The organism is Vibrio sp. 1641 (assembly GCF_033339995.1).
In the GTDB taxonomy this organism is placed as follows: Bacteria; Pseudomonadota; Gammaproteobacteria; order Enterobacterales; family Vibrionaceae; genus Vibrio; species Vibrio alginolyticus.
In genome coordinates this window covers 783,457-876,192 of the sequence record NZ_JAWOVP010000002.1, presented here as the reverse complement: position 1 = coordinate 876,192, position 92,736 = coordinate 783,457, and the positions used below count along the sequence as shown (strand labels likewise).

Annotated in this window: 90 protein-coding genes and 3 tRNA genes (1 of these 93 only partly in view); 62 read left to right on the top strand and 31 right to left on the bottom strand. The window is 43.9% G+C overall.

What is annotated here, in order from left to right; all coding sequences use genetic code 11:
• Positions 1-3 precede the first annotated feature (3 nt).
• From R7Z47_RS07860 to R7Z47_RS07850, 3 genes are all read left to right on the top strand, one after another.
• Positions 4-77, top strand: a tRNA-Cys gene (locus tag R7Z47_RS07860).
• A gap of 307 nt (positions 78-384) precedes the next feature.
• A complete protein-coding gene (gene amyS, locus R7Z47_RS07855) occupies positions 385-1,908 on the top strand; it encodes an alpha-amylase (protein ID WP_151515531.1) in 1,524 nt (507 codons plus the stop codon).
• A 130-nt stretch (positions 1,909-2,038) separates the two neighbouring features.
• Entirely contained in the window at positions 2,039-2,293 is a 255-nt protein-coding gene (locus tag R7Z47_RS07850; protein ID WP_005375990.1) for a hypothetical protein, read from the top strand.
• 74 nt (positions 2,294-2,367) lie between these two features.
• On the opposite strand, the gene R7Z47_RS07845 is transcribed toward R7Z47_RS07850, so the two are convergent.
• Both R7Z47_RS07845 and R7Z47_RS07840 read right to left on the bottom strand, forming a co-directional pair.
• Complete coding sequence (locus tag R7Z47_RS07845; protein WP_213987041.1) at positions 2,368-3,156, bottom strand: lipase family protein; 789 nt, start codon at positions 3,154-3,156, stop codon at positions 2,368-2,370.
• 69 nt (positions 3,157-3,225) lie between these two features.
• Complete coding sequence (locus R7Z47_RS07840; protein WP_262606736.1) at positions 3,226-4,161, bottom strand: CHAD domain-containing protein; 936 nt, start codon at positions 4,159-4,161, stop codon at positions 3,226-3,228.
• A 422-nt stretch (positions 4,162-4,583) separates the two neighbouring features.
• Here R7Z47_RS07840 and R7Z47_RS07835 point away from each other — a divergent pair, with 422 nt between their 5' ends.
• Together R7Z47_RS07835 and R7Z47_RS07830 are read left to right on the top strand one after the other, a co-directional pair.
• Complete coding sequence (locus R7Z47_RS07835; protein ID WP_005389872.1) at positions 4,584-5,372, top strand: DsbA family protein; 789 nt, start codon at positions 4,584-4,586, stop codon at positions 5,370-5,372.
• Between the two features lie 788 nt (positions 5,373-6,160).
• The gene (locus tag R7Z47_RS07830) at positions 6,161-8,848 is read left to right on the top strand and encodes an Ig-like domain-containing protein (protein ID WP_213893394.1); all 2,688 of its coding nucleotides are present in this window, start codon (positions 6,161-6,163) and stop codon (positions 8,846-8,848) included.
• Positions 8,849-8,956: 108 nt separating this feature from the next.
• On the opposite strand, the gene R7Z47_RS07825 is transcribed toward R7Z47_RS07830, so the two are convergent.
• Positions 8,957-11,158 carry a hypothetical protein gene (locus tag R7Z47_RS07825; protein WP_262628330.1) on the bottom strand — a complete coding sequence of 734 codons (2,202 nt, stop codon included), beginning with the start codon at positions 11,156-11,158 and terminating at the stop codon, positions 8,957-8,959.
• Between the two features lie 740 nt (positions 11,159-11,898).
• Here R7Z47_RS07825 and R7Z47_RS07820 point away from each other — a divergent pair.
• The 3 genes from R7Z47_RS07820 (at position 11,899) to R7Z47_RS07810 (ending at position 14,696) form a co-directional block, all read left to right on the top strand.
• Positions 11,899-11,985: transfer RNA gene (locus tag R7Z47_RS07820), tRNA-Leu, on the top strand.
• 36 nt (positions 11,986-12,021) lie between these two features.
• Positions 12,022-12,095, top strand: a tRNA-Cys gene (locus R7Z47_RS07815).
• Positions 12,096-13,043: 948 nt separating this feature from the next.
• On the top strand, positions 13,044-14,696 hold the full coding sequence (locus tag R7Z47_RS07810; protein WP_318129942.1) for an Ig-like domain-containing protein: 1,653 nt from the start codon (positions 13,044-13,046) through the stop codon (positions 14,694-14,696).
• Positions 14,697-14,778: 82 nt separating this feature from the next.
• On the opposite strand, the gene R7Z47_RS07805 is transcribed toward R7Z47_RS07810, so the two are convergent.
• Both R7Z47_RS07805 and rnk read right to left on the bottom strand, forming a co-directional pair.
• Complete coding sequence (locus tag R7Z47_RS07805; protein ID WP_225495853.1) at positions 14,779-15,984, bottom strand: hypothetical protein; 1,206 nt, start codon at positions 15,982-15,984, stop codon at positions 14,779-14,781.
• A gap of 612 nt (positions 15,985-16,596) precedes the next feature.
• Entirely contained in the window at positions 16,597-17,004 is a 408-nt protein-coding gene (rnk, locus tag R7Z47_RS07800) for a nucleoside diphosphate kinase regulator (protein ID WP_005390213.1), read from the bottom strand.
• A 526-nt stretch (positions 17,005-17,530) separates the two neighbouring features.
• Here rnk and nirB point away from each other — a divergent pair.
• From nirB to cobA, 4 genes are all read left to right on the top strand, one after another.
• Entirely contained in the window at positions 17,531-20,095 is a 2,565-nt protein-coding gene (gene nirB / locus R7Z47_RS07795; protein WP_171345702.1) for a nitrite reductase large subunit NirB, read from the top strand.
• A gap of 13 nt (positions 20,096-20,108) precedes the next feature.
• Positions 20,109-20,432 carry a nitrite reductase small subunit NirD gene (nirD, locus tag R7Z47_RS07790; RefSeq protein ID WP_005387969.1) on the top strand — a complete coding sequence of 108 codons (324 nt, stop codon included), beginning with the start codon at positions 20,109-20,111 and terminating at the stop codon, positions 20,430-20,432.
• A 195-nt stretch (positions 20,433-20,627) separates the two neighbouring features.
• A complete protein-coding gene (locus R7Z47_RS07785; protein ID WP_033907034.1) occupies positions 20,628-21,479 on the top strand; it encodes a formate/nitrite transporter family protein in 852 nt (283 codons plus the stop codon).
• Between the two features lie 173 nt (positions 21,480-21,652).
• Positions 21,653-22,411, top strand: coding sequence for a uroporphyrinogen-III C-methyltransferase (gene cobA, locus R7Z47_RS07780; RefSeq protein ID WP_025767740.1), 759 nt, complete (start codon positions 21,653-21,655; stop codon positions 22,409-22,411).
• A gap of 16 nt (positions 22,412-22,427) precedes the next feature.
• Here the strand turns inward: cobA and R7Z47_RS07775 are convergent, their stop codons facing one another.
• Complete coding sequence (locus R7Z47_RS07775) at positions 22,428-22,868, bottom strand: DUF4174 domain-containing protein (protein ID WP_005387976.1); 441 nt, start codon at positions 22,866-22,868, stop codon at positions 22,428-22,430.
• A 119-nt stretch (positions 22,869-22,987) separates the two neighbouring features.
• Here R7Z47_RS07775 and R7Z47_RS07770 point away from each other — a divergent pair, with 119 nt between their 5' ends.
• Positions 22,988-23,476, top strand: coding sequence for an NYN domain-containing protein (locus R7Z47_RS07770; protein WP_005387978.1), 489 nt, complete (start codon positions 22,988-22,990; stop codon positions 23,474-23,476).
• 87 nt (positions 23,477-23,563) lie between these two features.
• Here R7Z47_RS07770 and R7Z47_RS07765 read toward each other — a convergent pair whose 3' ends face one another.
• Complete coding sequence (locus tag R7Z47_RS07765) at positions 23,564-24,895, bottom strand: anaerobic C4-dicarboxylate transporter (protein ID WP_104976072.1); 1,332 nt, start codon at positions 24,893-24,895, stop codon at positions 23,564-23,566.
• A gap of 419 nt (positions 24,896-25,314) precedes the next feature.
• Between R7Z47_RS07765 and R7Z47_RS07760 the strand changes: the two genes are divergently transcribed.
• Complete coding sequence (locus R7Z47_RS07760; RefSeq protein WP_171344601.1) at positions 25,315-26,052, top strand: siderophore ferric iron reductase; 738 nt, start codon at positions 25,315-25,317, stop codon at positions 26,050-26,052.
• An 89-nt stretch (positions 26,053-26,141) separates the two neighbouring features.
• Positions 26,142-28,313, top strand: a complete 2,172-nt coding sequence (locus tag R7Z47_RS07755) for a TonB-dependent receptor (protein ID WP_262606737.1) — start codon at positions 26,142-26,144, stop codon at positions 28,311-28,313.
• Positions 28,314-28,362: 49 nt separating this feature from the next.
• Here the strand turns inward: R7Z47_RS07755 and R7Z47_RS07750 are convergent, their stop codons facing one another.
• Positions 28,363-28,554 carry a DUF2986 domain-containing protein gene (locus R7Z47_RS07750; RefSeq protein ID WP_171342947.1) on the bottom strand — a complete coding sequence of 64 codons (192 nt, stop codon included), beginning with the start codon at positions 28,552-28,554 and terminating at the stop codon, positions 28,363-28,365.
• 136 nt (positions 28,555-28,690) lie between these two features.
• Between R7Z47_RS07750 and R7Z47_RS07745 the strand changes: the two genes are divergently transcribed.
• Together R7Z47_RS07745 and R7Z47_RS07740 are read left to right on the top strand one after the other, a co-directional pair.
• A complete protein-coding gene (locus R7Z47_RS07745) occupies positions 28,691-29,200 on the top strand; it encodes a GNAT family N-acetyltransferase (protein WP_005387984.1) in 510 nt (169 codons plus the stop codon).
• A 14-nt stretch (positions 29,201-29,214) separates the two neighbouring features.
• Positions 29,215-29,604: a nitrous oxide-stimulated promoter family protein gene (locus R7Z47_RS07740; protein ID WP_005387988.1), complete on the top strand. Its 390-nt coding sequence runs from the start codon at positions 29,215-29,217 to the stop codon at positions 29,602-29,604.
• Positions 29,605-29,653: 49 nt separating this feature from the next.
• Here the strand turns inward: R7Z47_RS07740 and R7Z47_RS07735 are convergent, their stop codons facing one another.
• Positions 29,654-30,814 carry an MFS transporter gene (locus R7Z47_RS07735; protein WP_151515542.1) on the bottom strand — a complete coding sequence of 387 codons (1,161 nt, stop codon included), beginning with the start codon at positions 30,812-30,814 and terminating at the stop codon, positions 29,654-29,656.
• 176 nt (positions 30,815-30,990) lie between these two features.
• Positions 30,991-31,425: a thioredoxin TrxC gene (trxC, locus tag R7Z47_RS07730; protein ID WP_005376074.1), complete on the bottom strand. Its 435-nt coding sequence runs from the start codon at positions 31,423-31,425 to the stop codon at positions 30,991-30,993.
• Between the two features lie 162 nt (positions 31,426-31,587).
• Here trxC and R7Z47_RS07725 point away from each other — a divergent pair, with 162 nt between their 5' ends.
• Positions 31,588-32,682 (top strand): ketoacyl-ACP synthase III, encoded by a 1,095-nt coding sequence (locus R7Z47_RS07725; RefSeq protein WP_005387993.1) that lies wholly within the window; start codon positions 31,588-31,590, stop codon positions 32,680-32,682.
• A gap of 85 nt (positions 32,683-32,767) precedes the next feature.
• On the opposite strand, the gene R7Z47_RS07720 is transcribed toward R7Z47_RS07725, so the two are convergent.
• The 10 genes from R7Z47_RS07720 to R7Z47_RS07675 all read right to left on the bottom strand — a co-directional run bounded on the left by R7Z47_RS07720 (position 32,768) and on the right by R7Z47_RS07675 (position 46,200).
• On the bottom strand, positions 32,768-34,093 hold the full coding sequence (locus tag R7Z47_RS07720; protein ID WP_206949017.1) for a DUF1501 domain-containing protein: 1,326 nt from the start codon (positions 34,091-34,093) through the stop codon (positions 32,768-32,770).
• A gap of 9 nt (positions 34,094-34,102) precedes the next feature.
• Positions 34,103-35,671 (bottom strand): DUF1800 family protein, encoded by a 1,569-nt coding sequence (locus tag R7Z47_RS07715; protein ID WP_206949016.1) that lies wholly within the window; start codon positions 35,669-35,671, stop codon positions 34,103-34,105.
• A 407-nt stretch (positions 35,672-36,078) separates the two neighbouring features.
• Positions 36,079-37,341 (bottom strand): hydroxymethylglutaryl-CoA reductase, encoded by a 1,263-nt coding sequence (locus R7Z47_RS07710; RefSeq protein WP_149192249.1) that lies wholly within the window; start codon positions 37,339-37,341, stop codon positions 36,079-36,081.
• 352 nt (positions 37,342-37,693) lie between these two features.
• Positions 37,694-38,911 carry a mannose-6-phosphate isomerase, class I gene (gene manA, locus R7Z47_RS07705; RefSeq protein ID WP_176311570.1) on the bottom strand — a complete coding sequence of 406 codons (1,218 nt, stop codon included), beginning with the start codon at positions 38,909-38,911 and terminating at the stop codon, positions 37,694-37,696.
• A gap of 124 nt (positions 38,912-39,035) precedes the next feature.
• Positions 39,036-40,376: an MFS transporter gene (locus R7Z47_RS07700; RefSeq protein WP_206949015.1), complete on the bottom strand. Its 1,341-nt coding sequence runs from the start codon at positions 40,374-40,376 to the stop codon at positions 39,036-39,038.
• 6 nt (positions 40,377-40,382) lie between these two features.
• A complete protein-coding gene (gene uhpB / locus R7Z47_RS07695; protein WP_206949014.1) occupies positions 40,383-41,885 on the bottom strand; it encodes a signal transduction histidine-protein kinase/phosphatase UhpB in 1,503 nt (500 codons plus the stop codon).
• Positions 41,885-42,493 carry a transcriptional regulator UhpA gene (uhpA, locus tag R7Z47_RS07690; protein ID WP_065275325.1) on the bottom strand — a complete coding sequence of 203 codons (609 nt, stop codon included), beginning with the start codon at positions 42,491-42,493 and terminating at the stop codon, positions 41,885-41,887. Before uhpA ends, uhpB begins: the two co-directional genes overlap by 1 nt.
• A gap of 138 nt (positions 42,494-42,631) precedes the next feature.
• On the bottom strand, positions 42,632-44,026 hold the full coding sequence (uhpT, locus tag R7Z47_RS07685) for a hexose-6-phosphate:phosphate antiporter (RefSeq protein WP_021707729.1): 1,395 nt from the start codon (positions 44,024-44,026) through the stop codon (positions 42,632-42,634).
• Between the two features lie 405 nt (positions 44,027-44,431).
• Complete coding sequence (gene fdhD, locus R7Z47_RS07680) at positions 44,432-45,262, bottom strand: formate dehydrogenase accessory sulfurtransferase FdhD (protein ID WP_017447522.1); 831 nt, start codon at positions 45,260-45,262, stop codon at positions 44,432-44,434.
• A 53-nt stretch (positions 45,263-45,315) separates the two neighbouring features.
• Positions 45,316-46,200 (bottom strand): LysR family transcriptional regulator, encoded by an 885-nt coding sequence (locus R7Z47_RS07675; protein ID WP_005460961.1) that lies wholly within the window; start codon positions 46,198-46,200, stop codon positions 45,316-45,318.
• Positions 46,201-46,866: 666 nt separating this feature from the next.
• Between R7Z47_RS07675 and R7Z47_RS07670 the strand changes: the two genes are divergently transcribed.
• On the top strand, positions 46,867-49,191 hold the full coding sequence (locus R7Z47_RS07670; protein WP_225478081.1) for an FdhF/YdeP family oxidoreductase: 2,325 nt from the start codon (positions 46,867-46,869) through the stop codon (positions 49,189-49,191).
• Positions 49,192-49,386: 195 nt separating this feature from the next.
• The gene (locus R7Z47_RS07665; protein ID WP_005376099.1) at positions 49,387-49,863 is read left to right on the top strand and encodes a DM13 domain-containing protein; all 477 of its coding nucleotides are present in this window, start codon (positions 49,387-49,389) and stop codon (positions 49,861-49,863) included.
• Between the two features lie 198 nt (positions 49,864-50,061).
• On the opposite strand, the gene R7Z47_RS07660 is transcribed toward R7Z47_RS07665, so the two are convergent.
• Positions 50,062-50,511, bottom strand: a complete 450-nt coding sequence (locus R7Z47_RS07660) for a YkgB family protein (RefSeq protein WP_005376100.1) — start codon at positions 50,509-50,511, stop codon at positions 50,062-50,064.
• 147 nt (positions 50,512-50,658) lie between these two features.
• On the opposite strand from R7Z47_RS07660, the gene R7Z47_RS07655 reads away from it, so the two are divergent.
• Positions 50,659-51,459, top strand: coding sequence for a PhzF family phenazine biosynthesis protein (locus R7Z47_RS07655; RefSeq protein ID WP_172563819.1), 801 nt, complete (start codon positions 50,659-50,661; stop codon positions 51,457-51,459).
• A 136-nt stretch (positions 51,460-51,595) separates the two neighbouring features.
• Entirely contained in the window at positions 51,596-52,294 is a 699-nt protein-coding gene (locus R7Z47_RS07650; protein WP_176311566.1) for an aspartate/glutamate racemase family protein, read from the top strand.
• Between the two features lie 67 nt (positions 52,295-52,361).
• Here the strand turns inward: R7Z47_RS07650 and R7Z47_RS07645 are convergent, their stop codons facing one another.
• Complete coding sequence (locus tag R7Z47_RS07645) at positions 52,362-54,065, bottom strand: FAD-dependent oxidoreductase (RefSeq protein ID WP_154204409.1); 1,704 nt, start codon at positions 54,063-54,065, stop codon at positions 52,362-52,364.
• Positions 54,066-54,216: 151 nt separating this feature from the next.
• Between R7Z47_RS07645 and R7Z47_RS07640 the strand changes: the two genes are divergently transcribed.
• Genes R7Z47_RS07640 through R7Z47_RS07630 form a run of 3 tightly spaced genes read left to right on the top strand, consistent with a single transcriptional unit; the run spans position 54,217 to position 55,381 of the window.
• On the top strand, positions 54,217-54,507 hold the full coding sequence (locus tag R7Z47_RS07640) for an ArsR/SmtB family transcription factor (protein WP_005376206.1): 291 nt from the start codon (positions 54,217-54,219) through the stop codon (positions 54,505-54,507).
• 5 nt (positions 54,508-54,512) lie between these two features.
• Positions 54,513-54,926: a YeeE/YedE family protein gene (locus tag R7Z47_RS07635; RefSeq protein WP_254901900.1), complete on the top strand. Its 414-nt coding sequence runs from the start codon at positions 54,513-54,515 to the stop codon at positions 54,924-54,926.
• A 14-nt stretch (positions 54,927-54,940) separates the two neighbouring features.
• The gene (locus tag R7Z47_RS07630) at positions 54,941-55,381 is read left to right on the top strand and encodes a YeeE/YedE family protein (RefSeq protein WP_154204408.1); all 441 of its coding nucleotides are present in this window, start codon (positions 54,941-54,943) and stop codon (positions 55,379-55,381) included.
• Between the two features lie 36 nt (positions 55,382-55,417).
• Here the strand turns inward: R7Z47_RS07630 and R7Z47_RS07625 are convergent, their stop codons facing one another.
• Entirely contained in the window at positions 55,418-56,281 is an 864-nt protein-coding gene (locus R7Z47_RS07625; RefSeq protein ID WP_025767757.1) for an endonuclease/exonuclease/phosphatase family protein, read from the bottom strand.
• A 309-nt stretch (positions 56,282-56,590) separates the two neighbouring features.
• Between R7Z47_RS07625 and nrdD the strand changes: the two genes are divergently transcribed.
• Both nrdD and nrdG read left to right on the top strand, forming a co-directional pair.
• Complete coding sequence (gene nrdD, locus R7Z47_RS07620) at positions 56,591-58,711, top strand: anaerobic ribonucleoside-triphosphate reductase (protein ID WP_005388026.1); 2,121 nt, start codon at positions 56,591-56,593, stop codon at positions 58,709-58,711.
• Positions 58,712-58,794: 83 nt separating this feature from the next.
• Entirely contained in the window at positions 58,795-59,265 is a 471-nt protein-coding gene (nrdG, locus tag R7Z47_RS07615; RefSeq protein ID WP_005376213.1) for an anaerobic ribonucleoside-triphosphate reductase-activating protein, read from the top strand.
• A gap of 84 nt (positions 59,266-59,349) precedes the next feature.
• On the opposite strand, the gene R7Z47_RS07610 is transcribed toward nrdG, so the two are convergent.
• Positions 59,350-60,735, bottom strand: a complete 1,386-nt coding sequence (locus tag R7Z47_RS07610) for an MATE family efflux transporter (RefSeq protein ID WP_213877351.1) — start codon at positions 60,733-60,735, stop codon at positions 59,350-59,352.
• A gap of 120 nt (positions 60,736-60,855) precedes the next feature.
• Between R7Z47_RS07610 and R7Z47_RS07605 the strand changes: the two genes are divergently transcribed.
• From R7Z47_RS07605 to R7Z47_RS07595, 3 genes are all read left to right on the top strand, one after another.
• A complete protein-coding gene (locus R7Z47_RS07605) occupies positions 60,856-61,713 on the top strand; it encodes an AraC family transcriptional regulator (RefSeq protein WP_005388028.1) in 858 nt (285 codons plus the stop codon).
• A 155-nt stretch (positions 61,714-61,868) separates the two neighbouring features.
• On the top strand, positions 61,869-63,056 hold the full coding sequence (locus tag R7Z47_RS07600) for an aromatic amino acid transaminase (protein ID WP_171053576.1): 1,188 nt from the start codon (positions 61,869-61,871) through the stop codon (positions 63,054-63,056).
• A gap of 11 nt (positions 63,057-63,067) precedes the next feature.
• Entirely contained in the window at positions 63,068-63,751 is a 684-nt protein-coding gene (locus R7Z47_RS07595; RefSeq protein ID WP_047101086.1) for an ATP-dependent zinc protease, read from the top strand.
• Positions 63,752-63,892: 141 nt separating this feature from the next.
• Here R7Z47_RS07595 and R7Z47_RS07590 read toward each other — a convergent pair whose 3' ends face one another.
• Entirely contained in the window at positions 63,893-64,429 is a 537-nt protein-coding gene (locus R7Z47_RS07590; RefSeq protein WP_017634623.1) for a hypothetical protein, read from the bottom strand.
• Positions 64,430-64,582: 153 nt separating this feature from the next.
• Positions 64,583-64,957 carry a NirD/YgiW/YdeI family stress tolerance protein gene (locus tag R7Z47_RS07585; protein WP_318070876.1) on the bottom strand — a complete coding sequence of 125 codons (375 nt, stop codon included), beginning with the start codon at positions 64,955-64,957 and terminating at the stop codon, positions 64,583-64,585.
• Between the two features lie 155 nt (positions 64,958-65,112).
• Between R7Z47_RS07585 and R7Z47_RS07580 the strand changes: the two genes are divergently transcribed.
• The 4 genes from R7Z47_RS07580 to modC all read left to right on the top strand — a co-directional run bounded on the left by R7Z47_RS07580 (position 65,113) and on the right by modC (position 69,209).
• Entirely contained in the window at positions 65,113-66,564 is a 1,452-nt protein-coding gene (locus tag R7Z47_RS07580) for a cobyric acid synthase (protein ID WP_213877348.1), read from the top strand.
• Positions 66,565-66,633: 69 nt separating this feature from the next.
• Positions 66,634-67,389: a molybdate ABC transporter substrate-binding protein gene (gene modA, locus R7Z47_RS07575; RefSeq protein ID WP_213877347.1), complete on the top strand. Its 756-nt coding sequence runs from the start codon at positions 66,634-66,636 to the stop codon at positions 67,387-67,389.
• A gap of 27 nt (positions 67,390-67,416) precedes the next feature.
• A complete protein-coding gene (modB, locus tag R7Z47_RS07570) occupies positions 67,417-68,106 on the top strand; it encodes a molybdate ABC transporter permease subunit (RefSeq protein ID WP_064376841.1) in 690 nt (229 codons plus the stop codon).
• Positions 68,103-69,209: a molybdenum ABC transporter ATP-binding protein ModC gene (gene modC, locus R7Z47_RS07565; RefSeq protein ID WP_005388041.1), complete on the top strand. Its 1,107-nt coding sequence runs from the start codon at positions 68,103-68,105 to the stop codon at positions 69,207-69,209. The genes modB and modC overlap by 4 nt, the downstream gene beginning before the upstream one ends.
• 76 nt (positions 69,210-69,285) lie before the next feature.
• On the opposite strand, the gene R7Z47_RS07560 is transcribed toward modC, so the two are convergent.
• On the bottom strand, positions 69,286-69,723 hold the full coding sequence (locus R7Z47_RS07560) for a DUF3069 domain-containing protein (protein ID WP_005376232.1): 438 nt from the start codon (positions 69,721-69,723) through the stop codon (positions 69,286-69,288).
• A 273-nt stretch (positions 69,724-69,996) separates the two neighbouring features.
• Between R7Z47_RS07560 and R7Z47_RS07555 the strand changes: the two genes are divergently transcribed.
• Complete coding sequence (locus R7Z47_RS07555) at positions 69,997-70,956, top strand: diguanylate cyclase (RefSeq protein ID WP_054575981.1); 960 nt, start codon at positions 69,997-69,999, stop codon at positions 70,954-70,956.
• 252 nt (positions 70,957-71,208) lie between these two features.
• Here the strand turns inward: R7Z47_RS07555 and R7Z47_RS07550 are convergent, their stop codons facing one another.
• Entirely contained in the window at positions 71,209-72,447 is a 1,239-nt protein-coding gene (locus R7Z47_RS07550) for a sensor domain-containing diguanylate cyclase (RefSeq protein WP_054575982.1), read from the bottom strand.
• Positions 72,448-72,700: 253 nt separating this feature from the next.
• Here R7Z47_RS07550 and R7Z47_RS07545 point away from each other — a divergent pair, with 253 nt between their 5' ends.
• The 10 genes from R7Z47_RS07545 (at position 72,701) to R7Z47_RS07500 (ending at position 82,551) form a co-directional block, all read left to right on the top strand.
• Positions 72,701-73,069 (top strand): late competence development ComFB family protein, encoded by a 369-nt coding sequence (locus R7Z47_RS07545; protein WP_047101090.1) that lies wholly within the window; start codon positions 72,701-72,703, stop codon positions 73,067-73,069.
• A 41-nt stretch (positions 73,070-73,110) separates the two neighbouring features.
• Positions 73,111-73,392: an HlyU family transcriptional regulator gene (locus R7Z47_RS07540; RefSeq protein ID WP_005376244.1), complete on the top strand. Its 282-nt coding sequence runs from the start codon at positions 73,111-73,113 to the stop codon at positions 73,390-73,392.
• 434 nt (positions 73,393-73,826) lie between these two features.
• Complete coding sequence (locus R7Z47_RS07535; protein WP_262606738.1) at positions 73,827-75,383, top strand: Re/Si-specific NAD(P)(+) transhydrogenase subunit alpha; 1,557 nt, start codon at positions 73,827-73,829, stop codon at positions 75,381-75,383.
• A gap of 8 nt (positions 75,384-75,391) precedes the next feature.
• Positions 75,392-76,768 (top strand): Re/Si-specific NAD(P)(+) transhydrogenase subunit beta, encoded by a 1,377-nt coding sequence (pntB, locus tag R7Z47_RS07530; protein ID WP_005376248.1) that lies wholly within the window; start codon positions 75,392-75,394, stop codon positions 76,766-76,768.
• Positions 76,769-76,923: 155 nt separating this feature from the next.
• On the top strand, positions 76,924-78,378 hold the full coding sequence (gene vxrA, locus R7Z47_RS07525) for a sensor histidine kinase VxrA (protein ID WP_262606739.1): 1,455 nt from the start codon (positions 76,924-76,926) through the stop codon (positions 78,376-78,378).
• On the top strand, positions 78,353-79,015 hold the full coding sequence (gene vxrB, locus R7Z47_RS07520; protein WP_005376251.1) for a response regulator transcription factor VxrB: 663 nt from the start codon (positions 78,353-78,355) through the stop codon (positions 79,013-79,015). Before vxrA ends, vxrB begins: the two co-directional genes overlap by 26 nt.
• A 6-nt stretch (positions 79,016-79,021) precedes the next feature.
• Entirely contained in the window at positions 79,022-79,903 is an 882-nt protein-coding gene (locus tag R7Z47_RS07515; protein ID WP_005388048.1) for a DUF2861 family protein, read from the top strand.
• Between the two features lie 60 nt (positions 79,904-79,963).
• Positions 79,964-81,085 carry a conjugal transfer protein TraF gene (locus R7Z47_RS07510; protein ID WP_005388052.1) on the top strand — a complete coding sequence of 374 codons (1,122 nt, stop codon included), beginning with the start codon at positions 79,964-79,966 and terminating at the stop codon, positions 81,083-81,085.
• 41 nt (positions 81,086-81,126) lie between these two features.
• A complete protein-coding gene (locus R7Z47_RS07505; RefSeq protein ID WP_005376257.1) occupies positions 81,127-81,288 on the top strand; it encodes a YoaH family protein in 162 nt (53 codons plus the stop codon).
• 873 nt (positions 81,289-82,161) lie between these two features.
• On the top strand, positions 82,162-82,551 hold the full coding sequence (locus tag R7Z47_RS07500) for a universal stress protein (protein ID WP_017634770.1): 390 nt from the start codon (positions 82,162-82,164) through the stop codon (positions 82,549-82,551).
• Between the two features lie 90 nt (positions 82,552-82,641).
• Here R7Z47_RS07500 and R7Z47_RS07495 read toward each other — a convergent pair whose 3' ends face one another.
• Both R7Z47_RS07495 and R7Z47_RS07490 read right to left on the bottom strand, forming a co-directional pair.
• Entirely contained in the window at positions 82,642-82,854 is a 213-nt protein-coding gene (locus R7Z47_RS07495; RefSeq protein ID WP_005376260.1) for a hypothetical protein, read from the bottom strand.
• Between the two features lie 296 nt (positions 82,855-83,150).
• The gene (locus tag R7Z47_RS07490; protein WP_025998628.1) at positions 83,151-83,990 is read right to left on the bottom strand and encodes a LysR family transcriptional regulator; all 840 of its coding nucleotides are present in this window, start codon (positions 83,988-83,990) and stop codon (positions 83,151-83,153) included.
• Between the two features lie 81 nt (positions 83,991-84,071).
• Here R7Z47_RS07490 and R7Z47_RS07485 point away from each other — a divergent pair, with 81 nt between their 5' ends.
• On the top strand, positions 84,072-84,422 hold the full coding sequence (locus R7Z47_RS07485) for a hypothetical protein (protein WP_262606740.1): 351 nt from the start codon (positions 84,072-84,074) through the stop codon (positions 84,420-84,422).
• Between the two features lie 473 nt (positions 84,423-84,895).
• On the opposite strand, the gene R7Z47_RS07480 is transcribed toward R7Z47_RS07485, so the two are convergent.
• Entirely contained in the window at positions 84,896-85,162 is a 267-nt protein-coding gene (locus R7Z47_RS07480; RefSeq protein ID WP_005388732.1) for a helix-turn-helix domain-containing protein, read from the bottom strand.
• Between the two features lie 142 nt (positions 85,163-85,304).
• On the opposite strand from R7Z47_RS07480, the gene R7Z47_RS07475 reads away from it, so the two are divergent.
• The 16 genes from R7Z47_RS07475 to R7Z47_RS07400 form a co-directional block, all read left to right on the top strand.
• The gene (locus R7Z47_RS07475; RefSeq protein ID WP_005482072.1) at positions 85,305-85,496 is read left to right on the top strand and encodes a hypothetical protein; all 192 of its coding nucleotides are present in this window, start codon (positions 85,305-85,307) and stop codon (positions 85,494-85,496) included.
• A complete protein-coding gene (locus R7Z47_RS07470) occupies positions 85,493-85,753 on the top strand; it encodes a hypothetical protein (protein ID WP_025504387.1) in 261 nt (86 codons plus the stop codon). Before R7Z47_RS07475 ends, R7Z47_RS07470 begins: the two co-directional genes overlap by 4 nt.
• A 2-nt stretch (positions 85,754-85,755) precedes the next feature.
• Positions 85,756-86,109, top strand: coding sequence for a hypothetical protein (locus R7Z47_RS07465; protein WP_042765334.1), 354 nt, complete (start codon positions 85,756-85,758; stop codon positions 86,107-86,109).
• Between the two features lie 12 nt (positions 86,110-86,121).
• Positions 86,122-87,939, top strand: coding sequence for a replication endonuclease (locus R7Z47_RS07460; protein WP_025633888.1), 1,818 nt, complete (start codon positions 86,122-86,124; stop codon positions 87,937-87,939).
• A 58-nt stretch (positions 87,940-87,997) separates the two neighbouring features.
• Positions 87,998-88,153 carry a hypothetical protein gene (locus R7Z47_RS07455; protein WP_005455304.1) on the top strand — a complete coding sequence of 52 codons (156 nt, stop codon included), beginning with the start codon at positions 87,998-88,000 and terminating at the stop codon, positions 88,151-88,153.
• Positions 88,154-88,156: 3 nt separating this feature from the next.
• A complete protein-coding gene (locus tag R7Z47_RS07450) occupies positions 88,157-88,468 on the top strand; it encodes a hypothetical protein (RefSeq protein ID WP_021448537.1) in 312 nt (103 codons plus the stop codon).
• Positions 88,461-88,994: a hypothetical protein gene (locus R7Z47_RS07445; RefSeq protein WP_029862446.1), complete on the top strand. Its 534-nt coding sequence runs from the start codon at positions 88,461-88,463 to the stop codon at positions 88,992-88,994. The genes R7Z47_RS07450 and R7Z47_RS07445 overlap by 8 nt, the downstream gene beginning before the upstream one ends.
• A complete protein-coding gene (locus tag R7Z47_RS07440; protein ID WP_005389714.1) occupies positions 88,984-89,436 on the top strand; it encodes a hypothetical protein in 453 nt (150 codons plus the stop codon). Before R7Z47_RS07445 ends, R7Z47_RS07440 begins: the two co-directional genes overlap by 11 nt.
• Positions 89,408-90,166, top strand: a complete 759-nt coding sequence (locus R7Z47_RS07435; protein WP_062889031.1) for a hypothetical protein — start codon at positions 89,408-89,410, stop codon at positions 90,164-90,166. The genes R7Z47_RS07440 and R7Z47_RS07435 overlap by 29 nt, the downstream gene beginning before the upstream one ends.
• A 123-nt stretch (positions 90,167-90,289) precedes the next feature.
• Positions 90,290-90,418: a hypothetical protein gene (locus tag R7Z47_RS07430; RefSeq protein ID WP_005455307.1), complete on the top strand. Its 129-nt coding sequence runs from the start codon at positions 90,290-90,292 to the stop codon at positions 90,416-90,418.
• Positions 90,418-91,245, top strand: a complete 828-nt coding sequence (locus R7Z47_RS07425; protein WP_005455328.1) for a major capsid protein P2 — start codon at positions 90,418-90,420, stop codon at positions 91,243-91,245. The genes R7Z47_RS07430 and R7Z47_RS07425 overlap by 1 nt, the downstream gene beginning before the upstream one ends.
• Positions 91,246-91,254: 9 nt before the next feature.
• The gene (locus R7Z47_RS07420) at positions 91,255-91,566 is read left to right on the top strand and encodes a hypothetical protein (RefSeq protein WP_005455318.1); all 312 of its coding nucleotides are present in this window, start codon (positions 91,255-91,257) and stop codon (positions 91,564-91,566) included.
• Complete coding sequence (locus R7Z47_RS07415) at positions 91,566-91,709, top strand: hypothetical protein (protein WP_005479381.1); 144 nt, start codon at positions 91,566-91,568, stop codon at positions 91,707-91,709. The genes R7Z47_RS07420 and R7Z47_RS07415 overlap by 1 nt, the downstream gene beginning before the upstream one ends.
• Positions 91,706-91,912, top strand: coding sequence for a hypothetical protein (locus tag R7Z47_RS07410; protein ID WP_005455329.1), 207 nt, complete (start codon positions 91,706-91,708; stop codon positions 91,910-91,912). Before R7Z47_RS07415 ends, R7Z47_RS07410 begins: the two co-directional genes overlap by 4 nt.
• Positions 91,897-92,283, top strand: coding sequence for a hypothetical protein (locus R7Z47_RS07405; protein ID WP_025536937.1), 387 nt, complete (start codon positions 91,897-91,899; stop codon positions 92,281-92,283). The genes R7Z47_RS07410 and R7Z47_RS07405 overlap by 16 nt, the downstream gene beginning before the upstream one ends.
• A protein-coding gene (locus tag R7Z47_RS07400) for a hypothetical protein (protein WP_005389725.1) crosses the window boundary here: on the top strand, positions 92,284-92,736 show its 5' portion. Its footprint extends 42 nt past the window's final position; the window shows 453 of its 495 coding nt (coding positions 1-453); its start codon is at positions 92,284-92,286; its stop codon lies beyond the right edge, outside the window.

Sequence of the window (92,736 nt, the reverse complement as noted above, 5' to 3'; positions counted from 1 at the left end):
AAAGGCGCCTTGGCAGAGTGGCTATGCAGCGGATTGCAAATCCGTGGACCTCGGTTCGACTCCGGGAGGCGCCTCCACTATTTCGAAAGCCAGTCTTAAATGACTGGCTTTTTTCGTTTTTAGTCCACCTTTTCGTAACCCTTCGCGCTTTCCTAAAGTCTCCCATGTTTTGATCACCATTCAATATTTTTAACGCGCTAATCATTGATTTTATAAATGTTAGACAACTCAATAATTGTATAGTGTGATTGGTGATAGTTTCTCTTCGATTGTAATCCGAACTTTTTGTATTACAGGCAGCAACCTAGCTAGCGTCATAGTTAGTATCGCTTGGTGCGTATATGCAGAAAGGAGGATTCTAGTCCTTCACGTGAGAGAAAAATAATGAAAACATTCAACCTTAAACCTACACTTTTACCCTTAACTTTGCTGCTCAGTTCGCCTGTAATGGCGGCACAAAATGGCACCATGATGCAGTACTTCCATTGGTATGTGCCAAATGACGGTGCACTCTGGACACAAGTTGAAAACAACGCGCCGGCACTATCGGACAACGGCTTCACCGCGTTATGGCTACCGCCCGCCTATAAAGGTGCTGGTGGCAGCAACGACGTCGGTTATGGCGTTTACGATATGTATGACTTGGGGGAGTTTGATCAAAAAGGATCGGTGCGAACCAAGTATGGCACCAAAGATCAGTACCTAAGCGCCATCAATGCTGCCCATAAAAACAATATCCAGATTTATGGTGATGTAGTGTTTAACCACCGTGGCGGTGCGGATGGTAAATCCTGGGTCGACACCAAGCGAGTCGATTGGAACAACCGAAATATTGAACTTGGTGATAAATGGATTGAAGCGTGGGTAGAGTTTGATTTCCCTGGGCGCAACGATAAGTACTCAAACTTTCATTGGACGTGGTACCACTTTGATGGCGTGGACTGGGACGATGCTGGCGAAGAAAAAGCTATCTTCAAATTCAAAGGTGAGGGTAAGGCATGGGATTGGGAAGTGAGCTCGGAAAAAGGCAACTACGATTACCTTATGTACGCTGATCTAGACATGGATCATCCTGAAGTTAAGAAAGAACTTAAAGACTGGGGTGAGTGGTATATCAACATGACTGGTGTTGATGGGTTTAGAATGGACGCGGTGAAGCACATCAAATATCAATACCTGCAAGAATGGATTGATCACCTACGTTGGAAAACAGGGAAAGAACTATTCACGGTCGGAGAGTACTGGAACTACGATGTGAATCAGCTGCATAACTTTATCACCAAAACCTCTGGCAGCATGTCTTTGTTTGATGCACCGTTACATATGAACTTTTATAATGCGTCTAAATCGGGTGGTAGCTACGATATGCGTCAAATCATGGATGGTACGCTGATGAAGGACAATCCAGTCAAAGCGGTTACCTTAGTAGAAAACCATGACACTCAGCCTTTGCAGGCGTTGGAATCAACCGTTGATTGGTGGTTCAAGCCGCTCGCTTACGCGTTTATCTTATTGCGTGAAGAAGGTTATCCATCCGTGTTTTATGCAGATTACTACGGCGCGCAGTACAGTGATAAAGGGCATGACATCAATATGGTCAAAGTACCTTACATTGAAGAGCTAGTAACACTGCGTAAAGATTATGCGTATGGCAAACAACATTCTTATCTCGACCACTGGGATGTAATTGGTTGGACTCGAGAAGGTGATGCAGAGCATCCACATTCAATGGCCGTGATCATGAGCGATGGACCAGGCGGCTCGAAGTGGATGTATACGGGTAAACCAAGTGCTCGCTACGTAGACAAGTTGGGTATCCGAACTGAAGAAGTTTGGACTGATGCGAATGGTTGGGCTGAGTTCCCAGTAAACGGCGGATCTGTCTCGGTTTGGGTTGGCGTTGAATAATCCATTCCTGTGATTTTGATACAGAGTAGGCAATTCTTGATAAAACTTTTCAATGAATCAATGTGTTATTTGATATTCATTCAACAAATGAGTAACTTATATTTGAGCATAATCTAGAGGAAGATAAAGAATGGAATCTATTGCTGATGTATTGGTTGTGGCTATTGTGTTCGGTGCCATATTTGGGGGCGGGATAATAAAGTTAATCTTGAACCATCGTAAAGAAGTAAGAGCGTTGGAGATATCTGAACGTAATACGATGAGCCGAGAAGAACAAGATAACCTTAACAAGCAAATTGGTGACTTGAAGCGACGTGTTGAAGTGTTAGAGCGAATTGTCACAGATAACAAATATCAACTTGAAAAAGAAATTGCCTCTCTGTAGATCACCACTTAATCGTAAAGCCGGCGAAGTCCGGCTTTTTCGTGTCTGTACGTCATACCTTTCGGATGTTTAACTCAGCGTTCATCAAAAAAGTCTTTGTCGCGAATGTATTTACTCATAAAGTGATAAGAGAACGGTCGCATTAGCCAACTAAATAAGGAGCGCCCAAGCCGTATGAGCGTTGGGGTGTTCTCGTATATTCTCCCGTTATATAACCATAGCATTTTGCCTACATGCCAATACAAAAAAGGTACGGGCGGCATAAAGGTCACGATGTCGATGTCGCAACAAATCCTGTATGTTTTGTGCCCCAAACGGTAGCGTTTCTTAAACGTCCAATCCCCGACAGCGGGCTGTCCGAAAGTGACCACGCGTTTAATGCTTTTTGGGTATTTTTTGTCAATATAGTCAGCAAAAACACTGCCAATCGCGCCACCTGAAGAGTGGCCAGTAATAGTGATTCTTTTCCCCCTGAGAATAAGTGGTACAACGATACCTTCGAGGCGTTCGATCACGGTCAACCCTAACCGATCTTCATTTCGGCTCGGTAAACTTTCTTGGAACAACAGATGATAGAAACCCGCGTGAATGCGATAGTTTAGTCCCAACCTTCGACAGCTTCTCGTCCACATCGCGAAGTTCAACAACCAATCACTGATACTGTGTGAGCCTTTAATCACTACGACCACTTCACTCTGTTTTTTACTCCAGAGCACGCGAATCATAATCTTACCGTGTTCATTTCTAATGACTCGTTGCCCATTAGGATCGAACCCGTATTGAGTTTGCCTGAAGACGCGAGGGTAGGCGAGATTACAAAGCACCGCATAGCGCTCGTATTGGTATCGTTTTAATGGTTTCACGTTAACTTTCTTAGTGGAGCCTAACGGTTGACTGTAATTAATGAATATTAAAAATACGTGAACCTTGATTTAGGGTCGGTAGAGATTCTGTGTATTGGTATCGCGAATGAAAGACTCAAACTGGCTTAAATGCGTCAAGATGGTTTGGCGAGAGAGTTCATGATGTTCGCTAAGTACGTTAATTAGCTTTTTCAAAGCCTTACGATCTTGTTTATTGAGATTTGCTGTCTCTTTGAGTTGTGCGAAAAATTCAATTTGACTTGAAGTGTCGTTAAAGTCACCGAGCTTGTCTTGCAATAGTTTTAGTTGTTTCACGTTGTTTTTGTGCTGTTGGGAAGGATAGAGCGTGGAAAATCCTTCTAACAAATAACGCAGCGCTTTGCACTTTATCCGCATCGAATGAATCACACTGTCACGACTTTTGTCCGAGATCTTGCGTCGTGCTTTATCAACTTTTTTAAATTGATCGGAGATTTTTTGGCTTGCGAAGAGTAACGCAGGTACGTTGCTATCCACTCGTTCGTGTTGCGTACTTCGCAGCAGACTATTCCTGACCAAAGTGCAGTGCGTTGTGTATTCTTCTGTAGCTAGCCAACGCGTAACTTTTGCCTGTTCGTAAGCACGTTCGGCTTCGATAAAGCCAAAAAGCTGCTCAAGAGACGATTTGTGGTTTGGGAGCATTTCAATGTATTGTTTTTTGCCCAAGATAAATACGTCCAGATCACGCAGCTTATTTGTTTTCTTCATCATTGTTTTTAAATGAGGTTTCAAAATACGCTGCTCAAAAGGAGGGATCAGTTCGCGAAGTAGTAAGCATAGTGAGCGTATGCGCCTTAGTGTGACGCGATACTGGTGTGTATATTCAGGATCCAAGTCTTCGATGACTCCCAGCTCCAGAGAGCGTGCATAATCAAATTCACTAAGGAAGAAGTAAGGCACTACGAAGTCGAGTTCGGAGTCGGCATGTAAGGGTAAGTGAAATGATGGTTTCTTATGAATGGTCATGATTGTCCTCCAAAAAGCTTAAACTTAGTGTAGAGGCTGATTTTTTGTACAACTAATAGTGGCTTATATAAATTTGATCTTAAAACAATAACTAGTTATTAAATAACATTTATTCTCTCCATTCTAAATTATTTAAAATGACGTCATAATCTTTGTGACTTCATTGACTTATAATTACTCTTTTACAATACTTTTTATCAACTCGAAAGAAATTGCTGTCTTATCGGAGTGTGAATGGTCATTTATAATTTATTAGTTTTTGAATTCGGTGGTACCTTGTAGCTTGTTGTTATTACTGATGGTTTCTGTGTTAGATATTCATTTATAGGCTTATTTCACCATTGACGCCTCAGCAAATCTTTTGATAGAGAAAAGTAAAGTTAAATCTTTATATTTGTTCTGTTTCATATTGAGGACGTGAGATGTTTATACAAACAGTAAGATTCATCATACCATTAGTGCTACTGCAATTTTTAACCGGTTGTCAGTCAGATGATAATGATAATCTAAAATTAGAAGTTGAGTTGTTAAAGGAAGAGATAAGTGAATTAACAAAAGAAATGGGGGTGATACAAAATGAAGTTAAAGAAATTAAAGACTTAGCATTTAATCCACCGAAAAAAGAACCTCCGACTTTGCCAAACCAACTTAACTTTTCCGAAGGTGGTAGACTTCCAATTCTTGGGAATAAAGAAGCAAAAATTGCTATCGTTGAATTTTCTGACTTTCAATGTCCTTATTGTAAGCGATTTACGGATAATGCTTTTAAACAGATAAAGGAAAATTATATCGATAACGGAAAGGTGCAATATATAGCGCGAGATTTTCCTTTAAGTTTTCATGCCAAAGCCAAGGGGGCTGCGATCGCGGCTGCATGTAGTCTTAAGCAAAACTCCTATTGGACTATGCGAGAAATGCTGTTTAACAACGCTAAAGATTTAGGGGAGGAGTTCTATCAAAAAGCAGCGATAGACTTATCTTTAAACATTGAAGAGTTCAATAAATGTATGGAAGATCAATCTGTTGCTGACAAGATTGAGCAAGATATGACGCTAGGAAAATCCTTAGGTATTCGCGGCACACCAACTTTTTTAATTGGTCGGGTAGAAAATGATCAACTTGTAGAACCGCAAATCGTGGTAGGTGCACAGGGCTATGCGGTGTTTGAATCACTATTAGAGGGGTTATCAAATAGTGATAAAAAAGAATAATGATTTTCATATTGAATAAAAGGCAACTAATGTTAGTTGCCTTTTATTTTATCTAAACTAATTTGTTGATTTAGAGATTATCTCTCGATATTTGATATTAAGTGTCGAGATTTATAGATGTTGTGGTGAATTGAAACGGCATGCATATTTTTTTATTAAATCATCGATTATTAATAGTTGTTTTGTTTGTGTTAGTTTTTTGTTGTTTAAAATAAAGTTCTTATTTTTCATATAGTAATTTTTGAATTATATAAAAATATTAAATTAATATTAGTCTGGGCTCATATTAGTGGTGAGAGTTTACTTGTAAGATAAATTTTCTTATATATTCATGATTTGAATAATAATGTTTGATATTGTGATGAAAATTAATTTTTTTGGTTGAAATTTAATCGCCGTGTTTGTAGGATTTTACCCACAAAAACCAACCTATGCTTAAATACTGAAGAAAAAGAGGTAAATTAATTGCATACGAATAAATGATTTATCTTGTGTGACTAACGCAAGTTTAACTTAAATAGTAAATAACTAATTTATGATTTTTATTTTGCTTTTTGATTGTTTAAAAGGCAATGCCTTTTATTGAATAATTATTAGATGTCTTTTGGTTTTAATTATAGCTTATTTTATTGATTTTAACGTTTATAAGCGTTTGAAATTAAATTAAATTTATACGTTTAGGCTAGTTATTTTTTTTCGCTCGCTAATCATCAATCGTTCGACATGATTTCGGACTTATGCTGTGTGAAAAATTAGAACCAAAGATAAAACCACATAAGAAATTAAGTATGTTTAATACCCATTTTAATATTGTTACTTCCAATACATTTAAACTTTCAACAACGGCTCTTATCAGCCTCTTATCTCTGACATTCAACGCGACGGCGCAGTCACAAGACATCCCGCATGAGCATTTGATTCAACAAGAAAAATCGGTTTCACCTACTGCCAAGGAGAAGCGCCAGCAGGCTCAAGATAATACTAGCGTGCTAAAGCAGACGATGATTAATTATCATGGTGCATCGGCGAAAAACAAACATCACTATTTAGAGCAAATGATTTCTCTTGCTCACGATCGTCAAGTATTAATTTCCGAGTTGTTTCAGTCAGACCCTAGCACGGTAGCACAGGTTGCTCTGACTGCAAAAGCTCGCAAAGGTATGCCTGAAAAAGTGCAAGCTTTGTTAGAGCAGGAGCAAACGCTAGAAGGCGAACTGGAGGTTTTCTATGAAGATTATGAAGATCACAGCAAGAGCCGTCTTCGATATGTACTGCAAACCTCTGAGGGCTCTGTTGAGGTTTATGGTTCTTCTAAATCACAAATCAACCCAATTCCATCTGGTGCTAAAGTTCGCGCTAGCGGTTGGAAGTTTGATGATCAAAACGCGTTAGTTTTGGAAGAGTCTCAGCAAGGTCTTCTTGTATTGGCTGATGGAGATACAGATGCCGCATCAACCAGTACTTCACCTTTCACTTTGTCCAATACTTTAGGTGAACAGTCGACACTAGTGATGTTAGTGAATTTTCTGGATGATGTACAAGAACCATGGACTGTTGAAGAAGTAACTGATCTAGTATTTGGCTCGGTGAATGATTTCTATAAAGAAAATTCAAATAATCAGACATGGTTTACTGGAGACGTTCTAGGCTATTACACGCTGCCTATGAACTCAGTATGTAATACTGCGCAAATTTATACTGCGGCTAAAGAAGCTGCTACAGCTGACAGCGTAGACATCGATACCTATGATCGAGTGGTTTTCGTTTTTCCTAAAATTGCTGATTGTGGGTGGACAGGAAAAGGTACAGTGGGTGGGACACCGTCGAGAACTTGGATCAATGGTTCTATGACACTAAGAACTGTAGCCCACGAACTTGGCCATAACCTTGGATTGCATCATGCGAAAAAGCTTGAATGTGGTGTTGAGGTGATTAGTGGTGATTGTTACACAGTTGAATACGGTGATAGTTTGGAGATCATGGGAGCTCCGGGCTTTACCGGACATTTCAGTGCTTTCAACAAAGACAGTCTAGGGTGGTTTTCTTCTGAGCCATCATCAATTGCAGGTAAAATTATTGAAGTAAATTCTGATGGTAGTTACATACTTGAGCCTTATGAGTCCGTTCCTGAGGGGGAAGCCAAAGCAATAAAGATTCAGCGAGGTGTGGACTCTTCAACAGGAAAGAAACTTTGGTACTACCTAGAGTATCGGCAGCCTAAAGGTTTTGACAGCTATCTTGCGAGTTATTCGGATCTTACGTCTGGTGTAACAATGCGCCTAAGTACAGAGTCCGATATGAACAGTAGCCAACTTATTGATTTAACCCCGGCTAGCCAAATAACTGACTGGAACGATTCTGCTTTGGCTGTTGGAAAAAGTTATACAGATATAGAGGCTGGGTTAACCATTACCACCGAGTGGGCCGACAATACCGGAGCAAGTGTCCATATCAGCTTTACGCAGCCAACATGCCATAAAAATGCTCCCACTGTTGCCGTTTCTCCTAGCCAAAATACCATAGCGGAGTCGGGGAGCACGCTCGGTTATAGTGTTACAGTCACTAATAATGACGCAGAAGGTTGCGATACCTCAGAGTTTGACGTTGAAGCTTCGGTACCAAGTGGGTGGAGTGCCACCTCATCTAAGCTAAGTTTAGCGCCAGGAGACAGTGAGAGTGTGGTCATTGATGTGACTTCTGACTTAACGGCGACGGATGGTAGTTACTCGATGCTATTTAGCGTAATAAACAGTATTGATACTGATTACTACACAAATACAGAAGCAAATTTTGTTATCAAAACGCCAGTGGACGTCTGTTCACGTGGAACGCCTTTGTTGGTGTTATCTGCAAATCAAACGGGGGAGTTTGAACCGGGCAGTACTGCTAGTTACACAGCAACTCTGACCAACCAAGATAGTGCAACTTGTGATTCGAGTACATTTACCCTATCAGCGAGTGTACCAAGTGGGTGGACTGCTAATAGCGGTGGTATTACTTTGAGCCCTAGTGAAACTCAATCATTCACAATGAATGTTACGTCAAGCGCAGAAGCAACAGATGGAACATACGATATCGCCATTAACGCTCAGCATTCAGCAGATACGAGCCTGAATATTAGCAAAAAGGTGAGCTTCGGAATCTCAGTTCCAGTCCAGGTGAATAGCGCACCAGTTGCCCAGACAGATCGAGTGGAAGTAAGTTCAAAAGACTCAGTAAGTATTAATGTGCTCGCAAATGATAGCGATCCTGAAGGGGATAAACTAACGATAACATCTGTAACTCAGGGTTCGAAAGGAGCGGTACGAATGACGTCAGATGGTCAGTTAATATATACGCCAGCTAAGAACTTTAAAGGAAGTGATAGTTTCAGTTATACCATCAGTGATGGCGATCTTACTGCGTCAGCGCTAGTGTATATTAGTATGGCGAGCACTTCAGGCTCTAATACCAATAAAGGAAAGGGTAGAAAATAATTTTTCTGTAAACAAGGCTCAGTAAGATTAAAAGGTGCAATGTGTTAAATCATTGCACCTTTTTTAACTAAGGTAAGCCGATAACTTTATTTACCTCATCATCATTAGTTAGGGCGCCAATACGGCTTGTGCGTTGACAACAATCACTGGCTCTACTGCTGGCCCACCATCTTCATCTGCTACTGAGATTACCAATAAGCCTCCAGAGCCTGCAGACCTAAATAGGTTATCTACAGAAGCATCCGGTGTGAGCAAATCAACACTAAATGTACAGTTCATGCTACCGTTCGCTGCGATAGAGAATGGGAACGCAACTGGACAATTACTTGCGGTAATCAAGTAATGTGTATTACCTTGACCAGCTTCTATTGGAGTGCCCGCAATACTAAGAGCATTTAAATTAACCGCTTCATAGCTAGAGGCGTTCTCAATGTTAAGGCTCAATGTTAATGACAGAGCGAAATTCAAGTTGATATCAGCTGGTTCATTGATAAATGCAACTTTACCGTTATCGGTATCTGTGACGATTTCAGGAATGAAATCATCGGTTTCACCTGTTACTTCCGCTGTGTTCATATGTGGCATGTCTGGTTCACCCGATAGGAAAGTCGTAACAGTACAGAATCGACTTTCTCCAGGAGCTAAGATATCACCATAGAAGTTACAATTGCCTTGGAAGCTTCCTGCATCGAATAACACACCAAGTTTGTCATCCGTCATTTCTGTGAGAGTGATACTGTCTACAGGGGACGTATTGGTAATAGTAAACGTGAAGTCTACATTATCACCAGACTCGGTTACAGAATATGGTGGCTCGTCTAAAGCGTTAGGAGTTTTGACCAAATCAATAGCACCAGGGCTGTTACTAAAGGACACACTCGCTTGACCAGAGTCTTCATCCGAGTCGTTTTCGTTATCAAAAGCGATAGCAGTAACGTTGTTCACAAATGCAGGATCACCCACATTACCTGCAACATTTCGTGTATAGCTAAATTGACAAGACTCACCGATTCCAAGCATTGCTCCCAAGCACGTTGCTGCTTCAGTTGCGATGTTGTATTGGTCATCTGTTATAGATGTGATCTCTACCTCGTCAACCGACGAATTGTTGGTGATAACAACAGTGTATTCGACAGGTTCACCAGCAAGACTTTCGACAACGGTTGTTGGATTAGCTGATTTAGTAACAGAAATTTCAGGAGATACATTCGTGAGTTTTACGATGATCTCATTACTACAGTTTGGATTTGGCGTACCAGCGGTACTCGCGACGGTACAAGTGTTGTCTCCGACAGGTTCGTCATATTCATCGACGATAGTGGAACGAACATAGTTTTCAAACGATTCGTCAGTAGGGATATCTGGTAAGTCGTCGTCACTAATAGCAATTTTGAATGTACACTCTAAACCAACCGCTTCTGGCGGAATCTCATAAGGAAGCACGATGTTTTCACAAGCGTTGGCTAGCTCACTTGACATTAATGTGTAGTGACCTTTCGTCATGCCAATATCATTACCGCCACCTACACTGTTTAGCAAGAATGTTTGTGAATCAGAGTTAGTGCTAGAGGATATTTCATCTTCGATTTTAGTCACGAAAACGCTGTTACCAGTACTTTCAGCTGGGACGATTTTAATTGTGTAGATAAATTCGTCGCCAGGTTCTGTTCCCGCCATTTTATTAACCGATTTGGTGGAAACGGGTGGATCTGGTTGAATAAAAATTGGAATGTTGTAATTGTCGTCACAATTACATTTTGATGGAGCGCCAGGGTAGGCATCATTACCATCTTCACAGACTTCATTTTTACCAGGTTGGCGCCAGCTAACACAGTTTGGTAGGTTGAGTTGACCATCTCCGTCAGTATCTTCACACAGCGTGGTTACCTCGGCAGAATGGATAACGACTTGTGCTTGTTGTACGTCAAAACAAGCGTCACCATCGGTGTCGTTCGCGTTCTGAGAGTATTCATCGCTCAAAGTATAGATGTTACAGCTACCATTAAGTGCATTCGGTCCTCCTTCGTTCTGGAAGTAAAGTCCGATGTCATAACGATCACTTGCAGTTGATACAACTTCAAAGTCAGCGGTAAACGTTACGGTTTGTTGAGCTACACAGACCGTCGTTCCTGGGTCTACCGGATTACCACCGATTGCAGTAACTTCGATATTTGTAGCTTCTGCGATATTGATATCATTAGCGGTACAATTCAAATTCTTACCATATTGATCCTCCATACAAATACTTTGTATACCAGGGTCTTGCGCGAATGCGGTTTGCCCATAAAATGCCGCGGCACCTATTAACATGGCGCTAAGCAGCCTTTTATGTCGGCTATTTATTAAATGTTCCATCATCTACCTTCTTTTCTTCTTGAAAGTTGATAAAAGGGCGATGTGAATACCCAATGATGCCAACACTGGACTTCGGCATCATTGAGTACACGAACTGCTGTGCCCCTAGTCCTAAGACAATTACTCCAAAGTGGATAACTAGAAACTGTGCTTTTGGAGCGGTTGTCGGTGACCATAAGAGAGCAAAAATCAAACCAAGCTTAACTGTTTGATTTTTATTGTTTTTGTTTTTTGACAAGTGTCTTTAAAATACACATTGTGAACAGAGTGTTAACTTGTTCGCATTCGCATGGAAGACAGAAAACGAGAATTAAATTTAATATCAATAAGTTACAAGGAGGCAGAAGAACATACCTTTAGTATGTGTTTCTAGTTTACAAGTGAACACTTTGTCGGTATTCGATGCTAAAGGGTATGCTGAATAAATACGGAATACTGTTATTTAAGAATCTGGTGGAAGGATGGCCAATTAGATGTTTATCGAAAGGATTATTCTGAGAAGCTACATGGATATAATTAGGATAATAGATCTACAATTTGAAGGTTATTTACTCTTTCGGACTGTTTCTTAACCATATGAATCAAAAAGATAAAATTTATTGTTGACCTAATAAATTAATCCGTTAAAGTACGCCTCGTTCTCACGGCAAAGGTCGATGAGACAGATGGTGTCTAACCCATCGCATGATTGCGTTGCCCTGGTGGTGGAATTGGTAGACACAAGGGATTTAAAATCCCTCGGCGTTCGCGCTGTGCCGGTTCAAGTCCGGCCCGGGGCACCATCAAAATCTTTGGTGACAGAGATAAAAAATCAGAAAGGCGCCTTGGCAGAGTGGCTATGCAGCGGATTGCAAATCCGTGGACCTCGGTTCGACTCCGGGAGGCGCCTCCAATATTTATAAAAAAACCGGCTTATAGCCGGTTTTTTTATATTTGGCATTTCAAACCATTCCAATACATATCTAAATAGTAGTTGTGTATAAACTACAGACCTAAATTAATTATTATATCTAACTTAGTTATATTTCTCTCTATATAATTATAGTTAACTTAGTCTAATACTGAATTTAATTTTGATATTTATCTCCTTTTAAATATATTTTTCTTGATTTATTAGTGTGCTCTGTACTTCGGTTTAACCTTTTAATAAATATGAGTATAGGTGAGTATTGTGATGTTTCATTGTTTTTATTTGACTTAAATTTAACAATAGAATGAGTTAGTGTGGTTCAGGGAATGATGAATAATATTAACATTATGTGCCGTTATTAAGTTAATGACTTTAAAGCTTATAACTTTTGTTGTGTATTTTATTTATTTTGGTTTTCGCCTCTATTCTACTGATATTTAAAGAATTAATTTTTGCGGTTAAACTTAATTGCTAAATTTATTTTATAATATAAATGTTGTTTATATAAAATTGTTTTTATATTCAATTAAATATTTGATAGGTAAGATAAATTTTTTGTTTATGCTCTTTATTTAAGTTGTTCGTCTTTGTGGTTGAATTTTGACCATTTGTTTTGTTATGATTCTCGCGAATATATTTTTGTTTATTATTCATTTATGAACATATTCATGTTAAATGAGGACATGCCTGGACTAGTAGGCTAGGACATTTTATTGTCTAAATTTTATATTATTTACATTATGTATTTTCATTGAAAAATGAATTATTTACTATTCTAAATTAGGTGAAGCAGTGATAAAAAATATTAAAATAAATAGAAAAACTCTAAATAAAGGGTTGTCATTTTTATTGGTAATATTATCTTTTCTACAGAGTACCCACTACGCCAATGCAACAGCAAATACGACGGGACAACAAAATACACTAGTTATGTTGCTGAATTTCAAAGAGAACCCGAATGAGCAACCGTTGAGCAAGGCCGAAGCAAATCATTTAGTATTTGATACTGTGGATGATTTTTATCGCGAGAATTCTTTTGGCCAGACTTGGTTTTCTGGTCAAGTTGTGGGTTGGTATACACTGCCTGTTTCAAACCAGATATGTGACTTAAGCGCCGTGCGCGAAGCGGCAGATCAGAAAGCTATTTCATCAGGTATAGACTTGGGCCAGTATGATCGTATCGTTTATATGATGACGAAAACGGCGTGCAGCATTGCTGGCTCAGCGACGATGCAGGGTAAGCCGTCACGAGCTTGGATTAATGGCAACTTTTCCGCAATGAACATTGCTCATGAATTGGGACATAATCTTGGAATGCGTCACTCGGGTGCACTTGACTGTGGTGACCAACCTATCTCAGATCACTGTACAAGACGTGAATATGGTGACAGCTATGATGTGATGGGGGGCTCTAATGGTTATATCAATACTTTCCAGAGAGAGCAGCTAGGTTGGTTAGAAGGTAGTCATGCTGCTAAAACAATTGAAGTTACTCAAAGTGGCACTTATGTAATTGCAAACTACGAAACACAAAGTAGCGCTCCTGTAACCATCAAGGTACCACGTGGTATTGATCCGACTACGGGGAAGAAAAGCTGGTTTTATATTGAGTATCGCCAATCAGTTGGCTACGACAGTTTTTTAGATGCACGCTCTTACATTTTTTATCGTGGCGATGTAACGGACGGCATTGTCATTCGCTCAGCACTAGAAGGTGATGAACGCAGTAGCAATCTGCTTCATTTTAAAATGGGCTCTGAATATTATGCCATTACTGGCTCAAACGACTGGTACGATCCAGCCATGCCAGTTGGTGATAGTTATACTGATCCGCTTTCTGGAGCGACGATCAACTTAAATAGCGCAAATGGTACTCAGGCTGAGGTGACGGTAACGCTAAGTGGTTCTGAGCCTGGTGGTGGCATGGGTAACTGCACTATTAACGCACCGAGTATAACGGCTCAAGCGATTACGAAAAACTCAGTTCTGGCAGGTGAAGATGTGCAGTATCAGGTGAGCATAACAAACAATGACTCTATAGATTGCGGAACTTCTACCTTTAATATCAATACCGTGGTACCGATTGGTTGGCAAGCTAGTGACAATCAGTTAACACTGGCTTCTGGTGAGTCCGGACAAGCAGTAGTCGTTGTGACCTCAGCAACAGAAACTGAAGCAAAAAATTACTCACTATCTATTCAAACTCAGCACTCAGCTGATCTATCTTATGATGCTGCAACATCAGTAATGTATGCTGTGATGGCAGATGAATTGACAAAGCCTGAACTGGCTGCTGTTGATGATACCGTTATCTTGAATGAAAAAAAGTCTGTTCTAATAGATGTGTTGGTAAACGATATTATTGATGCGCAAGCTTCGGCCTCAGTCGTCTCATTTACAGAGCCTAATAAAGGCAGTGTCGAACTATTGTCAGATGGTTCTTTGCGCTACACACCAAGCCGAAGGTTCAAGAATAATGATAGCTTTAGTTATACCATTAGCGATGGTAATAGTCGCTCAACGGCCGATGTGTTGATAAAGCTACAGTCGGATGGTGGTGATAACAGCAAGCCAGGTAAATGAAAAAACAAGTAGCAGAATCACATAAAAATGCCTGACTCTTTGAGTCAGGCATTTTCCTATTTCTAATAATTAGAAACGCATTTTATAGGTTAAGGTCCGATGCGGGCGCAGGGCACATCTCGAGATCTACACATTGAGGACACAAGGTACATTCTGCCTCAGCAGGCATAACTGGTGCTAGATCGCCAAACACAGGAACACCCGTTGCAGTTACCATATCTTTAAAGGCACCTACATAAAATCCCGGAGTACCTTCACCCAATTCGTCTTCTCCTGGAACAGGAACGTAGCTACCTGAATATGGAGCACATGCCCCTATAGTTCCCATAGGGGTTAAGGTACCGATAAATTGAGGATCAGCGTCTTTATCGTCAGTCACAAATACGTTATTTATGGTTACTTCGGATGTGTTACAGACTTCACCACTGTAATTCACTTGTAGTCCGTAATGTCCATAGTCGTTAAGCACTACGAGCACGTCACAATCTTTTTCAAGTGATAATGAACCGATAAGGTTTTGTTCAGGACAATCCCAACTTGCCGTGTCTTGAGTTGCCACTTCGCCACCTACTTCAGTTGCAGCTTTAGCACTAGCATGGTTCAGGATACCATTCTGGTTAATAACAAAACTGCCATTAATAACCTGTGAGTCGTCCAGATCGAGCATACCTATATTGGTTGTGTGGCTACCTAAACCATCTATATCTTCTGCGGTATCATCAGTGACGACAATATCGTATAGCGGCACGGTTCCTGAGTTTGTTACGGTTAACTTGTAATTGAATCGCAATGAATCACCACCAACAACTTCGCCAAATGTACATTCTTTAACAAGAGTAATTTCTGGTTCTCCTGGTGTGTAACAGAATGACACATGGCTCAGACCGTAGTAGTTACCATTTTTAGGATTAACGGGAGAGTGTAAGTTTCCGTCGGAATAAGTTATTACACCACCGTCACTATAATATTCGTAGAAATTACCATTTGGTCCGCCTTTAACAAAGATAGAGTGGACAATACCTCCGCTGCTTGACCAATCAAATGTCTTATCTGGTTGAACATCGATAGTAACGCTTAATTCCCCATCGCCGAGCACACCATCGCCCAATTGATCTCCATCTATGCGATACTCCACGAGCCCTTCAACATTGCCCATAAGATCCGAACAAGTTGGATTGCCCTCTACAAACATAGGGTGTACCCCATTGTCTGTAGGTTCACCAGGGTCGTTAGCTAACGCATTTTGCGTGCTTAAAACAAAGCTTAGAACAACTAGTAATAAAGCCAATAGTTTTGCCTTGGTTATGTTGGCACAACTCAATACGTTTGTGATCCAACATGAATTAATATTGCTTTCCATAAAACCTCCGTTGAGCCTGGGGGGTACTGCTTACCAAAACTCGTTGTTAGTTTGTTATTTGTTGTGGAACGTCAACTTCGGGTGAAAATAAAAGCACAGAGCATGCCATTAGATAACTATTTGTATTTGCATTATTTTTGTGATTTTTGATGATAAAATTGTGTCAGCGCTTTTTACAGTTTTATGCAGGCGTATTTTTGATTTCAGTTAACTCTATGATTGGGAAGATTTAAGTTCGAAGTAAAAATGTCCACAGCAATGTTACACAGTGTTCAGCAGTGTTACACATGAGGGTTATGGCTCCCTTAATCTCCACTGCCACAATTCACAAAGTGAATAGCTTTAGTCGGTTGGGCCCGGAATTCGTATGCGCTACTGAGTTGCAAAGTATGGTGAGTCTAATAGAGAGGTAGATGACAGTGTATATGATAGGTCGAAATTTTAGTTGGTTTGAAGGGGGCTTTAGAGTGTTTTTCAAGGTGGATAACTCTCCTGGTGCAAAGTCTTAAATGGAGGCCTTTGCACCGGGACTACTGAGGGTTAGCGGTTTAGTGCACCACAACGCTCAGGTTGGTATGTGATATCGACAATTTCAATTGTCTTCACTTGATTATTTGGCATTGGCCAGTCAAGTTTTTGGCCGACAGACAAACCGATCAGTGCGCTGCCTACGGGTGCAAAAATAGAGATATCATCACTGCTTTTCAGTTCAGAAGGGTAAACCAGTGTCTTTGTCATGGTTCTATCTTCACCTGAAAATTTAAACTCTACAGTCGAGTTCATCGTGACCACGTTATCTGGCATTTGTTCTGGCTCAAGAACTGTTGCTCGGTCGAGCTCTGCTTCTAATTCCACAAGCTCCGCTGCGATGTTTGGCATTTTATCCAACAAAGCCGTGATTCGGTTCATATCTAAGCTTGAGATGTAGATAGAATTGTTTTCTGACATTTTATGACTCCCAAATAAAAGGCCGCCTCACAAAAATGGGACGGCACTCTATATGTCAATTACGGTATCAATCATATGGACGCTATTCCATATGAACTAAACCCGATTTTAGTCTTTATAGTGCGACTTAGCTAGTAAAAAATTTTTGTTGTGAAGCTTGATTTTTCTAAATCTTTCAATCACTTCAGATATTGTTCTCTGATCACCTTGAAACGGTGAAGTCAAGTGAGTGCGTCGTTTAGAAGCAAAACAGGATTTATCGTAGGTGTGCTCGGTTTCGATGGTCAGCCTTACTTCATAAAGCAAAACGGTATAGTCCGTTGCTAGCATGGCTTCGGTTATCTCAGTTTGTTAAAACTACCAATATCCGTTAATAAATTACTTTTTATTTCGCAATAGTCAGATAAATACGTTCATCTACCCCTTTGGGGTAGTTTGAAATTGTAATTGATTTACATCATGTATTAATTTTCTTTCACAATTAACAATGAGCTCAGTGATAAGAACCTAACCCTTAGGAATTATAATGAGCAAGTTGAAGCTAGTAGTCATCGGTAACGGTATGGTAGGGCACCGTTATATTGAAGACTTAGTCGAGAAAGCTGATATGTCTAATATGGACATTACGGTTTTCTGTGAAGAACCTCGTGTCGCATACGACCGTGTGCACCTTTCCTCTTACTTTTCTCACCATACTGCAGATGAACTTTCTTTAGTAAAAGAAGGCTTCTACGAGAAACACGGTATTAACATGCTGATCGGCGAACGCGCGATTAACATCAACCGTGAAAACCGCATTGTTTACTCAAGCACTGGTCGCGAAGTTCAATACGACAAGCTGATTCTTGCTACTGGCTCATTCCCATTTGTTCCACCTATCAAAGGTCACGAAAGCAAAGACTGTTTTGTTTACCGTACTATCGAAGATCTTAAAGCGATCGAAGCGTGTGCGAAGAAGAGCAAATCAGGCGTTGTTGTCGGTGGTGGTCTGCTAGGTCTTGAAGCAGCAGGCGCATTGAAAGCACTGGGTGTAGAAACGCACGTTGTTGAGTTCGCGCCAAAACTAATGGCTGAGCAACTTGACCTGGCTGGTGGTAACCAACTTCGTCAAAAGATCGAGCGTATGGGCGTGAACGTTCACACCAGCAAAAACACGCTTGAGATTGCGGCAGAAGGCACAAACGCACGCAACGTTATGCGTTTTGCTGACGGTTCAGAGCTAGAAACAGACTTCATCGTATTCTCTGCAGGTATTCGCCCACAAGACAAACTAGCACGCCAAATGGAGCTAGAAGTGGCACCTCGTGGCGGTGTTGCTATTAACGACCACTGTCAGACTTCTGATGAGAACATCTACGCTATCGGTGAGTGTGCGTCTTGGAACGAAATGTTCTACGGCCTTGTTGCTCCTGGCTACAAGATGGCGACAGTTGCTGTTGATCACCTACTAGGTAACACAGAAAGCAAATTCGAAGGCGCTGACATGTCTGCGAAGCTGAAACTTCTAGGTGTAAAAGTAGGTTCAATCGGTGACGCGAACGGTCGTACTGAAGGTTGTAAGAGTTACGTTTACCAGAACGAAGAACAAGAAGTCTACAAACGTCTTATCGTTTCTAAAGACAACAAGAAACTGCTTGGCGCGGTTATGGTTGGCGATACGTCTGACTACGGCGACCTGCTTCAACTTATGTTGAACGAAATCGACCTACCAGAACACCCAGATGCGTTGATCCTTCCTGCACACGCAGGCGCTGAGAAACCAGCACTAGGTGCAGATGCTCTACCAGAAAGTGCAGTGATCTGCTCTTGTTTCGACGTAACCAAAGGCAAGATCGCACAAGCGGTTGCTGATGGTCACCACACATTGGGCGACATCAAAGCCGTGACGGGCGCGGGTACAGGCTGTGGTGGTTGTATTCCTCTAGTGACGTCTGTTCTAAATGCTGAGCTTGCTAAATCTGGTATCGAAGTGAAGAACGACGTGTGTGAGCACTTTGCATACTCACGCCAAGAGCTGTTCCACCTAATCCGTATTGAAGAGATCAAAACGTTTGATGAGCTTCTAGAGAAATACGGTAAAGGTTACGGCTGTGAAGTTTGTAAACCACTGGCTGGTTCTATCTTGGCTTCTTGCTGGGGTGAGCACATCCTTAAGCCACAACTGGTTAAGCTGCACGACACGAACGATAACTTCCTAGGTAACATCCAAAAAGACGGTACTTACTCTGTTATCCCACGTATGGCGGGTGGTGAAGTAACACCTCAAGCATTGGGTGCGCTAGCGAACGTTGCTGCAGAATACAACCTATACACCAAAGTAACCGGTGCTCAACGTATTGGTCTGTTCGGTGCTCAAAAAGACGATCTTCCAGAGATCTGGCGCAAGCTTATCGATGCTGGCTTCGAAACAGGTCAAGCGTACGCAAAAGCACTTCGTATGGCCAAGACATGTGTGGGCTCTACTTGGTGTCGTTACGGCGTTCAAGACTCTGTTGGTCTAGGTTCTTACATCGAGAACCGTTACAAAGGCATTCGTACACCTCATAAGATGAAGTTCGGTGTTTCTGGTTGTACTCGTGAGTGTGCGGAAGCACAAGGTAAAGACCTTGGCATTATCGCGACTGACGCAGGTTGGAACATGTACGTATGTGGTAACGGTGGTATGAAGCCTCGTCACGCAGACCTACTTGCAAGTGACCTAGATAAAGAAACGCTAATCAAGTACATCGACCGCTTCATGATGTTCTACATCCGTACTGCTGCGCCACTACAACGCACATCAGTTTGGATGGAAAACATGGAAGGTGGCGTTGACTACCTACGCGAAGTGATTGTTGACGACAAACTTGGCATCAACGCTCAACTAGAAGCAGACGTAGCGAAGCTTGTAGACGAGTACGAGTGTGAGTGGACTGCGACCATCAACGACGAATCACAACTGACTCGTTTCGCGCACTTCATCAACTCTGACAAGCGCGATGACAACGTTGTGTTTGTACAAGAGCGTGAGCAGCACCGCCCAGCAACCTTCACGGAAAAGCACCCTGAAGCGAAAGGCGACATCCTACACGTAGCGATCACTGAAGCATAAGGGAAGGTTGATTATGTCATTTGAAAAGATTTGCCAAATCAGCGACATCGTACCGGGCACGGGTGTTTGTGCTTTGGTTGATGGTCAGCAAGTTGCGGTATTCCGCCCAACACAAGCAGAAGAAGTGCTGGCGATCAGCAACACAGACCCGTTCTTCCAATCAAACGTGCTTTCTCGCGGTTTGATCTGTGAGCACCAAGGCGAGCTTTGGGTGGCTAGCCCACTTAAGAAGCAACGCTTTAACCTGACAACAGGTGCGTGCATGGAAGACGAGCGTTTTAGCGTGAAAGCGTACAAAACCCGCGTAACCAACGGCGAAGTAGAAATCTCTGCGTAAGCTTGGTTTTCATTCCCTCCTCTTAGGGGGAGGGAATGAACTGAAACCTAGATTTAATAGACAAAGGCTTTCCAAGCATCAACTCAGGGGAACAGGGAAGCGAGGTGTTGTAGACAGCGTTCAGGTGTCAACGGGAAGCCTTTCTCTATTCAATCTTTAACTTTTTAACTTTCAATTTTGGATAAGGACACATTCATGTCTACTGATTTTAAGCCTGCAGAATTCGTGCAAACCATGATCAATGTTGGTGAAGCGAAAACCAATACAAGCACGCGAGATCTTCTCCTTCGCGGTACGATGGCTGGCGTTATTCTTTCGCTTGCGGTGGTGGTTGCTATTACCGCGATTGTACAAACGGGTATCGGCCTTGTAGGAGCACTTGTTTTCCCCGTTGGTTTCGTAATTCTAAGTGTGATGGGGTATGACCTAGTAACCGGTGTTTTTGGTCTAGCGCCTCTGGCTAAGTTTGCGAACCGTCCGGGCATCACTTGGGGTCGTATCTTCCGTTGTTGGGGTCTTGTAGGCTTGGGTAACCTTATCGGTTCTCTGATCGTTGCTTACCTAGTGGCTATCTCTCTAACAGGTAACTTTTCTCTAGAACTGAACGCAGTAGCGAAGAAATTTGTCGCTGTTTCTACCGCGCGTAGCCTTGGTTTTGAAAACATGGGTATGGACGGATGGATCACATGTTTCGTACGCGGCATCTTCTGTAACCTAATGGTGTGTCTAGGCGTTATCGGCAACATGACGGCACGTTCGGTGTCTGGTCGCGTAGCAATGATGTGGTTCCCAATCTTCATCTTCTTTGCGCTAGTATTTGAACACACCGTAGTAAACATGTTCCTATTCCCACTAGGTATGATTCTAGGTGCGGATTTTGGTATCGCGACTTGGTTGAACTTCAACCTTATTCCAACCATTCTAGGTAATATTGTCGGTGGTCTCGTAATGACTTGTATTCCACTGTACCTAACTCACGCAAAAACAGCGCCTTCTATCAACGTAGTTGAAGAAGAAGTAAAAACAGAGCCTGCAATCGCAAAATAAACCGCTTTTATCTGGCCCTACCTATGGTAGGTAGGGCTGTTCAACTCATTTAACTTTCGATAAGTATTGTATTGATTTAGCTATAAAAAGTAATAACTCCTTGGGGTGATTTTAACCTTGAGTTAATGACTTGAGTGTTACTTTTTATGTCCAAATTTTCGATAGGCGTTGATATGACAACTGTTAACTCATCTTTAAACAGCGGCTTTGTTTCTCTTGTTGGTGCAGGTCCTGGTGACCCTGATTTACTCACAGTAAAAGGCTTAAAAGCCATTCAAGCGGCTGAAGTTGTTGTGTACGACCGATTGGTATCAAAAGAGATTCTTGAGTTGGCGCATGCATCAGCAGAGATGATTTATGTTGGGAAAAAGCTCGATTTTCACTGCGTGCCTCAAGATCAAATCAACCAAATCTTGGTGCAAAAAGCGCAAGAAGGTAAACGCGTTGTACGTCTAAAAGGCGGCGATTCATTTATCTTTGGTCGTGGCGGTGAAGAGCTAGAAGAGCTAGCAGAATTCGGCATCAAATACGAAGTGGTTCCGGGTATCACAGCTGCTGCGGGTGCAACGGCTTACGCAGGTATTCCATTAACACACCGCGACCATGCACAAAGCGTTCAATTTATCACTGGTCATGTACAAAAAGATGGTCGTGAGATTGAATGGCATTCACTAGCGCAATCCAACAACACACTTGTGTTCTATATGGGTTTGAAGCAAAGCGGCCATATTATGGATAAGCTGATCACTCATGGGTTAGATCCTGAGATGTCATGCGCCATTATTGAAAACGGTACGCGCCCAGAGCAGCGCGTGTTCCAAGGAAAGTTGAACGAGCTATCGATCATGGCAGAGCAAGCCGTGAGCCCAGCATTGATTGTGGTTGGCAGCGTGACTCAACTTCACAACAAGTTGGATTGGTTCGCAAAGTAATACTGCCCAGAAGTGACTATATTTTACAGGGGCTTTGTTGCCTCTGCATTTCTTGCTTACGCATAGGCATTTGATCAATGAGGTTGTTGATAAACGACCAGTCTGTTTCTGCGCCCCAGCGGTGCTTTTCTAGACCATCTTTACCAAGCAAAATAGCGGTATGAGAACCTTTTTCGACCTCATAAAGACGAGCTAGCATTTTTAGGTCGAACTCTTCTTTAAGCCAAGCAGGAAAAGTATAACCTTGTTCTGTAATGACCAGCGTGACGACATCTCTGTCTTCCAACTCACACTCATTCATAAGTGTTTCTAGCAAGAATTGTTTGACGTATTCATCATTTTCTGGCGCAAAGTAGAGCACACTTCTATGTGGCCAGTATTTGGAGTGCGCTGGATAACCAAATGCTGTCGATGACAAGATACAAGAAAGCAGTATCACTAGTAACTTTCCGCCCATGACAGTTCCCCTAGAAACCCAAATAACTTTTTATACGTTAAGTTTAGTGGAATTGGCTCATTGTGCTTTTTCCAAAACTGGCATAGGGTAGGCAGCAAATAAATTGAGCGTAGAAATAGATGAGTTCGGAAAGCAAACAAAAAATCGCCATTTTGGTTGATGTACAGAATGTGTATTACACCTGTCGCGAAGCGTATCGAAGCAATTTTGATTACAACCAGTTTTGGTATGTTGCCACACAAGGGAAAGAGGTGGTAAGTGCTCGTGCTTATGCTATTGCGAGCAATGATCCCAAGCAACGTCAGTTCCACCATATTCTTCGTGGTGTTGGATTTGAGGTGATGCTTAAACCCTACATCCAGCGTCGTGATGGCAGCTCGAAAGGCGATTGGGATGTGGGTATTACTCTCGATGCAATTGAAATTGCTCCCGAAGTTGAGGAAGTGATTCTAGTTTCGGGAGATGGAGACTTCAGTCTGCTAGTAGAGAGAATTCAGCAGCGCTTCAATAAAACGGTGACCGTTTATGGTGTACCTAAACTTACATCTCAAACTCTGATTGATTGTGCCGACAATTTTGTCGCGATTGATGACGATTTCTTGCTGTAGTTAATAGTGCAATAAAGAAAGGCGAGTCACTCAGGCTATACGAAAACGTACAATGACTCGCCTCTAATTTATCGTTGATTTGGCTAGTTACGAAGGAATGATCATTTGCCCTAGCAAGTAACCCAAGCAACACGCACCAATCACGCCGATTAAGCCCACAGACATGAATGAGTGGTTGAAGTACCACTTACCAATCTTAGTTGTGCCCGAGGTATCGAAGTTCACAGTCGCGATATCTGAAGGGTAGTTTGGAATAAAGAAGTAGCCGTATACCGCTGGCATCAAGCCGATAAGCAGCGCAGGTTCCAAACCTAAGCCGAGACCAACAGGCAGCATCATGCGAGCCGTTGCAGCTTGAGAGTTCACCACAACCGACACAATGAATAACGCAAGCGCGAATGTCCAAGGATAGTTGGTTACCATCTCTACGATGCCAGATTTAAATTGAGGCATAGCGTACTGAAAGTAGGTATCTGACATCCATGCAATACCGAAGATAGCAATCGCCGCCACCATACCAGATTTAAATACCACCCCATTTGGTACGTCACGCGGGTCAGTTTTGGTCGCAAGCAAAATGATACCGCCGAAGCAGAGCATCATCATTTGAATCACAACTGCCATGCTGATTGGCTTCGAGCCATCTACGATGGTACGAATGTCTGGCCACATCGCGATAATGACGATAACCAAGATCGATGCAATGAACAGCAATACAGAGTTACGAGCACTTGTTGGTAGTACTTCATCAAGAGACGTTGCAGTTGTGTTGAGGATTTTTTCTCTCCACACTGGATCTTTCAAACGCTCTTGGTATTCTTCATCGTCGTCTAGCTCTTTACCACGCTTTAGGCTGTAAAGTGACATCAACAACGTACCGAATAGCGTTGCAGGTACAGTAACGAGCAGAATTGAGAGCAGAGTGATCTCGTGTTGAATGTCGGAGAGTTGCGCCAAGTAGTAAACCACTGCTGCTGAAATTGGCGAGGCTGTGATTGCGATTTGAGACGCGACAGAAGCGGCAGCCATAGGACGCTCTGGACGAATGCCATTTTTAAGTGCAACGTCGCCAATGATTGGCATGATAGAGTAAACCGCGTGACCTGTACCAAGTAGGAAGGTCATAAAGTAAGTCACGAACGGAGCAATAAGGGTGACGCGTTTTGGGTTCTTACGAAGCACACGCTCGGCAACTTGCAGCATGTATTTCAAACCGCCAGCGGCTTCAAGAATGGAAGCACATGTTACCACCGCTAAAATGATCAACATAACGGTGACAGGAGGAGAGGTTGGCGGCATCTTAAAGATGAAGACTTCAATCACCAAGCCAATTCCGGATACGACCCCAAGGCCTATACCACCATAACGTGAGCCGATATACAGCATCACGAGCAAAAATAGAAACTCAAGATACAACATGTGGATTTCCTTATTCAAAACAGAGGGCTACATAGCCAAATTACCTCTTTGTATTGTCTCGATATTCAGAAAGAAAATACTTCATGTTGTTCACAATCCGCTGGATAAGAAACAGCAATATTCAATTATTGGCAATAACTCACGCTACACAGGGAAACTGTTAACACAGTTTTATCAGGGTGTTTTTATGCTGTGTATTTTTGCGGTCATGTCAGCGCTAAATGCGAAGAGGTTTAAGAGTTTGTTGCTATTCATCGCATACTTAACCAGACCTTACAGCTTCACAGAACTCGGAAATACATTCATAACTAACCCTAAGAGTGCTTCTTTGTTATGAAAACGCAAAGGATAATAGTTTGCATTGCGATTGGTGCTTGGGTATAAAGGTGTCAGAATGACTACACCAACAATAAGCCATCATGTCTGAGCAATTTTTCCCGCAACTGTTTCAAACTTCGAGTGAGATTACACCTTACCTACACGGTGATATCGGCGAGATAGGGCAAGAAGCTATCCATATCGAGAATGATATCAACCCGATCATCCAAGGCCTTTACCAGCAAATCTCGGAGGCTCATCCGGAAGCGGGAAAAGCATATTGGTTGACAAGAACGTGGGATTTACTTTGTTGGCAGCCAGTTTATGTCGCATTCATCTCTATTTACGGTTACCACACGTTGCCAAACATTCGCGAGATAGCGCAGCACCTCAAACCTTGTTTTGTTTCTGGGTACCGATTCGCCGACGAAGCGCATATACATGGCGAGCCAGAAGCGTTGATAAAACAGGCGGGGCGTCAAATCCGAGAACTGTTCGACTTCTATCAACAAGAGATGAGTCAATGGACACGCATTCGTCCTGGCTTCACCCATCAATTGATGTCGGACGGAATCATGGCTTGTTTAATTCGTCTCCAACAGCGCTTTCCGCAAATGACTAACTCGACACTTCAGGAGCATGCGGTCTTGTGGCTAAGCGCAATGGGTTTGGATGTTGATAATAGCCGCTCACTTCATGAGACGGAATCAGATCAGTCGCTAAAGTTAGTAAGAAAAAGTTGTTGTTTAGTCTATAAGTGTGAAGGCAGAAAGCTTTGTGCAGATTGTCCTCGTTTAGAGGAAAATCGACAGCTTATGAGCAAGAAGGTGCTTAATTAACATTTATTTAACTTGTGTAACAATGCTCGATTTGAGAGTGAGAATAAGTATCATTGCATACTCTTGTTGACAACAAAAAGATAAATACAATGATGAAAAGGACGTTTTCTTTCAATCTCATCGTACTTGCGATGAGCAGTGGATACGCAGTTAGCTCAATAGCAGCAGAAGATCTTCAACAAACATCGACTCCGAGCGATGAGCAATTGGTTGTTGTAGGCAGTGTGATGCCGAAATCGATCTCCGATATTCCAGGAACGGTTTGGTTTGTTGGCCAAGAAGAGATTGCTCAGCAATATCGTGCGGGCAAGACACTGGGTGATATTCTTTCTGCAACCATCCCTTCTTTAGACGTCGGCACCGGTGGTCGAACTAATTATGGTCAGAACCTTCGCGGTAGAGCAATGTTGGTAATGATTGATGGTGTCTCGTTACAGTCTTCTCGCCCGATTAGTCGTCAGTTAGACGCAATAGACCCATTCAACATCGAGCGAATTGAAGTACTATCTGGTGCAACCTCCATTTATGGTGCAGGCGCTACTGGTGGTGTTATTAACATTATCACCAAGAAAACGTACTCGGATGACTTGTCGTTTGAATCCTACGTGAGTGGCACTACAGGCTTTAATAGCAGCGATGACTTTGATTACAAACTCGCTCAGTCTATCTCGGGTGGTAATGAGCGAATTACCGCTAGAGGTTCGGTTGTGTACACCGAGACACAAGGTGCATTTGACGCAAATGGCGACATTGTCACCCCAGACATTTCACAGGGCTCCTTGCAGTATAATTCAACGCTCGATGTTATGGGATCGACCGAGATTCAAATCTCCGATGCCAGCAAGTTAAACCTTGTCGCACAATACTATGACAGCCAGCAAGATTCGCCATACGGTTTGTACATTGTTAACAATAAATTTGTTGATGTACGAGAGGGGTTCGATTCCGACCGTGAACATGGTACAGAGCGAGTTCTCTTAAGTGCGAACTACGCTCACGACAGCGTATTCGGTCATCAACTGATAGGCGAGTTATCTTACCGTAGTGAAGACCAAACCTTTACTCCTTATTACCAAAGTGCCTCTCAACAAAAAACAGAAGTTTTTGCTGGGCGCTTAGCGTTAGCTAAAAGCTGGGAGTCATTCAAACTTGTTTATGGTGTCGATGCGTACTTAGACCGTTTTGAAAGTAACCAGGCTCTGTTCGATCCAACCATTGCGAACAGCTCTGGGAACTTAATTAATCGAACCTATGCCGAAGTGGGGCGTTACCCAGATGTTGATGTGGCGTCTTACGCAATATTTGTCCAAGGGGATTACCAAATCAATCAAGATTGGTCAGTACAAGCAGGCTACCGCTACCAATACATGGACAATAAGATTGATGATTTTGTTGCCTATAGTATACAAAAGAAGATCGCATCGGGTAATGGTGTATCAGCGGATGCGGTACCAGGTGGCAGCACTGACTACTCTGTGAGCTTATTTAATTTGGGCACCATTTATCAGCTTAACGATGAATCTCAGCTTTGGGCGAACTTCTCTCAAGGTTTCGAACTCGCTGATCCTGCAAAGTACTACGGCCAAGGTAGCTACGATGCCGCGGATGCAAATGGTCACTACGCGTTGAACAATAGCATTAATGTATCTGACTCAAAAATGTCGGGCATCAAAACGGACAGCTATGAAATTGGTTACCGATTAGATACGGATACTGTCGCACTGCAAGCGGCGGGTTACTACTCGGTTTCGGATAACTCAATCAAGTATGACAAGAAGACGCTCCTAATCACCAATGTTGATGACGAGCAACGTGTATACGGTGCCGAAGCAAACATTAACTACTGGGTAAACCGTGATATTTTGTTAGGTGCATCAGGTCACTATGTGGTTTCTGAGCTGAAAACCAACGGTAAGTGGGAAGATCTAAGCGCGGGTAAAGCAAGTACATCAAAAGCGAACGCGTGGGCGGCTTACTATCAGGATGGCTATTCAGTACGTTTACAAAGCCAGACGATGTTTGATTACGAAGATGACGCAAACAATAAACTAGATGGATACACTACGTTTGATCTTCTTGGTAACGTAACACTACCTATCGGGCAGTTAGGTTTTGGTATTCAAAACCTATTTGACGAAGACTACACAACCGCTTGGGGACAACGTGCGCAGATTCTTTATGCAGCACACTACGATGCAGCAGCGTACGACTACAAAGGAAGAGGTCGCACATTCACACTGAACTACAGTGTCGAATACTAAAGCTAACTATCTCCGAATATCAAAAAAGCCGCTTGAAGCGGCTTTTCTTTTAGGCTTGATCTGTCTTCGCTGTGTCTACAACGTTTTCCGTGTGTTCTGAAGCTTGGTTTTGTTCTTCAGCTTCCATTTTCGCGCGTTCAGCTTTGGAGATATAACGCGGCTTATTGCTCTTATGTAGCTTAGCGTTATGCTTCTTCTGCTTCGCTTTCAAGATCTGATTGATTTTCTTCTTGCGGTTCATGGTGGTGGTCCTTTAATTTAGCGAGGCAGGATAGTTACTTTTTTATCAAGTTACAACTAAATAAGCGCCGGTATCGGTCGCAAAATTCAAGTACGTTCCTATGTCCAATCATCTATCGCGTTTTAATGGAGCCCAAATGAAAACACTGTACACCGAACGTTTGATACTGCGTCTTGTGAGTGTAGATGATGCACCATTTATACTAGAACTTTATAACCACCCAGACTTCTACCGTTTTGTCGGAGACAAACAAATTCGTACCGAATATGAAGCGGCGCGTTACATAAAAGAAAACATGCTACGCATGCAACAAATTAAAGGCGTGAGTTTACTCGTTGTAGAGAAGAAAGAAGATGGGCAACCCATCGGGATTTGTGGGTTGGTTAAACGTGACACATTACAACACTATGATCTCGGATATGGATTTTTACCTTCCGCTTATGGCTACGGCTACGGAACGGAGTCTGCAACCGCAGTGCTGGAATACGCTAGAGAGGAAATGAAACTCGATAATTTGGTTGCCATCACCAACAATGACAATATTCGTAGTATAAGTTTGCTCAAAAAACTGGGCTTTGAGTTTGAACGAGTTGAGCAGCAATATGATAATGGCCGCACGTTAGAACTTTACACAATGATGTTGTGATTTTTGGATAGCGCATGAGCGATATTTTACTTGGCAAACTCGCCACTGAATTTAAGACAGTAAAAGCCATGGTAGAGGTTTACTGTCATGACCATCATGGAACAAAACGTGACTTATGCTCAGAATGTCGTGAGCTGCTTGAATACGCAGAAGTGCGCCTCGACCGCTGTCCTTATGGAGAGAATAAACCGACGTGTAATAAATGTCCGATTCACTGCTACAAACCAGAGCCGAAAGAACAAATGCGTTTGGTCATGCGTTACTCTGGCCCCAGAATGTTACTGAAACATCCCATCTTGGCGGTTCGTCATTTGCTTCATGAAAAGCGAATGGTACCGGAAAAGCCTGCAGCGAACGCGTCAAACCGTCACAAGCGTTTATCTAAACAAAAATGCGAAGAATAAAAAAACGAGGGCGACATGCCCTCGTTTTCGTTGAGTAGAAGCGGCGTGATTAGAGGCCAGCGGCCATACGCTGTTTGGTTTTGCTCGCAGCAAGTAGCATGTATACGCCAGTCGCAACCAAAGCGGCAAACAAGTAGCCTAGTAAGCCGTGTTCTTGGCCCATAAATTTATCAGCGACAACTGGGCCAGCAACAGAGCCGATGCTGTAGCTAAACAGCATGACTTGTGTCGCAGAGACAATAAAGCGTTCATCAAGTCCTTCGCAACCTAAGTTGATTGCTATCGGGTACAAGGCAAAAGTAGCTGCACCTAAAAAGAATAATGCAGCAGCCAATACCACGGCTGACGAGGAAATAAAGGTCATACCGATCGAAAAAATACCCAAAATACAGAAAAACGCCATTAGCACTGTGCGGCTCATGTATTTGTTTAACGCGGTCACCATTGGTTGAACTAGCATGCCACCTAGAATCACTAGCGCCATCAATGTACCAATGTCTTGATGGCTAATTTTACGGTTAGTTAACTCAACTGGCATTAATCCGTAGATCGCACCTAAGGTCAAACCTGAAACAACACAACCAATAATTGCTGCATGGTTTAGTTTGGCAATTTGCTTAAATGATAAAGCGGTTGATTCATGGCTGTTTGGCTGCTCACAATCAATGAACATTAACACCAGCATAGCCATTAGGATCAACGTCGTGATCGCAATAAACGGAACGCCGCCACTTACGCCAAGCACGCCAATACCAAACTGGCCTAATGCTGAACCACCATAAAGCGATAGCATGTACAAGCTCAAACGTTTCGCACGCGATGCTTCGTCTCCAGACATTAGCCAAGACTCAACAATGACAAAAACACCAGCAACCGCGATACCCGCAATAAAGCGAGCGGCAAGCCACATCAATCCGTTAGCAAACACGGGTAGTGTGACGATAGTTAGCGAAAATACGGCCAAGCAACCAATAAACGCGTTACGGTGACCAACTTGACGTACGATACGTTCAATAAAAATAGCACCGGTTAATAAGCCGCCATAAAACACACTCGCCAACCAACTCGCGTAATCTGCTGAGATGTTGTATTCACCGAGCATGAGAGGGATCAAGCTCATTAAATAGCCCGAAGCCACCGCATAAAGAGACAGTGCGACGACTGGAACTGTAACTCGTGGTGATGCTGCAGGAACGACTGTGTTTTCCACTGTTTTGCGCCTATAAGTTAAATGAAATCTAAGGGTTATTCGGCGCGAATATGAGGCTAATAGTTAGGCAAGTAAAATGATAAATTTAAGTCGTTTCGACAAATAATATTTATTAACTAGATAGGTTGATAAGTTGCATAAAAACGCCAACCTACAAACAAGGTTGGCGTGGAAGATTATTTAGTAAGTGCTTGATTTAACCATTGATCAAATTGAGTTTTAGGTAACGCACCATTGATCATATCAACACGTTGACCATTTTTGAAAACCATAATGGTAGGAATGCTGCGAATACCAAATTGCGCCGCAAGTTGTTGTTGAGCTTCGGTATCAATCTTAACAAAACGAGCCGTTCCGGCTTGCTCATGAGCAACATCAGAGAAAACAGGAGCAAAACCAACGCACGGGTTGCACCATGGGGCCCAAAAATCTACTACAACAGGCATATCACTTTGTAATAGAGCAGAAAAGTTATCTTGTGTACCTTCGATAGGCGAGCCGTCTAAAAGTGCACTTTTACATTTACCGCAAGTTGCAGATTCGGCAACGCGCTCATTAGGGACACGATTTAGACCGCCGCACGAAGGGCAGCGAGTTTTAAACGATGACATGACTTCTTCCTTTATTACGTATTGATGAAAACATGACTTACCAGTCAGCCTCATTATTTGTATACTTATTTTTTAACCTGCCGAAATAACGCAGCGCAGGTTTGTATTTGAGCCTAAGGTTCTAAGAAATTTTATTAAAATACAACAATAAATAGGTCTGCGATGACAAATTACTACGCTGAAATTACAGGTTGGGGGAAATGTGTTCCGCCAGCCGTGCTCTCTAACGATGATCTTAGCACTTTCCTCGATACTTCCGATGAGTGGATTCGTACCCGCACTGGTATCGAAAACCGCCGTATTAGTCATGTAAACACGTCAGACATGGCGACCGTTGCTGCTAAACATGCATTAGCTCGAGCAGGCGTCGATGCAACAGACGTGGATTTAATCATTGTGGCGACTTGTTCACCAGATTCATTGATTCCAAATATCGCGTCTAAGGTACAGCAGAACCTAGGTATTCGTGCAGCCGCTGCCTTTGACTTAAATGCCGCATGTACGGGATTTGTCTATGGCCTAGAAACGGGCACACGTTTGATTCAATCAGGTAACTATCGTAACGCGATCATTATTGGTGCGGAAAGATTGTCTTTCTACATCGATTGGGCAATGCGAGATACCGCTGTTCTATTTGGTGATGGTGCGGGCGCCGTTGTGTTATCAAGAACGGAAAAAGAAACGGGTTTACTACAGTCTCAAATCGGTTGTGACGCAAAAGGCCGCGATATTCTGTCCGTACCAAAGTTTGGTACTTGTATGGATCGCTTTGCGGAAGACAACGGTTACTGGGATTTCAACTTTGTAGGACAAGAAATTTTCAAACGTGCAGTAAAAGGCATGGGGCTAGCTGCGAAAACCGTACTGAAAGCATCACAGTTAACGACGGAACAAATCGATGTTGTGATTCCGCATCAAGCGAATATTCGTATTATTCAAACCTTGTGTGACCTGTCTGGAATTCCACACGACAAAGCGTTTGTTAACATTCAAAACTATGGCAATACTTCAGCTGCGACGGTGCCAATTGCATTGTGTGAAGCGGTAGAGCAAGGTCGAGTTAACCCAGGTGATAATATGCTTCTTGCTGCATTTGGTGCAGGTTTGACATGGGGTGCGGCAGTATTGAAATGGGGTGACCGCGTAACGCCAATTGGTGAAAGTGATGCGGTTCTGCCTGAATGTGAGCAATCCGCGCTAGAATTACTTGAGCGTGCCATTAAGCTGTGTAACGAACGCCGTCGCGACGAGGTGTAACGGACACTTTGCAAACATAAGATGAGTAAGGGAGCGCGAGGCTCCCTTATTTGATGATGTGTTCTACAGCTACCTGTAAAATATCTTACGACATAAAACCCAGGTTTGAATGAGTAAAATTACGGATGTTCGGGAAGACGTATTCCAGTGCAGCGTTATCACTCACGCCCATCCACTGTGCTAGTGTTGAACCAACTTGATCAGCGGCAATTTTGGGTATGAGTCGGCCTTGAGAGTAATCATCGTTTCCGCCCAGTATTAGTTCCGGCCATGTACCGATAGGTTGTTTCCCATTTACCGCGCCTCCAATTAATAGTTGATGGCCACCCCAGCCATGATCGGTACCATTTCCGTTGCTCATCATCCGTCGACCGAAGTCAGACATAGTGAAAGAGGTGACTTGCTTGTTTAGCCCTAACCGTTCGACCGCACGATACATTGCTAAAAGGTTTGTCGCGAGATCCTCAAGTAACACTGGATGACGTGCCAATTGCGAATCGTGCAGGTCATACCCAGAGTGTTTAACGAAAAAGACTTGTCGTTGCTGCTTCAGGACATCTTGGCTTGCTATCAATTTGTACACGGTTTGCATCTGCTTGCCGAGCGTCGATGACGTAAACAACGGCTCGTCAGCAATGTGGTTGAGTTGCTCGCTCAGTACACTACTCATTACCATCGACTCATCAACCATCAAATTAAAATGACCATTAAATGGATTGTCAGTTTGATGAGAGAGAAGGCGATCATAGATCCCCTTGTATAGCGGGTTATCAATCGCGGTAAGCTGAACTGCGCGATCTTTTTTCAGGACGGTTTGGCGGTGTTTCATTGCCCGTAACCAAAGCGAGTTGCCATGCACACTGTATAGCGGTGTTATTTCTGATTCAGAGTTTAATACATCCAACATTCTGCCAGCCCAACCAAGATTTTTAGACTCGCTCATTCCACCAAGTAACCAAGCGTCTGTTTGAGAATTATGAGAAAACAGTTGCTCGGGAAGTGATGCTTCACCTTGCTCAATAGCTTGTTTGGTGACGGGATGGTTGAGAATGCCACTATTGAGCACGATGCTGGCATCGCCTTGTTCGAAAACGGAAGTTAACGCATTTAACTTTGGGTGTAAGCCGAGCTTCACTGGGTGATTTGAGCTATCGACAGCACTCAAATTGATAGGGAGTATGTCTTCTTTGGCGACAGAGAGTGGCCCTCTGACTTTGGAATATTGACGATAGTGCGCCTCCGATAATGGCAGTATGGTGTTGAATGCATCGTTTCCGCCTGCTAAATACACACATATTAATGCTCGAAAGTCATTGGATGGCGCTGCGAGAGAGTAACCTGGCAGACTAAGAGAGGCTAGTGCGCCCATCGATAGCGTGCTTTGTATAAAATGTCGTCGTGAAATATCCATAATTCACTCCTAATCCTGAATATAGAATTCGTCGCCAGAAATGGCGGTAAATATCACTAGAGCGAGTTTTGTTGTTGGCACATAGTCCCCACGATAATCATTCAGGGCGGTGAGCATGAGCTCTTTCAATTCAGCAGAAGCCGTTCCAGCAAAGAAACGCTCGTTAACCAATTCGACTAAGGCACGGTGATCGTCCAGAAGAAGATAAAACTCGTTAAGATCGAAGTGGTAGGAATCACCACCTCCTCTACGAGTGCTGGTTAACATATAGTTGACCAAATCGGTATAAACAGACCAATTGAGAAGTTCATACTCTGGAGAGTTAATACCAGACTCCGTAAACTCGTTAGACGGCTGATAGTCTGGAGAGTAAAAATTAAACACGGAAGGAGAACGAAGCGGCCCTTGATTAGCGATGTTCATCATCGTTGTTGCGTCTTCGTAACGTGATCCTTTAACCGTAAAACCTGATGCTCGATGAAAATTAGTCAGGACCAGTATCGGTTCTTTCACTTTTATAGGCGGTGTATCCGTCATCCCTAATGCTTCAGGATCGAGCAATATGGCTCGAACAACGGCGGTTAGATCGCCTTTTTCTCCTTCCCCATTGTTGTTAAATATCGTAGCAACACGCGCGACGTACTCTGGGCTTGGATTTGAACTGACCAAACGTTGGATAAGTAATTTTGAAACAAATGGAGCAACATTTGGGTGAGACATCAACATATCAATCACTTTTGAAAGCTCTTCTTGTGCGGTTAGACCCGATGGGATCACGTTCCCTAGAAATCGCTTCTCGCCGGTGTCGTGTCGCTGACTGATAACTCGCATCGGTTTCACGAATGCGATGTCGGAATTTTTCCATCCAGTTAATGCTCGCGCGAGCTCTTGAATATCAGTTTGATTGTACGTGGGGATAGGTTTGCCTGTTGCGTGGTTTAGTTTTTTACTGCCATCTAAATTGAGTTCATACAAACCGATAGTGAATAGCTGCATTAACTCTCGAGCAAAGTTCTCATCGGGAAGCGTTCCTGTCGCACTATTTTCTTTTGCACTACCGAGCATAGATAAATAGCTCCCCATGACTGGATGGATGGAAACGTCATACAACAGGTCTCGGTAGTTGCCAAACGCATGTTCAACCAACAGATCGTAGTAATTCACTAACCCTGTAGGTTTGCTGGAAAGAACGCCGCCATAACGAGAAACGACTACGATCTGACTCAATGCATAAGCCATTCGCTGTCTGAGCTGATCTTCAGCAGTAACAACAATTTGATACCAAGCATTTTCGCGGTTTGACTGTAGGCCTTTAGAAAAAGGCGTTTGATAAAGTGGTTGATGGTAGGTTGCTGGCAGGTTGATTTGTTCCTGTATCCAGTCCTCTAACCCGTTTTCCCTAACCTCATTAATTAACGCAGGAGTTGGTCCAAAAGAGGTTTGATAGAGAAAACGCGCAACGGTTTGATCGGATGGGGATTGCTGTATTTGTGCTGATACATTAGGCACATGGCTCAGCAATAAGATAGCCAATCCTAGTACCCAAGCAGAGATTTTATTTAGCTTCTGACGTCTCATAGTTAACTCGCTTACCCGAAGTAACGATTTAAGTCCATTTAACGGGAGTTATTAAGCTCTTTTGAGCTGTTTAGTAAATTTATGAAAATCAAGCAGCTGCATAGGCGAGTATAGTAGCTATAAGTGGTGAACAAAAAACTCAAACGGTGAATTTGGTACTATAGTGCTAGAAGTTTTTGATGCTATTTTTTCTAAGATACTGATATTAAATATGGCCAGTGAAGAGTAATAAGAAGAGATATCGCAATGGATATAGAAGGGGGACAGCTAAAGTACTGTTAACAAGAGATTGGTATGTTTGTTAAGGCTTAAGTTAGTTTCAAGAAATTATTGAGCCAATAAATAAAGTCCATTGGTTTGCACAAGAGAAAACCACACGGATGTTCTCTTGTACAAAGCAACAAAGGTTATTTTCGGGCAAGCTTATGGTGAGCACGAGAAAAGTGATCGGCACAAAATGCGCCAACAATCGAGAGTTCGCCAGCCAGACAAAGCGCAGCTGCGACTTCGGCTAACGCTTTCGCTTTGCCGTTGCCGTGCAAACCCAAAATATCCAAACATGCTTTTTGTGTTGGAAGGCCAGTACCACCACCAACCGTCCCCACCATGATGTTTGGCAAGGTCACGCACGCGTACAAGTTGCCTTGAGCGTCCACATCCATACGAGTGATTCCAATGGCAGACTCTGCAACGCAAGCGGCATCTTGACCACAAGCAATGTACAGCGCGGCAAGCGCGTTTGCGTAATGCGCGTTGACGCCAATTGTCCCGCTGAGTAAACCGCCCACTGTGGTCATTTTGCCAAATTGAACCATAGACTCCGGCGTCGTATGCAGATATTTTTCCACCAACTCAGCAGGAATGGTCACTTCGGCGGATACTTTCTTACCGCGTACCGAGCGCAGTGTGTGTGCGTTTGGTTTTTTGTCGCCTGATAAGTTGCCATCCAAGAATGCTTGAGTTGGTTTGATTGGGCTGGTCGCCAAAATATGATGGAACACTTCGTTTGTTGCGATGGTCACCATGTTTTGTCCGGAAGCGTCACCAGTCACGTATTCAAAGACCAAATAAACATGGTTTCCTTCGATATTTACATTGATGTCTTTGAGTTTGCCATGTGAGGTGGTGGATTCCGCTATTTGACGAAATGCGTCAAACTGGGTCACAACCCAACTGACGAACTGGCCAGCGTCGGCAAGGTTATTAAAGGCGAACACTGGCGTTCGGCTCACCCCTTCACTCAGCAACAATGCGCTCGCGCCACCAGCGGCGGTGATAAGATTTGCGCCACGGTTGTAGGAAGCGACTAACGCGGCTTCTGTCGTTGCGAGCGGAACCAAAAAGTCATCGTTCGCATACAAGCCGTTGACGCGCAAAGGGCCTGCAATGCCGACCGGCACATTAACAGTACCAATGAAGTGCTCGATGTTGTTGGAGTAAGCATCGCAATGTGACTGCGTGAAAGGATCAAGGAGATGATCTTTATTGGTCACGTGTTCCAATACTTGCCAACGGCGCGCCAAATGCTTATCCGATAGGCCAGGGCTTAAGCAGAGACGTTTCTCTGGCTTGTGAAACTTCGGTTCTAATGCCGATTGAATCTTACTGCTGGTTTCGATATCGGAAAGGGCGGAGCTTTGAACAGGGTTATCTTGGTTTAACTTCGGCATACAAACGTTAACTGAAAAATCGAACCAGAGATTGTAGTGATTGAGGCTTTGATTACAACGTTGATTATACGTTTTGCAACAAATACCACTATGCAAGCGCCTTTATTATCCAAGTGATTTGATATTGGAGCGACGAATTTACCGGACATAAATGGGTTTTGACAATGAATGTTGCAGTAAATGGCAGATCCGGGAGGTTATGGCTTTTAGAGAAACTGGCCTGTAGGTGTTTGGATTCGGCAAGGTGTAAGCATGAGCGCCTTAAAAGCGGAATGGTTCAATCTATGAAAGGAATAAATTGTCTAACCCAGTCCCTTGGGTCAGACGTTAGTTTGAATCGGTTGTTCAAAAACTAGTTGAAGGCGCGAGCCACACGTCCCGCACTTTGAATACGGTAATGGCCAACGTAAGCAGGAACAAATACAGATTGTCCCTTCGCGGCGGTTAACGTCTCACCGTTATCACTGATGAGTGTCAGGTCGGCATCAATCGCCATCAAAATCTCTGCGCTATTGGCATCAACCACTTCATTGTTCGGTTGGTTAAGAATGCTGAAACTAAAGTCTGCCACTGGGACCGGATAAAGGCTTTGGCAACCATTGGCATTGGGTTTAAGAACAAGGCTGTTAAACGGCTTAGGCACAAAATCTGTGCATTTAACCAGTTCTTCAACATCCATATGTTTCGGCGTGAGTCCTGCACGCAAAACGTTATCTGAGTTCGCCATGATCTCTAATCCCGTACCTTTAATGTAAGCGTGTGGCGTTCTTGCGCTCAGGAACATCGCTTCGCCAGGTTGCAGCGTGATGACATTCAACAGTAATGGCGAAAACAAGCCGACATCGCCAGGGTATTGAGTGGATAGATCCAAGATGAGCTGGTAAACGTCGCTGTCAGTGCCTTGTTCCGATTGACGTGAAGCGTGGGCAAGAAGCTGTTTCAGTGCTCGCTCTTTTGTTTCTCCTTCCATGGTAAGAATGTGCACAAAGAAATCGCGTAAACCTTGTGAGTTGATTTCGCGTTTGAATGTGTCAAGAGGCGCGCGTAGCTCATCGATATCGCAAAGGCTAAATGCCTCAATAATCTCGGCATACGAGCGAAAACCGTTCATGGCTTGGTAACTTGTCAGCGCGTACACCAACTCTGGTTTGTGGTTTGGATCCTTGTAGTTACGATGGCTTGCGTTTAGTGGGATCCCGGCACTTTGTTCTTTTTCGAAGCCTATTTCGGCATCTTGTTTGCTTGGGTGAACTTGAATCGACAGTGCATGTTCGGCCGCTAAGATCTTAAACAGAAAGGGCAGGTCGCCAAATTTCGCTGCGGTTTCTGCTGATAAGTAAGCGGGTTGGTTTTGTTTGATCAGTTCAGACAAAGGCAGCGTGTTCTGCTCAATCTGAACTTCAGAGCAGCCGTTTGGGTGAGTACCCATCCATACTTCTGCTTGAGGCTCATTCGTTTCGTTAGAAAAGCCAAACAAATCGTGAATAGAAGAGGTGCTTCCCCAAGCGTAGTTTTGGATTTTGTTGTTCATTTGAAAGAAGCTATGCGATGAAATAGTGTTCAAATTCATGAATTTTTCCCATAGTTAACCCTCCGAACTGAATCGGAAGAAAAATTGAGCAGAGATACGTTAAATAAGGTGGGCGAGCGCGGTTAGGTCACTCGCCAATTTGCCCGAAGGGCGATAAGTCGATTTACAACCGAGGTTTTGGTTCGAGTGGTTTTCGTGATGGTTGCGCTTGCAAAAATGGCAGCAACAAAAGGCCAATGACGGCTGCACAAACTGAAATGGTGATGAAGAAACCCGTCCAATGATATTCTTCAAGAATTAACGCCAGTGGATAACCAGACAATGCTGCGCCCATGTAGGCGAACAAGCCCACGAATCCTGTTGCCGCGCCGGCAGAGTCTTTGTGAGAGCACTCCGCCGCCGCCATACCGATCAGCATTTGTGGTCCAAAGACAAAGAAGCCGATGGAGAACAATCCCGCTGCTTGGAATGCAAAGTTGGTCAGAGGCATTAGCCAAAGCGCAGAGACAGATAAGAAAATCCCAATCGCGAACAGCAAGTTCATTGGTCCACGGTTACCGTCAAAGAGTTTGTCTGAGCCCCAACCCGCAACCAATGAACCAACAAAACCGCCAATTTCAAACATCGACAGAGCAGCGTTGGCATTAATCAGGCTATAGTGATGCTGCTCGGTCAAGTACAGGTTTCCCCAGTCATTGATTGCGGTTCGGACGATGTAAACCAACACGTAACTGAACGCGAGTAGCCAGATGTATTTGTTGTTAAATACGTACGATTTCAGAATTTCTCGGTAGGTGAGGCCACGTCCGTAATTTTCTTGCGCAAGTTCTAGTGCGTCGTTGCGCCATTGTCCGACACTTGGTAAGCCCATTGTTGTGGGTTTGTCGCGCAATCGCCAACAAACGAATAGACCGAGTAATACCCCGATGATGCCGGGTAGAATAAAGCCTTCACGCCAGCTGTAGTGCAACGTTAAATAGCCCACCAAAATAGGGATCAGAGCGCCACCAACGTTGTGTGCGGTGTTCCAAATCGCCCATAAGAAGCCACGCTCGGAGCGTGAATACCAAGTGGTTAACAGCTTGGAGCATGAAGGCCAGCCCCAGCCTTGGAACCACGCGTTTAAGATCCACAGAGTAATGAAAGCCGCGAGTGAGCTAGAAAAACCGAACGCGATATTGACCAGACCTGTCGCAATCAATCCTAATCCCATGAAATAACGAGGGTTAGAGCGATCTGAAATCGTACCGGAAATAAACTTCGAGCAGCCGTAAGTAATGTAGAAAAGCGTACCGATAAGGCCCAAATCGCCCTTATCTAAGCCAAGATCGGTAATCATCGCTGGTGCGGCGTAGTTAAAGGTCTTACGAGTAAAGTAGAAACCTGCGTAGCCGATGTACATCCCCAACATAATGTGCAAACGCCAATGGCGGTAACGCTGGTCGATTTGCTCGTTGCTCAGACTCGGTTGAGTAAATTTAGGTGAACGTAAAAATCCAAACATCTTGAGTTACACCTTAGGTAAAGTAATGCTGATTTGTGTGCCGATCACTTGATCGCTGGTGGAGTAGATAACCATTTTTCCACCTAACGCGTGCACACGCTCTTGCATGCCGCGAACGCCCATGCCTTTCATGCTGTCCTGAACTTTGAAGCCGACACCATCATCGTGAATCATCAATGACACCGCCGCTTCTCCGATCGTCAGTTCAATAGTGATCAACTGCGCTTCTGCATATTTGGCGGCGTTATTCAATGACTCTTGGCATAAACGGAATAGGGTGACTTTGAGCGTGTCACTCAAGTTGGTGTAATCGCCTTGCCAGTTCAGTTGAACAGTCGTTCCGTGATTGGCAAATTCCATCTCTCGCGTCAGTTGCTCGACGGATTCTTTCAAGTCCAAATCATCCAGCATTTTTGGTCTTAGCTTGCTTAACAGTCGCTTAGTGGTGTCGTACACGTTGAGGGAAAGCCCTTCGATCATGTCGGCGCAACCCACGCTTGTTTCTGTGTTATTTACCCGCTTAATGATGTTGGCTTGTGTGCGGATCGCCGTGATGTTCTGTCCAATTTCGTCATGTAGCTCGCGCGCAATATCGCGTCTTACCGATTCTTCCGCTTTGATAAGCTGGCGAGACAAATTCTGATTGCGTGCAAGTTCGCCGCGCAGTTTGTGATTGAGGTCTTTTTGTTTCTGAACCCCTAAGCCGAGCATAATGCCGGTGATGGTTTGCGCCGAGAGAGATAATAACAAATCGGTGATTTCTAGATTTGATACGCCGCTGCGAGCCGCAATCAGCGCAATGCTGTTGAGCATGGTGGCGAGCAGGGCTCCTTGCCAGCCGTAACGAAGTGCCAACACGATAATTGGGATAGCCATACAAAATGGCGCAAATCGTTTTAGCTCTTCAGGTAAACTGGTTTGCACCAAAATACTGCCGATCAAAAGCAGCGCATAAAGCACGATATGACGCACCTGAAATACAACGGCATTACTAAGTAGGAGAGAGCTAAGCGGAGACCAACGACTTTGGAACAAATAGCTCCACAACAGGTAGCACATAGGAACCAGCATCAGCCCACCAGAAATACTGGCTAACCACACCATGTAAACAGAAGGCACGTGAAAGCCGACCGCCATTACGTTGATGAAGGCGGTAATGATGATCACAACGCCCATTACGGCTAAGTGGCGGTTTTGGTCACCGTAGTAGTATTTTTTCGCAATCAGTGTGACCGGGATACTGGCAATGCTCGCAATCAGCACGGTAAGCCACTGCGGTTGACCCAGTAACATCGCAAGTGCGATGGAAAGTCCCCACTCCGAAAGGTAAATCGTCGGCCAATAAGCGGTACGAGTGTGAAGGGCGACACCTAATCGTAAAGCGAAAGGAAACAATAAGATCGCCAACTCGGGATCATTGACAAAGTAATAGGCAATCACCCACAAGCAAAACCAGGCGCAAGCCATAACAAAAAGTCCGCAAATGGTGGTAACAGCATAAGCTCGCATTAAAAGGACTCTTGAGAAAATAGTTTGGCGAGCTCAACGTTGTTTTTCACGCCGAGTTTGTCGATGGCATTCGCACGATGAACATGCACAGTCTTGTGGCTCAAGCCAAGCTCTGCCGCGACAGACTTTACATCCAACCCAGTGGCAAGTAGCTGACATACCTCGTTTTCACGTTTTGTCAGTTGGCATAGAGAGGTGGTGTTGTCTCTAGGCGTTGCAAGTTTAAGTGCAATATCTGATGTGAGGTAACAGCCGCCAGAAGCACTGGTTCTCACGGCTTGAATAAGTTCGTCTGGGCTACAGCGTTTACTAAGATAGCCTTTTGCACCTAGCTTTAGTGATTTTTCCACCATCGCAGGGGAGTCATGCACGCTAAGCATCACGCAGGCAATGCCAGTTGGTATTTCGCTGAGAAAGTTTAAGCCGCTTTCATCTGGCATGGAGATATCTAGGATGACGACATGAGGGTGTACCGCAGGCAAGCCTTTTCGCGCTTCGGCGACAGAGCCGAATTCACCAACAACGGTAATATCACTTTCTAAATTTAATAATTGTGCGAAACCTGAACGCACGATGACGTGATCATCAACTAGAGCAACATGAATCATTATTACAACCAAATAGAGCAGACGACTAACAACAATAAGCTCCAACAGGAGCCAATAGAAAAATCTTTAATGATACTGAATTGAGCCATGCTTTTTAATGATCTTGCGCGCTTTACCGAAGTAAAGCGCGCAGAGAAGTTAGGCTTGGTTTTGTGCAAGTTGAAGCTTCTTCGCGTGTCGAATCTTCTTCTCTTCCGCGATAGCGACGAAAGCAAGCAAAACAATACAAATCATGGCGGAGGTATCTAGGGCTGCGAAGGTACCTTTCCAACCTGTTAAGCCGAAGATAGGTGTACCGTCTGCAATCATACCGAGACCAAGTTTCGCGAAGCTGTCACCGATTAGGTAAGCGAATGTACCTTTTACGCCGTCAGCCACACTGATTGCTTTTTTAGGGACAAAACCAACCGCGGCAACACCGATAAGAAGTTGCGGACCAAACACCAAGAAGCCCAATACAAATAGAGAGGCTAAGTACATGAACTCGCTAGTGGCGTGTTGGTAGAACTCAAGCGATACGATGATCAAGCCAAGAGACACACAAGCTACCAATGCGCGGCGACCGTTTGCTAGGTCAGATAAGTAACCCCACATCAAAGTACCCACAAGCGCACCGACTTCGAACAGAGTAAAGCCAGAGATTGCCGTTTCTTTTGAAAGACCAAGCTCTTGGTATGCGTATACCGTTGACCATTGGTCGATACCGATACGCACGATGTAAAGGAAGATGTTGGCAAAGCAAAGTAGCCAGATAACTTTGTTTTTAAGAACGTATTCAACAAAGATTTCTTTTTTGGTCATCTGGTTTTCTTCAGCGGCGGTGTCTTCTTCACTCACTGCTTCATCGAAAAGTTCTTCTACTTTACCTAGACCGTAAGCTTCTGGAGAGTCGCTACCAAAGCGCATACCGATAAAGCCGACGATGATCGCGATGATAGAAGGGAACACGAACATGCCGATTACGTGCCCGTCGAATAGGTAGTTGGCACCGAAAAGAGCAACACCCGCTGCGCCCGCACCACCAACGTTGTGTGACATGTTCCACAAGCCGAGGTAAGAGCCGCGTTTGTTACGAGGTGTCCATTTTGTAATGGTTGAGTAACTAGAAGGGCCACCAGTACTTTGGAAGAAACCACTTAGAGCGTAGAAAGCCACCATCAAGAACAGGCTTGCACTACCGCCGCCCATGCTGAAGCTGAAACCAAGCATTGCAAGACCAGAAAGGATCAGCATAAAAGGGAGGAATTGCTTGGTGTTCTTACCGTCAGCGTAGTAAGACACAACGGTTTTACCGATGCCGTATGTGATGGAGAAGCCAAGGCCAATAAGACCTAGGTCTGTCATGCTCAAACCGTAAGTTGAGATCATGTCGTTTTGCGCGACATTGAAGTTCTTACGAATCAAGTACATGGTTAGGTAGCCGATGAATACGACCAAGTAAGATTGGATGAACGGTTTAAACCACATCTTTCTTCTAACTTCGACGGGAAGATCGAGGGTCGGCTTCCGCACCTGTTCGAGGAATTTTAACATGATGAACTCTCTTGTAATTGTTTTAGAAACACAACGGAGACCGTTATGCGCTCTTGTTACCTTTGACTGAGCGGAATTCTAGAGAGTGGTTTTGTGAGGCACATGAGATGGTTGCCTAGATCGGCTAGGAAAAATTCCTAGAAATGCCTAGTAAGGCGGAAAAGCGTGAAAAGAGTCACACAAAATCCTTACTAATCTATGGGTCTTTGACAGGGTTCTATCGGATTGGAAAGCGTTCAAATGCAAGCAGGTTAATATACGCAAGCTTAGTGCTGACAAGGGGTGAGCACGTTTGGTTGGAGAGAATAGTGGCTTGTCGCTAAGTATCAATTGGGAACGAGAAGCAAACAACAGAAACCCGGAGGTCTCTGTTAGAAATATTAGGAATTTGGCTAGGTTGACGTGTTAAGGCGCAGGGCTGTATAGACGTGGCGAGCCGTGTTTTGGTAAGTGAATTAGGTTCAAATGGTTTCTTCTTGCCCATTCGACAGTTAACGCTGTAGGTGCAGATAAGCAAACCAGAGTGGGGATACGCGCGCGAACGGCTTTGTGGATCAACTCTAAGCTGCAACGGCTTGTCATGATAGCGAAGCCACTTTGAGGCTCGATGTGATTGTTGGCCAATGCGCCAATCAACTTATCTAGCGCGTTGTGACGGCCGATGTCCTCTCGGCACAACTTGATGTTGCCTTGTAAATCTGCAAATAAAGCGGCGTGTAACGCGCCAGATTCACGTGCGGCTTCTTGATGCAGTGCGACTTTGTCTCGCAGCCCTTCAAATACATCGGAGCGCGGAGGAAGAGACGGTGTTAGCGGTGCCAAATCAGGCAAAGCTTGTTCCAGAGCCTCTACACCACAAATGCCGCATCCGGTTGTGCCGGCAAGATTTCGGCGCTGTGTTTTTAACGCCCAGAAAGCGCGGTTGCTGATTTCCACTTCCGCATAGTGAGATTCGTGATCGCCACCAATTTCAATGTCTTTAATCTCTTTGAAATCGTGGACGATGCCTGTGCTTAGGCTAAATCCTTTCACGAAGTCTTCCAGATGGCCTGGCGTCACCATCATGACCGCTTGGCTAATGCCGTTATAGCTGATAGCTAAGGCGGATTCACTCGCCAGCGACATTTGTTGCACTGGGCGGCCATCAATCAATTCTCGGTAATTGAACGCACTTGGTTGAGGTGGTGCTTGATTGAAATCGGACAGTTCAAAATAAGATTGAGTAGTACATCTCATGAAATCACCTCATAAGCCGTTATGTATGCCAAAAATTGACGTGTGGATTCTTGTTATCGATTGAATATGTTTTTTGCTTCTGCGAAGCACTGATCGGTTAGCGCGGAGAACGGTTCTTGTTTTCGCTTTAACAAACCTAGCGGGGCGTGAACGGCGGCTTCTTCGATAGGGATAATGCGAAGCGTATCGTTCAACTCTTCCAATCCACAATTCAGCGGCATAATGGCGCAACAAAGGCCACTGGTTACTGCTTGGATCAAGTGAAAGGTGGAGTTACTTTCAATGACGGTTTGCGGAACCAGCCCTTTACTCACAAAGCTAAGATCAATGGAGTGGCGATAGTGCATGCCCTTCGAAAGCAGCCCTAGCGGAATGTTATTGAGTGACTCCCATAACACTTCAGATTCGGCAAAATCAAAATGACGCTCATCGAATAAAACGCCAAGTTTGGTCGAGTCGAGCTCGATAACATCGAAGTAAGCGGTGTTAACTTGATCGACATAACACATCCCCAAATCAAGTTGATTTCGATTGAGTTGGTCTATGATCTGTTCGGTCGTCATGGAGAGTATTTGAAAGCGTAACTCAGGGAACTGTTGAGCTAATGGTTTGAGCAATTGCATAGGGTTTTGGCTGGCGAGTGGCACCATTCCAAGCCGAAGAGAGCCGACCAATTGACCACGGCAGTTGGCGGCTTCGGCTTGCAATCCATCATGAGCTGCTAAGACGGTTTTTGCCCAAGCCAAAATGCGTTCTCCGGCTTCTGTAAATCCTTCAAATCGTTGACTTCTTTGGATTAATTCGAGATCGAGTTCTTCCTCTAAGCTTCGGATCCTCATGGACAAGGTAGGCTGCGTAATGTGGCACAATGCGGCGGCTTGACCAAAGTGTTTGGTCTGTTCAAGTGCGATGAGATATTTAAGTTGTTTGATATCCATAATGGCTTGTTAACCTTGCGTTGTGAGTCACATGTACGGGGGAACTCCCTAAAAAGGGCACAGCACTACCGTACTTTTTAAGCGCTGGAGCGTTTTAACTAGGGAATGGAAAACCAAAACCAAGTCAAGAATAAAACCACACTCAAAATTGATCTGAATCAAGGCTATTCCTGATATTAATTAGGGTCAAATTTAAAGTATCTATAGTGTGATAGATATTATCTATTATCAAGAGTGCCGATTTTATTGAGTTCGTTAATCGAACTAGGTGGAATCGAATGGGAAAACGATTAACCTCATAAATTGTATTGATTAAAAATGTGATAACCGTCAGTGGAAAAATTCGTCATAGATTTTGTTTATCACTCGGTCAGGATTATCAATTGGACGCATATTGAATATCGACTTAATCTTTGATTTAGATCAAGACGCAACAATGCGAATTGAATCTACCAGTCATAGAAACAGTAGGCGGGTATCCGATATCAAGAATCTAGATAAGTAAACGCTCGGACAAGCGAGAGCATGTTGAGTGGTTACTTATTTGGATTAAAAAATACATGGATTAGAAACTAAGCCCTTCAATACTTCCGCATTATCTCAATAAATAACGCGCTTGTTTTCACGGGCACCCTGCTTGCTGGTATATCTGCGAGGAGTAAAGTCGTGAGCCAAAAAGAACAAATAAAAGCATACAAAGGTCCAGCTGGTGGTTGGGGTGCACTGAAAGCCGTAACCAGAAGTTGGTGGGGCAGTGAAAATGCAGTTAAAAACATTCGCACTATGCTCAAAACCAACCAAAATGGCGGTTTCGACTGCCCGGGATGTGCATGGGGTGAGTCGCCAGATAGTGGTAAAGTCAATTTCTGTGAGAATGGCGCGAAAGCGGTAAACTGGGAGGCGACCAATCGTCTGGTTGATCCTGAGTTTTTTGCCAATCACAGCGCTTCTTCTCTCTCAACTCAAACCGATTACTGGTTGGAATACCAAGGCCGTATCACGCACCCAATGCGATACGATGCTGAATCCGATCACTACGTGCCAGTCTCTTGGGATGAGGCTTTTGCACTTGTCGCGAAACATCTCAATCAATTGGATTCGCCACACCAAGCTGAGTTTTATACCTCTGGTCGTGCAAGCAACGAAGCGGCGTTTTTGTATCAGCTATTTGTGCGCGCATTCGGTACCAACAACTTCCCAGATTGTTCCAACATGTGTCACGAAGCCAGTGCAATAGGGATGAAAGACACCATTGGCGTTGGTAAAGGCACAGTGATCTTTGATGATTTTGAAGAAGCCGACGCGATTTTTGTGATTGGTCAAAACCCGGGCACGAATCACCCACGAATGCTTGAACCTCTGCGCGAAGCGGTAAAACGTGGTGCACAGGTTATCTGTCTAAACCCGCTGAAAGAGCGCGGATTAGAGCGTTTCCAAAACCCACAAATGCCGATTGAGATGTTGAGTAACGGCTCAGAGCCTACCAACACGGCGTACCTGCGTCCTGCTTTAGGTGGAGACATGGCAGTGTTTCGTGGCATCGCGAAATTCTTGTTGCAATGGGAACGCGAGGCATTGCAAAACGGTGGCAAAGCGGTATTTGACCGTGAGTTCATCAAGCAACACACGATAGGTATTGATGAGTATTTGGCTGAAGTGGACGCAACCTCTTGGGAACACATCGCGGAACAATCGGGTCTTGATTTAAGTGAAATCGAGATGGTAGCGAGCATGTATCGACGTGCAGAACGTGTGATCATGTGTTGGGCGATGGGGTTGACTCAGCATCGTCACTCTGTACCAACCATTAAAGAAGTCGCAAACGTGCAATTGTTACGAGGTAACGTTGGTAAGCCGGGCGCGGGTCTTTCACCAGTGCGTGGTCATAGTAACGTTCAGGGCGACCGTACGATGGGCATTGATGAAAAACCTTCAGGTCTGTTGTTGGATCGCATTGAAAGTCGATTTAACTTTGACGTCCCGCGTGGTGAAGGCCACAACACTGTGCAAGCCATTAAAGCGATGGAAGAAGGGCAAGCGAAAGTATTTATCGGTTTGGGCGGTAACTTTGCACAAGCAACGCCAGACACAGAACGTACGCACAACGCGATGCGAAACTGTAATTTAACCGTACACATTTCGACGAAGTTAAATCGTTCTCACCTTGTCACAGGTAAAGATGCGCTTATTCTTCCATGCTTAGGCCGTACTGAGATTGATCAGCAAGCGACTGGCCCACAAGGCGTGACGGTTGAAGATACCTTCAGCATGGTACATATCTCATTTGGTCAGCTAAAACCGCGTTCGGAGCATTTGCGTTCAGAACCAGCGATTATTGCCGGTATTGCCAATGCGACACTCGGGGCAAAACCAATTGATTGGTTGTGGGCGATTGAAGATTACGACCGTATTCGCGATTTGATTGCCGACACGATTCCGGGCTTTACCGACTTTAACCATAAGCTTAAACACCCGGGTGGATTCCACTTGGTAAACCCAGCTGCCGAGCGTCGATGGAATACACCAAGCGGCAAAGCACAGTTCAGCTCTAGCGAGTTGCCGAAACAGTTGATCAGCGAAGCGATACTCGAAAAAGGCCAAAAGCCAGATTTGATCTTGCAAACCATGCGCTCACACGACCAATACAATACGACACTTTACGGCTTGAATGACCGTTATCGTGGAGTATTTGGTATGCGCGAAGTGCTGTTTATCAATGAAGCGGATATTCGTAAACTCGGTTTTGAACCGGGCGACAAAGTGGACATGGTGTCACTGTGGGAAGATGGCGTTGAGCGCCGTGTGAGCGGATTTACGCTTGTTGCCTATGATGTACCAGCAGGTCAGGCGGCGGCTTACTATCCAGAAACAAACCCATTAGTTCCTTTGGAAAGTTATGGGGATAGAACGTTTACGCCAACCTCTAAGTTTATTGCGATAAAATTGGAAAAATCGACATCCGATAAGATCGCTTTGGTGGAAGCGGAATAGTGAGCAAACCGGCACAACGACATTTCCGATAAGCAAACGGCTGATATTAATTATCAGCCGTTTTTAATTGTGCTCAGTCTGCATTTAGTGCGCATAGCTTGTGTATAATGTTAATGACATTATGCTGCTCGATAATAGACAGATAAGGCCGATTTGAATCTAATTTCAAGTAGTAAAACTAATAAGAAGATGCTTATGACCTTGAAAAATATAATTAAATTAACAATCAGTCACTTAGTGGCAGTTTCTATTGGCATTGCGATAGGTATCTATACTTTACCGATCCTTATTGCACCACCTGCGCCGACCGATGAACAAGTTGCTAAGAGCAAGCAAGGTGCAGAATACAGCGCAGTGTTTAAGAGGGAACTCAAAGGTAGCGATGCTTTTCATTGGGGAGAGGGAGAAATTCATTTGAGTTCTGAAGTCATTACGTTGGTAGGAAAACTCGCTCCCGGACCAGACTATAAACTCTATCTATCTCCTAAGTTTGTCGAAACGGAACAAGAGTTTAATGACCTTAAATCTGAGATGAGCTTAATTGGTGATGTCAAAACGTTCGATAACTTCGTTGTTGAGGTTCCTCAAAGCACTTCAATTTCTGAATACAATACGGTTGTTGTATGGTGCGAGACATTCGGTGAGTTCATTACTTCGGCAAAGTATCAATAAACCTTAGCAGTAGAGTGAAAGGCTTTTCTTTTCACTTTACGCTAGGATGTTGTTTCGCATAATTAAGAGGCAAAGACTCTTAAACACTCTAAATTTAAGAGCCTTTGTTTAGAGTTATTGACAGAACCATTCGACTTGTAAGTCGTTTGCACCTTTCAGGCTACGTTCTGGAAAAACAAGATTTCGAACTATTTAGAGTTATTCTCTGTTTGGCTTGTTTCGTTCGATGACGCTAATCGCAATAGCTAAAAATAGAATATCTTTTACTAAAAAGAAGTTTGTCACCAAAACCCCATCAGACACTTTCCATGTATTCGGTGTCGTAATTAGAAAGCTGAGTGTCGCAAGAAAAATAATTGCGGCGGCTATGCCAGAAAAATAAGCGACTCGTGTGTTTTTAAGGCCAACGATTAATCCAATAGCGACAATGATTTCTGTTGCGCCAATGATGTTTGATACGGCTTGAACTGACATCACATCATACAACCAACTCATCAGAAAATGATTTTCAACGAGCGGTTGTATAAGCTTGGCCTCTGTAGGTGTGAATTTATAAATACCAATCCATATTAGAACTAAAGAAACGCCGAAAACTCCGATAAGATATCCAATTGAGTCACATTGATGATGGCTTTTTACGTTTTGCATAATTAACTACATTCTCCTGTTTGTTAGCGCTTCCAACAAGACCTATAAGGTTGGTAGAAAATTTCATAGGTTTTTTTCGCTCAAACAACAGATATTAAAAATCACGTGATACAGAATTACGTGTTTGATAGAACTTAAGGATATTTCGTGGAAGTTAAAATTTTTCAGGTTGACTCGTTTACATCAGAGGTTTTCAAAGGTAATCCCGCGGGTGTTTGTATCACAGAGTCAAGCCTTGATGAGGAAACGATGTTGGCCATCGCGGCCGAGATGTCGTTATCTGAAACGGCATTTCTGTCACTCAGTACAATGCAACTTCGTTGGTTTACACCGAGGACGGAAGTTGCTTTGTGTGGACACGGCACACTTGCAACGGCGCACGTTCTGAAAGAGCAGGGGTTATATAATACTGGAGATACGATTGAGTTCGTTACGCTATCTGGGGTTTTAACTGCACAACTCGATCATGAAGAAATTCATTTGGTGTTTCCTGCTCCAACTTTAGATATGCGAGCTAGTATTAACAAAGACTTACTTCATGGTTTGGGGCTAGATGCCGCCAATGTAGTCGCCTACGGTCAGTTTGATAATAAGCAGTTGGTCGTCATTAATGATGAATTTGTGCTTGAACAACTCGACCCTGATTTTGGTGCGCTGCTTAAACAAAAAGGCCGTGGCGTCGTCATCACTGCTCAATCAAGCACTGACGCCGATTTTGTCTCTCGATACTTCGCGCCTTGGGTGGGTGTTAACGAGGACCCAGTTACAGGCTCTGCACATTGTGCTTTATGTGTTTACTGGGCTAAAAAGCTCAACAAAAAGCAACTGAAAGGCTTCCAAGCCTCTAAGAGAAGTGGGGTCGTTCATACAGAGTTGTTAAGCACTGAGCACGTTAAACTTTCTGGAAGTGCGGTAACGATATTGCGAGGATATATGAGAATCGCGTAGCGGTCCCTGTGGGAATGATTTTATTTTCGTGTTACCCAATGCTCAATAGTGAATACGCTTGAATGCTTCTTATTTAAGTGGTTAATTTTGTTTGTAACCCCCCTGACACGGTGGTGTATAACGATTGGAGAGTTATATGAAAACTATCGGCCTTCTAGGTGGTATGAGCTGGGAGTCGACGCTTAGCTATTACAAATTGATCAACGAAGGAGTAAAAGAGGCGTTAGGCGGCCTAAATTCTGCAAAAATTTGTATGTATAGCGTGAATTTTTCAGAGATAGAGAAGCTTCAACATCAAGGTAAATGGGAAGAAACGGCAAGCATTCTATCTGATGCTGCATCTTCAATAGAAAAAGGGGGCGCTGACTTCATTCTTATTTGTACTAACACAATGCACAAAGTTGCGCCTCAAATTGAAGCCAGTATTAATATCCCCATACTACATATCGCAGACGCGACTGCTGAGTTACTTCGTGAGAAAGGGGTTCAAAAGGTCGGACTCCTTGGTACTCAATTCACAATGGAGCAAGACTTTTATAAAGGAAGGCTTTCAGACCTCTATGGGCTTGATGTCATCATTCCCGATCAAGACGACCGCTCTAAAGTACATAACATTATTTATAAAGAGTTATGCCAAGGTGAAATCAAAGAGGAGTCAAGGACGATATACTTGCAAATTATTGAAAAACTAAAAGAGCAGGGAGCTGAAGCTGTGATTCTCGGGTGTACTGAAATTGCCTTACTTGTAAACCAAAGTCACACCGATGTTACACTACTCGATACCACTTCTATCCATGCTCAAGCAGCAGTCCGTTTGGCAATTGAAGGTGAATGATCTACGCTTTCTTTCCTGCAAAAAAAGAGAAAACCAAGCACGTGGTTTTCTCTTTTTTATTATCAAGTTATAAGCGAGCAAATTTGAGAGTTCTGTATCCACCAATCAAGTTGCGGGCTTTGTAACCATTGTTGACCAGCTGACGGTATGCTACGTTACCGCGTAACCCAACTTGACAGTAAATCACGATCTCTTTGTCTTTAGGAAGTTCGTGCATGCGACGACGTAGTTGATCGACAGGAATATTAATTGCACCTTCAAGATAACCAACGGACTCCAATTCACCAGGATTACGAACATCAAGTAACAGTTGGTCTTCTGTCAGTGAATCCATTTCATCATAATGAATCGCGGTCGCATCGCCTTTGATGATGTTATTTGCCACAAACGCCGCTTGGTTAATTACATCTTTAGCAGAGCCATAAGGTGGCGCGTAAGTTAGCTCGAGGTGTTGCAGTTGCTCTACCGTCATACCAGCACGCTGAGCAACTGCCATTACGTCGATACGTTTATCAACACCGTCTTTACCTACTGCTTGCGCACCTAATATTTTACCTGTTACTGGATCAAACAGCATTTTGAATGACACGGTTTCTGCACCTGGGTAGTAACTCGCGTGACTTGCTGTATGCACATACACTTTTTCATAAGCGATGTTTTCACGTTTCAGCTGTTTCTCGTTTTTACCAGTAGAAGCGACGGCTAAATCAAAAATCTTACAGATCGCCGTGCCTTGCGTACCTTGGTAAGTTTCTTGGCGGCCAAGCATGTTGTCTGCTGCAATTCGGCCTTGACGGTTTGCCGGGCCCGCAAGTGGCACTAGAGTTTGCTCGCCAGTCACAAAGTCTTTCTCTTCTACCGCGTCGCCGACAGCGTAGATCGAAGGATCGCTGGTTTGCATGTATTCATTGGTATAAATACCACCAAGAGCGCCGATTTCTAAGCCAGCTTCTTTCGCTAATTTGGTCTCGGGGCGAACACCAATTGCCATAATCAAAATATCGGTGGTGAGTCTTTCACCGTTGTTTAGTGTTAATTCCAATTCACCTTCTAGATGTTGGTGTTTTTCGCTCTCACCAGAGTCGAAACTTGCCACGTGCTCGTTAGGTACGAATTTCACCGACTCAAGTGCGACGCCAAGTTTAAGGTCGATGCCTTTCTCACGAATTTCAGCATGTGCGAAGCCAGCCATTTCACGGTCAACGGGCGTCATCACTTGATCCGCCATTTCAACTAATGTGGTTTTTATGCCTAGCTGGTGGAAGGCTTCCATCATTTCCAAACCGATAAAACCACCACCAACGACCGTAGCGTGTTCAACTTTGTTGGTTTCGATCGTTTTAATGATGCGATCCATATCTGGAATATTGCGCAGCGAGTGCGTTAACGGGTTATCAATACCCGGAATAGGCGGCACAACTGGACCTGCGCCAGGGCTGAGTAGAAGAAAGTCGTAGCTCTCTTGGTATTCCGAGCCATCAAGCAAATTCTTAACCGTAACCGTTTTGTCTTGACGGTTAATAGAAACCACTTCGTTCATCACACGGACATCAACATTGAAACGCGCTAAAAAGCTCTCAGGCGTTTGAAGAAGCAGTTTGCTGCGCTCTTGGATATCACCACCAATGTGATAGGGTAAGCCACAGTTTGCAAATGACACAAATGGACCGCGTTCAAACATAATGATTTCTGCATCTTCACTTAAACGACGAGCGCGAGCTGCTGCAGATGCACCTCCAGCAACCCCACCAATAATCACGATTTTGCTCATGGATTTCTCCTGCTGAATGATCGAAAACGCCTACACCTTACTTAAATAAATTAGCTGAGTCTAATGTTATTTAATCTACATTAGCATTGACTTAATAATATTAATTAGTAATATCTAATGAAATGTAATGTAGTAATGAAGAGGCATAAGAATGGGCGACAGTATGCTACAAAGTGCGACCGAAGCGAGTGAGCTGCTTAAAATTATGGCTCATCCAGAGCGCCTAATCGTGATGTGTAAGCTGATTGAAGGCGAGAAAGGGGTCGGTGAACTGTTTGAAGGTTCATCATTAAGCCAATCTGCTTTTTCACAACATCTCACCGTATTGAGAAAGCACGACATCATTAAAGCTAGGAAGGTTTCTCAGCAGGTATTTTATTCAATTTCTGATGAAAGAGTTGGTCCGCTGGTTGAAGCGTTTAAGCAAGTTTTCTGTAAGTAATTAGTTTGGCGGATGCTATGTTTGAAGTTCCTTGGATGTCGCTTTTGGGCGGCATAATAGTTGGCGTATCAGCGATAACACTGATGCTATTTACTGGCAAGACTGCTGGGATCAGTGGGATCTTAAACGGTGCCGTTGAGAGCGCAGACCGCGTTTGGCGAATTGTTTTTTTAATTGCGATGGTATTAGGTGGCTTGTTTGCTGTTTATGTTCTTGGCGGGCATGTACCAGATCAGTACAGCGGTTCTCTTATTTTAGTTATCGTTGCTGGCTTGTTAGTCGGTGTTGGTACGCGTATCGGCAATGGTTGTACTAGTGGCCATGGTATTTGTGGGATAGGGCGTTTCTCAATCCGTTCTGTGGTCGCGACGTGTACTTTTATGGCCACAGCCATGTTAACCGTCTTGCTAGTATCGTGAGGAATAGTGCCGTTATGAAAACTCATGTAATGAAAAGTATTAAGCAAATGTCCGTTGTTGCATTTTCTGGTGTGCTCTTTGGTATTGGTATGGTGGTCTCTGGTATGGCTGAACCGGCAAAAGTGATTGGCTTTCTCGATATTACTGGAGCATGGGATCCAAGCTTAGCCTTTGTAATGGGCGGAGCACTTGTTGTGTTCGTTCCTGCTTATCTTTTATTAATAAAGCCAAGAAGCGAATCTGTGTTTGGTGATGAGGTTGTCTGTCCGACTTCTAAAACGATAGACAAAAAGTTAGTCGGTGGTGCAGCACTGTTTGGTATTGGTTGGGGCTTACTGGGTGTGTGTCCTGGTCCTGCGGTTGCCAGCCTTTTTACTGGCAACACACAAGTTCTGCTCTTTATAGCGGCAATGTTGGTTGGGTCATTCACCGCTAAAAGAGTGGTTCGTCAATAAAGAAAGTACTTCAACGTTAAAAAGAGTACTTAAACGCTAAAAAGTGAGTGTCGTAGAAACCGGGCAATGGTCACTCAGTTTATAGTCGAGTACATCTTGTGTTTTGAAAACGGTTTGAACACCAGACGACGCCTTTAAATCACCACTCGCAATGATGTGGTCTATCACCGAGCGGAATTGGTGGGTTTTATTCGGATTACGATTAGAGCGCACTTTACATTCCGCTTTAGTGTCTTTAGTCACTAGCTTTGCACTAGTATTGTCCGATATCACGTCCCACAACCAATCTCCTTGATAACCCAAGTTGTGGTTAAAGTCGCCAAGCACGACATAATGTTGTTTGTTGTCCTCGCGCGCCTTTATCCACTTAGCTAGTGCCTGTCCTTGTTGTTTCACTATCTTACAATCGCGGTTATTACGATACGCGCCACTGCAACCCGCTTTCAGATGTACAGAGAGTAGGTGAGTCTCGTTTTCTTGGTTTGGATTTAAAACAAGGTAGCTCGCGAAGCGAAGCTTGCTGTTGCCTCGTGTGATAGAGAAGTCTGGCTTGTCTAATACGCTTACGCCATTGCGCACGGCAAAGCCTGTGTATTGGTTGGTGTCGTTAAACTGAAGGTGTCGGTTGGAGGCGTTTGAACGATCGGAAAGATAAATAGTGAAGTCATTGCCAACGGCTTTTTGGATGGCAGCAGCACTTTCGACTTCTTGAAAAGCAAAAATGTCGGCTTGTGTTTTATCCACATAGTGGGTCAGCTTTTCAAAATCTTGTGGTGTTCTCGACACTTTTCCACCATCTATAGATAACCATTCTATGTTCCAACTGGTTAGATTGATGGAGTTTTGAGCAAATGAAAGAGAACTAAAAAGTAATATTAACGTAACAAAAAGTGATCGCATTTTGGCCTGTTGCACTCCTATCTTTTAGCGTATTCCTTTCCATCCTTTATCCTACAAGACCTCCAAAAATAGCAAGTAGATTTAGTACCAATTTTGCAATTTTCATGGTTTTCTTCGCAACTGAGATCAACGCCAATAAGATCGATTTCTTCTTGTTCGCTAGCCAATCTTTATTGATCAAAATCAATGTTTTCGAGTGGTGCATCTCGTTAAATACGCCACAATATATTGTGTTGCCAGAATAAAAAACAACCCCATATAGTGTGTTTGTGGATAACTCTGTGAGTATGCTCGGGTAAGGAGAACAAAGTGAAACCAATCGTAATCAAACGCGACGGATCAAGAGCTCCGTTCAACAGGGATCGTATCCAAGCAGCAGTTGAAGCAGCAGCGGAAAACAAAGATAAGGATGTCGCTATTTATGCTCTTAATGTGGCTCTTGCTGTCGAGTTACAGTTAAGAGAACACGATGAAGTTCACATCCATGAGATTCAAGACTTAGTCGAAAATGAACTCATGCAAGGTCCTTACAAAGCCCTAGCGCGTTCTTACATTGAATATCGCCACGATCGCGACATCGCTCGTGAGAAGCAAAGTGCACTAACTCGCGAAATCGAAGGTTTGATTGAAGAAAGTAATCTGGATCTAATCAACGAGAACGCGAACAAAGACGGCAAAGTAATTCCGACTCAACGTGACTTGTTGGCTGGTATCGTAGCGAAACACTACGCGAAGACGCACATCCTTCCTCGCGATGTGGTTCAAGCGCACGAAGTGGGTGACATTCACTACCACGATTTAGACTACGCACCGTTCTTCCCAATGTTTAACTGTATGCTTATCGATCTTAAAGGCATGCTGACGCATGGTTTTAAAATGGGTAACGCTGAGATTGATACGCCAAAATCAATTTCGACTGCAACAGCGGTAACAGCACAAATCATTGCTCAAGTCGCGAGCCACATTTACGGCGGTACAACCATCAACCGTATTGATGAAGTTCTAGAGCCGTACGTAATCACAAGCTACGAGAAACACCTAGAGATCGCAAAAGAGTGGAACATTGCTGAGCCAGAAGAGTTCGCAAAAGCACGCACAGAGAAAGAGTGTTACGACGCGTTCCAATCTCTAGAATACGAAGTAAACACGCTACACACGGCGAACGGTCAAACACCATTCGTTACGTTTGGTTTTGGTCTTGGTACTAGCTGGGCATCACGCCTTATCCAGAAATCGATTCTGAAGAACCGAATTGCAGGTCTAGGTAAGAACCGTAAAACAGCGGTATTCCCTAAACTGGTATTCGGCATCAAAGATGGCTTGAACCACAAATCAGAAGATCCAAACTACGACATCAAGCAACTTGCGCTTGAGTGTGCGTCTAAGCGTATGTACCCAGACATTCTTAACTACGACAAAGTAGTGGAAGTAACGGGTTCATTCAAAACCCCAATGGGTTGCCGTAGCTTCCTTGGTACTTACGAAGAAAACGGTGAGCTGATTCACGAAGGTCGTAACAACCTTGGCGTCGTGAGCTTGAACCTTCCTCGTATCGCTATCCGTGCAAACGGAAGCGAAGAGAAATTCTACGAGCTTCTAAATGACCGCCTACGTCTTGCTCGTAAAGCACTAGAGACACGTATCTCTCGCCTTGAAAACGTGAAAGCACGTGTGGCCCCAATCCTATACATGGAAGGCGCATGTGGTGTTCGCTTGAAAGCAGACGACTCAATCGCAGATATCTTCAAGAACGGTCGTGCGTCTATTTCTCTTGGTTACATCGGTGTACACGAGACAATTAACGCGCTATTCGGTACAGAAGCGCACGTTTATGATGACGCTGTTTTGCGTGAAAAAGCGGTCGCGATCATCAAGCATCTAAAAGATGCTGTGAATCAATGGGCTGACGAAACAGGTTATGGTTTCAGCTTATATGCAACGCCAAGTGAAAACCTATGTAGCCGTTTCTGCCGCATCGATGCGAAAGAGTTCGGCGTAATTGAAGGCGTAACAGACAAAGGTTACTACACCAACAGCTTCCACCTAGATGTTGAGAAGAAGGTGAACCCATACGACAAGATCGACTTTGAGATGCCTTACCCAGAAATCTCAAGCGGCGGCTTTATCTGTTACGGCGAGTTCCCGAACATGCAACGTAACGTTGAAGCACTAGAAAACGTATGGGACTACAGTTACACCCGAGTGCCTTACTACGGAACTAACACGCCAATTGATGAGTGTTACGAGTGTGGTTACAACGGTGAGTTTGACTGTACAAGTAAAGGCTTCACTTGCCCAAGCTGTGGCAACCATGATTCAACCAAAGTGTCAGTGACACGTCGTGTTTGTGGCTACCTAGGCAGCCCAGATGCACGCCCGTTTAACTTCGGTAAGCAAGAAGAAGTGAAGCGCCGAGTTAAACACCTGTAAGGTTAACTACCACTCGTTTTACACTTTGAAAATCAACTTTAAACAGGTTGATTTTCTCTTTCGCGATAACACAGAGACGCATTATGAATTACCACCAATACTATCCAATTGACGTTGTTAACGGACCGGGTACGCGCTGTACGCTGTTTGTGTCGGGTTGTGTGCATCAGTGCCGTGGCTGTTATAACCAGTCGACGCAACGTTTGGATTCTGGTGTACTTTTCACGCAAGAAGCGGAAGACAAAATCATCGCTGACTTAAACGACACGCGTATCAAACGCCGTGGCTTGTCGTTGTCGGGTGGAGATCCGCTTCACCCTGCTAATGTGCCTCATATTTTGAAGATAGTGAAAAGGGTGAGAGAGGAGTGCCCAGGTAAAGACATTTGGGTTTGGACTGGCTACACGCTGACGGAACTGAATGACGCGCAAAGGGAAGTGGTGCAATACATCGATGTTTTGATTGATGGTAAGTTTGAACAAGACAAGAAAGACCTCAATCTCGAATGGCGTGGCAGTTCAAACCAAATCATTCATCGCTTTACGGACATCTAATCAAGCATTCTCCGCACATAAAAAGGGCTCACGCGTGCATAACGGGTGAGCCCTTTTGGTGTGAGTTCGTTAATGTCTTTTTGGTTACGCTGTCACCGATTGGTTATCTTCAACCATATTATTTATCCAACGTTTAGATTGAATACGGTAAGTCGTCAGTACGCCTTTCACTAACTCTTCCGCGAGCAGAGACATCAAGACAAAATGCAAAGGCAGCCCTAACACCATGCCTGTGTAATAAGTAAGGGGGATGCCAATAGCCCACTGACCGAACGTGTCGATGAAAATGCTATAGCGAATATCAGCGCCACTCTTTAGTACGCCGCCAATCCCAACCATGTTAAACACCCTCAAAATCATACCTAGCGCCATGACTAAACATACGTTAAGTGCCATGTCTGCATCGGTTAACGGGCTCAGTACCAATAGGTGATGAATCATGGGCGAGCTCAACCACACTAGGAAAAACAGTAAGGTGGCTAAGATTGCGCTGGTTAACACATACCACCACGCTGTTTTCTCGACTCGGTCATAATGTTTTGCACCAATATCATTCCCAAGAAGAACGGATGCAGCGACCGCAAATCCCATAAAGGTTGAAATCAGTACCCCTTCAATCGGTGATAAGAATGAGATGATCGCCAGTTCTGAAACGCCCAATTGACCATAGATGATGCTGTAAACGATCAATCCACCAGTCCAAAGCGCATCGTGGACCAACATGGGTAAAGAAACCTTAAAGTACTTTTTTCGATACTGTTTTAAGCGGCCTTGTACCCAATCGAACTTAGTCGGAATTAGGTAAGCATATCGTTTGTAGAAAAAATAAATCAAGACGGCGGTTTGGAAAAATCGAGAAACAAAACTACCTACGGCTGCACCAAATACGCCCCATTGAGGGAAACCAAATAAACCAAAAATCAAAACATAATTAAGCGCGACGTTAACGACAATGGCGGAGATACTAACGTTGGTTGCCAGTTTGGTTTGGCCCACGGAGCGCAATACCGCTTCAATCGGTACTACTATCGCCGTAGCAATGAGGCTAAAGCCCGTAACCACAAGATAATCACGTGCATAAGTGACGTATTCAGGATCGTCTGACATAAAAGAGACGATCTCTTCATCAAAAATCGCATAAAGAACGATAAACGGCAGCGTCACCAAAATGGAAATAAACCAAGATTGCGCCAACGTTCTGCGAATTCCGGCTAGGTTTCCTGAGCCGTAGTATTGAGAAGCAAGTACGGTAACTGCACCGCATAGGCCAAAGACAACCGCTAGGTTGAAGAAAAAGATACGATTTCCAACTCCAACTGCTGCCGTTGCAGATTCACCGAGTAGGCTTACCATGAAAATATCCACGACGCCGAGCAAAGCAAAAAGCATGGACTGAAGTGAAACAGGTAGGCCAATCGTAATCAGTTTTTGCCAAAATACTTTATCGATGTATTCGCGTGTTAAGAGCATCGCATTTCTCCTTAAAGATTAATGCGAGTAGTTTATCCTCATGATTTGGCGGTGTATTTTTCAAAGGAATCCAAAACCTTTGTAAAACTCTCTATTAACGCACATGTGAGCCAATAAATCATGGAAGATAAACAAGAACGCTACGCGATTTCAGAAAAAACTTATCAAGAGTTTATTGATCACAGTCGAGTATTAGCACTTGAGGAGAGAGGCATTGTGCAGTGCGGCATTGCCACTTGTCGTGACTTCTTCTCTGTTTATCGTAAAAACCAAAAGAAACACATGCTGCTCTATACGGTGCGTGGTAAAGGGTGGCTAGAGAGTGGGACTTATCGATACGATTTGGAACCGGGCTCGTTGATTACAGTACCCGCAGGTGTTGAAAACGGTTTTGGTATAGAAGAAGAACCTTGGCAGATCGCGTGGCTTTTTCTTGCTCCTGATAGAGAGTGGCCGATATTAGAATGTGATGTTCGCTATCAGCTTTCATCTACACCTGAAGTGATGTATGCATGTATCCAAACACTACTACGCAGCATTCACCTTCCAATCGATTATGGTGGTGCGGTAGGTGAGCATAGTGTGGCTCAGTTAGAGCTGATGTTAAACATGCCGCCCTCAGAGTCGATATCACGCAGCCAATTGAGGCTTCGGCGTGTATTTGACCTTGTCCAACGTCAGCTCCATAAGGATTGGAGCGTTGAGCAGGTGGCGGCTCTATATCCATGTTCGGAGCCTCATTTGCATCGACTGACTCAAAAGCAGTTTGGTCGAAGCCCAATGGCACATTTAACGCGTATGCGCATGGAATATGCTGCTAGGTTACTTCGTTCAACAGAATGGCCAATTCAGCATATTGGAGAAATAGTCGGATATCCGACCAGCGCAAACTTTAGTACACGTTTTAAAGCGTGGTCGACCATGACACCAAGAGAGTTTAGAAAAAACGGTAGAGTGGATTGGTACGACGAGGAGTGAATCGTTCTTTTTCTGAACGATAGAGCGCACAAAACTCACCGTAAGCCAGAATTTTGTTCTCTAATTGATGAAATAAGTGAAAAATCATTTCGTCATTTTTTGCGATGGTGTTAACGTGAGGTTCGGTACTTGAATTTCAAAGGGTTATGACTTTCATGTTTTCTAATCTCCCAACTCCCGTATTAGATCCTATTTTATCTCTATCCGTTGCATACCGTAACGATGAACGTCCAAACAAGGTTGACCTTGGCATTGGCGTATACAAAAACAGCGCAGGCGAAACGCCGATTATGAAAGCCATTCAAATGGCGCAGGATGTCGTTGTTGAAACTCAAAAAACCAAGTCTTATGTTGGTCTTGCGGGTTGCGAAGAATTTAATAAAAGCATGATCGATTTGCTGCTGACGGGAACGTCTGCAATGGATCGTGTTGCAGCAATTCAAACGCCAGGTGCAAGTGGTGCGCTGCGTATGCTCGGTGATCTGATGAAGATCGCACAGCCAGATACGACGGTTTGGATTTCCAACCCAAGCTACGTAAACCACAAGCCAGTAATGGAAGCAGCAGGCCTTAAAGTTAAGTTCTACCACTATTTCTCTTCGGAAACGAAACAAGTAGACACCGCAAAAATGATGGATGATCTTGCGAAAGCTGGGCCTTCAGATGTGGTACTTCTTCATGGTTGTTGCCACAATCCAACTGGTGCGGATATTGACTTCTCTGCTTGGCAAGCCATTACAGAATTGTCGCAGAAGAACGGTTTCATCCCATTTGTGGACATTGCTTACCAAGGCTTCGGTGATGGCCTAGAAGAAGACGCAAAAGGTCTTCGTTTTATGGCAGATAACGTTGAAGAGATGTTGATTACTACTTCATGTTCGAAGAACTTTGGTTTGTACCGTGAACGAACTGGTGCAGCGATTGTGGTTGGTAAGAACATGCATGATGTAACTAATGCAAAAGGTAAACTCCTCACTCTAGCTCGCTCGACTTACACGATGCCACCCGACCATGGTGCAGCTTTAGTCAAGACCATTCTGCAAGATGACAAGCTCACTTCCGTTTGGAAGCAAGAATTGAGTGGAATGCAACATCGTTTGGTTAGCCTTCGTCAAAGTTTGTGTAACGAGTTGAGAAACAACCATAATACAGATCAATTTGATTTCATTGAGGGTCACAAAGGCATGTTTACTGTGCTAGGCTTTAGTGGAAACCAAATGGCGCAACTGCGTGAAGATTATGGCATTTATGGTGTTGGCGATGGTCGAATTAACATTGCCGGACTTACCGAAACTCATATTCCATACGTAGCGGACGCAATTAAGAAAGTATCTCAAGCTTAATTGGAGTGTGGATGAAAAACTGGAAACTGATTCTGCCGCTTATGATGAGCGGCAGTTTAATTGCTTGTACGTCAACTCAAACGACGCAGGAACCTGTTGAGCCAGAGTCGCCAAAGGTCGAAGAGCCCGTTAAAGTCGAGCCAGAAGTGAAACCTGAGGTAGATCCAAAGCCAGAGGTGGAGCCCAAACCAGAAGCGAAACCTGAGAAAAAGCCGGAACCAAAGCCTAAGAAGCCAGTCAAGGTCACAAAAACACCCGATGGCATGTTAATTCTTGGTTCTGAAGAATGGGTTTATGTTCCTGAAATTGACCAGACTTTCAAGGCTAGAGTCGATACAGGTGCGACAACATCATCAATTAGTGCGACTGACATTGTTCCGTTTGAGCGTGATGGTAAGGACTGGGTTAAATTTAAGATAGATTTAGGTGACAAAGACACCAAAGAATTTAAAGTACCCGTTGAGCGCTGGGCTAAAGTTAAGCAGTCTTCGTCAGAAGAGGTGGATAAACGAGCGGTGGTAAAAGCCTACATTACCGTTGGGGATCACAAAGAAAAGACAGAGTTTACGTTAGCGGATCGCGGACATATGACGTTTCCAATTTTGCTTGGTCGAAGCTTTTTTAGAGATATCGCCGTTGTAGATGTATCGAAAAAATATGTGCAAGATAAACCTAAAAAAACCGCTAAAAACTGATGTATTACAGCTAGTTTCTGCTACAAGCTAATAATTCGTGATTAACAAAAAATGGCCTCCAAAATTGGAGGCCATTTTTATTGAATCATATGCTTGCTTGTGATGCCCTGGTAGTCATAGTCATAGTCATAGTCATGTCCACTAAAATGCAAAACGAGCAGACATTACAATTTGCTGGCCATAGACACCATTATTTTTGAAATCTGCACCAAGCGATAGTTGCTGAGTTGAGTGGAATCGTGCGCCCAGATTGTAAATGGTGTTCGAATCGTCATTATCTATGATTTGGCCGATACGGCCATGTAGCTCAACATTTTGCATAAACCAAATACGAGTGCCAATATTCACTTCCGTGCGCCACTCGTCGCCCACTTTATCACTGCCGTTCTCTTTAATGTTGTGTACCAACATTTGGCCATAAATATCTGCAAATTGGCCTGCTGGCCCATTAAAGCCTATACCACCAGCAATGTCCCAGTCTCCGCTGAATTCACTGTCTGCGCGGGCAATGAAATGGGTATTCTCTGTAAAGTAGGTATTGAACTCGCCACCAAATGTACCAGGGCTAGTGCCCATGCGAAATTCCATCGTGTTGTAGTTGAAATTATTTGCATGTGCGGAAAGTGGCAAAATAGCACACAAACCAAAGGCTGCAACCTTTAGAGCTTTACCTAGCATGGTGTCTCCGGGCAAGATGATTAAAATGAACAAAAAATGGTCTGCAAAAAGCAGACCAAGATTGATAAAGCTATCATTTTAAGTGCTTGCCGTCACTATTTAGCTGTAATCGTCACTACATCATGTTGATATGCACAGCAATCGGGGTTTGTTTTACATGACCACGAGTTGTTCGACTTCAATCTCTGGTTTGTTCCCGCCTTCAAATTCGCCAAACAGACGGACTTTAGTCGTGTGATCAATCGGAGTATTTAGCTGAATATCGTCATCGAGTTCGACCATCACTTCACCGGAACCATCGCTAAAGACAAACTTATCCGCGCGAACTTGACGCAATAAGTTACCTTCAACGACCACATCTTTTTCAGTAAACATATTGGAGTCGTTTAGCAAGGCATCCAATTTTTCCACAGTGACAGGACCGTTAAACTGCAAGTTTGATTGGTTTTGAGCGTTATCTTTCGTGAACGCGATAGAAGGAGCAATAGCTAAGGCGGCGATTGTTGCGATAATTGTATTCTTTTTCATGTTACATCCTCATCGGTTTGTTTTGATGGGTTCATTAAAACAGGGCTTGTTTGAACCAATGATGATTTCAACATTCATATTCTATTCATTTGCTTGAGTAAGTGGGGACGATGACGTTATGATTGTTCATCTTCCTCTATTCCTTACAAATGTTCATGAAATCAGCGATCCCATCTTTAATGGTTCAAGGCACCACTTCGGATGCCGGAAAAAGTGTCCTTGTGGCAGGTTTATGCCGTGTATTAGCAAGAAAAGGGATAAATGTTGCCCCATTTAAGCCACAAAACATGGCACTAAATAGTGCGGTAACCAAAGATGGCGGTGAAATAGGTCGAGCACAGGCCGTTCAGGCACAGGCGTGTAATATTGAGCCAACCGTACATATGAATCCGGTTTTGATTAAACCTAACAGTGATACTGGTGCTCAGATCATTTTGCAGGGTAAGGCGATTTCCAATATGGATGCGGCTGGCTTTCATGATTACAAGAAAGTGGCGATGGACACGGTGTTAGATTCCTTCTCTCGTCTGACTCAAGAATTTGATTCGATCGTTATCGAGGGCGCGGGGAGTCCTGCTGAAATCAATTTACGAGAAGGCGATATTGCAAACATGGGTTTTGCTGAGGCCGCTGATGTACCAGTGATCATTGTTGCTGATATTGATCGTGGTGGAGTGTTTGCACATTTGTACGGAACACTTGCGTTACTTTCTGAATCTGAACAAGCGCGAGTAAAAGGGTTTGTTATCAACCGTTTTCGAGGTGATATTCGTTTATTGCAGTCGGGCCTCGATTGGTTAGTAGAAAAAACAGGTAAACCTGTACTTGGTGTACTTCCTTTTCTTCATGGTTTGAATTTAGAAGCAGAAGACGCGATCACTGCGCAGCAAGAGTTGCACTCTGAGGTAAAACTGAATGTTGTTGTGCCTGTTTTAACCCGGATTAGTAATCATACTGATTTTGATGTGCTGCGATTGAATCCAGACATCAATCTACGTTATGTAGGTAAAGGCGAAAAAATAGATAAAGCCGACCTGGTTATTTTGCCTGGGACCAAATCAGTGAGAGACGATCTGGATTATCTAAGAAGCCAGGGGTGGGATAAAGATATCTTGCGTCATATTCGTCTTGGTGGAAAAGTGATTGGTATCTGTGGTGGCTACCAGATGCTTGGAAACTTGATTGATGATCCAAACGGCGTCGAAGGCCAACCAGGTCAAAGCGAAGGACTTGGCTTGCTTGATATCACTACGACGCTAACTAACAGCAAACAGCTTACAAACACACAAGCACAGCTTTCTCTTAACGGCAAAACAGCCAATGTAAAGGGTTATGAAATCCACGTAGGGCGAAGTGAAGTACGGGGCCTGCAACCTTTTACATTCAGTTCCGGTGAAGCGGAGGGGGCGATCAGCGAGTGTGGCCAAATCATGGGAACCTACCTTCACGGGTTCTTTGACGAGGCAGATGTCTTGAGCCTGGTATCAGAATGGGTAAACGGCACCCAAATCAAACAACAAGACTTTGAAGAGTTAAAGGAGCAAGGCATTAATCGCATCGCAGATGCGATAGAACAACATATACGCCTTGATTTTTTGTTTAAATAGCCCATTAACTGATTGAACTTTATATTTAAATAACCTGTTCTTTCGCTTGCCTTGTATTGGAGTATCTCTATGAAAGCATGGAAACAGTATGCTTGCCTTGCGGCAGTATTAAGCATTTCATTTTCAGCAAACGCAGCAACGAACCTAAAAGTGTATGCAGCCTCTTCTATGACGAATGCGATTAACGAAATCGCGCAAAACTTTGAAGAAAAGTATGACGTTTCTATCACTCCCGTTTATGGTGGTTCTTCTTCTATCGCTCGACAAATTATCAATGGCGCACCAGCGGATGTATTCATTTCTGCGAACACGAAATGGATGGATTATTTGGTCGATAAAGACGTCATTTATCGTGACAATGTCACAAATCTAGTGCGCAATAGCTTAGTGTTGATTGCTCCTCAGTCTTCAGAATTAACCTCATTTAACTTTTCTGATGCAAAGGCATGGGAGAAGGCATTGCATGGAAATCGTCTTGCTTTAGGCAATCCGACGTCAGTACCTGCTGGTATGTACGCGAAAGAGTCATTGACTACACTGGGTGTATGGAAAGCGGTTCAAACTCACGTCGCACCAGCAAAGAATGTGCGCTTAGCTTTGGCGTTGGTTGAACGTGGAGAAGCGCCTTTAGGTGTGGTCTACAAAACCGATGCTCAGTTAACTGATAAAGTCAAAATTCTCGGCGAATTTGCGAGTGATACGCATGCGGCTATTGTTTACCCGGCTGCAATTGTGAATGATTCTACTGAGTCGGAGCAGTTCTTCCAGTACCTAAAATCGGACGAAGCCGCACGCGTTTTTGCTCAATATGGCTTTCAGCAATAGACCGGCCTTCAATTATAGGAACGAAGCGTGACAGAACTGGAATACCAAGCCTTAATGTTAAGCCTCAAAGTAGGCGCGTACGCAGTACTTTGGCTGATTCCTCTCGGCGTTTTTCTTGCTTGGCTACTTTCTCGAAAAACGTTCTTTGGTAAATCGATTCTCGATAGCTTAATTCATTTACCACTGGTATTGCCGCCAGTGGTAATCGGCTATTTATTGTTGATTTCTTTAGGACGACAAGGGTTCCTTGGAAAGTGGCTCTATGAAAACTTAGGGGTAGTATTTAGCTTTAATTGGAAAGGGGCAGTAGTCGCTTGTATTGTCGTGGCTTTGCCTTTGATGGTTCGTTCAGTACGCTTAAGCTTAGATAGCGTCGACCCTAAATTGGAGCACGCAGCCTCTACGTTAGGCGCTTCTCCTTTAAAAGTGTTTCTCACCGTCACGTTACCACTGACCATTCCCGGAATTATTACGGGCACGATGCTGTCATTTGCTCGTAGTCTTGGCGAATTCGGGGCGACGATCAGTTTCGTCTCTAACATTCCGGGTGAGACCCAAACGATTCCGCTGGCAATGTACAACTTTATTGAAACGCCAGGTGCAGAAATGCAGGCGGCTCGTCTGTGTATCATTTCTATCGCGTTAGCCTTGTCTACATTAATGATCTCTGAATGGCTAAATCGTAAAGCGGCAAGCAGATTGGGTGCGAAGCAATGACGATTAAAGTCCAATTTAAACAAATGCTTGGTGAGACTGACTTCGACATCAAACTTAAGTTACCCTGTAACGGAATTAGTGCCTTGTTTGGACGATCTGGTGCAGGTAAAACGACGTTGATTAACATCATCAGCGGATTGGTCACTCCAAGGCAAGGGTATGTTGCGGTTGGTGAGCATGTTTTGTTTGACAGTGAACAGGGAATCAACCTACCAACGCACAAGCGTGGTATTGGTTATGTGTTTCAGGATTCACGTTTGTTTCCTCACTATTCGGTTCAAGGCAATTTGTTATATGGCGTTAAAGAAAAAGATGACGAGTATTTTGATGCAGTCACCGAACTCTTGTCTATCAAACCGTTACTAAAGCGCTTTCCGGTATCACTTTCTGGTGGTGAAAAGCAACGTGTTGCGATTGCGCGCGCATTGCTATCTAAACCCAATTTGCTTTTGATGGATGAGCCACTTGCCTCACTCGATATGCCAAGAAAGCGTGAGGTAATGCCTTTTCTCGAGGAGTTGTCGGAGAAGGTAAATATCCCTATTATCTATGTCACACACAGTCTTCAGGAAATTTTAAGGCTTGCTCAGCACCTTGCAATTATTGACCAAGGTAAAATTTCGAGTTCAGGTAAGCTTGAGGAAGTGTGGGCTTCTCATGCTATGCGTCCATGGCAATCTTTCTCAGATCAAAGCAGCTTATTTGAAGGCCGGATTGCTGAACATCATGAACGTTATGCACTGACTTGTATCAGCCTTGCACCTAATGTATTCCTGTGGGTGCAAAAGATCGACGGAACACCAGACACGCCAATACGCTTGCAAGTGCGTGCCAACGACGTTTCTATCACGCTCGAGCAACCCAAGGCGACGTCGATTCGAAATATTTTGCCTGCTATTGTCGATTCCATCGAGGCGTTTAACGCAGCCGATGACAAGCAGAGTATTAATGTATCACTCAAGCTAGACGAGAAATGTTATTTGTGGGCAACGATCACACCGTGGGCCCTTGATGATCTCAACCTAAAAGTTGGTAGCCGTGTTTTTGCACAAATTAAAGGTGTCAGTGTGACACAAAAAGATATGGCACTAGCGCCTCATTAACCGTTTAGACTGATTTACGCTTCATGATCAAAAAAGGCCGCAAAGTGCGGCCTTTGTTACTAGAAGAATGTCGGAATTACTTCGCGAATACTTCTTTGAATTCACGCTTAAGAAGTGGGTCACGACGTGCTTTCTTAAGTTGCTTAACCATGTCTTTCACACAGTTGTGAAGCACATTATCAAGTAGTTGAGCACGGTATTCTTCTTTATCTTCATCTGTCATGTTTTCTGGCAGATTAAGAGTAGGAAACTCTTCCATCACATTAATACCAGCGAATGCTTGGCCTACAGAAACTAGAGCATGAAACTGTTCAAAGTTGTCTAGAATGTTCTGTGCGCTTGCTGGCATTTCGTCCCATGATTCACGTACCGCTTCTTCAGACACTTCATGGATAGAGGTAACCATTTCGAACATTTGCTCTGGAACTTCGTCAAATTCGATAACTTTACGTAGCTCTGGAGAAATGCTGGCTAGATCGATTTTTTTGCTTTCGCTGTTAGTTGCTTCTGACATGGTGTGTCTCTCATTACAAAAAGGCGGGAATATTAATACCAAATGCATCAAATAGCTATACCCATTAATCCACAAGATGACCAAAGTGAATGAGTTTGTTGAACTTCTGCTCACAGGCCATGATTAGATAGGGTAACGTCCAGTCTAACTGCTTTATGCAATGGATTCCGTGATATTCAAACAAAAATATAGCACTTAATTATGAGTCGAATGCAACAACTCTATGAGTATGGTATATGTTTAATAAAGACATAATTAAAAATGGAACGCGTTATGCAACCGACAGGGACATCGATGCGAATCCTTCTGGTTGACGATGTTCAGCTAGACAGGATGCAGTTGGCTATTCGTCTAAAGCAACTTGGACATATTGTAAAAGCCGTAGGTAGTGGACTAGAGGCGTTAAATACCTACGAGAGTTTTGATCCGGAACTGGTGTTACTCGATATATCAATGCCAGATATGAACGGTTTTGAAGTCTCTCTTCATATAAGAGAAACGTTTCCGGATTGGATCCCAATTATTTTCTTGAGTAGTCACGAAGAGCCAGAAATGATTGCTAAAGCCATAGACGCGGGCGGTGATGACTATTTAATTAAGCCGGTAGATAAACTGGTACTGAACTCTAAACTTATCGCAATGCAGCGTATTGCTCATATGAGACGAGAGCTTAAGCAAGCGACAGCTCAATTAGAGCAAGTTAATCAACTTTTGACTCAGCAAGCGAATGAAGATGGCCTAACCAAACTCTATAACCGCCGTTATATCGACCATAAGTTGGAATCGATGGTTGCATGGCATGGCCGTCACAACATGCCAATGGCTTTGATTCTATTGGACGTCGATTTTTTTAAACCGTTTAATGATAATTATGGTCATATTGAAGGCGACCGTTGCTTGCAAGCGATTGCGAATCAACTCAAGGCTACTTTTTGTCGCTCTGGGGAATATGTAGGTCGATATGGTGGAGAAGAGTTTGTTGTGTTGCTAGGGTGTACCGACACTCAAACAGCAGAAAGAGAAGCCGAGCGTATACAAGAGGCTATGTATTTTCTCGATTACCCACATGAGTATTCTAGTGTGTCAAGTAGAGTGACGGTGTCACAGGGTGTTTTTGTTTTTCAACCGACAGGGAAAGAAGTGCAATCAGATTTGTATGCGACAGTTGATAAAGCACTATATACATCAAAATCTTTGGGAAGAAACACACATACTGTGCTTAATTCTTTTTAAAAACAAAATCTTATGAATATTACTCCTTTTGTTGCGTTGTCACTTTTTGGTGGTTATTTTAAAGCTAACTCAAAGTAAGATAGGCAAAACAGTGCGAACGGAATGTCGCAATCGGGCGTATACCTTATACCTTTGATTAGATAGATAACATCGGGATAGTGGCAACGATGAGTGCTGTTATTATGCTGATGGGGAAGTTCGGTTTTGTTTTAAACCCGGACAAGCTTGTTAACTTTCACGATTGGTGAGGGTCTAACGAAGCTTTATGCAGTTACGTCCGGCCTTTTTCGCTTTGTAAAGTGCTTCGTCCGCTAATTTAATGACGTCCAGAGGAGCTTGCCCACTCCGGCTATCAGCAACTCCGAAACTTGCGGTAACAAAAACCGACTTTCTTTTCGAGCTGTTGCTACCACGACGTTTTTGTCCTTGTTTATGGTTCTCAGGGCGAGATTCTTCATCGCGTAATATCATCTCGTATTCTGCAATCGATTTACGAGCTTCTTCCAAAAAGTTCTTACATTCGTCAGCGTATTTGCCTTTAAAAACGATGGTAAATTCTTCTCCGCCAAATCGATAAACTTTTGCGCCGCCTGGGGTTTTAGTGAGGCGCGAAGCGACCATTTTTAGAACGTCATCACCAGTATCGTGACCGTAGGTGTCGTTAAACTTTTTAAAATGGTCAACATCAAGCATTGCGATCGTGAACTTCTTACCCATGTGTTTTAGATCGAGATCAAGTGCACGTCTGCTCGGAATCAGCGTTAGGCTATCGGTGAAAGCCAGTTGATGGCTAGCGGAAGCGGCATAAATAATGATAAGCAGCCCTGTTAGCGTAAACATGGTGCTTGATATGTACTGCACATCAAAGAAAATGAACGTCGCAGACGCCAATACCATGGCAGAGTAGGTCATCGCATGGATAATTTCATTCTTCTTTAAAACAAGAATTCCAAGAAAACAGACAATACCCACGCAATATAAAACAAGAATGAAAGGCAGTTTAGAGACCGTCGGTACAATAAATAAAATACCGCTTGTCCATTGTTCAAACCCTCCTTCAACGTAATATGCTAGCGTTAGATAAGACCAAAGAACGAACATTGCTAACATCAAGATGTAAGTCAACATGGCTCTAGAGTCAAAACCTTCTTTACTAAACAAAAATACCGTAAGAAACGAGACAGGAAGTAACGTGGCTAAAATGGTTAGCTCAAGTAAAGCGGTACCACTTTGAAGCGGGACTTGTAGGCGGTGCTGTATCACGAAATAGGCTAGCAACATTGCCAAGCACACCATGGACTCTCTGCCTTGCTTAAATGAATAACAAAGGAGTAGCGCACAACCTAATAGTATGTACGGCAAGTTTGCGGCAATGCCCCAGTTTGCCTGAGTCATCTGAATAATGCTGTCCATGCCCGAACTCACTATGCCCAGTAGCAAAAAAGGGAATAAGAATCTGAAGCCTGATGAAGTCATTGACGATGAGGACATCTATTACAAACTGCCTGAAAATAGTTGACTATATAATTGGTTAGGTAAATCGTTTTATCAATATGGATATTTATCCGTTATTGAATTTCGAACTTTGAGAACTAGCAAGAATACGTCTATTTGTTCCTTTTCCCAAGTATTTTGGAAGACATTACCGCAAAAAGAGAGAGATTGATTAAATTAAGAGCAATCAATAAGTTGTTATAAACAAGTCGTTGCTATACTCATTTCATAGGAAAAAGGAGATTTACAGATGCAGATAAGCTCAGATGTGCACAATTACATGGAAACATTAGTAGGTCAGGTTCTCAGTTTGCCCGAATTTTTAGAACAGTATGACAACGAACAGTTAGCCGATATTGCTTGCCTTGCGCTTATCCAGCTCAAGCCTGTCTATATCCGTTATGATATTGATTTTTTGTCTTCACTTCCTGAACAAAAATTAAGCCAGTTTAAGCAAAGCGCGGATATAGCGGTGAAAAACGCCGCAGAAATGGTGAAAGAAGACAGGCGTAAGAACCGAGAGTATGATGTGCCTGTAATTTTTTCCCATACTAGTTATGATGATGACAAAGAGTTGGATTGGTATGAAAAACCGATCCTTAACGTTAATATTAAGTAAGAGTCGCTCAGTTGACTAGTGAGCTGACCCAAGGAGGAATCGTGGGATTTTTTTCGCGTTTGTTTGGTGGTAGTGAGAAAACGGTTGAAGCCAAAAATATCGAACCAGTTGAATATAAAGGTTTCCTTATTTACCCAGAGAGCCTTTCAGAGGGCGGACAATATCGCATCGCTGGTCGAATAGAAAAGCATGACAATGATGAAGTGAAAACACATCGGTTTATTCGCTCCGATTTGCTTGGCTCAGAGCAAGATGCCAATGACCTTATGTTGAAGAAATCTCAAATGTTTATTGATCAAATGGGCGATAAAATCTTCGACTAGCAATTTACTGCAATTTGATTCCAGTCATCTTAAAAAGAGCCATTAGTGTATATGCTAGTGGCTCTTTCTTTTTAACGCTTAAATCTCTGTTAAGTCAGTATTTAATCGTTACCTGGTTAGACCTCAGTCTAGTACGGTGTTGCGTTGTTATTTTTCGTGCACAGAGCGACAATCATTCATTACTTAGCGTTATATGTAATGAAATTTAGTATTTAAATTACAAAACACTTGAAGTAATGAGACGCGTTCGATACAAACAGAATAATAACAGGGCTGTTAGTCAAGGTGTTATTGTGCAAATGGGTGTCCCCAAACATCATCTTTCGTTTGCAATTGTCTTGCGTGGTAAACAGATAGAAATAAAAAAGAATTAGAGTAGAGCGACGCTCTGTTTTGGGACTAATTTATTGATATGTATACAAGGAGTATGCGTTTTGCAAATCGGTGTACCTAAAGAGATACTCGCGGGTGAATCGCGAGTGGCTGCATCGCCGAAGTCGGTTGAGCAGTTAATAAAATTGGGATTCGATGTCGCGATTGAATCCCAAGCGGGGGTGCTAGCGAGTTTCGATGATGCCGCTTATGAAGCAGCTGGTGCGAAAATCGTTTCTAGTGAAGAAGTTTGGGCATCTGGCCTTATTTTAAAAGTTAATGCGCCAATTGTGGATGATGAGAAAGGCATTGACGAAATTGCGTTACTGCAAGATGGAGCAACACTGGTTAGCTTTATTTGGCCGGCTCAAAATGCTGAGTTGATGGAACAACTTTCAAGTAAGAACATTAACGTTCTTGCCATGGATTCCGTTCCTCGTATCTCACGTGCACAAGCCTTAGATGCGCTATCTTCGATGGCTAATATCGCTGGTTATCGCGCAGTGGTTGAGGCAGCTCATGAGTTTGGTCGTTTCTTTACAGGTCAAATTACGGCTGCCGGTAAAGTACCTCCAGCGAAAGTATTGGTTGCGGGTGCTGGCGTCGCTGGCTTGGCGGCTATCGGTGCTGCAGGTAGCTTAGGTGCTATTGTCCGTGCGTTTGACGTTCGCCCAGAAGTAAAAGAGCAAGTTGAATCGATGGGCGCTGAGTTCCTGACCGTTGACTTTCAAGAAGAGTCTGGCTCTGGGGATGGCTACGCAAAAGAAATGTCTGATGACTTCAACAAAAAAGCGGCAGAGTTATACGCAGAGCAAGCTAAAGATGTTGATATCATTATTACGACCGCGCTCATCCCTGGTAAACCTGCGCCGAAGTTGATCACCAAAGAAATGGTCGACAGCATGAAAGCGGGCAGTGTAATTGTCGACTTGGCAGCTGCTAATGGCGGTAACTGTGAATATACAGTGAAAGACCAAGTTATCATGACGGATAACGGCGTAAAAATTGTTGGTTACACTGACATGGTTGGTCGTTTGCCAACACAATCTTCTCAGCTTTACGCGACAAACCTTGTCAATCTTCTAAAACTGTTGTGTAAAGAGAAAGATGGCAACATCAATATTGATTTTGAAGATGTTGTTATCCGTGGCGTTACCGTGGTGAAAGAAGGTGAAGTTACTTGGCCAGCGCCACCAATTCAGGTTTCAGCTCAGCCGCAAGTGAAACAAGAACAGCCTGTGAAGCCAGAGCCTAAAGTAGAAGAACCTACGTCTCCAACGAAGAAAATTATTGGTGTGGCAGCGGCTGTTGGAGCCTTTGCATGGGTAGCATCGGTTGCTCCGGCAGCGTTTCTTTCTCACTTTACTGTATTTGTTCTAGCGTGTGTTGTCGGATACTACGTAGTATGGAATGTTACCCATGCACTTCATACTCCACTAATGTCAGTAACGAATGCTATCTCTGGCATTATTGTCGTTGGTGCATTACTGCAAATTGGACAAGGTAATGGCGTCGTTTCATTTCTATCTTTTATTGCCGTATTGATCGCGAGTATCAATATCTTCGGTGGTTTCACCGTCACCAAGCGTATGCTTGAAATGTTCCGCAAAGATAAATAGGAGTCACAATGTCTGCAGGATTAGTACAAGCAGCTTACATTGTTGCTGCATTATTTTTCATCATGAGTTTGGCGGGGCTTTCAAAGCAAGAGTCTGCTCGTAATGGTAACTACTACGGTATCGCTGGTATGACGATCGCGCTAATAGCGACGATCTTTAGCCCAGATGCGCAAGGTTTTGGTTGGATCATTATCGCGATGGCGATAGGTGGTGCGATCGGTATTTTCTATGCGAAGAAAGTAGAAATGACCGAGATGCCAGAACTGGTTGCGATTCTACACAGCTTTGTAGGTTTAGCTGCGGTTTTAGTTGGCTACAACAGTTACCTAGATGCGCCAGAAGCAGCAACACATGCTGAGCATGTTATCCACCTTGTAGAAGTATTCTTGGGTGTGTTCATCGGTGCCGTAACTTTCACCGGTTCAATTGTCGCATTTGGTAAGCTGCGTGGTGTGATTTCTTCGTCGCCACTTAACCTGCCTCATAAGCACAAAATGAACCTCGCAGCGGTTGTTATTTCTACGCTTCTTATGATCTACTTCGTAAAAGCAGATGGCAGCATGTTCGCTCTTATTGTGATGACTTTGATCGCGTTCGCATTCGGCTACCATTTAGTCGCTTCAATCGGTGGTGCTGATATGCCAGTTGTTGTCTCTATGTTGAACTCATACTCAGGTTGGGCAGCAGCGGCAGCAGGTTTCATGCTAGCAAATGATCTATTGATTGTAACAGGTGCTTTGGTAGGTTCATCAGGTGCGATTCTTTCTTACATCATGTGTAAAGCAATGAACCGTTCGTTTATCAGTGTTATTGCCGGTGGTTTTGGTCAAGAGATAGTGATTTCAGGTGACGAAGAGCAGGGCGAATATCGTGAAACAACGGCTGAAGAAGTTGCAGAGATGTTGAAGAACTCAAAATCAGTAATCATCACTCCAGGATATGGCATGGCAGTAGCTCAGGCACAATACCCTGTTCATGAAATTACTGATGTACTTCGTTCACAAGGTATTGAAGTTCGCTTTGGGATTCACCCAGTAGCGGGTCGTCTACCGGGGCATATGAATGTGTTACTCGCTGAAGCAAAAGTACCGTATGATATCGTTCTTGAAATGGATGAAATCAATGATGACTTTGCTGAAACCGATACCGTATTGGTTATCGGTGCTAACGATACGGTCAACCCAGCCGCACTGGAAGATCCGAACAGCCCAATCGCTGGTATGCCCGTATTGGAGGTATGGAATGCGAAAAACGTAGTGGTATTCAAGCGCTCAATGAATACGGGTTACGCAGGGGTACAGAACCCACTGTTCTTCAAAGAAAATACATCAATGCTATTTGGTGATGCGAAAGAAAGTGTTGAGTCTATTTTTAAAGCACTTTAACCATTCTTGATTTAAAACTATACAGGGTCAGCAATCGCTGGCCCTTTTTTGTTCCGTTTCAATGTTATAGTAATGCAAATCCTTCTGTTAGCTGATGTCAATTGCTTGTAGATTGATGTATAGTTTTGGCTAATGTAACAAGTGACGGTAACAGTTTGATTAAAAAGTTTTTGCTCGGTTTTGCAACTGTATTGCCGCTTTTTTCGGCACCTGCATTTTCCGATTCACTACCAGAAAGAATAGATACGTTTACAGAGCTATTTAACTATGAAGTAGCTCTTAAGTCGTACGATATTCGTATTCTGCAATCAAATTATCCTACCAAGTTACTTGCGCCAGATTCGCTTCTGCCGCAAACGTCTGACTATCCGTTAAAAGATATCCAACAGCTTTACAGCTTGGCGAATACTTGTCGTGGCAAATTACCATTAAGTCCTTTAATTACTGAGCCTTTAGTATTTACAAGAGCGATTTGTAAAGGGACGCAGCTGACACCTCGTTGGTTCTCGCGTAGTGGTCTCATTCACCCTGGTGGTGGGACGTACGCGGCGCGTTATGTGGATAAGTATCCAGAACTCAAACCCAAACTATCTCAGTACATGCATATAAAAGAGCGTGATAACGAGGAAGGGGATGAGTTGCTAGAAAGCTTGAAAAACATGGATGACGACGCCATTAATGCTTTGATTGCAGGCGCGAGCATGTTTATTGAAGGTAATGAACTTTGGCTAAGACGTGGTGACCGTTACTTTGTTTTCGAGAAAGATATCTGGCAAGAGAACGTAGCGAATGCGGGTCTGTCATACGCTCTAGCCTCTCAAAGCAAAAGTTGCTTTGTTAAACGAGGCAATATTTGTTGGGATGTAGAAGATCACTCGCAAGTTTTGCGGATCAGTATGATCATACTGGTAATCGCCAATATTCTTTTGGTGATTGGTTGGGCGGTATACCGTTGGAATAGCAAGCGAGAAGAACTACGTAGTAGAATGCTCGTGTTGCAAATTTTAACGCATGAGCTCAGAACACCGATTGCATCTCTATCACTAACGGTTGAGGGCTTTCGTCGAGAGTTCGAGCATTTGCCTGAAAGTGTGTATGACGAATTCCGCAGATTGTGTGAAGATACGCGCCGCCTGCGTCAATTGGCAGAAGCGAGTAAAGATTATTTGCAATCTGATAACCAAATGCTTGCAACAGACTGGGTACCATCCGTTGCAGATTGGTTAGAATTTAAGATCGAAGAAGAATTTGATAGTGCCGTGCTTTTTAACATCAATGAAGATGTGGCTGCTAAAGTTAATGTGTACTGGTTAGGAACTTGTATCGATAACTTGCTTCGTAATGCGCTTAAGTACGGTGTCGCACCGGTTGAATTGGATGCCTCAACTAGTGAAGAAAAAATAGTATTCCAAGTCCGAGATGCAGGAGGCCTAACGGCTAAAGATTGGGCAAATTTGAAGAAACCGTTCGTAAGTAAGAGCGGGTTAGGACTTGGATTAACAATCGTTGAATCTATGGTAGGCCGCATGGGCGGAAAAATGTCCTTAATGGGACCACCTACAACTTTTATATTGGAGATACCTTGTGAAACAGACACTGCTTCTCGTTGAGGACGATAAAAACTTGGCTGACGGCCTGTTAGTAAGCCTGGAACAAGCAGGATATGAGTGTTTACATGTGGAGCGTATTGCAGACGTAGAGCCACAATGGAAAAAAGCTGACTTGGTAATTCTCGATCGCCAACTCCCAGATGGTGACTCTGTACAATGTCTCCCAGAATGGAAACAGATTAAAGACGTACCAGTTATCTTGTTAACGGCACTTGTTACCGTAAAAGATAAAGTTGCAGGCCTTGATTCCGGCGCGAACGACTACTTAACAAAGCCTTTTGCTGAAGCGGAGCTTTTTGCGAGAATCCGTGCACAGCTACGAGCACCGGATTCAGCAGAACAAAGCAACGCTGATAAAGTGATTACAAAAGACTTAGAGATTGACCGCTCGACTCGTGAAGTGACTTATAAAGACGAGCTAATTACGCTTACTCGAACAGAGTTTGATTTGCTGCTATTTTTGGCGTCAAACTTAGGTCGCGTGTTTACTCGTGATGAGCTACTTGACCACGTTTGGGGTTACAATCACTTCCCGACAACACGTACGGTTGATACACATGTATTACAGCTTCGTCAAAAACTGCCAGGACTGGAAATTGAAACACTTCGTGGTGTTGGCTACAAGATGAAAGCATAAGTCGTAATGAAAATACTACTCCCTGTAGTTGTCTCATTAGCGTTAGTGAAACCAGTCCATGCGATGGACTGGTTTCAAACTAACACGCCTTTAACACAGGCACATCAACACTTACTTGAAGATGATCTTGCGGGTATGTTCAACTCTCTTGTTGAACTCTGGCAAACGGAACCAAGTAAAGATTTGACTCCTCACCTTAATGATCTTCTTGGTCAGTCACTATCTAAAAACTGTGGCAAGGCTCTCACTGGTGTAACGCTGCCTGATTGGATAAGTGGTGTGAACGTTATTCGTCAGACTATTCAAAGCCCTGGGCGAGATACATTTAGATTGGTGATCAAGCTAAGAGCTACAACTGACATCGAAAATATTTCATTTAATCGATGGGTGGATGATTCTATATCCGCGGACAGTTCATTCAGCTATGAACAACAGCCGAACGGGACAGAACTTGCCAACGAGCGTAGTTACTCGAAACGCTATAACTTAACAGGCAAGCTTGAAGCTGGTTTATATCACTTAACCGTTGTTTCTACTGATAAACAAGAGTATCGAACTTGGGTAATACTTGGAGATTCAAACTCTTCTCAATATGTTCGTTGGACATCTAAAGAGAATTGGAAAGTAGAAAAGAGCGCACTTCGTAATCCCCATTGTCCATTACCGCAACTTGAAGTTGGTTTGTATGACTACATTGATGGCCAGTACGAGCAAATGTGGAAAAAGACTTATGAGTCTAACTATCCAAATTCATTGGAGCTAGCGGGTGTCCCAAACGATAGATACGTATTGGCGGTAAGTATCAATAGTCGCCGTTGGCAGGGCGATATAATTGTTGAGCAGGCTCAAACTATTAGCCGAACCTATGATCTTTCCCAGGAAGAATAGTTAAAGAAATACTACTTGTGCCGATAAAGGTTCAGGACGAACTAAAATCACAAGTGTAGTATGAAAAACAAATATAAAATTCTTGCCACTTCTGTTGCTACTATTCTTTTCGCTAATGCTGCTTCTGCTGCTACTTATGCGATAGAGGCTCGTAGTGATGCAATGGGTGGCGTTGGTACCGTATCAGCAACTTATCTAACTGCGCCTTTTTTCAACCCTGCTCTTACTGCGATTTATCGCCGAAATGACGATGCAGGCATGATCGTGCCAAGTTTTGGTGGCAGCTACGATGATCAATATGATCTAGTTGATGAGATCGAACGCATCAGCAAATTGACAGACGTCGATGAAATCAAAAAATCGATGGATGCTATCGATGGGAAAAAGACAGACTTTGATCTTGGTGGTGTCGTTGCCATTGGTATTCCCAACAAATTCTTATCTGCAACTGCATACGGTAAGCTATACACTGAATCATTCGTACAACCAAATGTTGATACCTCAGGTACTAATCCATTAGATGATAGCTATGTACAAGGTGTTTCTATTGGCGTGGCTGAAGCTGGTATTTCACTTGCTAAATACACTAATTTCATGAACCAACACCTTTCTTTTGGTGTTACTCCTAAACTTCAGCGTATATACACATACTCATACGCCACGAGTTTTCAGAATTTTGATACTAAAGACTTACGTGAAAATGAGACCGCGGAAACGATGTTTAACTTAGACGCCGGCGCACTTTGGTTCTTTGGCCCATATCGTCTCGGTATTTCAGCGAAAAATTTGATCGGAAGAGACGTTAAAACAAAATCATTCCAATATGGCAGCGATACGATAAAATCATACGAATATAGCATGCGTCCTGTATACACCGTTGGGGCAGGGATTGTTGCCGATTACTTTACGATGAGTGTTGACTACGATCTTAACGAAGAAAAACGTTTTTCATCCTTTGATGATAATACGCAAATGATTCGAGCTGGTATTGAATTTGATATTTTGCGTCAAATGGCATTACGGGCAGGGTATATGAAGAACTTAGCTCGAAGTAATGACGAAGGAACCATTACTGCTGGTATCGGGTTGTCTCCACTTAAGTTGTTCGAATTGGATATCGCAGCTCAGTACACAAACGAGAACGCTATGGGTGCATCCATTAATTTCCTTGCTACCTATTGATTGAATCGTTATAGTCAGCTCCTCAAAATGAGGAGCTTTTTATGTTTGACGATTTACCCCCTCTATCTCACCAAGAGCAACAACAAGCTGTAGAGAGAATTCAAGAATTGATGGCGAAGGGCACAAGTACTGCAGAAGCTATCAAAATTGTTGCAGAACGGATTCGATCTGAGTACGCAGAAAAACAACAGCAACAAAACTAATCAATTCATGGACAGGGCATACGCCCTGTTTTTTTGCCTTTCTATTTTCTATTCCTTTACATTCCCAAACACCACCCTGGTTACGCTGTAACTAAAATTTACTATACCTCTATGATTGTAATCTTGTTCAATTACCTTTAAAACTAAATAGCGGGTTAGTAAAATTTTACCTCATCATATTAACCTTGGCTTACACAGTGCAGGTAGTTAGGCATTTTTTAAAGAACTTATAAGTTAAACTCTATTATATCAATTGTTTACCTCGGTCTTTTAATCTGCCAACCATATTGGTCGCGATTGATCTTGTAATTTAATTACAAAACCCAAGAGAGCTTCGTTCTCAGACAGAAGATTATGCTAAAAAAAGAAAAAAGAGACACCGTAACTTATAACGATAATTAAACTAGAGTTATTAAATAAGCGATATAAGAACAGTAAGCACTCGCAGACATATGTAATAGATGAATCGAAATTCATCTTATTGAGCTGCTTTTTTAGCCGAAATACGTCTCCTGGATTTGAGCGGAGCGTTACATATTGAATATGCTTAATCTAAAGTAGTTTTACTAAACTAGGCGACGTTGAAGTGGGTAATATGAATCCTCAAGAGTAGTAGAAATCAAGAGCAGTAACGCGCATTACAACGTAACGTTTTCTGGCATCCTTCCTGTTAAATAGTCCGATAATTAGAGAAGAAATTGGAAAAACATCGTTTATCTTTGGATGAGAGGAAGCAACAAGGTTGCAATGAAAACTATTTGCCTGTTTTACACTAAACTCCTTTAACTATCATGTAGCAGTAGTTTTGATGTTGTGTTCGCTCTATGTGGACTAGACTTAATATGAGAACAAAAACTAACCTAGGGAGGAATGATGGGTTATAAGCACGTTTTGGTTGCTGTCGACTTATCTCAATCTAGCCAAGCCGTTATCGAAAAAGCAATAATGCAAGCAGATAACTCAAGCAGCAAACTCTCATTTGTTTACGTAGATGTTGATCGCATAGTCATGGAAGCGAAGGAAGAGCAAGAATTGGAAAGAAGGCTGCAAGAGCTCGCTGATAAATGCTTATATCCAGTAAACGAGACCATGGTAGTAATCGGCGATCTTCATATAAAACTATCGGGAATCGTCAAAAAAGAGGGGATAGACTTAGTTGTATGTGGTCATCATCACAACTTATTGAGTCGCTTTTTTTCATCGATACCAAAGGTTGTGAACGAGGTTGAAGCTGATTTATTAATCGTCTATTTAGACGAGTGATCGACAACTCTTGTTCGCACTCATCATTTTTTGTCACTAACAAGCCGAACGTTTATGTTCGGCTTGGTGTATCGGTGATAATAAAAGTTTTTAGCCAGGAATGATTGATGCCTCATGAGATAAAACAGATGCAGACTCCGCGTTTGACTGCAGATCAAAATGTACGTTAACTTGCACGCCTTCTCGCTCAAAAGTGACATCATCAAAATCGGTCATAGCGATTTTGAATCCATTTCTAGCAAAAAAGCCAGTCACCATAGTTCGCTGCTTAATTTCTAATGCAGACGCGAGTAGCTTATCCATGGCATTCTCCTTGGTTATTGTGGGGATATGGGTAGAAGATACACATAGATTGGTATGAAATCAATTTTATATAAAGTTGCTTTTGATGAAAATTTTAATGTAAGTCAATCTATCGTTTACCCCACGTGATTTATTCCACGCAAAACCTTGATAACAAGACGGCAGAGCATCTCACATTGTGATAGCAAGCATAAAGATGGGGGTGTTAATAAATACCGCTGAAACAATATGTTACAAAGATTAGCGTTAGGCCTAGTTGAGTAGACAACGCAAAATTCTAAATCTGAACAACCGCCCTAAAATGACTCACTCTTCAATACTTGTGATAACTCAGACCTAATAAAAGTAGATATCTCAGCTAGCTTTCTTGGCAAAGGGTTTTGATAAGGGTAGGCAATATACATGGAACGTTCTATATCAAAAGTTTGCGATATTCGGATGTTTTTGTCTATATAGTTACTTTTAATAAGATAGTTTGGAATGACACCAACCCCAACTCCCTCAGAAACAAAGTTTATTAAAATAGAGGTGTTATCAACTTCGATAACATCAGTATATTGATTTTTAATTGATTCCTTATTCGAATGATGTTTGTAGATTAATAGTGTTTTGTTGTTGGCATTACTTACCCTAGATATCAAAACATCACTATAATCACCAATTTTATGTGCAATAAGAGTGTCATCAATAACATTATTAAGCCTAATCGCTAAATCTACATTGCTTTCTAATAAATTTTCTACATTGTTACTTGACGATATTTCAAAATCAACTTTTGGATATCGTTCTTGTAAGTCTTTAAGAACAGAACCAAAAATAGAAGAGGCTATAGAGTTGGGCATTGTGATTTTAAACTTTCCATCAATGCATTCACTCAACGAGCTAGCTCTGTAATTTAACTCGTGCAAACTCTCTAACGTCTTGATAGCAAGCTCTCTAATGCTTTCGCCATGATCAGTTAAAACGAGTTTCCTTGTTGTCCTGTGGACGAGTGTTACGCCAAGTTGTTTTTCTAATGCTGCTAGCTGCCTGCTGACTTGAGCTTTCGACTTTCCAAGTTCTTTTGATGCCTCTGTAAGAGAGAGGTGTTTACAAATGGCAGCAAAGCAGATCAGCTCATTGTTCATCAATTCCATGATTGTTACCTTTTTGCAACTCTGAGTCACGTTGTCTTTTAACTGGTGGGAAAGTATAACTTGCATCATCGGAGGGGGACAATGATATTTAAAAGCCGCCATGAAATAATGGCAGACTACTATCTTAATAAAACCATATTGGATATTAAGTTAAACCGATATCCTGAAGGAATTAACTCAATCGGATTAAATATAGAAAATAAAGATTTAAAAATAGAAATTTTGTCTCGTGAAATTACTAAGTTGGATTCGGGTGATTTAATTGTTGATTGCGCATCATTGATAATGACTCATTACATATCGAAAAAAGTAATAATAAAAGTTGAAATTGATTTTTTAAATTATAAAGTTAAACGTGTAAGGATATTAAAATATGAAGACTGCAATACAAAATTCGAAAAGATCTGTTTATCAGAAAGATACATTGTATAGAATAATAAATAATATTAGTACTTTGTATACCAAATCACTAGCAAAATTATTTGGTGAAGAGTTGAGAATCCATCATTGCAAACATAAGATTAATGTAAGAACCACTAACGAGTTGAGTGAACATATGAAGAAAGATCTAGGTATAGATTGAAAAGTAGAGAGTTTACATCTGTTAGATTCTTTGTTCCTATAAAGGTAATCTAGTACTTATACGTTTGGGTTAAGCAAATGCGTGTCCATGTTGACTCATATTGAATGAGCAAGATGCAAAACCAACGTGCATGGTGTCGGACGTAACCAAAGATACAGTTCAAGTGGTCGCTGTGGTGGAATCGAAGTTCATGGCCCATACAAGACAGCTGATGAAGCTTGCAAGGAAGCAAAAGCCAAATACGGTGTAACTAAACTGACTTCACCAATGCTAATCTTCTAACCTTTAAGTTCGTATTATGTATAAGCTGGTAAATGAGGGGCTAGGCTGGCGCCCCTGCTTGTAAGGCATTGATTAAGCGGGGGTTTATAGACTTATCTTCGAGTAAACCGTATACCACATCCTGATCATCCAACCCTAGTAAGTCGGCGATTTTAAAGGCAATTTCCCAATCAAGAACACTGCGACCATTGCGGTAATTGCTAATTCTACTTGTGCCAACGTCCAAAACTTTAGCTAACTGATAGTCAGAGGTAAGCTCTAACTGAGTTTTCAGTCTATCTAAAAGCACATTTGTGTAATTAGTCATGTTCCCGCATCCTTTCGCAATGTTGTTAAATTTTAGTGGATAGTCTGGCTTCTTTCACTACCGCAAGCCACTTGCGTGCTTAAAAAGATTTCCTTAACGTTATTTTTGAGACAGGAAATCAATAGCTTGCGGAGGCTACAACATGGAACGTACTGTTACCAACCCAATTCATTTACCTTGCCCAGATATGGCAGGGTGTGCAAATCCAGACCCAATCAAAACGGCTAAATCTCTGCGTAAAATCGCAGAATTACGCGATAAGTTCGCCGAGCAATTCCCTAAAAAGAAACAGACCTACATTCCTACACGTTTTCGTCAGGGGGTTGTAGCATGAATCTTAGTATCTGGAAATCGCGCCGCAATCAGCGCCAACTTGTTGCATCACAAGACAATGGAACTCATATCTACTTCGACAGTTTCGAACTTGAAACCGTCGAAGCCTCGCTTTGGCTTTACCAAGGGATGACGCTTGTCGCTTGCATCAAAGCACAAAACAACACCTTAACTGACATCACTAACACGGCTCAACGTATGGCGACGCTTGGCGCGCAAAATAACGGTGAGTCATTGGCTCAAGTTGAGGGGGCGTAATCATGAAAAAGTTAACCGCTCGTGAAGCCTTTTCTTACATGTGGGGCGCACGTCGCTCTAATAGCATTCCTGCGATTCACTATGCCTTTGGTCGTTTGGTCGAAACATTAGGCGCACCAGAAGCCACCAACCTTGCGCTTTATATTGATAGCCTTGAGTTTTATTCGTTCAATTTGCGCCGTTACAGTGAAGTGAATACAAACAGTCTATGCAATTTTGAATTCAACACCACCGCATCAACGAGCGCAAGGGCATATAAATTATATCAGGCAATTAAGCGCAATAATGAGCGCGTTGCTGACCGTATCCGCAAGCAAGATGAAGCGCCCCAAGTGGGCGCGGATTCTTCCCTTTAATCAGGGGGATGCATGGATTTCGACACCAAAGCCATAGAAATCAAGATGGCGGGCAAGACGTTCGCCAATGATGCCATTCATCAAAGCGCCTTTTCACGCCGATTCTTCCCACGTTTACCCGCGATAGTTCGCAACGATGTGCGCCGTAAAGTGGAGGCGCGCACACAGCGCCAAAACGCCACACGTGAAAACGTCATTAAAACCGCCAAAGACGCGGTGAAATTTGGCTTGAAGTGCGCACACCATATCGAGAATCGTTACTCGTTTGTCGACAGTCGCAAGGGCGCGCATAGCGAGCCATTGACGCACAATATCTTGATGCGTGACGACGCGCTGACTAAGTTCGCGGAGAAGTACGCCGACCAATGTGCCGAGATTTTATCAAGTCTAAATGCCGAGGGTTACGCCTCTTTTGTTGAGGCGTTAGCCGCGGTTTATTCTGAGCAAAAAGCGTTACTTAAGACTATTCACATTAAGCCGCCTTACGTGAACTTCAACGCGAAAGACGTTGAAGTGTTAGAGCAAATGCTAACAGCCGCCGTACTCAAAATGCAGTCGGAAAAGTGGGTCGAACGTCGTTTGCTGCGTCTGCGTGGTGACTACATCGAGTACGCCCAAATCACCATGAGCCGTGTGGGTGACAAAGGCCATCAAAGCAAATACGTGTCAGAGATTTCCTTTAGTAACTGGAAGCGCAAGCAACGCGAATCCGAGAAATACATGAAGTCGATGAGCGTGTACAACGAGGAAACAGGCGAGCACTTTCCATTAGAGGAAGTGGCAAAGCGCACCATTGCTAACCCTGAGAACCGCCGTATTGAAATGATGGTTCGCTCACGTGGCTTTGAAGAACTGGCCGACGAACTGGAATACACCGCGCTTTTCATTACGTGGACACTGCCGAGCCGTTATCACCGCAATTCACCAAAGTGGGACGGCTCAAGCGTCAAAGACGGACACGCCGAATTAATGCGCCAATGGTCACTTGCTCGCGCTAAGTTGGCCAAGTTGGAGATTGAATACTTTGGCTTTCGTGTGGCCGAGCCGCACAAAGACGCAACCAGTCACGCGCACTATTTCTTGTTTTGCTCTCACAAAGACAAAGCCAACATCATTCGTATTCTCCGCGGTGAGGCGATTGCGCCAGACCGTGAAGAACTGGGCGATGACATCACGCCACGCTTTGACGTAAAAGAAGCCGACCCAAGCAAGGGCGGCGCAACGGCGTACATTGCCAAGTACGTCTCGAAGAACATCAACGGTAAACACATGCCAGACACCGAAGCCGAAGAAAGCGCATTTAAAGTGCGCGCTTGGGCGTCGGTACACCGCATTCGCCAATTTCAGCAATTTGGTGGTGAGCCTGTGTCTTTGTGGCGCAGTTTACGCCGAGCGACAGCCGAACAAACCCAGAAAGATGATCAGCTAGAAGAACTGAGACAAGCGGCAGACTCATCCAAATGGGCGCTGTTTTGTCAGTTAGCTAAGGGCGCGAAGTTGGCTTACAAAGAAAACAAAAACGACTACGGCGAGCCAATCAAAAAAATCATTGGTTTTGAGTGGTGCGGTCAAGTCATCGAAACCGCCAGCGAGTGCTATTCGCTCGTGCAAACGAAAGACGTAAAGCGTCTTTTAAAAAGTCGCGGAGCGACGTCTTGGAGCACTGAAAATAACTGTAACTCCCCACTCATTACGGAGTTGAAGAAGCTCACCGGATGGAGCTTTGAGGGAGTGAAATGCCTATTAGAGCCGTTGGCGAATGGGGCGACGGTTTCCATCGACCAATACTGCTCAATCAAATTACAAAACAACACATTACGACTGATTTAACCCGTTTGGGATATTGCTTGCGACAACGATTTCAGCAACTAGGTAAAAGGACAACCCAATGAGTACCATCGACAAAATCACCCAAGAAATGGAAGCCGAAGTGAAGCGCAGCAAGGGCGGCGTGTTTTGGCGTCTATTGCTGGTCTGGATGAAAGAAGTCAACAAACAGATTCAGAAAAAACCGAATACCGACGACGAACTAGCCGAGGCTTAAACAATGGAAATGCTATCCCTTAAAGAATGTCAGCAAGCAATGGCGGCGCTCGATGCCGCCGACAAACTCAACGCCAGTGTGGAAAACGAACTGAGTCAGTTCAAAAACATGGACACCAACGCGATTATCAAGCGTGCAAGCAAGATGCTCATGACGGGTAACTTGTCGCTTGAAGCGTTTGGTTTGAATCCGACGCTATTTCAGCAAATCGAGCAGTTAACCAAGCTCAATAACAAGGTGCGTGAAAAATATCGCGGTTGTGTGCAAGACAACATTCAGCAATTGGAAAGTGTCGAGGCGACCGCCGATGAGTAAACATCCAAACCCAATTCGTGGGCACGTTTCGTGCCCCGTTTGTCATACCGCTTCAACCGTGCATCGTGTCGGTGAAGGCAAGCTGATTGCCGAGGGTGAACCAACCAAAAACGGGCGCAACTTAGGGCTGCTGTATTACAAGTGCCCAAACTGCGGCAACAGCCCAATGAGCAAGAGCATTAACGCCTTTGTGGAATCCAACATGGTTGACTCGGTTGAACAACTGGAAGTGAGTGACGCGGTCACAATTGACGTCGAATTGCCAACGGTTGAGCCAGTGCCCGAAATCGTTGCAAGCACTGATATGCCTAGCATTGCGGTAGCTGAACCAGTGGAAGCGCCAAGCGTTGAAACCGAGCCGCCAACCGACCCCGAACCCGTAGCAACGCCCGTTAAAAAACCGCCGTTTCCGGTGAAAAAAGTCTTAGCGGGGATTGCGTTTGTCGCCTTGTTGATTTGGGCAATCCGTCAACTGATGCCAACCAAACAGCCAACCGAACAAGGAGAGCCAATCAATGCAGGGTGAAATTGAAAACCAACCAGATATGGACGATTGGGGCGACTTCTCCGCGGTTATCAGTGGATTGGAACAAACCGAAGTCAGCGAGTTAACCGACTTACCAACCGAAGCCGCCAACGACGACAGCAAACCCGCGGGCGAGATGTTTCAGGGCGCATTGTCGGTGTTGTTCACCATTGCCGAGCAAGCCACGACGATTATTTCCGGTGTGGATTTTGAGTTTGACGAAAAAGGCAAAGCGGCGGTGATTGATGCGGCGTTGCCAGTGCTTGAAAAGCATGGTGACACGGTCACGTCGATGTTCGGTAATTACATGGAAGAAGCGGTGCTCGGTCTGGCGGTGTTGTCGCTGGTCTACAGCGCCAAGAAAACCATGGCATACCAAAAAGAGCTATTAGCGATAGAGGAGAAAAAACAGCGTGAGCAAAAAGAAAAAGACGCCGCTTAAATTTCCCAATCCGGTCAACTCGAACCCGTCACACGATGCCGAGCATGTCATCTACGTGGCGGGCACAGGTGGGGGTAAAACCTCCGCCGTAAAACACTTGGGTTTGGTGCCAAAGGCCGCGCAAGCGGTTTTTTTTGACCCATATCGAAACTACGCGGGGGCAAAATTCCGCGGTCAACAATGCCTTGAAACCCGTTCTCGCGTGGCGTTCGTCAAAGCCTTGGTGATGGCGCGCAAGCGTGGCAAGTCGTTTAAGTTGGCGTATATCCCCAAAGATGGGGCTTGCTCGGAAGAATTGGAGTTCTTCAGTTCTGCGGTGTGGGCGGTAGGCAACGGCGACGCTGACCAACTGCATGTGATCATCGAAGAGCTGGCAAGCTGTGTCGAGACGTCCGGCAAACTGAAAGGCAAGGCGGGCGAGTTGTGGCGCGGTGGGCGTCAATATGGGCTTGTGCTGCACTCGATTTTTCAACGCGGTCAGGAAGTACCAAAAACCGTGACAGAGCAATCGCCTGTGTGGTGGATTGGTGCGGTTAACTCAATGGCGGATGCTCGATGGCTTGCCGATAAAAAGGGCTTGTGTGTCGATACCTTGGCGGGCTTGAAGTCCGCCAAGCACAACAAAGCCGCGATAGGCAAACCGATTGCCGAATATATGTTGGTTCGTGACGGTATCGGCAACGTGGAAAAGTCCTCATTTAACTGTCTGACCGGAACGATTCACCGCTAATTTCAACGCTCATTCAACCTATAGGTTAGCCACTTAACCTATAGGTTGCTCCAACTTCCAAGCCCGCCCGTTTCCCTGTTTCATGAAATCACTTTTTAACCGTGTACAACCGAAAGGAACACCATGAAACAGCAACATAAAAACCTTTTGATGGCACTGATTATCACGCTCATCGTGATTGCGGCTATCAACAACATCAGCGTACTGACGCCAGTGCGTGAAACCCTTAACGGCGACAAAGGATGGTTCTAATGGAAGCGTTAAAACAGCCTTTTAACCCACGTCCACGCGAGCTTGACCCTGTTGAAGGTGTGAACTGGGGCAACCAAGCCACATTGCGCTTGGTATCGGGCCCAACTTACCAAAACATCGAGCTAGTCACGGACATTCTTGACCCTGCGGACATTGAACGTATTGCGGTCAAAGTGAACGGTCGTGAAATCGTTAACGTGACAGGTCAAGACCTTATCGACTTGCAAGAGCACAAGAAAGAGTACGTGCAAGCGGGTCGCTACGTGTTGAACTTCTCTGACATGACGATGCGCACCAAACTGGGTATCCGTACAGGTGAGCTTGTGACCCTACAGGGTGAAATCTGGTTTATGTACATCCAGCTAAAAGCCAAAACAGGGACAGCGGCGCCAATGATTCGCGCTCGCGCTCATACCACCGCGGCGCAAACTCAGCGTATCTACATGCCACGCCTTTACTCACAAACGTGGTACGCCGCGGCAAGTGGTCGCACGCCGTTTGACTTTGCCGAGCGTAGCGCCGCGCTGTCTATCAAGCGTTTGCACCTAAAAGACAACACGATTGAGCGCGTTCGTGTGCTGCGTGATGAACGTGAAGAGCTCAACGTTAACAAGGCCGACAACGCCTACGACCTCGCCGCGGCGGGTCGTGAGCAAAACGCGGGCTTTTTCTCGCTGGACTTCACGCGCTGCGGCTTTGGTAGCGAAGCGCGTCTGCCAACCGCGGCCATGAAACAACTGGCGTTTGAAGTGGAAAAAACGGCGGCGGGCAGTATTCCGGTACTGATTGAAGCCATCGAACAAGTGGCGGTGCCTACCGCGCAGTAAGGGGGCGTTATGGCGCAAGAGCAAAGCATGTGGGGCTCCATTTGGGATGGCGTATTAGAAACGGGCGGCGAACTGCTGACCGACGTCACCGACTTGGGCAAAGACTGGCTCGGCGTAAAGATTGAGAACGAAGCTCAACGCGTCGAATCCAGCAATCCAGATGAACAGCGCAAGCACAATAACGACTACCAACAACCCACAGGTGAGCCTGTTTACACCTCCGCGTTTGCGGGGGTGACAACCACGCACCTCATGATGGGCGCGATGCTGTTCGTACTGTTGTTATTGGCGGTGTTCTACGTCGCTAAGGGGAAGAAGTAATGCCGTTTATTCCATACCTAATTGCAGGTGCGGTCGGCGTTTGGGCGGGCGTCAAAGTGTCGGGCGGCTTTGACCGCATCGGCTTGGTGCTCGTTCTGCTTCTGGTTTGTTACATCCTGTACAAGAAAGGATTCAAATTATGATTGGTGGGCTATTAGGTAACTCCGGTTCGATGCCAATTAGTGCCAACGGTGGCCCCGCAACCAGTGGCGCCAATGGTAAGTCGGGCGGCAGCCTGTCAGTGGGCAGCATCAACATGGGCGGCGCGAGTGTGTTTAACCCGTCCACGTTGATGATGATTGCAGTAATTGTGATTGTGGCGGTGTTGCTATGGAAAAAGAAGTGATTGAAGTGGTGACACAATCGAAACGGGCGCTTGGGGAGCTCAAGCCCGCGTTTCGTGCTTGCCCACAGGCTTACACCGAATTGTGTAAAGCGGTGAATGAGGGGCGTGTGAGTCTGTATCGCCTCAAAAGCGCCGATTGTTCGTTAGTGATTGCGGGTGAGCGTGACGGTGACAACTACTTTTTGTGGGGCGTCGCGGGTCGCGGTCTGCGTTCGGGCATCAAACAACTGGTTAATGTCGTCAAAGCCGCGGGGATGCAATCTTTATCGGCTGATACGGCGTTTCAAGGCGTGGCGCGTTTGGTGCGTTCGATTGGCGTCACTGCCAAGCAAGACGGTGACTTTATCCGCTTAGATTTGGGGGTGTTGTAGATGGGCAGTTCTAAATCCAAGTCGAGTAATACCAGTAACACCACTAACGTTAGCGGTCAAAATGCCATTAGTGGTGACAACCTCGGCGTTGCCATTTCGGGTGTGAACAACTCGACCATCAACACCACCATGACCGACCACGGCGCCGTGACTGCTGCCATGGAGCTTGGCGGGGAAATGCTCAACAGCAATGAGCGCATTTCGCTGGAAGCCATGGACACCACGCACGACATCGCCGAAACCGCGATTGATGAAGTGGTTGATTTTGCGGGCAGCTCATTGGCTACCTACGCCTCAACCAACAGTGAAAACCTCGATATGTTGGCGGGACTGGCGGGCAGCCAAGCGGCGCAAAACTCAAAGAACCTTGAAGCCATGATGGACTTGGCGAAATTCAAACAGGACGGCGGGCAAGTCGAAACAAGCAAAATGATGGTGGTATTAGCAATCGTG

Coding starts and splice junctions, on each gene's coding strand:
- R7Z47_RS07665 (WP_005376099.1), top strand. CDS start 49,387: ATGACCTTGAAAAATATAATTAAATTAACAATCAGTCACTTAGTGGCA.
- R7Z47_RS07485 (WP_262606740.1), top strand. CDS start 84,072: ATGATATTTAAAAGCCGCCATGAAATAATGGCAGACTACTATCTTAAT.
- R7Z47_RS07675 (WP_005460961.1), bottom strand. CDS start 46,200: ATGGATATCAAACAACTTAAATATCTCATCGCACTTGAACAGACCAAA.
- R7Z47_RS07840 (WP_262606736.1), bottom strand. CDS start 4,161: ATGACCATTCATAAGAAACCATCATTTCACTTACCCTTACATGCCGAC.
- R7Z47_RS07715 (WP_206949016.1), bottom strand. CDS start 35,671: ATGAGACGTCAGAAGCTAAATAAAATCTCTGCTTGGGTACTAGGATTG.
- R7Z47_RS07560 (WP_005376232.1), bottom strand. CDS start 69,723: ATGTCAGAAGCAACTAACAGCGAAAGCAAAAAAATCGATCTAGCCAGC.
- rnk (WP_005390213.1), bottom strand. CDS start 17,004: ATGTCAGAAAACAATTCTATCTACATCTCAAGCTTAGATATGAACCGA.
- R7Z47_RS07500 (WP_017634770.1), top strand. CDS start 82,162: ATGGGTTATAAGCACGTTTTGGTTGCTGTCGACTTATCTCAATCTAGC.
- R7Z47_RS07450 (WP_021448537.1), top strand. CDS start 88,157: ATGGAAATGCTATCCCTTAAAGAATGTCAGCAAGCAATGGCGGCGCTC.
- R7Z47_RS07740 (WP_005387988.1), top strand. CDS start 29,215: ATGAGCGATATTTTACTTGGCAAACTCGCCACTGAATTTAAGACAGTA.
- nirD (WP_005387969.1), top strand. CDS start 20,109: ATGTCATTTGAAAAGATTTGCCAAATCAGCGACATCGTACCGGGCACG.
- R7Z47_RS07605 (WP_005388028.1), top strand. CDS start 60,856: ATGGAAGATAAACAAGAACGCTACGCGATTTCAGAAAAAACTTATCAA.
- pntB (WP_005376248.1), top strand. CDS start 75,392: ATGTCTGCAGGATTAGTACAAGCAGCTTACATTGTTGCTGCATTATTT.
- R7Z47_RS07495 (WP_005376260.1), bottom strand. CDS start 82,854: ATGGATAAGCTACTCGCGTCTGCATTAGAAATTAAGCAGCGAACTATG.
- R7Z47_RS07745 (WP_005387984.1), top strand. CDS start 28,691: ATGAAAACACTGTACACCGAACGTTTGATACTGCGTCTTGTGAGTGTA.
- R7Z47_RS07590 (WP_017634623.1), bottom strand. CDS start 64,429: ATGCTAGGTAAAGCTCTAAAGGTTGCAGCCTTTGGTTTGTGTGCTATT.
- R7Z47_RS07510 (WP_005388052.1), top strand. CDS start 79,964: ATGAAAAACAAATATAAAATTCTTGCCACTTCTGTTGCTACTATTCTT.
- R7Z47_RS07850 (WP_005375990.1), top strand. CDS start 2,039: ATGGAATCTATTGCTGATGTATTGGTTGTGGCTATTGTGTTCGGTGCC.
- R7Z47_RS07555 (WP_054575981.1), top strand. CDS start 69,997: ATGCAACCGACAGGGACATCGATGCGAATCCTTCTGGTTGACGATGTT.
- uhpB (WP_206949014.1), bottom strand. CDS start 41,885: ATGCGAGCTTATGCTGTTACCACCATTTGCGGACTTTTTGTTATGGCT.
- nirB (WP_171345702.1), top strand. CDS start 17,531: ATGAGCAAGTTGAAGCTAGTAGTCATCGGTAACGGTATGGTAGGGCAC.
- R7Z47_RS07835 (WP_005389872.1), top strand. CDS start 4,584: ATGTTTATACAAACAGTAAGATTCATCATACCATTAGTGCTACTGCAA.
- R7Z47_RS07755 (WP_262606737.1), top strand. CDS start 26,142: ATGATGAAAAGGACGTTTTCTTTCAATCTCATCGTACTTGCGATGAGC.
- R7Z47_RS07490 (WP_025998628.1), bottom strand. CDS start 83,990: ATGGAATTGATGAACAATGAGCTGATCTGCTTTGCTGCCATTTGTAAA.
- R7Z47_RS07460 (WP_025633888.1), top strand. CDS start 86,122: ATGGATTTCGACACCAAAGCCATAGAAATCAAGATGGCGGGCAAGACG.
- R7Z47_RS07580 (WP_213877348.1), top strand. CDS start 65,113: ATGAAATCAGCGATCCCATCTTTAATGGTTCAAGGCACCACTTCGGAT.
- cobA (WP_025767740.1), top strand. CDS start 21,653: ATGACAACTGTTAACTCATCTTTAAACAGCGGCTTTGTTTCTCTTGTT.
- R7Z47_RS07415 (WP_005479381.1), top strand. CDS start 91,566: ATGCCGTTTATTCCATACCTAATTGCAGGTGCGGTCGGCGTTTGGGCG.
- R7Z47_RS07625 (WP_025767757.1), bottom strand. CDS start 56,281: ATGCGATCACTTTTTGTTACGTTAATATTACTTTTTAGTTCTCTTTCA.
- R7Z47_RS07515 (WP_005388048.1), top strand. CDS start 79,022: ATGAAAATACTACTCCCTGTAGTTGTCTCATTAGCGTTAGTGAAACCA.
- uhpT (WP_021707729.1), bottom strand. CDS start 44,026: ATGTTAAAATTCCTCGAACAGGTGCGGAAGCCGACCCTCGATCTTCCC.
- R7Z47_RS07650 (WP_176311566.1), top strand. CDS start 51,596: ATGAAAACTATCGGCCTTCTAGGTGGTATGAGCTGGGAGTCGACGCTT.
- R7Z47_RS07725 (WP_005387993.1), top strand. CDS start 31,588: ATGACAAATTACTACGCTGAAATTACAGGTTGGGGGAAATGTGTTCCG.
- R7Z47_RS07505 (WP_005376257.1), top strand. CDS start 81,127: ATGTTTGACGATTTACCCCCTCTATCTCACCAAGAGCAACAACAAGCT.
- R7Z47_RS07810 (WP_318129942.1), top strand. CDS start 13,044: ATGTTGCTGAATTTCAAAGAGAACCCGAATGAGCAACCGTTGAGCAAG.
- R7Z47_RS07830 (WP_213893394.1), top strand. CDS start 6,161: ATGTTTAATACCCATTTTAATATTGTTACTTCCAATACATTTAAACTT.
- R7Z47_RS07710 (WP_149192249.1), bottom strand. CDS start 37,341: ATGCCGAAGTTAAACCAAGATAACCCTGTTCAAAGCTCCGCCCTTTCC.
- modA (WP_213877347.1), top strand. CDS start 66,634: ATGAAAGCATGGAAACAGTATGCTTGCCTTGCGGCAGTATTAAGCATT.
- R7Z47_RS07550 (WP_054575982.1), bottom strand. CDS start 72,447: ATGTCCTCATCGTCAATGACTTCATCAGGCTTCAGATTCTTATTCCCT.
- R7Z47_RS07600 (WP_171053576.1), top strand. CDS start 61,869: ATGTTTTCTAATCTCCCAACTCCCGTATTAGATCCTATTTTATCTCTA.
- fdhD (WP_017447522.1), bottom strand. CDS start 45,262: ATGAGATGTACTACTCAATCTTATTTTGAACTGTCCGATTTCAATCAA.
- R7Z47_RS07410 (WP_005455329.1), top strand. CDS start 91,706: ATGATTGGTGGGCTATTAGGTAACTCCGGTTCGATGCCAATTAGTGCC.
- R7Z47_RS07760 (WP_171344601.1), top strand. CDS start 25,315: ATGTCTGAGCAATTTTTCCCGCAACTGTTTCAAACTTCGAGTGAGATT.
- R7Z47_RS07720 (WP_206949017.1), bottom strand. CDS start 34,093: ATGGATATTTCACGACGACATTTTATACAAAGCACGCTATCGATGGGC.
- R7Z47_RS07475 (WP_005482072.1), top strand. CDS start 85,305: ATGGAACGTACTGTTACCAACCCAATTCATTTACCTTGCCCAGATATG.
- R7Z47_RS07420 (WP_005455318.1), top strand. CDS start 91,255: ATGGCGCAAGAGCAAAGCATGTGGGGCTCCATTTGGGATGGCGTATTA.
- R7Z47_RS07825 (WP_262628330.1), bottom strand. CDS start 11,158: ATGTTAATAGGTGCCGCGGCATTTTATGGGCAAACCGCATTCGCGCAA.
- R7Z47_RS07785 (WP_033907034.1), top strand. CDS start 20,628: ATGTCTACTGATTTTAAGCCTGCAGAATTCGTGCAAACCATGATCAAT.
- R7Z47_RS07750 (WP_171342947.1), bottom strand. CDS start 28,554: ATGAACCGCAAGAAGAAAATCAATCAGATCTTGAAAGCGAAGCAGAAG.
- R7Z47_RS07425 (WP_005455328.1), top strand. CDS start 90,418: ATGGAAGCGTTAAAACAGCCTTTTAACCCACGTCCACGCGAGCTTGAC.
- R7Z47_RS07455 (WP_005455304.1), top strand. CDS start 87,998: ATGAGTACCATCGACAAAATCACCCAAGAAATGGAAGCCGAAGTGAAG.
- R7Z47_RS07645 (WP_154204409.1), bottom strand. CDS start 54,065: ATGAGCAAAATCGTGATTATTGGTGGGGTTGCTGGAGGTGCATCTGCA.
- R7Z47_RS07630 (WP_154204408.1), top strand. CDS start 54,941: ATGAAAACTCATGTAATGAAAAGTATTAAGCAAATGTCCGTTGTTGCA.
- nrdG (WP_005376213.1), top strand. CDS start 58,795: ATGAATTACCACCAATACTATCCAATTGACGTTGTTAACGGACCGGGT.
- R7Z47_RS07765 (WP_104976072.1), bottom strand. CDS start 24,895: ATGTTGTATCTTGAGTTTCTATTTTTGCTCGTGATGCTGTATATCGGC.
- R7Z47_RS07465 (WP_042765334.1), top strand. CDS start 85,756: ATGAAAAAGTTAACCGCTCGTGAAGCCTTTTCTTACATGTGGGGCGCA.
- R7Z47_RS07480 (WP_005388732.1), bottom strand. CDS start 85,162: ATGACTAATTACACAAATGTGCTTTTAGATAGACTGAAAACTCAGTTA.
- R7Z47_RS07440 (WP_005389714.1), top strand. CDS start 88,984: ATGCAGGGTGAAATTGAAAACCAACCAGATATGGACGATTGGGGCGAC.
- R7Z47_RS07610 (WP_213877351.1), bottom strand. CDS start 60,735: ATGCTCTTAACACGCGAATACATCGATAAAGTATTTTGGCAAAAACTG.
- uhpA (WP_065275325.1), bottom strand. CDS start 42,493: ATGATTCATGTTGCTCTAGTTGATGATCACGTCATCGTGCGTTCAGGT.
- amyS (WP_151515531.1), top strand. CDS start 385: ATGAAAACATTCAACCTTAAACCTACACTTTTACCCTTAACTTTGCTG.
- R7Z47_RS07770 (WP_005387978.1), top strand. CDS start 22,988: ATGAGTTCGGAAAGCAAACAAAAAATCGCCATTTTGGTTGATGTACAG.
- R7Z47_RS07640 (WP_005376206.1), top strand. CDS start 54,217: ATGGGCGACAGTATGCTACAAAGTGCGACCGAAGCGAGTGAGCTGCTT.
- R7Z47_RS07595 (WP_047101086.1), top strand. CDS start 63,068: ATGAAAAACTGGAAACTGATTCTGCCGCTTATGATGAGCGGCAGTTTA.
- R7Z47_RS07470 (WP_025504387.1), top strand. CDS start 85,493: ATGAATCTTAGTATCTGGAAATCGCGCCGCAATCAGCGCCAACTTGTT.
- R7Z47_RS07430 (WP_005455307.1), top strand. CDS start 90,290: ATGAAACAGCAACATAAAAACCTTTTGATGGCACTGATTATCACGCTC.
- R7Z47_RS07660 (WP_005376100.1), bottom strand. CDS start 50,511: ATGCAAAACGTAAAAAGCCATCATCAATGTGACTCAATTGGATATCTT.
- R7Z47_RS07545 (WP_047101090.1), top strand. CDS start 72,701: ATGCAGATAAGCTCAGATGTGCACAATTACATGGAAACATTAGTAGGT.
- modC (WP_005388041.1), top strand. CDS start 68,103: ATGACGATTAAAGTCCAATTTAAACAAATGCTTGGTGAGACTGACTTC.
- trxC (WP_005376074.1), bottom strand. CDS start 31,425: ATGTCATCGTTTAAAACTCGCTGCCCTTCGTGCGGCGGTCTAAATCGT.
- R7Z47_RS07405 (WP_025536937.1), top strand. CDS start 91,897: ATGGAAAAAGAAGTGATTGAAGTGGTGACACAATCGAAACGGGCGCTT.
- R7Z47_RS07775 (WP_005387976.1), bottom strand. CDS start 22,868: ATGGGCGGAAAGTTACTAGTGATACTGCTTTCTTGTATCTTGTCATCG.
- manA (WP_176311570.1), bottom strand. CDS start 38,911: ATGAATTTGAACACTATTTCATCGCATAGCTTCTTTCAAATGAACAAC.
- R7Z47_RS07445 (WP_029862446.1), top strand. CDS start 88,461: ATGAGTAAACATCCAAACCCAATTCGTGGGCACGTTTCGTGCCCCGTT.
- R7Z47_RS07585 (WP_318070876.1), bottom strand. CDS start 64,957: ATGAAAAAGAATACAATTATCGCAACAATCGCCGCCTTAGCTATTGCT.
- R7Z47_RS07700 (WP_206949015.1), bottom strand. CDS start 40,376: ATGTTTGGATTTTTACGTTCACCTAAATTTACTCAACCGAGTCTGAGC.